Genomic DNA, 115343 nt, shown 5'->3' with positions numbered 1-115343 from the left:
GGGACAATGGACCGATATGAGGCTGTCATCCTTGACTTTACATCGAAAAGCAGTATAATTTCACTATACTGACCATGTCTTGACAGAAATAAGCCGGATAACAGGAGTTTTATTCATGGAAGAATCCTTGCTTTATATCCAGCGCATCAAAGCTATGTATCAATCGCGGACCTTCTCCAAATCTGACCGCCTGATTGCCGACTATATCCTAGCGCATCCGACCTGTGTTGCCTCCACCACGGCTGCCGAGCTGGGAGAGGTCACCGGGACGAGCTCTGCAACGGTGGTCCGTTTCTGCCGGAAGCTGGGGTTTTCCGGTCTTGTTGATTTGAAAATGAGCATGGCCTATCGCTATGCCAACGGTGAAAACATCATCATGGACCTGGACCGAGGGGATAATGTCCATCAGATCAAGCAGAAGGTCATCAGCTTTACCAAAATGGTGGCAGACCATTTGATGGAAAGTCTGGATGATCAGGCCCTGGCCTGCGCGGCCCAGGAGATTCTCAGGGCAGAACAACTGGTTATCGTTGGCGAGGGGGGCTCTGGCACCATTTGTAGAGCTGCTTACGACATCTTTCTAAAGCTGGCGATCCAATGCCGCTATGTATCAGATCCCCTCTTTCAAGCCATGGAGATCGGGTCTATGAAGCAGACAGATGTACTGCTCCTAATCGTCAACTCTGGCCGTACAGCCAACATGGTCCAAAATGCCCAACTGGCCCATGCCTGCGGGATCAAGACCATCGGCATCGTCGGTTCCTCCAATTCTCCCATCTCACAGTATTTGGACATTGAGATCCGGACAAGCCTTTTCCGCAGCGACTACTTCAGCGATCTGGCTGCTGCCAGGACCTGCGAGTTGACCGCCATCTCCATTCTCCATTCTATCATCGCTCTGTCCTGTGACGAGGCGCGGCTGGCAAAAGGACAGCGGATCGCCGCTTTCATGGAGAAAAAAAGACTGCCAAATAGCTGACCCACCGCAGGATGCTACAAATATAATAAGGCGGCCGCCCCTGTGGGGCGGCCGCCTTATTATATTTGAATATTGACACGTTATTGCTCAGAAGTCTACAACAACCTTGACCACAGGTTCCGGTCGCTTATCGGCCCACTCCATGGCATCGTGGAACTCCTCGACAGGGAACCGCTTGGTGATAAAGCCATCTAACTTGATATCACCCTCATTGATTCCGTCAATAACTTCCTTAAAGTCATCAGCGGTGTACATATTGGAACCGCACAGCTTCAGCTCCTTGATCTGGATCAAGTCAAAGGGAGCCTGTACATTGGCCATAATGGCAATTTCAGAAATGATGCCACCGCGCTTCGTAATCTCAGCGGCCTGCTGCACACAGGGCGCATTTCCGAAGGCCAAGAAGGTCATGTCCACGCCATAGCCATCCGTTTCTTCCAAAACACGGTCCAAAACCGGGTCCTTCATCGAATTCAGCACCAAATCGGCGCCCATTTCCTTGGCCTTCTCCAGATTGAAGTCCACCACATCAATGGCGATGATCTTCTTCGGATTGAATCTCTTTGCACTGAGCAGAACACCCAGCCCAATGGTGCCACAACCAATGATGGCGATAACGCTATCCTCATTGACCTTATGCTCTCGGACTGCGTGCATACCAACAGCCAAAGGCTCAATCAGCGCGCCCTGGTCAAAGCTGACGTTCTCCCCCAGGGGGATCACGCATCCCTCAGGAGCTACAATATACTCACCGAAGGAGCCGCTCCAGTAATAAGCGCCCAATATTTTCTTATCCTGGCACAGATTATATTTACCGGCCTTACAGAGCTCACAGTGACCGCAACCGTACTGGGGCTCTGCGGTAACACGGTCGCCAACCTTAAACTTCGTGACGGCGCTGCCAACTTCACAGACCTCACCCGCAAACTCATGTCCGGAAACCAGGGGGGGAACACGCCAAGCGTGTTTTCCATGGTAAGCATGGACCTCGGACCCACAGATACCAGTCACCTTGACCTTAATTTTTACATCAGTAGGGTTGTTGATCTGCGGTTCTTCAGTCTCTTTAAAATAGGCGACTTCCGGCTTTTCGATAAAACCAGCTCTCATGACCACGCTACCCCTCTCTTACCAATTCTCAGCCTGGGCGACAATGTTCTCAACAGTGATGCCGTTGATTGCCAGCAGGCGCTCATAGGGGGCAGACTGGCCGAACTGATCCTGGATGCCGACGCGCTTGACCTGGCCCTTGCCCATCTCGGCCACGACCTCGCAGACAGCGCCGCCCAGGCCGTTGATGATGTTGTGGTCCTCCACTGTGATAATCTTACCGATGTCGTTGACACAAGCCTTGACCGCCTCTACGTCCAGAGGCTTGATGGTGTGCATATCCAGCACTCGGGCGGAGATTCCCTTGCCAGCCAGCACCTCGGCGGCTTCCAGAGCCAGACGGACGGTGTCGCCGTTGGCGATGATGGCCACATCCTTGCCGTCCTTCAGCAGGTTGGCCTTGCCAATCTCAAAGGTGGTGTTCTCGTCATAGATGACGGGGATCGCGTCACGGGTAAAGCGCAGGTAGCAGGGGCCATTCATCTCCGCCGCCGCGGCCACCAGCTTGCGGGCGGACCAGTAGTCAGCCGGCATAATAACCGTCATGTTGGGCAGGGTGCGCAGAACACCCATATCCTCGATACACTGATGGGAAGCGCCGTCATTGGCGGGGGTAACGCCGCCGTGAGAGCAGGCGATCTTCACATTCAGGTTGGGATAGCAGATCTCCTGACGGATCTGCTCGCACATACGCAGGGAGCCGAACACAGCATAGGTAACCACGAAGGGGATCTTGCCGCAGGTAGCCAAGCCGGCTGCCAGACCGGCTCCGTTCTGCTCCGCGATGCCCACGTTCACATGCTGCTCCGGATAGGCCTTAGCAAAAGCGGTGGTTTTGCAAGACTTTCCGATGTCTACGTCTACTACATAGATGTCCTTATTGTTCTTTCCGAGCTCAACCAGCTCGTCCCCCAGGCCATCGCGGGTAGCGATCAACTTTTTATCCATCTCAGATACCCTCCTCAAGCTCACGCATAGCCTGCTGATACTGCTCATCGTTGGGAGCCATACCGTGCCAAGCCAGTTGATTCTCCATGTAAGACACACCCTTGCCCTTTACGGTGTGGGCATTGATGAACTTAGGTCTTCCATCCTTGGCAGCATGGATCTTATCAAAGGTCTCCATGATCTGCTCCATATTGTGGCCATCGATCTCATAGGTGTCATAGCCGAAGGCGTCAAACTTCTTAGTCAGATCCAGCTGAGGCATAATTTCATCTGTGGTGCCATCGATCTGCAGGCCATTGTTGTCGATGATGACCACCAGATTGTCCAGATGATACCGGTAGGCAGCCATCACTGCCTCCCAAATCTGGCCCTCATCAGCCTCGCCGTCGCCTACGACAGCGTAGACCATGTAGTCTTTATGATCGCGCTTCCCAGCCAGAGCCATACCCACGGCGCAGGACAACCCCTGTCCAAGAGAGCCGGTAGAGATGTCGATGCCAGGACACTTGTTCATAGAGGGATGGCCCTGGAGCTTGGAACCCTCCTTCCGCAAGGTGTGCAGGTCTTTCTCTGGGAAGAAACCCAGCAGACCCAGCGCGGAATACTGGATGGGGCATACATGGCCCTTTGACAGCACAAAGCGGTCACGGTCTGCCCACCTTGGATTCTTGGGGTCCACATTCATTTCACGGAAGTAGAGACAGGCCACGATATCAGCAATGGACAGAGACCCTCCTGGATGACCAGACTGTGCCTCGTAGATCATGGTCACAGCAGTTTTCCGGAGCTGCTTGGCGTACTCTTTTAGCTCCTTTGCACTAATGTTTTTCATGACTTCACCTCATAAAATTATTTCATTTGAGCAGAACACCCAATGTCCTAACATGGGATGTTTTTGGGGAAAAAAATTTGTTTCTTCCCTGCCTCTCTCCCCTGCCGGCACACCCAATCGTGTACCGGCAGAGAAGCTTGGCAGATCAGAACAACGGTTTAACCCAACAAGTTGGGAAGCGTCATAGGAATGAAGGGCAGGTAAGTCGTCAGCAACAAGGCTATGATGGATGCCACCACAAAGGGCAACACCGACTTTGACATTCTCTTCAAGCTGATATCAGCGATACCGCAACCCACATACAAATTGACGCCCACAGGAGGAGTAACCAGGCCAATCGCCAGGTTCATGACCATGATACAGCCCAGGTGTACGCCGTCGATACCCAGAGCCTCAGCAACAGGGTACAGGATGGGGACGATAATATACATGGCGGAGTTTGCGTCGATGAAGCAGCCGGCAATCAGCAGGATGATGTTGACGATCAACAGGAAGATGTACTTATTGCCCGCGGAAACCTGGATCAGCAGGTTGCTCGCATCAGCAGCCACACCAGTCACGGTCAGCACCCAAGCGAAGAGGCTGGCTGTACCGACGATAAACATGACCACGGCGGTCTGAGATACAGAATCACGCAAGATGGGCATGATGTCCTTCAAGGAAAGAGTACGGTAGATAAATAGACCGACAATCAGGCCATACAGAGCGGAAACAGCAGCAGCCTCAGTAGGGGTGAAGATACCACCATAGATACCGCCCAAGATGATGACAGGCATCAACAGACCCCAGAAAGCCTCCTTAAAGGCTGCCCAGCGTTCTTTCCCACTGGCCTTCGGCAACAGGACCAACTCACGGCCCCGGCTGACAAACTGCATGGCGAACACAAGGAAAATACCCATCAGGATACCGGGGACGATACCGGAGGCGAACAGAGAGCCCACAGACTTGCCGGTAACGGAGCCGTAGATAACGAAGGTGATAGACGGCGGGATGATGATGCCGATGGCACCGGCGGTAGACATCAAGGCGGCAGAATCGCCCTTATCATAGCCAGCCTTCACCATAGCGGGAATCAGGATCATGCCCAGAGCAGCCACTGTGGCGGGGCCGGAGCCGGAGATGGCAGCAAAGAAGCAAGCCACGATGACGCAGACCAGAGCCATACCGCTCTTTCGATGGCCCACCAGGGTCCGGCAAAAATCGATCAGCCGGGCGGAGATCCCGCTCTTTTCCATGACGTTGCCGCCCAAGATAAAGAAGGGAATGGCCAGCAGTACAAACTTACCCGTAGAAGAGTAGAGGTTGCTGGGGATCATAGAGAAGGGCAGATTCTCAGCAATCAGAGCGGCCACGCTGGAGATTCCCAGTGAAAGTCCAATCGGCACATTGAGGAGCAGAAGGACAAAGAAGGAGCCGAACAGAATCAGTGAAACCATAGCTTACTTCTCCTCCTTCTTCACCAAATGGGTAATGAACAGCTGAATATAACGGATGACCAGCACGCCACCACTGATGGGTACAAACATGCCAAACATCCACTCAGGCCACTGCATACCAGCGGTAAGCTGACCCAAAACGTACTCCTGCTTGGCCATGAAGAAACCAAACCAGAGAATGAGGACACCAAAGATAATCCCCATCAAGTCGCCCAGCAGAGTGCAAAACTTCTGCCCTTTCGCTGGGAAAAAATCGGTCAGAACAGTCAAGCCAAGGTGTGCGCCACGCTTGGCGGCCACAGCGGCGCCGGTCAGGCTTAGGATGATAAGACCCAGACAGGTCAGCTCCTCAACAAAGGGCATAGAAGCCTTCAGCACATACCGGGCAACTACGTTGACACAGGTCAACAGCATCATGACGAGCAGGATGATCGCACAGATGTTGTCTTCCAACAGTGAGAAAAACTTTTTCATTTGTGGTCCCTGCCTCCTTAATTACTTAGAAAACTCTGGAATCACTCGATGCCAAAGGCAGCGCAAGCATCCGCACCGTAGATCTCCTTGTACTCGTCAATGACAGGCTGAACAACAGCGGTAAACTCAGCCACATCTTCGTCGGTGAACTCGTAGATCTCACAGCCGTTCTCCTCGGCAAACTTAGTCTTCAGGTCCGCCTCCTCGGCGATGAGGGTCTGGTTCATTTCCTTGCAGGCCTCCTCCACACACTCGCGGATCAAAGCCTGGGTATCAGCGTTCAGCTTGTTGAAATTGTTGGAATTGGCCATCCAAGTAAACGCCTCGTACACATGGTTGGAAATGGAGATGTACTTCTGGACCTCCTGGACGTTGCCGGAGTTGATGGTACCAAGGCTATTATCATGGCCGTCGATGGTGCCCTGCTGCAGAGCAGTAAAGACCTCACTCCAGCTCATGGCCTGGGGGCTAGCGCCAAAGGCGGTATAAAAAGCGGAGAAGAAGTCACCGCCGGGCACACGGATCTTCAGTCCCTTCAGGTCATCAGGATCCTGGATGGGATGCTTGCTATTGGTCATAGCTTTAAAGCCGTTGTGGACAGCGCCCAGATAAGTGATGCCTTTCTCAGCCAGAACAGAGCTCAGGAACTCACCGCCCTCGCCAAAGAAAGCGTCCTCCGCCTCCTGATAGTCGGCAAAAATCCAGGGCAGAGTGCTTACCATCATTCGGTTATCCAGGTTGGCGATGATGGAGGTGGAATGGATGTCGATATCCACAGTACCGTCGGCCAGCAGTTCCAGGCCCTTGCTCATATTGCCGCTGGCCAGCTGGTCATTGGGGAATACATCAACAGTGACCAGTCCGCCGGACTTCTCCTCAATCTTCTCGGCAAACAGCTTGGCAGTACGGGTGTCGTTGCCCAGGTCCGTACCGTTACAGCTCAAACGCAGGGTCACTTTATCATACTGAGGTCCAGAAGCGGTACCCCCATTGCTGCCAGTGCTATTTGTGTTTGTGTCATTGCCACTGCCGCATCCAGCCAGCAGGGACAGCGCCATGGCAGAAGCCATAGCCAAAGCTAAAATTTTCTTCTTCATGTGTTTCCCTCCAAAAAATGTGTTTCCCTTTCCTCATTCTTCCATCCGCTGAAGCGACCGCTTTTAGTAGATTTGACAGCAAACTTCCGAACATAGGATGTTACGACCATCATAATAGACTATCTTTCAGGGAAAGTCAATGTCCTTTTTTTCAACTCGGGCAACTTCGTTGAACTAACTAATTTTTAAATCTAAAGCTGTATAATTTCACCAAAGCAGGCTTTCTGAGTTAATTTCTGGACATTTTCGCTTTTTATTTCAATCTTTTCGGAATGTCAGACAAAAAAAGAGGTCCAGGCCAAAAGCCGGACCTCTTTCCTTTGGTACGAATCGAAACACTGTACCCTATTGATCCTTATAAACTCCACGCCAATAGAAGTAGCTGTCATTGATTGCCTGATACAATTCTTCCATATTTGTACCAGCCAACTTATCCAGCAGATTTTTGTGCGTATCGATCAGGTACTGCCTGTCCCCTTTCTGAATGACTGTTTCAATAGTCTTTAGTCGAGATGCCTTGGTCAGCTCCACGATATTACTATGTACAATCATGATGGCAGCGTTCTCGGTGGACCGGGCCAGCTCATCATGAAACTCGATATCGGCGTCGGCAATCTTCTGAAAATCCGGGGGATCCTCCATCAAATAGCCTCTTAGTTTCTCATACTTCTGGTAAAGCACCTTCCATTGTTCCTCTGAAATGCGCTTTTCCAGCAGCATCTGCATAATACCGTTCTCCACCACTTCACGCAGACCAATCAACTCATTAAAAGAGCTCCCACTGCGCAGAATGATGCTGTATACCATTGGATTGAGTACCTTGGGAGAAAACCCGTCACATACATAGGTCCCTTCGGCCCGTCGAATCGTCAATACGCCATAGGCGACTAAAATACGAACCGCTTCACGCACTGTATTTCGCCCGACGCCAAATTTCCGGACCAGTTCCGACTCCACTGGGATCTGGTCGCCAGGTTTTAACTCTCCACTGATAATCGCTTCGGTCAGTCTGGACACCACAATATCCACCATCGATTTACTTGCAATCGGCGCAAGATAGTTTTTGTCCAGCTCCTTCATATAATCACCCGCGTCTGCTTTAATAATTATATCCTTACGATACCCCATTCTATGATATAATTTCTTTTACATTATACCTTCAAATTTTTTATAATACAAGAGCTAATTCCGAAAGGATTTCGCTCAATCTATTTTGTGCTAAAAATTTTCTTTTCTGTTGTTTTAACTTGAAACACCCAGAAGCGGGTCTTTTGTCTCTTTTAGAAAAATCGCGCCTCTCCGGCAGATCTGCCGGGGAGGCGCGGGCTATATCCTTCATTCTCACTACAGGATGATGCAAATCAACCCTCCAGATCCCTCGTTGATGATACGCTGGAGGGTCTCCCTTAACTTGGTCCGGGCATCCTCAGGCATCCGTTTGATCTTGGAATTTAGATCCTCATTGACCAGCTCATGGAGAGACTTTCCAAAAATATTGGCCTCCCAGATCTTGCTGGAATCACCCTCATATTCCTGAAGGAGATAGTTAATCATATCCTCGCTCTGCTTCTCTCCCCCTACGATGGGCGAGACCTCTGTTTCAATATCTGCTCGGATCATATGAATGGAGGGGGCGCTGGCTTTCAGACGTACCCCGTATCGTCCTCCCTGCTTGACGATTTCAGGCTCCTCCAGCACGAGGGAGTCAATAGAGGGCACCACAATTCCGTATCCCGTCTGCTCCACCTGCTCTAAGGCGTCCGATACTTTGTCGTAGGCGCATTTCACCTTGGCCAGTTCTGTCAGCAGGGCCATCAGATCTCCGTCATCCCCTACCTGGAAGCCAGACTGCTGGGACAGTGTAGCGTAGAATAGGCTACGGGGCAAGTCCAGTGTGGCCGCGGACAGCCCTGTGCCCAAATCGATTGAGGTGATCCGCGCTCCACTTACCACTTCGCAGTTCTGGAATGAGGAGACGGCCTGCTCCACGTCCCGTATCCGGCGCAGTTCACTGGTCCCCTCCCGGATGGCGCTGTATAGCTCCGCTTTGATGGGATGCTCCTGGGGCAGGGCATCCACCCAAGGCGGAAGAAACAGGTCCAGCTCCTTAATGGGGAACTCATAGAGGACGCCCTTGAGTAGATCGTTGATCTCCTCTTGGCTCAGTTCCAGGCAGTTGACCGCTACACAGGTAACGTCGTACCGTTGCGCGATATCCGCCCGGATGGCCTGGGCACGGTCAGATTCCGGATAGGCGGAGTTGAGCAGTACAACAAAGGGCTTGCCCAGCTCCTTCAGTTCGGAGATGACCCGTTCCTCAGGCTCTAAATAATCCTCCCGCTGGATGTCGGTGATCGTCCCATCTGTTGTGATTACGATGCCAATCGTGGAGTGCTCTGAAATCACTTTTCGGGTACCGATCTCCGCGGCCTCAGCCATAGGGATCTCATGGTCAAACCAAGGAGTGGTGACCATGCGCTCATTCTCCCCCTCTAGCTGGCCCACGGCCCCACTGACCATATAGCCTACGCAGTCGATCAGCCGGACCTGAAAGGCAGCTCCCCCCTCTACCTGGACAGAGACGGCCTCCTCGGGGACGAACTTTGGCTCGGCGGTCATGATGGTGCGGCCGGAGCCGCTCTGAGGCAACTCATCCCGTGCCCGTTCCCTCCGGTATACATTCTCGATATTGGGAATCACCAGAGTCTCCATGAACCGCTTGATAAAGGTGGATTTTCCTGTACGAACCGGCCCCACGACGCCGATGTAGATATCCCCTTCGGTCCGCAGGGCAATATCCTCGTAGATTTTGCGATCTTCCACTGCAATTCCTCCTTCGGCTCTTTGGTCAGCCGGTAGTTTCCATACAATCTATGAGGATAAGCTGTATAATATAACAGCAGGAAACCTCTTTTCCATAAAAACATAGGGAGGATGGCCGCAGAGCGAATCCATCCTCCCTATTCTCTATGTCCGGAGCACAAGCACTCCTTTCACCGGGTACTGGGAATCAACAGCATGATACCAGTGGGCAGTGTGCCCTCTTCCAACTCATTGGCCTGCAGTATCTCTTGGGTAGTTGTGCCGTAGGCCTTGGCAATATCCCAGATATCCTCTCCGGGGGCAGCCAGCCTCAGCACCACAGAGGGTCTAACGCCGCTGCTGCACCGTGCCTCCCCAAGTCTGGCGCCACGAACCACAGGCACAGAGATGCACTCCGTAGTCAGGCAGTGGAATTCGACGGTAAACCGTACCTCCACGCCGCCGGCGGAGGGGGTGGCAAATACTTCGCCTGAGGTGGAACAGCGGCAGCTGCACCGACTGCCCTCGGAACAGTTCAGGCGGCACTGGACTGGAATAGTCCGGCGGACACACTGGACCATCTCATTTTCATCCAGGTACATGACAGTGATCCAAGCCTCGGCGGTCAGGACTAACTCTTTCCCCTCCCTGCTCTGGCTCACCTGGCCCAGAGCCAGGCGGCTGTCTACCACGCTTCGTACCATCTCACCTGTCTCCAGCAGCTCCCGGACGGCCTGGGGACGGATCGACTGCTCCCCCAGCTGGAACAGCTGCTGATTGTCCCGGTCCGCCTCCAACTGCCAGCTGGTGCTGTATAGGTCTTGGAGCAAGGTTACCGGACGGTGGCAGCGCACCTCAGCTTGGGCCAGCAACTCCAGCGTCACCTCCAAGCTGCGGCTGTCCTCACTGCTGGGACCGCACCGGAAGTCTGTAATCTCCACCAGGACCTGGCAATCTCCCTCTTCTCCAGCACCTGTTACCTCCAAAATCTGAGAGAAAGGCATGGACTCGTGGTTAGTGGTCAATCCGCCGCCCGCCTCCAGAAGGAGCAGCTCCAGCTCAACCACCCCTTTCAGAATCAGTTTGGTTCCTATGAGCTTGTTTTCTGAGCATACAGCACTGGCCCGGCTGGCCAGAAGTTGAGGGATCTCTCCTTGGTTTCCCTGAAGTCTGATCTGTTCAGTAAATGTAAAGGGTTTTTCCTGGACAGATGAAATCTGATAATTTTCTCCCTGATACTGGCGCTGGCACAGTGTATGGTCTTCAGTATCAGACGCGCCGCTACAGATAGGGATTTCTGTTGGCTGGAGTGCTGTCACATCTACCGCTAGATCCACCCGGAGCAGCACCTTCCTGGGGTTTAGTGCTCTCGCTTCAGCGCAGCGCAGGCGAGGACTGGCCTCTACATATCCCTGGTCCGTGAGCCCTGGGGCCTCGGCCTGACAGGTAAATGGAAGTCCCACCTCCATACGGCGCAGCCCGGCAGAACCCTCAGGCTGGTACAGAATGACAGCCCGGACCATGCCGGTTACTACCGCCATACCCTCTTTGGCTGCCTTAGAGCTGAGTGTAGCCTGACCGCACACATCCACGATCCGCAGAATATCCGGACAGGCGTCCGGAACAATGGACTCCAGCGTTTCCTCCTGGCAGAGCGTCACCTCAGTCAGTGTTTCATAACATACGATCGTATCCCGTTCAAATTCCAGTTCCATGGTCATTGTCCTCTCCTTATCATGGTGTCAGGCCGGCGGAACGCGGCCCCGGCTTTGTGACACCATATGAGAGAACGGCAGAATGTATGACTGCTTTTTCCCCTCTCAGGACTTATCGCACCCCGAAGATCCTGCGCAGCAGTCCCCGCAGGCATTTGGGGGAACGCACCACTACGATACCCATGAACACGCCTCCCCTCCCCTAAATTGACCGTCTCCGGCTGTTACCATTATATGGCGGAAGGGCTGGTCCGTGTCACTGATCCTCCTCTTTTCTCTCCATCTCCTCCACTTTGGGATTTAGAAATAGGAAAGGAGCGGATGACGAAATCGTCATCCGCTCCTTTCCTATCCGCGCTCCCAATCTGGAATCGCTTTGGCCTGTTCATACAGGCGTACATAGCTCTGATGCCGAGTTGGTTCAATCTCTCCCTCTTTCAGAGCCGCCAAAACGGCGCAGCCCTTCTCCTTCACATGAGCGCAGTCTTGAAACCGGCATCGTCCCAGGTAGGGCGCAAAGTCTGGAAAGGCATACTGCAACTCCTCTTTGCGGGCCAGCTCCATGCGGTCCACATCGAAGGAAGAGAACCCCGGCGTATCCGCTGCCAAGGCGCTACACGACAGGCGGTACAGCTCTACATGGCGGGTGGTATGCCGGCCCCGGCCCAGCTTTTGGCTCACATCCCCGGTGGAAAGGGCAATTCCAGAGTCCAGCGCGTTCAATACGCTTGATTTCCCTACCCCCGAATTTCCTGTAAAGGCAGATACCTTTCCGGTGATTAGACTGCGAAGCTCCTCCAGTCCCTCCCCGGTTTCCGCGCTGATGCGAAGGGTTGGAAAGCCAGCCCTTTGATAGATTCCAGCCAGTTTCTGGCCATCTGCAAGGTCGCATTTATTGATACAGATGATACACTGGCAGTTCCTGCTCTGGGCGATGGCGGCCACCCGGTCGATAAGAAAAGGGTCCGTAACCGGTACAGCTTCCGAAGCGATGATAACCAGTTGGTCGATGTTGGCTACCGCAGGACGGAAAAACTCATTTCTCCTAGGCAGGATCTCATCCAGCGTGCCCGGGCTGCCATCTAAGGATGGGGTAAACCGTACCCGGTCCCCCACCAGAGGCGTCATCTTAATATGGCGAAGCCTGCCCCGTCCCCGACAGGTATAGACGCTCGCTCCGTCATCCACATAATAGAAGCCGCTGAGGGCCTTCATGATCGTACCTTCCGCCATCATCCTTCAAAACTTTCTGTCCAGCTGTTCTGTAGGACGCCATCTACATAGAGGGACATATTCTTGCTTTCTCCCGCTTTGGCCGTCACCGATACTTCAACCAGCATTTCCATTGTGGTGTCTATATCGTCGGAAAAAACGACCTCTCCGTCCGCCAGGATCTGAATAAACGCTACTCCACCAGTTTCCGGCAGAGGGACGCTCAACGTCTTGGTGACATCCTTAGCCTGGGTGCTGGGGTCCGGTCCCTGGCTGACCTGAAGACTGACAACGCTTCCAGCCTCGACCTCTTTATACGCCTCAGGATACTGCCACACTACCTGCCCCGCCTGAGCGGTATCGCTGTACACAGGGGTGACAGTCCCCACCTTCAGCCCAAGGGCGGTAATATCTTCTTCCGCCTTTTCCTGGGTTAAGCCTACCAGGCTGGGCATGGAAAAGGTCTCCGTAGCTGGCCCCAGGCTGACTACCATATGGACCTCCGTTCCCAGGGGAACCGGATTATTTTCCAGCGGCGTGAATGATATGACATGGTTGTAGGCAATCGTATCGTCATGCTCATAGGTGGGGGTGGCCACCTTCAGCCCCATCTCTGTGACCGCCAGATAGGCTTTGGAATACTCCATATTTTTTAGGTCAAGCATATTCACTGTTTCCGGTCCGCCACTGACAGTCACGGTGATAGGTGTCACCTCATCCTGGACCTTGGAGTCCGCTGCCGGGTCCTGGTGGAGGATTACACCTGCGTCGGTGTCCTCGTCGGTCTTTGTTTCTCCCAGGACCACCGTAAAATGCTCACCCAGTATGGACGGGTCCGTCATCACTTCCTCATAACTCTTACCAATCAAATTTGGTACATCATAGCTGATCTGCGGTGTAAACAGGCCGGACAGGAAGGTGTTGTAGAGGAAATAGACAACCACGCCGATAAAAGCCAGTATAGCTACCACAGCCCCCACCACCGGCCAAGGGAAGCCTCCCTGCGGCCCATCCTCGTCCTCCTCCTGGCGGCGAGGGTGGTGGTCCTCTCTGTGGCCGCCGGAATGGCGCCGCTCTGGTCTTGCCTCCCGGCTCCGATGTGAGGCCGATACCGCATGGATCTGAGTCTTGTCTCTGTCTTCCTCTTCAGGGGATGCGACGGAAAATTCGTTGAGATTATACTCAAAATTAATGGTAGGATTCTTCCGAAACTCCTCCAGATCCGCCAGCATTTCATCCGCGTTGAGGTATCGGTTGTCCGGATTGGGGGCCATCGCTTTCATAGTGATGGCCTCCAGTGCCTCAGGGATTGATGGATCGATCTCTCTGGGAGACAGAGGGATCGAGTTGATATGCTGAATGGCCACCGAAACCGGGGTATCCCCTTCAAATGGAAGCCGTCCGGTGATCATTTCATAGAGCACCACACCGGCGGAGTACAGATCGGAGCGTGCGTCAATAAAGCTACCCCTGGCCTGCTCCGGAGAGATATAGTGGACAGAGCCCAGCGCCTCCTGGGTCAAAGTGCTGTGGCCCCCGGAGGCCACCCGCGCGATGCCGAAGTCGGCCACCTTTACGCTCCCGTCCCGGAGCACCATCACATTGTGGGGCTTGATGTCCCGATGGATAATGCCCCGGCTGTGGGCGTGGCCCAGCGCCTTGGTAATTTGTGTGATGAAGTGGAGGGCCTCACGCCAGTTCAGCTTGTTCCCCTTCTTCTGCATATATTGCTTCAGGGTAATCCCGTCGATCAGTTCCATGACGATATACTCCAGCTGGGAGGAGCGGCTCACGTCATAGACAGCCACGATATTTGGGTGGGACAGCATGGCTACAGCCTGGGACTCGTCGTGGAAGCGGCGGCGGAACTCGGCGTCCTGGGCCAGATCCTCCCGCAAAATCTTGATAGCCACCAGCCGGTTCAGGCGGTGGCACCGTGCCTTATACACCCTGGCCATGCCGCCGGAGCCGATAAGCTCCAGTATCTCATATCGGTTGTCGAGTAATTTACCTATGTATTGATCCATGGTAACATCCTCCCTATCTTCTTGTTCATAACCGGGGCCGTCAGCAGCGGATCAGGACCGCTGTCACGTTGTCCGGCGCGCCCCGGTGAAGGGCGATGTCCAGCAGACGCTGGGGACAGCTTTCGCTGTCACCACCGTGGATCACCTCGTAGAGCATCTCCTGCTCTGTGACCAGATTGCTCAACCCATCGCTGCACAGCAGGAGAAAATCACCCTGGGCCAGCGGCTGGCGAAAGCAGTCCGCCAACAGCACAGGCTCGGCGCCCAGGGCCCGGGTAATCAAATTTTTATGCGGATGAGTCCTGGCCTGTTCTCTCGTCAGCTCTCCCCGCTCCACCAGGTCCTCGACCAGAGAGTGGTCCCTGGTGATCAGCACGATGCCGTCCCCATTGATATGATAGGCCCGGCTGTCCCCCTCGTTAAGGATGACCGCCTCCCCCGCTCCGGCCAGAGCAGCCACCAGTGTGGTGCCCATCCCAGTGCAATCCTCATCTGTGGCTGCCTTTTGGAATATCTCTTGGTTGGCCTGGGAGGCCGCCCGCTGCATCCGCTCCTGGTCATCGCCACTCTCCCGGAGAAAGCGGTCCATAAACAGGTCCACAGCCATAGCGCTGGCCACATTGCCTGCTCTGGCGCCTCCCATTCCATCACAGACCAGAGCGATCACCCGTCCGTCATCCATTGTCCGGGCAGAAAACGCATCTTGATTTTGTTGCCGAACCACACCCCGATGGGTGATCCCCCATACTTCCATGGAATGTAACCTCACTTCTTAGCGGTACACCACCGGCACCGCTTCGTCAATTTTCCTCTCTCATGGCCTTTCTCCGCAGTTGGCCGCAGGAGGCGTCGATATCTCCCCCCAGCTTGCGCCGGACGGTGACGGTAACCCCCTGGCTCTCCAGCCGCTTCTGGAAAGCCGCCACTCGCCTGCTTGGTTTCAGAGGACTCTCCTCCACGTCGTTGAGAGGAATTAGATTCACATGACCGGGTGTTCCCTTCAGCAGGCTGGCCAGCCGGTCGGCCTGTTGGTCAGAGTCGTTAACTCCGTCGATCATGGCGTACTCATAGGAGATCCGCCGTCCGGTGGTCTGGAAATACCGGCGACAGCAATCCATCAGCCTTTCCACCCCTATGCCCCGATTTACTGGCATGATTTTCGACCGCGTCTCGTCATCGGGCGCGTGGAGGGAAACGGATAGTGTTAATTGTAACCCACGCTGGGCCAATTTGTCAATTTTGTCTACCAAGCCGCAGGTGGACAGAGAGATATGCCGCATCCCAATGTTCAATCCGTCGGGATGGTTGACCAGGGTGAGGAACTTCATCACCGTGTCATAGTTATCCAATGGCTCCCCGATGCCCATCAGAACGATGTTGGAGATTGGCTCACCGCTGTCTATCTGGGTAAACAGGACCTGGTCCACCATCTCCGCCGGAGTCAGATCCCGGACCTTTCCAGCCAGGGTAGAGGCACAAAAGGCACACCCCATGCGGCAGCCCACCTGACAGGAGATACATACCGTATTTCCATGCTTGTACCGCATCAAAACTGTTTCAATACAGTTGCCATCGGCCAGCTCCCAGAGGTATTTGATCGTCCCATCCAGGGCGGAAACCTGCTTCCGGGCCACCTTGGGCTTGGACAGAAAGCACTGCTCCTCCAGCTTTTGACGAAGGGGCTTGGACAGGTCGCTCATCTCCCCAAAGGAGGTGGCCCCCCGGTAGAACCAACGAAAGACCTGCTTTCCCCGAAAGGCGGGCTCTCCCTGCTCTTGGAGCCAAGCGGTCAGCTCCTCCAGTGTCATGGATTTTAGGTCGATCAAAGGGAATCCTCCCCCTTCCGAAGCTTGCAAATAAAGAATCCGTCGGTGTCGTGGCGATGTGGCCACAGGGTTATCATCCCCTCCGGGGCCGCTCCTACTGGGTCAGGCAGTACAAAGGGCTCCTTTTGGAAGGAGCTGTCCCTTGTTAAAAAGGTCCCAATGACCTCCTCGTTCTCCCGACGGAGAAGCGTGCAGGTAGAGTAGAGCAGCGTCCCGCCGGGCCGTACATACCGGGCCGCATTGGACAGGATGGCCAGCTGGATCTCTGGAAGTCCCTCCAAAGGTGCCGGGTCCTTGTAGCGGATATCCGGCTTTTTACGGATGACACCCAGCCCGGAGCAGGGGGCGTCTACCAGTACCAGGTCAAAGGCACGCTCCCACTCCGGGTGAAATACTTTGCCGTCGGCGGTCTGTGGAGTAATGATGTCCAGACCCAACCGGTCCGCGCCGGCCTGGATGAGTTTCTTTTTATGGGGATGAAGGTCGCAGGAAATGACCTGGCCACAATTTTCCATCGCAATCGCCGCAGCGAAGGACTTTCCTCCGGGGGCGGCACAGCAGTCCAGCACCCTCATGCCGGAGATGGGGCCTGCGGCGAGGACGGCCAGCCGGGACGCTGGGTCCTGCACATAGAACAGACCCTTTTGAAAGGCATCAAGCTCCTCCAGATTACCCGTCCGGGCCAAAAGCAGACAGTCGTTCAGCCATAGGTGGAGTCGTGCCTCCACCCCCGCCTCCTCCAGCTTATCCTGCAGCTCCTGGGCCGTAATCTTTGTTGTGTTCACCATAACGGACATAGGTGGCTGGCTATTATTTGCTGCAAGCAGCTTGGATGTTTCCCCTGTCCCGATGGCCAAGAGAAATTCCTTTACCATCCACTCCGGATGGGAATACAAAATAGACAGATAAGAGGTGGGGTCCCGCTGAGGTACCGTGGGAAGATCGTCCAGACTTCGGACCAACGCCCTCAAAATACCATTTACCATCCCCGCCGCCCTTGGGTTTTTACAGTGCCGTTTGGCCAGCTCCACCGAGCTGTTTACCGCCGCGCTCTGGGGAATCTTATCCAGAAAGAGAAGCTGGTATGCCCCCAAGCGCAGGGCCTGTACCACCTTTTCCTCCATCCTCTTCAGGGGAATATTGGAAAACCGGGACAGATAAAAGTCCAGCAGCATCTGATTTTGAAGCACGCCAAAGCACAGTTGGGTGGCAAGGGCCGCATCCCGTCTGTCCGCTCCGTGTTGAGCTAGTTGTTTCTTCAACACACCATCCGACCAGCCCCCTTGCTTGTAGCAGGCATACAGCGCCTGCAACGATACCTCGCGTGCGTCCATGCTTCTCACCGGCCTTTCTTCTTTTTTTCTTGAAAGAAAAAGGAGGGGAAAACTTGAGAAAAACTTCGTTTTCTCTCACTTTCTTACCATTTCTCTCAGCGTTAACAACAGAATGCCAATCAGGTCCTCCTATCATAGCAGCCGGGATGACTATAAAATACAGGCAAGTCTCCCTATAAATTGGCAAATGCCATGATAAATGACCGCTCCCATGGCGTTTCTCCTTTTTCGATCACAGGTGAATGGGATGGCCAGCCAAATAGGAGGCGGCGGACATACGCTTGCCGCCAGGAGCCTGCAGCTCCAGGATACGGAGGAGCCTTCCGTCCCCACAGGCCACATCGATGCCTTCCTTCCCCGCGGCGACCACTGTACCAGGCTGTTTGTCCGTCCCCTGGTCCAGAAGGGTGGACTTGAACACTTTGACTGGCTCCGCAGAAAAGATGTCCGTGGAGGTGGCGGGCCATGGCACCAGCCCTCTGATCTGGTTATGGATGTCCCACCCGCTCCTGCTCCAGTCGATGGGAGAGAGCTCTCGGGACAGCATAGGAGCCAGCGTAGCCTGGCTGTGGTCCTGAGGGATCCGCCGGGCGGTCCCGGCAGCCAGCTCCGCCACAGTTTGGACCAGCAGCCGCCCACCCAGGTCAGCCAGCCGGTCGTGGACGTTCTCTACCGTTTCCTCCGGGTCGATATGGGTTGTCTCCTGGGCGATGATATCCCCGGCGTCCAGTTCCCCGGCCATATACATAATGGTCACACCCGTTTCCTTTTCCCCACGAATCACCGCCCAGTTGATGGGGGCAGCCCCCCGGTATTTGGGCAGCAGAGAGGAATGGACATTGATGCAGCCCATTGGAGGCAGAGCCAGGATATCGTCAGGTAGGATACGGCCATAGGCGGCCACCACCACCAGCTCCGGTGCCAGCTCCCTGAGCTGGGCTAATGCTGTGCCATCCCGAAGCTTGGTAGGCTGGTAGACCGGGATCCCATGAGCTGCGGCGCAGGACTTGACCGGTGTAGGCTGAAGCTTGTTCTGGTGCCGCCCAACCGGCTTGTCCGGCTGGCTGAACACCCCGCACACCTCATGTCCCGCGGAAATCAGCCCCTCTAGGGAGGGAACAGCAAAGTCTGGAGTGCCCATAAAGACGATCCTCATCCCCGCTCCTCCTGCTCCTCTTCCGACATCATCTGGTCCAAATCCTCGTTAGTATAGAGCTTGTCCGTCAGTTCCGTGTACAGATGGCCGTCCAGATGGCTCAACTCGTGACAGAAACAGCGGGCGGTGAGTTCCTGTCCCTCCACCTCAAACCAGTTTCCATCCCGGTCCTGGGCCTTTACTTTAACCCAAGCCGGCCGCTTCACATAGCCCCACAGTCCAGGGACAGACAGGCAGCCCTCCAGTCCGTCCTGTTCGCCCTTCTGGTCAACGATTTCAGGGTTGACCAGCTCCAGCATCTCTCCATCATCATTCACCACGATGACCGCACGGCGCAGGATGCCCACCTGAGGAGCGGCCAGCCCAAGGCCGTTGGCCTTTGCCAGCGTCTCCTTCAAGTCGTCCAGCAGCTCCCACAGCTTCTGGTCAAATTTGGTGACGGGATGGCACATCTTATTCAGGGCCGGATCGCCCTTGGTTAGGATCGTACGAATCGCCATGTTATTTTCTCCTTTTATTCTTCTGTCGGGGCCTCAAAGCCCAAGTCTAACTCTGATAGGGATCCCAATCTCCATACACGGACACCCCCCGGTTGTCCTTATCCTGATGGACGGACCGGATGAGATGAGCAATCAATCTACGGACTTCTCTGGTACAGGGGCCAGTCAAAGTCAGGCGATAACGGTAGCGGTTATTCACCTTCGCAACCGCAGCCGGAGCCGGACCCAGCACCTGCCAACCGCCCGGAGCGTATCGCTTCAGCTCCTGATCAAGCGCCTGCCGCAGTCGGTCGCAGCACCGCAGGACAGCCACCTCATCCACACTGGAGGCGGTGAGTACGATAATATCCTGAAAAGGCGGGTAGCCCCGCAGCCGACGCAGCAGGATCTCGGACTGGTAGAAACTGTCATAATCCTGGCTTGCGGCACATCGGATCACATCGTTTTCCGGGGTAAAGGTCTGGATGACCGCTCGCCCCTGTTTGTCCCCCCGCCCTGCGCGGCCTACGACCTGGGTCAGCAGAGAGAAGGTGCGTTCCCCAGCCCGGAAGTCGTCCACATACAGGGACAAATCGGGAGCGATGACCCCAACCAAAGTCACATTTTCAAAGTCCAGACCTTTGGCTACCATCTGAGTCCCCACTAAAATGGGAATCCGTTCCTTCTGAAAGCGGTCCAGCAGCTCCTCATGGGGGTGGGCCGCTGAAACTGTATCCGTATCCATCCGCAGGACCTGCGTGCCTGGAAACAGCGTCTCCAGCTCCTCCTGGACTCGCTGGGTCCCCACCCCGATAAAGTTCAGCAGTCCTCCGCAGGAGGGACACACCGGGGGCAGGGGCTGGGACCAGCCGCAGTGATGGCACATGAGCCGGCCGTTGGCCGAGTGATAGGTCAGCTTCACTGAGCACCGGGGGCACTCAGGCACCTGCCCGCACTCTCCGCAGGAGACCATTCGGCTGGCTCCCCGGCGGTTGAGGAACAAAATCGACTGCTCGCCCCGCGCTAGATTTTCTTCCAGCTCCCGCCGGAGCACGGAGCTGATGGCGGAGGCGTTGCCTTGACGCAGCTCCTGCTTCATATCGGCCAGGATAACCTGTGGAAGCGGGTGCTGGTTATAGCGGTTCTTCAGCTGGAACAGGTGGTATGTCCCCTCCTGCCCATGGTACATGCTCTCCACAGAAGGAGTAGCGGAGCCCAGCACCAGCAGAGCCCCGTGCTGGACACAGCGGTATTTCGCAATATCTCGGGCGTGGTACCGTGGAACATTTTCTGATTTATAGCTGGTCTCCTGCTCCTCATCCAGGATGATGACGCCGATGTTGTCCAGAGGGGCAAAGACAGCGGACCGGGTGCCAATGACCACGGTAGCTGTTCCTTCACGTACCCGCTTCCACTCGTCATACCGCTCCCCCGCCCGAAGTGAGCTGTGAAGGACGGCTATCTGATCCCCAAAGTGAGAAGTGAATATTCTTAGCAGCTGCGGTGTCAGAACGATCTCCGGCACCAGGACTAGCGCTGTTTTCCCCTGCTTTCTGGTTTCCTGGATCAGTCGGATATAGATCTGTGTCTTGCCGCTGCCTGTCACACCATAGAGCAGCGCGGCAGCCGGCTGACCGCTCCGGCGCAGCTGGTCAAGCCCCTCAAACGCCTCCTGCTGTTCCCGGTTGAGCACCAGGGGCTGGGCCGGCTCCACCTGGATGGCAGGCAGGCGGCGGAACACCTCCCGCTCCTCCAAGGTCAATATTCCACTTTTTTCTAGGGATTTTATGGTAGGCATAGAAGCCCCGGTGAAATAACACAACTCTTTGACCGAAGCCGCACCCAGTGTACACAGCAGTTCGGTTACGGAGTATCGAAGGGGAGCCGTCTTTCGCTTGGGCGTGACCATCGCCATAGCGTCCTCCGTGGGGACCGCCAACACCGCCAGCTTCTCCCGCTTATCCCCTACGCCCCGGCGTGTACTTGTTTCCAGCCGCGCCGCGCCTCTCTCCACCAAAAGATGGATCGCCGGATTGGGATCCTTGGGGCCGAAGGCCATACGGATCTGTTCCATATCTCCCCTTCCGCCCCAGTCATACAGCAGGTCCAAGAGCTGTACCGCCAGGGCCGCCCCCTCCGCCGTCTGATAGGCCGCTTCCTTGTCTCCCTGGACCACTACCTGATCCCGGAGTGAGAAATAGAGCCCTGCCGGCAGCATGGCTTTGACGCAGTCATACATCGTACAGAAACAGCGTTCCCGCATCCAAAGGGCCAGTTGGATCCCTTTATAGTCCAGCACCGGCGCATCATCTAACTTAGATTGGATGGCTTTTAGAGAGGGGCCACCCTCCCCCTCCTCACGGATGGAGAGGACAATGCCGTCCGTCCCCCGGTTTCCGCTTCCAAAAGGGACGAGCACCCGCATACCAGGCACCAGTTCCTTCTCCAACTCCTTGGGGATCCAGTAGTCATAGGGCTTATCAATAGCGTAGACGGCCCTGGAAACAGCGACTTTTGCGATTTTCCGTCCCACGGTCCGACCACCCCCTATCACAAGGAAAGCAAGCGCAAGGTTCCCCTTCGCCTGCTTTCTCTCCCTTTACTCCTGGTCCAATTTTCCTTCCGCCACCTCCCGGATGGCAATGCTGACCGGCTTGTCGTCCAGCGGCACACCAGCCGTCTCCGCCTCGCTGGCGATCTTGCGGGCCCGGCAGGCCACAACGTTTACCAGCTCATAGCGGCTGGGCACCTTCTTCAGTAAATCCTTCATAGCGGGATAGAGCATCATGATAAAAACCCCTTTTCAACCATAATCGTTAAAACTTTTTCGCTCAGATAAACTGGGAGAGCATACCGCTCCGGTTCTCCACCCGGCATTGGGCGGCGGTCAGGATGGACTCGATTTCATAAACCGCATTTGACACCTTGTCGTTGATCACCAGGTAGTCATAATTCGGTATCTCCCGAAATTCGATCCGAGCCTTTTCCAGACGCCCGGAGATAACCTCCTCACTGTCGGTATTCCGGCCGTGAAGACGTCGGGAAAGCTCCTCAAAGGAGGGCGGAATGATAAAGATGGACAGTGCGTCTGGGCACTGGTCCTTTACCTTGGCCGCTCCCTGAACCTCGATATCTAGCAGCACATCAATGCCGGCCGCCAGCTTCTCCCGTATTACCTTGAGTGAGGTCCCATAGTAGTTATTGACATACTCGGCATATTCCAGCAGCTCCTGGGCGGCGATCATCCGCTCAAACTCAGCCCGGTCTACAAAGTTATAATTGACCCCATCTTGCTCCCCCACACGGGGTTGACGGGTGGTGTAGGACACAGAGAAATAGATGTCAGGGCGCTGTCCCAATAGTTCAGCGATCACCGTGCTCTTGCCCACACCAGAGGGCCCGGAGAGGACGATCAGTTGCCCCTTTTCTTTCTTTATGGCCATGTGGCCCCCTCCTCTTCCTGTCTGTCCGCCTTTTCTCCTTCCAGCCGGCTGGCCACATCATCGGGCGAAAGAGCGGACAAAATCAGATGGTCATTGTCCATTACCAGCACGGAGCAGGTCTTACGCCCATAGGTGGCGTCAATGAGTACGCCCCGCTCTCGGGCCTCCTGGATCATGCGTTTGATCGGGGCTGATTCCGGCGCGATGACCGCCAGCAGCCGCTGGGCGGAAATCAGGCTGCCAAATCCGATATTGATCAGCTTCACAGCGCCGTTCCTCCTTATTCGATATTCTGGACCTGCTCCCGAATCTTTTCAATCTCCGCCTTGATATCGACCACCTGACGGGCGATGTCAATATCGCTGCATTTAGATCCGATGGTATTGGCCTCCCGGTTGAACTCCTGAATCAAGAAATCCAGCTTCCGTCCAATCGCTCCACCCTTGTCCAGCATCTCCCGGAGCTGTTCGATGTGGCTGCGCAGCCGCACAGTTTCTTCGTCCACGGCCACCTTGTCCGCAAAGATCGCGGCTTCTGTCAGGATGCGCGCCGGATCGAGCTGGGTGTTGGACAGCACCTCGTTCATCCTACTCTCCAGCCTGGTCCGATACTCGGAAACAGTCTGAGGGGAACGCGCCTCCACCACCCCCACCTTCTCCTCAATCAAGGCGGCACGGGCCAGAATGTCCTCCCTAAGCCGTCCCCCCTCTCGGGTGCGCATCTGGTCAAAATCAGCCAAGGCCCGGTCCAGGACCGCGCATATGTCTTTTGCCATCTGCTCTACATCCTCTTCCGCCTTTTGGGCCAACAGCACCTCAGGAAAACGCGAGAGTGTCTCAGGGGTAATATGATAGGAGCCCGCGCCGCAAAACTCTGCCAGCTCTCTCAGAGCAGCGGCGTATTGGGCGGCCAGGGGCCTGTTTACCGACACCTGTATATCGTCGGCGCCCGTGCTGTCCATCGTGACAAATACGTCTACCTTTCCCCGCGAAATGGCGCTCTGCACCCGTGTCTTGATGGCATCCTCAGAAAACAGATACAGCCTTGGAATGCGGACATTACAGTCCAGATAGCGGTTATTGACGGAGCGCAGCTCCACTGTGATTGTGCAGCCGTTGACCGTCTCCTCCGCCCGGCCGTAACCGGTCATGCTCTTGACCAAATCAGGTCACTCTCCTTGATATGGATTATAGCTCAACGCCTGCCTCCCCGACTCAGACGATGTCCCAGCAAACCGATGAGCCTGGATAGGCCGATGTCGTAACAGATAAATACCAGGTTTCCCCCAGCAAAAAAGATAGCGATTCCCTCCTCCAGCCACTGGGGCGGGTCAGGGAGAAGCAATCCCTGAAATAAAAACCAGCACAGGATCAAAGCAGCATTAAAGAAAATCAGCTTCAGGAGCCACTCTACCGCTCCACGGCGCAATCCCTCGATGCGGCTCTTTACCACCGGATAGAGGCCCAGAAACACCAGATAGAGCAGAGGTATCCCCTTATTTGGCAGCAGGACCAGTCCCAGCAAGGAACCTGCTGCCCAGCACATATAGCCAGCCGCGCGGCCAGCATACAATGTCGCAGTCACTGGAAACAGGCCAGCCACAGCTGTAAGACCCAGCCAGCCCGAAGGTACGATACAGGCCAGCCATAAAATGACCAGGCTCCCCGCCCCCAGCATACCGCCCAGAGCAATTCTAACGCTCTGTTCACGATCCCGACGTGACATTTAGCAGTGTCCTCCCCCACACAGACAGTTCAGACACAGCATTGAGGTACAACAGTCCATCCCGTCTACTGTATTGGTATAGCCATAGGGGCGATAACCCACATTGCCACGTTGCATGATAGACAGAGCCTGGCGGTATTCCATATTGTTGGGCTCCATCTGGACCGCCATGGAATAGTTCTGCATGGCCTCATCTAGCCATCCCTTGCGGTAGGCGATGCTGCCGGAGAGGAAATACCACTCCCCGTTTTTCTGGGGCACCTCCAATAAAAGGCGTTCCGCGGTCTGGAGATCACCGGCGTTAATCAGATTGCGGATCTGGGCAAAGGTGGGGTTTGCGGAGCCGCCATAAGACCTCTGCTGGCTATAACTCCCGGAGGACTGCTGATAGCCGCCACCACCGGCACGGCTCTTGGTGATGGCGTCATAGGCCTCGTTGATCTCCTTCATCTTCTCTTCCGCCAGATCTGCCAGAGGGTTGTTTTGATAGTTGTCGGGGTGGTATTTTCGTGCCAGCTCACGGTAAGCTTTCTTAATCTCCTCATCGCTGGCATTCTGGTCCACACCTAAGACGCTATACGGATCTCTCATCAGTTGTTACTCCAAATCTTTTGTTTTTTTATCTCTCGCCAGCTGCCATCAAAGACAGCCCGCTGCACCATAGGCAGCCCCAGGTACAGGATATTCTCTAAAATCGGGGTTCGGCAGCCAAACTCCCCTAATTGGAGAGCAGCGCCCATCAGCCCCAGGGAATGGTCTAAGGTACGCCTTAAGTTTTCATCATCCCCCTGGGGGCCAAATCGGGCTATCACCGGGTTATACCGCCCGGCTGCCCGGTCCTCCTCCATGTCGTCCCTCGCGTCCACCAAATAGATCCATCGCCCAAGCTGATAGAGCAGTTGGGATAACACCCGGTCCTGTTTTCCCTCTTTCGATGCCGCTCCCTGGAGCAGCCGGGCAAAGGTATCGGCCGACTGGTCCATCGAAGGACAACTCGCCTGCTCCAGCTGTTCCAATTCCACCAGGCTGTCCTGGACTTGCTGGTCAAAGGCAGGACAGCGAACCGCAGCCTTCTGGTAAGATGGACGCAGCAGAAGGGAAAGTCCTCTCGCGGGCATGGCTTTCCAAAAGCCCTCGTCCTTGATCGAATCCCGCAGCTTCCACCATGCCAGGATGACACTCTCATCCGCCGCCAACTCCAGCGCCTCGCTGTCAGGACACATGGGCTTTTTGACCAGAGGATTGGCGTGGCACCGCCCCTGACAGGGAGTAAAACGCTCCTCCGGCTCCCACAGCAGAAGAGCCAGAAAGGTGAAATCAAAGTTCAGGAACATAGGGGCCAGCAACCCATAGCGCCGGCGCAAGCAGCGGCACAAGCCGCAGTAGGTTGCCCGGTACAGGTCAAACTCCCTGCATTTCATCTCCGGGCGGCAGGGCCTTACATATCCAAACACTGCACGTTTCCGTCTTTAATGGAGCAGCTTCAAAACAGCAAATTCAGGGGCCTTGCTGCGGAGGATTGCCCGGTTAATCAGCCACGCGGGAACAAAGCCGAGTACCAGTCCCAGCAACGCGGTCCCCAGAGCGGCAATATCGCCCAGATGCAGAAGGGATTGGCCCAGCATATAACCCGCACCTAACCCAACGCAGGGCAGCAGGAACACCACCACGGAGGTGCTGATGTTGTGCCCAGACGTGGGTTCAACCTCCACCACATCGCCGGGCTTGGTCCCAATGGGATCGCTGGCCAACGCCAGGATCTCCTGCGTGGGTTTTTGGGTACAGCCAGCACAGGCTCCATCGCAGTGAAGTCCGCACTCCATCTGCCGCAGGAGGGAGACCTGGACCACTCCCTCACCTATCCGCTGTTTTACGATTGCGTTCTGAACCATGGTATTTTGCCTCCAAATTAGCTCCGACTCACATTGACTACAATGGAATAATCCCCGATGACCCCTACGCTCCCGCCGGCGTCCAGATAGACTCGGGCGGTGACCGGGATCAGCCCAGTGGTGGTCACCTCCGACACGTCCGCTACGATCCGGATCTGGCTGGCATCGATCTTTTCCAGATCCTCCGTTCTACCCCGGATAGTCACTGTACGGTTTTGCGTGACCGCCTCGGCCGTATATCCATCCGGCGGCTGGCTTACCGTAATGTTGCCCACCTCGAAGGTAGCAGTTGACAAGCCATCTACCTTAACAGTCACTTTAGCAGAGGTAATCCCACTGACATTCTCTAATCCAGGGTCCAGTGTGATGGGGAAGGTATACTCTTTCGTCCCCACGACCTTGGATAGATCGACACTGCCCAGAGATATCTCCTCCAGACCCTCTATATCTGTTTCAGGTCCGGTCACGGTAATGATATCCGGCTCGATCTCGATAACCGCGTCATCCGCTGTGGCTCCGCCGCCAGGAATCACATTGACCGTCAGACCCACATCCTTCTGCACCACCACAGGAACCACCACATAGGCGGAGTCCGCGCTGAGGGTGACATCCAGATCAGTCAGCGGATTCCCTTCCCGGTCCAGCAGGGTGAGAGGAAGATCTCCGGCAAAGCGCTCGTCCAAATTTTCATCCTCAAGGATGGCAACCACCTTGGCGACCTGGCTGACCTGCTCTACCGAGCCGCTGACGGTCACACTTTCCGGACTCACAGCCGCGGTGCCCATCTGATAGTTCTCCGCCACCTGCCCTTTCAGTTGAAACTCTACGTCAAAAGAGCTTGTATAGAGTTTATCCACTGTTACGATAATGGTCGCCGGGTCCTGCTCCTGCAAGGTCACATCAGACACATTGACATTGGCGGGATAGCTGGGCTTGTAGCTTAACTCATTCTCCCCCTCCACACAGCGGGAAACATCCAGAGGGATATAGAGATTTGAACGGTTCTTCAGCAGGTTGGCCGCCACGCTGGTGGGCGCCTCAATCCGTAAGTTCACAGTTTCAGTGGACAGACCAGCCACGGTCAGCCCCTGGCTGGTCAATACATTGGTCCCAGTCAGCTCTACCCGCACATTATGGATGGTATAAGGCTGAGTGGGGTCCACCTCCGCCCGCACATAAAACCAAAAAAGCACTGCCAGCAGGACGGACAGCAGGACATATACCCATTTGCTCTCTCTCAGTCGTCCCATCATGAGCGGTCACCCTCTTTCCTGTTTCCGCCAAAGAGCTGGCTCAACAGAGGGAACTGGCTGCTCTTCTCCTCCTCCTTGCTCTCGCTCAACAGCTCGTTCCGCAGCAGCCGCTCTAAGGTCTCCGGTGCCAGATGCCGCTTGAGCATGCCTCCCACGGCCGCGGAGATGGAGCCCGTTTCCTCCGACACGATAACTACCACCGCATCCGAATGCTCGCTCATCCCGATCCCTGCCCGGTGGCGCATCCCCAGGTCGCGGCTCAGGTTCACATTGCCGGACAGGGGCAGCATACAGCCAGCGCCCACGATACGGCCCTCCCGAACAATGACAGCACCGTCATGCAGAGGCGCTTTATTCCAAAAGATGTTCTTCAGCAGTTCGCTGGATACACCGCAGTCCAGAGCCGTCCCTGTCTTAATGACATCGTCCAGAAGATTCTTGCGCTCAAAGACCATCAGAGCCCCAACCTTATCTCTGGAAAGGTCGGCATATGCCTCGGTCGTCTGGGTAATAGCGGTTTCGATCTCCATAGGCGTGGCCCTGCTGCTGGAAAAATTCAGTCCCAGGCGGCTGCTCCCCATCCGCTCCAAAAAGCGGCGTATCTCGGGCTGGAAAAGGACAACTAGGACCAGAACGCCCCACTCTACTACCTTGTTCAGCATGAAACTGGTGGCCGTCAGTGGGAGCTCCGAGGAGATCCACATGGCTACCAGCAGGATCAGGATTCCTCGTAAGACCCGTCCGGAGCTGCTTTTCCGGAGCATCCAGAGCAGTTTGTATATGATCAGAGAGAGGATGGCAATATCCAGCAGATCAAAAAGACGTATGGTGCTGATAATCGGAAGCTCATTTTGGAGCAGACTCGTGATATCCTGAAACACATGGATCACCTCTCTCAACGGCTGTCTTCGCATACCCGGCCGCAATTTTCCTATTTTGTTATTATACGATATTCCCGCCCGGTTGGCAACACGAAAGGGGGCGTTCCCGGAGAAAAATTCATGAATTTTCTTTTAATTTTCTTTGTTACTTTTTTACCCGTTTTTCCGGCGAAAAAAACGCTTCAAAACGGAGCTCATTCGCCTGAGTCCCACTTCAAAGCGTTTTTTTCATGATTCAACGTCTGACCATATCTCCAATTGCCCGCAGAAAGCGGTCAATTTCCATCTCGGTGTTAAAGGCAGATACACTGGCACGGACGGTTCCTGTTTCCAGAGTGCCAGCGGTGCGGTGTGCCTCCGGGGCACAGTGCAGGCCGGCTCTGAGCGCAAATCCTCGGTCCCCCAGTGCCTCACCTACGTCCTCACAGTCCCTTCCCTTAATTCGAAAGGAGAGCACACCGGACTGCGCCTTGGGCATAGACGCCTGGAACACCTCCACACCCGGCAATCTGGACAGCCCGTTACCCATCCGCTGGATCAGCCGGCTCTCATGTCCCGCAATCCACCGTATGTCCCGGCGGCGCAAAAAACGCAGGCCCTCCAGCAGGCCGGCCACACCGGCAATGTTGTGGGTCCCCGCCTCCAGGCGGTCAGGCAGGAACTGGGGCATGGACTGCTTCAAGGATTCACTTCCTGTCCCGCCCTCTAGAATCGGAGTCGGGTCACGGTTGCAGAGCAGCAGGCCGGTGCCCTGTGGGCCGTAGAGCCCCTTATGGCCCGGCATCGCTACAAAGGCGGCGCCCAGTTCCTGGATATCCAGCGGCAGGACGCCTGCGGACTGTGAGGCGTCAACAATCAGAGGCACTTCCCGCTGCCGGCACAGCTCCGCGATCTCCTGGATTGGGAGGATAAAACCGAATACATTGGATACATGGGTACATATAGCCGCGTCCGCCCCCTGGTCCAGACACTGGCGGAAGGAGTCTATCATTCCCTGCCTGTCAAAGAGAGGCGATCGGGCCACCAAAATTTCCACCTCCGGAATCGCGTGGAGCGGCCGGGTGACCGCGTTGTGCTCATAGCCGGAAATCACCACTCTGTCCCCAGGATGGACCAGGGTTTTTATGGCGATATTGAGTCCATGGGTAGCGTTAAACGTAAAAACCACCTGATCGACGCTGGTCACATGAAAGAGGGCAGCCGCCTCCTCCCGACAGGCGAAGGCAGTATCGGCGGCAGCCATAGCCGGCCGATGTCCTCCCCGTCCAGGGCTGGCCAAGTGGTCAATGGCGTGTGCGGTGGCGCGAGCCACAGAGGGCGGCTTCTGTAGGGTGGTGGCCGCGCTGTCCAGATAGATCACAGCTCCACCTCCTGATAGCTGCCATCCCCGGCGGTGATATAGATACGCTTTGGCTCAAGATTCGTCCGCTGGAGGACCCGGAGGGCGTCAGGCAGACTGCGTTGGGATATCTTGACCGAGTGGCTGCACCCCTCCCCCGCCACGCTCTTTGGCGAGCGGAGAATCCGCGCCGTGATGCCCGCCCGCTCCAGGGCGGCGGCTGTCCGCTGTGCGTAGGTCAGAGAGCGGCATACAATGAGATAATAGAGCATGACTTGGTTCCTTTCTCGGGACAGTCTGTCGGCCGCCCCTCGGAAATAGCTGGGAGGGGAGCCTGCGTTCCCCTCTCATCTCCATTGTATGCTCTTTTTCAGGCGGTGACACCGCAGACTTGCTTTCTCTTTACAATGGTCAAACAGCCCATATCTCCATTTTCGCCATACGCCAGGCGAAAATGGCCCCCCTGATACTTGCCGGAGTCGAACTATTTGCAGCGTTCGTGCTTGCCGTTCAATCTTTCCAAATCAGCACTACTGCGTGCGCCGCCATCCCCTCACCGGAGCCAGTAAAGCCGAGGCCTTCTTCCGTGGTAGCCTTTAGATTGACCTGCTCCGGGGACACTCCCATAGCTCTGGCCAGCCGCTCCCGCATCTGCGGAATATGGGGCGCCAGCTTAGGCCGTTGAGCCAGGATGGTGGCGTCGATATTCCCCACCTTCCAACCCCGGTGGTCCAGCAGGGCGATCACTCTCTCCAGCAGTTTTATGCTGTCCGCCCCGGCGTAGGCGGAGTCTGTATCGGGAAAATGTGTGCCGATGTCCCCAAGGCCTGCCGCTCCCAGAAGCGCGTCCATCACCGCATGGGTCAGTACGTCCGCGTCTGAGTGGCCCAGCAATCCCTTTTCCCAGGATATCTCTACCCCGCCCAGGATGAGCCTGCGCCCCTCTACCAGCCGGTGGACATCGTATCCGTGCCCGACCCGCATCTTCATAGCTCTCCCCTCACTCTCGCTTCCAGGATAGCCTCCCCCAATATTAGGTCAAAGGGGGTGGTGATCTTAATATTTTCCTTGCTTCCAGCGGTCAGGGACACCTTCATCCCCAGCCGCTCTACCGCCCCACATTCGTCTGTCAGGCTTTCCCCGTCAACCGCCGCCTTCTCCACCGCGGCCCGGATCAGCCCGGCTTCAAAGACTTGGGGCGTCTGAACCGTCCAAAGCTCTGAGCGGTCTACGGTTTCCTCTATCAGTCCCTCTCTAGCTCTCTTTACTGTATCTGTGACCGGTATAGCGGGGGCGGCTGCTCCCGTTTCCGCCGCCCGCTCCACCACCTCCTCCAGCACCTGCTGGGGGGCCAGTGGGCGGGCGCCGTCGTGGATTGCGATAAGGTCCGCATCCGGACGCACCTCCCTGAGCCCAGCCAGCACGGAGTCGGTCCTCTCTCTGCCCCCTACCACCACTTTGGACACTTTATCCAGTTGGAAGTCTTTGCAGATCCGGCTGACTTCAACCAGCAGGTCCTCTCTCGTGACCACCACGATCTCATCAAACCGGGGGCAGTCCTGAAAGGAATAGATCGTGTGCACCAGGACGGGCAGTTCCCCCAAAGGAGCCAATACCTTGTCTATCCCCTCCATCCTACGGGCGGAGCCCGCCGCCACAATCACAGCGGAACAAATCGGGGGAGGGGCCTTTTTCTTCGCTAATTTTCGCAATACTTCCAGCATCTTAGGGACCTCCTACACAAAAAAGGAGCCGGTGGGCTCCTTTTCAGGTCAGCTTTTATCAATCACTATGTCTGGGCAGGACAAACTATGCCAGCGCCGTATCCAACTGCTCCTCCACTGTCTCGTAGCTTAGACTCTTGGAGAGCACGATCTCGGAGATCAGCATCTGCCGAGCCGAGTGAAGCATTTTCCGCTCCCCAGTGGACAGCCCCCTCGAGTGGTCCCTGGCCGTGAGCCCCTTGATGACCCAAGCGACCTGAAAGAGATCACCGCTTTTCAGGCGCTCCATATTCTCTCGGTAACGGCGGTTCCAATTTGAGGTCATCTCCGCCTGGATGGAAGGAATCGCCGCCATAACCTGATCGGCCTGATTCGCGTCCACTACTGGTCGGACGCCGATATCCTCGCTATGTTCTGTGGGGATCATAACCACCATGGACCGATTGGGGAGCTTCATCATGTAATAATCTCGCTCTACACCGTCAATTTTTCTCTGGACGATACTCTCTAAAACGCCTGCTCCGTACATTGGGTGGACGACTTTATCCCCAATCTGGTACAACTTTTACACCTCCATACCGATCATGACCCCGTCCTTGCCTCTATTTTCACACTAATTATAGCAATTTAAACGGCTTTACGCAAGCAAAACCCCTAATGATTTTAAAATTTTGTCATTTTTTACATCATATAGGAAACGGCCCTTGGTCAAAAAGACCAGGGCCGTTTTTAAATCAAAATTACTCCTCGGTTTCGGCAGGAGCTTCCTCGGCGCTATCTTCCTCCACAGCGGGCTCCAGCAGGGCACGGATGGAGAGGGAGATCTTCTTGTTCTCCATGTCCACATCGGTGATCTTCACGTCCACCTTATCGCCCTCAGCCAGTACGTCGCCGGGCTTCTCGATGCGGTGGTCTGCGATCTGGGAGATGTGGATCAGTCCGTCCACACCGGGAACTACCTCGGCAAAGGCACCGAAGGTCATCAGCTTGACGATGCGCACATTAGCGGTGTCCCCCACCTGGTAGGTAGAAGTAAATACGGTCCAGGGATCCTGGCTGTGGTCCTTCATGCCCAAGGAAATCTTCTTCTTCTCCTTGTCGGCGGAGATGACGTACACCTCTACGGTATCGCCCACCTTTACTACCTCAGAGGGGTGCTTAATGCGGCTCCAAGACAGCTCGGAGATGTGGACCATGCCGTCCACGCCGCCAATATCTACAAAGGCGCCGTAGGAAGTCAGGGACTTCACCGTGCCGGTATAGCGCTTGCCGTCCTCGATCTCGGCCCACACCTTCTCCGCGGCGGCAGCCCGCTCGGCGCGCTGCACCTTGCTGATGGAGCCCACTACACGGCGGCGGGCCCGGTTGACCTCTGTAATGACCAGACGGACCTTGTGCTTCAGCAGTTCAGCCATGGGAGTCTCCCGCGGCAGGCCCGTCTGGGAGGCGGGCACAAAGACGCGGATGCCCTTGACGGAAACAACCACACCGCCCTTGTTGTCCTCAGTCACAAAGCCCTCAACCACTGTCTCGTTCTCGCTGGCGGCCTCGATCTCCTCCCAGCCCTTGACCATATCCAGGCGCTTCTTGGACAGCTTGACCTGGCAGTCCCGGTCGCTGACCTGCATCACATAGGCTTCGATTTCGTCGCCTACCTTCACCAGGTCCTCAGGCTTGACGGTGGGGTCGTCGCTCAACTCAGCCAAGGGGATATAGCCGGGATACTTAAAGCCCAAGTCGACTTGGATCTCAGTGGGGGTAATAGAATCCACTATGCCCGTGACCTTATCTCCATTATTTATAGGCTTGATCGACTCCTCCAGCATCTCCGCAAAGGATTGCTCGATCTCCATGATTTCTTCGCTCATTTTGTCATAGACCTCCTTTATTATCCACGCGGGCGTGGACGCGCCCGCCGTGATGCCGACCATATCCGCCTGGGGCAGCCCGGTAAAATCCAGCTCCTCCGCGCTCTCAATCAGCTGAACGCGGGGACAAACCTCCCGGCAAAGCTCCGCAAGCCGCTTCGTATTGGAGCTTTGACTGTCGCCTATGACCACCATCATGCTGCATTTTTCAGCCAGCTGACGGGCCTCTTCCTGGCGTTTGGACGTCGCTCCACATATTGTATCAAAAAATTCTGCGTTTGTACACTCTTTTTTTGCTTTTTTCACGCAGTCGTCCCAAATTTTCCTGGTAGATGTGGTTTGCGATACCAAAGTGATAGGCAGGTTTCGCCGGTCCGGAGCCTCTAACAGCCATTTTTCCAATGCCTCTGCCCCCGATACCACAACTGGTTCCCGACACCAGCCAGCGATAGCCGTCACTTCCGGATGGTCAGGAGTCCCTACGATTACGGGCCTTCTCCCTTGCTCCTCCGCCTGGCGCACGATCTCATGGATTCGGGTCACATTGGGGCAGGTGGCATCCAAGATCTGGGCGCCCCGACTCTCCAGCGTTTTGTAAACCGCGCGGCTCTCGCCGTGGGAGCGGATAATGACCGATGCGCCATCCGGCACCTCCTCCGGTGTTTTCACCGAACGAAGGCCCTGCTCCGCCAACCGGCCGATCACCGCCTGGTTATGGATAATGGAGCCCAGCATAACGCAGGGCGTGCCCTGTGCGGCAGCCTGCTCCGCAAGCTCCACGGCCCGCCGTACACCATAGCAGAAGCCAGCACTCCTGGCCAATTCCAGCTTCATCCGATCCCCTCCCCCAGGGCCTGCACCCGGTTCATCACTTCCTGGGCAATTGACTGGAGCTCCTCCGCCGTAGGTTTACGGCCCTCATACTTGGGATAATAGGGCTGTCCGATGACCACAGTATTCGGTCGGAACAGCCGCTTCTTCCGCTGTATGTACACCGGCAGCAGGGGGACACCGGCTCGGGTTGCGAAGAGGGCGGCACCCGTCTTGACCGACACGTTTTCCCCTTCGTGAACTCTGGTCCCTTCCGGGAACATCAGCAGCTTATCCCCGTCCTTTAAGAATTTCAAGGCTGTCTTCACTGCCTTCATATCATTGTTTCCCCGGTCCACCCCAAAGACGCCGGCCTTGGACAATATCCAGCCGACAAATGGGACACGCATGATCTGTATCTTGGCCATGGCCCGCATGGGACATTTATGTCCAAAAGCAAAGACGACATAAAAAGGGTCCCCCGCGGTGGTATGATTGGGACAGATGACTGCCGGGCCCTCCGGAATATTCTCCCGTCCAACCGCCCGGATTGGGCGGAAGAGGTTAAAGAAGGGCCAGATGACAGCGTATAAAAAGGAAAAGTATCTGTCTAGGCTTTTGCGCTGGAGCTCATTCTTTTCCTGGGGTTCTTTCACCGATTCTTCGCTCACAGATGAATCTTCTCCTTTATCAAGGAAAGCATGGCCGCCAAACTCTCCTCTAAATTCAGCCGGGTGGTGTCCAGAAGGACTGCGTCCTCCGCCTGGCGCAGCGGTGCAATCGGGCGATTCCGGTCCTGTTCATCCCGCTGGACAATATCTCGCAGGACAGTTTCAAAATCAGTCTTTTGCCCCCGCCCTTCCAGCTCCAAGAGACGGCGGCGGGCACGGGACTCCGGTGCCGCAGTGAGAAATATTTTCACATCTGCCTGAGGCAGCACGACGGTTCCGATATCCCGGCCGTCCATGACCACATTGTGCTCACGAGCCTGAGTGCGCTGAAATTCCAACAGGAAGTCCCGCACTGCCGGGATAGCGGATACCTTAGAAGCCAGTCCGGAGATCTGATGTTCCCGGATCGCTTTGGACACATCCTCGCCCTCCAGAAACATCTGCTGCTCCCCGTCTGGGCCATAGTCCATAGAAATATCCAGCCCCTTCAGCAGAGGGATCACCTGGCTCTCTTCAGACGGATCCGCACCCGCCCGGAGGACCTTCAGGGCCACCGTGCGGTAGATGGCCCCGGTATCTACATATAAAAAGCCCAGCTCCCTGGCCGTCTTTCGGGCCAGGGTGCTCTTACCGGCCCCGGCGGGGCCGTCGATAGCAATGCTGACACACTTCATACAACCGCTCCAAACACTTTTTGGTTTCCATAGAACAAATTAAAAAAGTTCTTGAACTTCCTTTTAATTCGGGATACTATACCTAAATCACCGTAATCTTATTGCAATATGGAGGTCCTATGATACAGGAGAGATTTGAGAACATTACCCTGGCATATCAAAGGAGCATCGGCCCATACGGCCAGCACAACAGGCATTTTATGGAGAACTTTAAGCAAACCTTAGACCGGGAGCAGCTATTGGACGACCAGTCTGTCATTTTTGGCATCGCCCTGGACGATCCCGCCCGTGTGGCGGCAGAAAAGCTCCGATATGATCTGGGTCTGGTCCTCCGCCGGGGACAGTCCACCAGTCTGGAAACAAGGACCTTGGAGGACGGCCTCTATGCCGTCTTTGAAGTGCCCCACACAGAGGCCGACATTCTCTCCTTCTGGAAAGACCTGCCTGTCCTGACCCAGGGCCTGCCGGCCGACTGGAGGCGCCCCATCATCGAGCGGTACGCCGCCCCCATGATCGCCCGGCACCTGTGCGAGATGTGCGTCCCCCTTATCCGGCCCCTATAAACTCCACTGCCCCTTCCCCCGCCGCCCGGCCGGTAGCCCATGCGATCTGGAGGTTGAAGCCGCCGGTATAGGCGTCCACATCCAGCAGTTCCCCAGCAAAAAACAGGCCAGGCACCTTTTTGGACTGCATGGTCTTTGGGTCTACTTCGCCCACCTTGATACCGCCGGAGGTGATGATGGCCTCCTCAATAGGCCGTGGTCCGGACACGGGTACTGTAAAATGTTTCAGCGCTTCCAACAGGCGGCGGCGCTCCTCACGGGTCACATTGTGGGCCTTTTTGTCCCCTGGGATGCCGGCACGCGCCAGCAGGACAGGGATCATCGCCTTTGGGACCAGGCTGCCTAATAAATTGCCCATATCTCTGTTGGCGTTTTCCCCCAGCTCCCGCAGCAGGCGGGCATCCAAAACGGACTCGTCCAGTGCTGGCTTTAAGTCGATGGAGCAGACATACTTAACTCTCTCAAAATCCCGCATATGAGCACTGGCTGACAGCACCAGCGGACCGGACAGGCCAAAGTGGGTGAACAAAAGCTCACCCTGCTCACGGTATACTATCTTACCCTTTTGTCCCCGGACCGTCAACTGAACATTTTTTAGAGTCAGTCCCTGCATCTGCCCACAGCAGGAGTCTGGGGACACCAGCGGAACCAGCGAGGGACACGGCTCCACAATGGTGTGGCCCAATGCCTCCGCCATCCGATACCCGTCCCCAGTGGAGCCAGTGGCGGGATAGGAAACGCCTCCCGTAGCAAGGATGACCGCTTTACAGCCAAATCCAGTCCTGCCCTTATCTTTTCTCACTTCCACGGCGCGCACCGCGCCATCCTGAATACAGATTTCAGAAGCCCGCTCATGAATCACCGGAACCTTCAGCCGTTTTAACTCCTGGAATAAGGCGTCGATGATATCCGAAGCCCTATCCGACCGCGGGAATACCCGATTCCCACGCTCCACCTTCAGCTCCACGCCCAGTCCGGTAAAAAATTCCTCTACATTGGCGGGTGTGGTGCGGCTTATAGAGCTGTATAGAAAACGTCCATTCCTGGTCGTGGCGGCTAGTGCCTCCTCCGGCGTACAGTGATTGGTCACATTACACCGGCCCTTGCCAGTGATATACAGTTTCCGGCCCACTTTGGGGTTGCGCTCCAACAGGCAGACCTCTGCCCCCAGACGGGCGGCGGTGATGGCCGCCATCATACCCGCGGCCCCACCGCCCACCACAATCAGATCATAATGGGTACCGCTCACTCCTGCACCTTCTCATAGACGCCGTACTCCTCCCAGATTTTCTCCAGGTCCTCAAAGGTATTGGCCAGGTCGTCATTTTTCTTCCGGCTCACCGCCACCAGCAGGGCGTTAATCAGTGAGAGGGGCGCCACCAGAGAATCGACAAAGGAGGCCATATCACTACGCGCCTTCAGTGTGTAGGTGGAGATGGGCGACAGGGGGGATACCTCGCTGTCTGTAATGGCGATGGTAGTTGCCCCCCGGCTCCGTGCAAAGTTCATCGCCTGAACCGTGCGGCTGGAATACCGGGGAAAGCTGACGCCGATAACCACATCCCCCTCCCCCACTCGTAGGAGGCTCTCAAAGACCTCGCTGGCTGTAGTGGCGGATACCTTGACTACATTATCGAAAATCAAATTGAAATAGAAGGACATGAAGGTTGCCATGGCCGCGCAGGACCGGACACCGATGATGTAGAGCTTCCGGGCAGACACGATGGCGTCAACAGCCTTCTCAAAGCTGTCCCTGTCCAGCTCCTCCAGGGTAAGACGTATCTTCTCGATGTCAGATTGCAGAACCATAGACAGCAGATCCTGGTCGCCCAGCCGATCATTGGTCACCTCAATCCGCTGAACGGATGTCAGCCGGTTACGGATCATCTTTTGCAGCGACCGCTGCATATCCGGGTATCCATCATAGCCCAACTCAGCAGCAAACCGGACCACGGTAGACTCACTCACATTCACCTTCTTGCCCAGCTTGCTGGCTGTCATAAAGGCAGCCTTATCATAGGACTCCAGGATAAAGCTAGCGATCCGCTTCTGTCCCTTGGAAAAGGTATGCATATTCTCCTGTATCAGGGCCAAAATGTCACGATTCATATGGTTCTCATCTCCCGTTTATATAGAAACCCCTCTGATACTATACGTCAGTCAAAGCGTACACGCCTTTCATGGATTATCATACCCGTTTTCCTGCAAAAATGCAAGCGCTTTTTGCAAGAAATTCATTTTTTCTTGCAAAAAGCGCCGAGCAGCTTGTTCAATTATCTGTAGTTTCTTCTCCCGTCAGCAGGAGCACCTCCTGCTCCGTCAGCCTACGCCATGTTCCGGGGGCCAGTGTCCTGTCCAGGTGCAGCGCCCCCTCCCGAATCCGCTTCAGCCGCAGCACATTGAGTCCTGCCTGGGCACACATCCGGCGCACCTGCCGGTTTTTCCCCTGGTGGATGACGACAGACATCTGGGACACCCCTCCGCTGGTCCGCCCCCGCCGAACTTGGGCGGGAGCCAGCTTCTCCCCGTCCAACACCATTGGGCCGGACAGAATGGGCAGGGCTTTCTCTACATTTCCAGTCACCCAGACCAGATATTCTTTTTCCACCTCGTGGCTGGGATGGAGGAGCCTGTGGGTGATCTCCCCGTTATCGGTCAGAAGGAGCAGCCCTTCCGAATCCAGGTCTAGCCGGCCGATGGGCCACACTCGTGCGCCGCAACCGGACACCAGATCCGCCACGGTCTTTCTCCCCTGCTCGTCAGAGAGGGTAGACACATAGCCGCGGGGCTTATTGAGCATCAGGTAGGTCCGTGCTCCCCCGGGGCGCAGCCTTTTGCCATCCACCAGCACCTGATCCCGGTCCAGGTCCGCTCGATCCCCCAGATGGGCTTTCTCTCCATTCACTGTGACCCGTCCAGAGGAAATCCACTCCTCCGCCGTTCTCCGGGAAGCCAGTCCGCAGGAGGATATCAGCTTTTGCAGTCGTTCTTCCATGGTCCGCCTTTCTCTTTCTCTATCTCTCCGAAAGCTGGGCCAACCGGTCCGACAGCCTGTCCCACAGCCCGCGGACCGATACGCTGTCCCGCGGGATATCGGCGCCGGCTACCAGGGGGATATCCGCCACTTCTTCCCCCTTCAAGCGGAACACCACCCTGCCCAAAGGGGCCCCCCTCTCCACCGGAGCGGTCAGAAGTTCCTGGTCCAGCAGAATATCATACTGGAGCTTCTCCCCCTCTGCCAAGGCCACAGAACAATCCTCGGCCGCTGATATGGGACACACTGGGATCAGACTGTCCGCCACCGGGAGCTGACAGACCTGTTCCCCCGCACGTGTCAGTTCCTTCGCACGATAGTGGGAGAAACCCCAGTCAAAGAGACGGGTGTGGTCCGCCCAGTCGTTGGGGTCACTGAGAGTGACGCAGATCAGCGCAGTCCCTTCCCTTCTGGCCGCTGACACCAATGTGCGCCCTGCCTTCTCGGTATATCCTGTCTTCAGTCCAATACAGCCCTCATACTGCCACAACAGCTTATTGTGGTTAGTAAATGTTCTGGTCCCTATGGTGATGGATTTGGTGGACACTATCTGCGCCAAGGTATCATTCTTCAGGCAGGCTTGGGCCAGCAGCGCCATATCATAGGCAGAGGAGTAATGCCCCTCCGCGTTGAGCCCATTGGGATTGGCGAAATGGGTATCTGCCATCCCCAGCTCCTGAGCCTTCTGATTCATCCGGTCCACAAACCGCTCCACCGTACCGCCGCAGTATCCGGCTACCGCCAGAGCGGCATCGTTTCCAGAGCGTAGGAGCATCCCGTAGAGCAGCGCCTCCAGACTTACCCGCTCCCCCGCCCGCAGGTAGATGGAGGAGCCCTCAGCCCCGGCCCACTCCCCGGAGATGGTCACTTCTTCTTCCAGCACATGGCCTGATTCCAGGGCCACCAGGGCGGTCATCAGCTTGGTGATGCTGGCGATAAGACGCGGCTCATGGGCGTTCTGCTCATATAGCACCCGCCCGCTCTCTCCATCCATCAGGACTACCGAGGCGGCGGAGGTACCAGGCGCTCCGGAGGCCGCCGCGGCCGCGGCAGGTGCAACAGCCGCTGTCAGCACCGCCAGACACAAACTCATGATCCGTTTCATATCAGTCACCTTCTTCAAAAACATAGGTGACCATAGTATGGCAGTCTAACTTTTTTCGTTGCCCGGAAATTTTTGCGAATTTGGCTTTATTCGGCAAAATCCGCCCGCTCCGCCTCCTGTGCCTTTTTTTCCTGCTGCTTTTCAATAAAGTCCGTTACCTTGTCCACTACCTCGGGCACCGCTTCAATGACCCGGTCCACCGTAGTGGCGGGAGGAGGAGCCACAGGCAGCAGCTTCACGGAGCCTCCCCGGAGGATCAGAAAGGCCACCGGCTCCAGTTTAGCACTGGCTCCGCTGCCCCCACCGAAGGCCGGATCGCTGGCTGGCTGCTTTTTGGTAGAAAACTCGGTCCCGCCGCCCGCTATCCCAAAGGACAGCCTAGACACGGGGATCAGGGTAACTCCATCTGCTTGAATAGGGGTGCCAATGATTGTGTTGGCGTCCGCCATGGCCCTCACGTGCTCCATGGTGACGCTCATCAGTTCACTTAGATGGTCCTTTTTTTCCATACCCTCAGGCCGCCTTTCTCACATTCTGCTCTTTTTGTTCCCCACGCGCCGCCATGACAGCCCGCAGAGCTTTTATCCCAAAATACACCGCCAGCCGGCATATCTGCCCCAGCTTCAGGGACAAGGAGGCCCTCCCCCGCAGACTGACGGCAGGAGCCTCCAGATCCAGCCTGACCCTAGCCCGGCCATCTACTACATGGAACCCCTCTACCAGGGGATACCACAGGGCGCCCAGGGCCCCGTTTGCCCATCCATAGGCCATTGCCGCGTCCGCAGGGTCCTGACCGCCTATGGTCAATTCCAGATCCAGGATATCTATTTTCAGCTTCTTCTGAAACTGTCCCGCCGCCTCCAGTGCGATGGGGAGCAGCCTTTTGGCATACTCCAGCCCCCCGCCCTTCACGCGGACAGGTTTTTCTTCTGTCAGGTCCGTTCCCATCTTTTTTCCCCGGACAGGCTTTTCCTTCTTTTTCCGCTTCCAAGGGAGCACTCTGATTCGGACAACCCCTGTTCGCAGCCAGAGGAACAGCCCCTCCTGCTGATAGGACACGACACAGCCCACCCGGACCTGTCCCAGCAGGAGCAGGGCCAGCAGGACGGCGGCCACCGTGAACAGGAGCTTCATGGCCCGTCCTCCGCCGGCAGCCCGGCCCCCTGCTCCTCCTCCGCCCTAAGCCTGGCTACCGCCGCCTCCAGCTCCAGGGTCATCTGACTCCCCTCCTGGGAGGAGTCGGGGAGCTCAGGCAGCTCCTCCAGGCTGGACAACCCAAAGGAACGCAGGAAGTTCTTGGTGGTCCGAAACAGGAGCGGCCGTCCGGGGACAGCCAGGCGGCCCGCCTCCTCAATCAGCTCCCGCTCCAGCAGCAGCCCCACCGTATAGGAGCTGTCTACCCCCCTCACCTGATCTACATAAGCACGGGTCACCGGCTGATAATAGGCGATAATCGCCAGTACCTCCAGGGCGGGCTGAGACAGGCGGGCCGGCTTGCGGCTCTCCAGCGTCTTTCTGATATAGAGGGCGAACTCCGGCGCGGAGCAAAGCTGATAGCTGGTATCCAGCTTGATCAGCCGTATTCCCCGCCGCTCATAGCTGTACTGGTCCATCAGCCGCTGGGCCACAGCGTCCAGGGTGGGCCTGTCCACCTCAAGCCCCAGGCACAGCCGCTCCACAGCCACCGGCTCTCCTGAGGCAAAGAGGACACCCTCCAGAGCGGATTCCAATTCCTTCAGTTCCACAGAGCTATCCTCCTCTTAGTAGCTGTCGGCGGTAAACTCCGCCGGCGTCTCCCCCTCCGCCTGGGTGCAGGTGACAGTACAGTCCGACTCGGTACCCGCCAACCTGACTCGGCGCGCTTTGCACAGTTCCAGCACTGCCAGGAAAGTAGCCACCACTTCGGAGCGGCTCCGGTTCCCCTTGAACAGGGCCCGAAAGCGGGTAACGCCGAACTGGAGCAACCGCCGGACGATCTCTCCCGCTTTGTCTGTCACGGGGTAGGGCTCCCGGCCCACGATGCCTTGGAAGGCGGAAACAGGAGGCGGGAGTTTGTTGTCTGTCCGGGACAATACAGCGGTCATAGCCTTCCAAATATCCTCCCTGTCATGGACATAGCGATAGGTCCTGTCCGGCTGGACCGGCTCCGGCACTTTGGTCAGATAGTCCCGCCCATAGTGGAACCTGGTATCCAGCACAGGGATGACTTCCTTGATTTTCAAAAAATTTTCATTTCTCTGATGGGCCTCTAGTGTAGCGATGAGCTGCTCCACCTCGCTGAGTGCCTCTTCATCGTGGATGGACAGGAGCATCCGAGTCTTGATATAGATCAGATGAGAGGCCATTGTGATAAACTCACTGGCCACCTCCAGGTCCAATTCCTTCCGCTTGTTCATCCATTCCAGATACTGGTCCAGGATCAGCGATATCTGAATGTCCTTGATCTCCATCTTATTCTTGCTCAAAAGATGGAGAATCAGGTCCAGCGGGCCCACGAAGTCCTCCATATTTTCTTCCTTGGCCTTCACCACCCCTTCCAGGTGGTAGATGGGTGCTTCCATGGGCTCACCTCTTTTGGGAAAATTGTGTCAGAATATTATACCAGCTATGGAGCCAAAACACAAGGCGTGAACAGCGGTTTCCCAATATAGAGAATAAAGTCTCTCCTGTACAAAGATCCCCGGTATGCCGCAGGGCATACCGGGGATCCTTCAGCTCACTCCGGCGCCGGACAGGATAGCCGACAGCAGTTCCTCCCTGCCGGTCCCCTTCTCAGCCGAAAAGGGGATAACGATGGTCTCCTCGTCCAGCTCCAGGGTTTCCCGGATCCTCTGGAGGTTGGGACCGATCTCGCTCTTTTTCAGCTTATCCAGTTTGTTGGCCACCACTACCATAGGCCGCCCCGTGTCACGGAACCATTGGGCCATGGTACAGTCATCGGCGGTGGGGTTATGCCGGGAGTCTACAATCATCACCCCCAGGGTCATCAGCTCCGGATGGGCGAAGTAGGACTCCATCAGCCGCGCCCACCGGTCTCGTTCACTCTTGGACACCCTGGCGTAGCCATATCCTGGCAGGTCCACCAGGTAGAAGCCCCCATCAATCAAAAAGTAATTAATGTGGATGGTCTTGCCCGGGGCGGCACCCACCCGTGCAAAATTCTTTCGGCCCAACAGCCGGTTGATGACCGAGGACTTACCCACATTAGAACGGCCGGCGAAGGCCACCTGAGGCAGCCCGTCGGTCCGGAAGTCCCTTGCGGAAGCGGCGGACAGGATAAATTCCGCCTTTTGCAGGTTGACAGGCATCCTATCCCCTCCTCACTGGCGCAGCCGGGGACCAGGGGCTCTCTTTGCAGTCCCCAGGACTGGAGCGGACGGCTCCCTCTGCTCCTCCGCGGAGGGCAGCGGGTGTGAGAGGGCTGCCGACAACACCTGGTCTGCCCGCTCTACCAGGATAAACTGGAGAGCCTTCCGTACCGTCTGGTCGATCTCCTCTAAGTCCTTGCCGTTGTCCGCTGGCAGGATGACCGTTTTGATGCCGTTTCGGAAAGCGGCCATCGTTTTCTCCTTCAAACCTCCGATGGGCAGGACACGGCCGCGGAGGGTGACCTCTCCGGTCATGGCGATGCCACGGCGCACCGGGCAGCCAGTCAGGGCGGACACCATGGCGGTAGTGATGGCGATGCCGGCAGAGGGCCCGTCCTTGGGGACGGCTCCCTCCGGGAAGTGGACGTGGATATCCTTCTCCTTATAAAAATCGGCGGGGATCCCCAGCCGGTCTGACTGGCTGCGGATAAAGCTGAGTGCGGCGTAAGCGCTCTCCTTCATCACATCTCCCAGATTTCCGGTGAGCTCTACCTTTCCGGCCCCTGGGACCACATTCACCTCCACCTCCAGCAGCTCGCCGCCCACAGAGGTCCAGGCCAGGCCATTGACCACGCCTATCCGCTCTTCCAGGGCCTGCCGCTCGGGGTAATAGCGTGGGACCCCCAGATACTCCTTGAGATCTTTTTCTGTAATGCGAATCGACTTTACGCCATCTGAAACCACTCTCATCGCGGTTTTGCGGCAGATGGCAGCCAGCATTCGCTCCAGCACCCGAACTCCCGATTCCCGGGTATAGGCTGAGATGATCTCCCGCAGGGCGCTGTCGGATACCTTCAGCTGGCTCTTTTCCAGGCCGTGGCGCTTCATCTCCTTCGGAAGCAGATGCTTTTTCCCGATCTGAACCTTCTCCTCATCGGTGTAGCTTGACAGCTCGATGACCTCCATCCGATCCAGCAGAGGCCGGGGAATGGTATCCAGAGTATTCGCGGTGGTAATAAACAGGACTTGAGACAGGTCAAAGGGGACCTCCAGGAAGTTATCCCGGAAGGTGGCATTCTGTTCTCCGTCCAACACCTCCAGAAGTGCGGAGGAGGGGTCGCCCCGGTGGTCCCGGCCCAGCTTGTCGATCTCGTCCAACAGGATCAGCGGATTGCAGCTGCCCGCCTGCTGGATTGCGGTAATGATGCGGCCCGGCATGGCTCCCACATAGGTCTTGCGGTGCCCCCGAATCTCCGCCTCATCGCTGACGCCGCCCAGGGAGAGACGGGCCAGCTTCCGGTTCATAGCCTTTGCCATAGACATGGCGATGGAGGTCTTGCCCACTCCGGGCGGGCCCACCAGGCAGAGTACCTGTCCTTTCAACGCCGGGGCCAGCTGCTTGACTGCCACAAATTCCAGGATGCGCTCCTTCACCTTATCCAGGCCGTAGTGCTCCTGGTCCAGCACCCGGCGGACAGCCGGGACGCTGATCTTCTCCTTGGTGTATTTTCCCCAAGGCAGCTCCAAACATACGTCCAGATAGCTGCGCAGAACGGTGGCCTCCGAGGATCCGAAGGGCTGCTTGGTCAGCCGGTTCAACTCCTTGGTCAACTTCTCCCGCACCTCATCAGGCAGGGCGGCCTTGGCAATCCTCTGACGGTACTCCTCGAACTCGTCGGCCCCATCCCCCTCTCCAAGCTCGTTCTGGATGGCCTTCATCTGCTCCCTGAGGTAGTAATCCCGCTGCTGGTCGGACATCTGCTCTCTGGCTTTGCTCTGTATCTCGTTGTCCAGAGCCAGTATCTCCACCTCCCGGTCCAGCAGCCGATGCAGCTTCTCCAGGCGGCGCAGGGGCCGCCGCTCCTCCAGGATGGTTTGCTTGTCGCTGTTTCGCATGGGGATGTTTTGGGCGATATAGTCAGAGATATAGCCTGGGTCCTGGCTGGCCAATACATGGATCAGCAGGTCTGGAGATACCTTAGGGGCCAGCTCCGTATACCGCTGAAAGAGCTCGTAGGTGGAGCGCATTAGGGCTTCGGTCCGGGCGCTTGTTCCAGTCCGCTCCTCCTCTGGCAGTTCCAGTATCTCCCCCTCCAGATAGGGCTCGGTCCGCAGGAGGCGGAGCAGCTTGCCTCTGGCCTGCCCCTCTACCATAACCCGGACATTGTCTCCTGGCATACGGAGGATCTGGCGTACATTGGAGATGGTTCCTACCACGTACAGGTCGCGCTGGTCCGGCACCTCCACGGAGATATCCTTTTGGGCCACCAGAAACACAGGGCTGCCGGTCGTCATAGCAGTTTCCAAGGATTTGATGGAGATATCCCTGGCCACATCAAAATGGATCAGCACATTGGGGAAGATGGTCAGCCCCCGCAGAGCGATGACCGGCATAGTGCTGGTGTGGAGGATATCCTTCTGTGTGGTCGTCATGTGGTCACTTCCTCTCTGGTCGATATAGCGAAATGCCCCGGGGCCCGCCGATCCGGGGGCTCCGCGGGGCATTCAAGATTTCTCTTTTATCCGGCGTTGGTGCCGGGGACACCGCCGCGCTCGGCCTTAAGCGCCGCTTTCCCCAGACGGGGACGGCGGCAGCGTTCCGGGTCATAGGTCAATTCAGCCGGAGCACCATCCTGCACGGTAGCGGCGGTAATGGTTACCTTCACGATGGTTGGGTCAGAGGGCACGTCGTACATAACCTTGGTCATGATCTCCTCCAGCACCGCGCGGAGGCCGCGAGCACCGATGCCCCGCTTTACTGCCACGTCGGCCACCGCCTCCAGGGCCTCCCGGCTGAAGTCCAGCTCCACCTGGTCGTATTCCAATAGCTTCTGGTACTGCTTGACCAGGGCATTTTTGGGCTCCGTCAAGATCTGGACCATCTGGTCCCGGTCCAGAGACTGAAGGGTAGTGATGACAGGCAGGCGCCCTACCAGCTCCGGGATGATGCCGAATTTCAGCAGGTCGTGGGGCTGGACCTCGGCCATCAACTGGCCCACGTTGCGCTCCTTCCTGCTCTGGATCTCCGCCCCAAAGCCAAGGGTTCGCTTATCCAGGCGGTTCTCAATGATCTTGTCGATGCCGTCAAAGGCGCCGCCGCAGATAAAGAGAATGTTCTTGGTATCAATCTGGATAAACTCCTGGTGGGGATGTTTCCGTCCGCCCTGTGGGGGGACATTAGCCACGGTACCCTCCAGAATCTTCAGCAGGGCCTGCTGCACCCCTTCGCCGGACACGTCCCTAGTAATAGACGTATTCTCGCTTTTGCGGGCGATCTTATCCATCTCGTCGATGTAGATGATGCCCCGCTCCGCCAGCTCGATGTCGTAGTCGGCCGCCTGGACCAGACGCAGCAGGATGTTCTCCACATCATCACCCACATAGCCCGCCTCAGTCAGTGTGGTGGCGTCAGCGATGGCAAATGGGACCTTCAGCACTCGAGCCAGTGTCTGGGCAAACAGAGTCTTCCCGCAGCCGGTGGGACCCATGAGCAGAATATTGCTCTTTTGAAGCTCCACATCCTCCGCCCCGCCGAAGTAGATGCGTTTATAATGGTTATACACGGCCACAGAGAGGGCCACTTTGGCCTTCTCCTGTCCAATAATATACTGGTCCAGAACAGCGTGTATTTCCTTTGGGGTGGGGATTACATCGGGGATATCGCTGTCTAAGGCATCCTGGATGGGGTCGTTGTCCTCGTCCAGAATCCCCATACACAGTTGGACACACTCGTTGCAGATATAGGCCCCAGGCCCGGCAATGATCCGGCGGACCTGGTCCTGATGCTTTCCGCAGAAGGAACAGCGGATGCTTTTTTCATCATTTCGCGCCATTGGTACACCTCATAAACTCTATGGTGGGAAATCGGGGCTGACCCTGAGCGTTCTCCAGGTCAGCGCTTATCGATGACCTTATCGATCAGGCCATACTCCATGGCCTCCTGAGCGGTCATAAAGTTGTCCCGCTCACAGTCCGCGGTGACCACTTCAATGGGTTTGCCGGTATTCTCCGCCAGAATGCGGTTCATCCGGCTCTTGACTACCTCCAGCCGCTTCAGGTGGATGGCCATATCGGTGATCTGCCCTTGGGTCCCGGCGGAGGGCTGGTGGATCATGATCTCAGCGTTAGGCAGAGCCAGCCGCTTACCCTTGGCTCCAGCAGCCAGCAGGAAGGCGCCCATAGAGGCTGCCAGCCCCACGCAGATGGTGGACACATCGCACTTGATATACTGCATGGTGTCATAGATGGCCATTCCGGCGGTAACAGAGCCACCGGGGCTGTTGATATAGAACTGGATATCCTTATCCGGGTCCTGGGCCTCCAGATACAGCAGTTGAGCCACCACCAGGGAGGCTGTGGTGTCATTGACCTCCTCTGACAGCATGATGATACGGTCGTTGAGCAGGCGGGAGAAGATGTCATAGGACCGCTCGCCGCGGTTGGTCTGCTCTACTACATAAGGAACTAAACTCATAATCACATACTCCTTCTTTTGGGACGGTGATACCAGAGTATACCCGTCCAGCCGGAAAATGATTCCTCCGGCCCACCAGAGAAAAAGGGACGATCTCAGGAGCGGGCGGTGTGCCGCCCTGCTCCATGGCCTCACCGGCGCCTTGTTACTCCACGTCTGCAAAAATATGGACACGCCCGGAGCGGTTCCCCACCCCGGACGTGACAGCATCACTCAGCCTTGGGCTCCTCGGTCTTCTTTTTGCGGGCGCGCTTAGGCTTCTCCTCGGCAGGGGCTTCCTCAGCAGCTGCCTCGGCGGCCTCCGTCTTCTTGGCAGCAGCCTTCTTCTTGGCCTTTCCAGACTTGGCCTCAGCAATGACCAGACTGCTGGCCTTCTTCAGCCGCAGGTCCTTTTTCAGGTCCTCGGCGGGAACCGCTGCCTTCACCTGCTCAACCTTCAGGCCGTACTGTTCAGCCAGACGGCTGAACTCAGCCTCTAGCTCCTCCTCAGTGACCTCCAGCTTCTCGGCGTCGGCCACGGCGGTAAGGGCCAGCTCAGTCTGCACCTGCTTCAGGGCGGCGGGACGTGCGGAGGTGCGCAGCATCTCCGGGCTCATCCCCATCATCTTCATATAATCGTCCATGGAGATGCCCTGACCCTGGAGGCGCATGGCGTAGTCGTCCATCAGGCGGTCCACCTGGACCTCCACCATGCCGTCCGGGATCTCGCACTCCATATCCTCCACCAGCTGATCCATCACGGCGTTCTCAAAGTCAGCCTGAGCCTGCTGCTGGCGGCGCTGGGTGACCTTCTCCTTCAGGTCGGTCCGGAAGGCCTCCAGCGTTTCAAACTCGGACACATCCTTGGCAAACTCATCATCAACGGCAGGGGCCTGGGACTCCTTGACCTCGTTGACCTTCACATGGAATACCACAGCCTTACCGGCCAGATCCGCGTGGTAGTCCTCCGGGAAGGTGATATCCAGGTCCTTCTCCTCGCCGGCCTTCATGCCGATAATCTGCTCCTCAAAGCCGGGAACAAAGGCGCCGGAGCCCAGCTTCAGGTCGTAGTTCTCGCCCTTGCCTCCCTCAAAGGGGGTGCCGTTGTCAAAGCCCTCAAAGTCGATGACGGCAGTGTCGCCCTTCTTGGCCTTGCGCTTGACGCTGACCAGGCGGGTCGCCCGCTCGACAAAGGGCTTCATCTCCTCGTCGACGTCCTTCTCGGTAATCTTGGGCTCCTCCTTAGGGGCAGTGATGCCCTTGTAAGTACCCAGCTTGACCTCGGGTCGGACAGAAACCAGAGCCTTGAAGGTAAAGCCCTCCTTACCCACCTCAACGATCTCCATCTTTGGATAGCCTACATCGTCCAGCCCCTGTTCCTTGACAGCCTCCTCATAAGCGGAGGGGTAGACGTCGTTGATAGCATCCTCATAGAATACGCCAGCGCCGTACATCCCCTCGATGATCTTGCGGGGGGCCTTGCCCTTGCGGAAGCCGGGGACGGAGATAGAGCCGCGGCTCTTTAGATAGGCCTTCTGAACGGCGGCCTCGAACTGGGCGGCGTCGATCTGGATGGTCAGCTCGACGGTGCTTTTCTCTTTCTTCTCAACACTGGTGACCTTCATTTGTTTACTTCCTCCTGTGGGCGCATCTCCATCCCAAAGGGGGAAAGAACAGCGCCTTTTTACTTTCGCCACGATATTTTACCAGATATCTCTCTGTTTGACCAGAGGATTTTTAAGAATTTTCCATGAATTTTTCAATCTTCCACCAACTTTTCCGGTCGAAACCCCAAATAATCCGCCGAAACCAGGTGGTACTCAATGCCGCCATGCTTTCCAGAGGCCGCCAGACGGTGGCTTCCGCCGTGGAGGTGGCCATAGTAGCAGCGGGTAACGCCATACCGCTCCATCAGGTCGATGATCTCCTGGCAGCGATAACCCTGATAGAGAGGGGGGTAGTGGAGAAAGCAGAATTTTTCCTTCTCCCCCCCGGCCTTCAGGGACGCCTCCAGCCGAATCAGCTCCCGGTTGAAAATCTTGGTGCCGTGCCCCTCCCTGTCCTCCTCATAAAACCATCCCCTGGTCCCGCACAGGGCGATGTCCCCATAGAAATGGCAGTTATTGTGGAGCAGATGGAAGGTGGTAAATCCATTTTCCTGGAAGAACCGCTCCATTTTGGCGGCGGTATTCCACCAGTAGTCGTGATTGCCCTTCATCAGCAGTTTCTTCCCAGGCAGGGCGTTTAGAAAAGCGAAGTCCTCCCTCGCCTCCTCCAATCCCATGGCCCAGGATAGGTCGCCGCACAAGACCACCGTGTCCTCCGGGCGGATCTGTGAGAAGCCCTCTTTCAACTTATCCACATACCCCGTCCAGCCCCCGCCAAAAACATCCATAGGCTTTCCGCTGGAGAGGGATAAATGGGTATCTCCAATGGCATACAGGGCCATGGGCTCACACCAGCATGGACAGCACCGCGTCCACCATATTCTCTTTCTCCACCGTCCTCGTAAAGCGAATTTCCTTGTTACGCAGAGAGGACAACGGAGCGGGAGCGGGCAGTCCGGTCTTGGCGGACAACTGGTCCAGAGCGTCCAGCCCCTGTGCCACTTCCGTCACTCCCAGGGCTCCCAGCACATTGTCGCAGAACTTGAAGGGACTGGCGGTGGACACCACCACACAGGGGGTATCATCTCCGCTCTCCTTCCGATACTGGTCCAGGGCAGAGAAGGCCACGGCGGTGTGTGGATCGATGAGATAATCGTGCTGACGGTACACCTCACCAATGACACGCTGCGTTTCCCGGTCATCACAGCAGTAACCTTGAAAGAGCTTCTGCAGCCGCTCCAGAATGGGCTTGCGAACCTCATACCGGCCGCTGGTGTTCAACTGCTCCATATATTGCTTGACCTCCTGGGTGTCCTGGGTCAGAGCAAACAGGAGACGCTCCAGGTTACTGGAGATCAGGATGTCCATGGAGGGGGACATAGTATTGTGAAATGGACGCTTGCGGTCGTACACGCCGGTACGGATGAAGTCAGTCAGGACGTTGTTGCTGTTGGAGGCGCAAATCAGTTTGCCGATGGGCACTCCCATCTCTCTGGCATAGTAGGCGGCCAAGATATTGCCAAAATTGCCGGTAGGCACGCAGACATTGATGGTCTGGCCCGGAGCAATCTTCTCATCCCGCAGCAGGTCGCAGTAGGCGGAGATGTAGTAGACGATCTGGGGCAGAACACGGCCCCAGTTGATGGAGTTGGCGGAGGAGAAGAAAAATCCCCGGTCCGCTAGAGTTCTGCGCAGCTCCCCATCGGAAAACAGCCGCTTGACGCCGCTCTGAGCGTCATCAAAGTTGCCTCGCACCGCGGTCACCCCCACGTTATTTCCCTCCTGGGTGACCATCTGGAGCTCCTGTACCTGGGACACGCCGTCCCTTGGATAGAACACCATGATGCGGGTATGGGGTACATCCTTAAAGCCCTCCAGGGCTCCCTTGCCTGTATCGCCGGAGGTGGCCACCAGGATGCAGACAGTCTTTTCCTCCTCCCTCTTGGTCAAAGAGGCAGTAAGCAGGTGGGGCAGCATCTGGAGCGCCATATCTTTGAAGGCACAGGTAGGGCCATGCCACAGCTCCAGGCAGTGGGTATTCCCATCCAGAGAGCGCACAGGGGCGACTGCCGGGGTGTCAAACTTCTCCGGGCCATAGGCGGCCGCCGCGAAGTCGGTCAGCTCCTTAACGGAGAACTCCTCCAGAAATTGCTTCATGATGTAAACCGCCCGGTGCTGGTAGGACATGGACTTTAAGTCCTCCAGGGCTTTACCGGGCAGCTTGGGGATGTAGAAGGGGGTCATCAGGCCCCCGTCTGGAGCCAACCCCTGGATAATGGCCTGGGAGGCCATATAAGAGGTACTTACATCTCTTGTGCTGACATATTGCATCTTGATCATTCCCATCTTGATTCACAAAGTCAAAAACGGTATTACCTGCCATCCGACAGGACCACTGTGCTCTATTATGACAGTTTCCCGGTCCCAGGTCAAGTTCTGAGGAAAGAAAAACCGAGAGAAATGTGGATGGCCTAAAAGGCGTTTTCCACTCTAGAAATCTGGGGGCGGCACGTTTCCGTCCCCTGAGGGGCATAGATCTCCACCACATCAAAACGGGGCTGGAGCTGTGTGGGGTTTTCGGCTAGGTAGAGCTGGGCGGCCAGACGCAGCTTCTCCTGCTTCCGGCTATCCACAAAGGCACCGGCACGAGCAAAGCTGCCACTCTTGCGCAGCTTTACCTCCACAAAACACAGGAAGTTCCCCTCCCGCGCGATCAGGTCTATCTCCCCTTGGCGGCATCTCCAGCCAGCGGCCAGGATCCGGCAGCCACGTTCCCGCAGCCATTGAGCCGCCAAGGCCTCCCCCCATCGGCCCAGCAATCTGCTCTCCTGTCCGCTCATAGGCTTTTCAAAAATGTGCGGCGGTGGATCGGACTGGGGCCATACCGCCGCAGCAGCTCATAGTGCAGCTTGGTACCATAGCCCTTGTGCTGGTCAAATCTGTATTGGGGATACCGCTCCGCCATCTCCAGCATGAAGCGGTCCCGGCTCACCTTGGCCAGCACAGAGGCGGCGGCGACAGAGGCCGACAGGCTGTCCCCCTTCACGATACAGCGGTGGGGCACGGTGATGGAGGAGGTCCGCCCCCTGTCCCGGTTGCCGTCGATCAACGCAAAGTCAGGGTGGACAGGCAGTCCATCGATGGCAAGCTGCATAGCCCTCATTCGGGCGCTTAGGATATCCGTAGCGTCGATCTCGGCGGCATCCACCCAGGCGACCGCGCAGGCCAGAGCCTGCTCCTGAATAAAGGGAAACAGGGACTCCCGCTTCTTTGCCGTCAATTTTTTTGAGTCGTCTAGCCCAGGGACATCCAGACCCAAAGGCAGGATAACGGCGGCGGCGTACACCGGCCCGGCCAGCGGTCCGGCCCCCGCCTCATCGCAGCCACAAACCAGCCCGTATCCAGCCGCCAGCGCCTCTCTCTCATAGGTATAGCGGTCCATTCACATTTCCCTTTCCGGCGCTTCCAGTGTGAAGCGTCCCAGCTTGCCAGCCCTGTATTCATCCAGAAGGACACGAGCCATCCGCTCGGTATCCAGCCCCCCCCCGGAAATCCGCATCCCCCGCTTCTGTGCGCAGGTCTCCAGCAGTCGGTAGCCATAGGCCACGTCATTTTCCTCCCCATCCCGCGGGGGCAGAGCGGCCAGCTTATAGCCGGCCATCAGGGCGTCGGGATAGCGGTGAGCCAGCAGGGTCATCAGATGACAGCCCAGGGTCTCTACATCCATGATATCGTCCTTCACCGCTCCAGTAAAGGCCAGATGGAGCCCGGTCTGTTCGTCGTCAAATTTGGGCCATAGGATCCCCGGAGTATCCAGAAGGTCCAGGGACTGATCCACATTAACCCACTGCTTGCCTCGGGTGACTCCAGGCCGATCACCCGCCTTGGCTGACTTTTTTTTCGCTACCTTGTTGATAAAGGTAGACTTGCCCACGTTGGGTACTCCGACCACCATAGCCCGGACTGGGCGACCCACTTGGCCCTTCTCCCGCCACTTGGCGATCTGCTCCTTCAGCGCCCCTTGCACGACCGCAGAAAACTGGTTGACGCCCCGGCCGGACTTGGCGTCTGTTTCCAGTACGCTGTGCCCCTCTCCTTTGAAGCAAGCGGTCCACAGCCCAGTCATGGACGGGTCAGCCTGGTCCGCCCGGTTCAGGACAATCAGCCTGGGCTTCCCGGCGCAGATGGCGTCAATGTCCGGGTTTCGGCTGGACACCGGGATGCGGGCGTCGGTTATCTCTACCACAATATCAACATACTTCAGGTCAGCCTCAATCTGCCGACGGGTCTTGGTCATGTGACCAGGATACCATTGAATATTCATATGGGACACCTCCCAAAATTTCAGAAATTTGAAAGAAAGACAACCAAAAATTTGTAAGATTTCCATGTTATTCTCTTCCTCGAAACATATTCTGGAGGAAGATAATATGAGCTTTTTTACTCTTAAACTCGTGGCCCTGCTGTCCATGCTGTTCGACCATGTAACCAGTGTCTGGCCAGTATCCTGGTTTGTCTGGGACCTCTTTTTTCCCCACGCCACAGAAACGCCCCATATCGCGCTGGCTATACAGTCCCTTACGGATTATATCGGCCGCATCGCAGCCCCAGTGTTTCTGTTTTTCATTGCCAATGGCTACCGATACACCCATAGCGTCAAGCAGTATGCTCTGCGGCTGTTGGTCTTTGCCTGTTTGTCCGAGTGGCCTTATTACCTCTTATTTGGGATGCATGGGAACATCATATTCACACTTTTTTGGGGCCTAATCACCCTGTGGCTCTTTGAGCATGGTAATCGACTGCATCCTTGGCTGGGATGGACCTTGGCGGCGGCCGTCATTCTGGTAGCGGAGGTCCTGGCGCTGGCGGAGGGAACGGGCCGGTACCTCATCTTGATCCTTGCCTTTTATCTGACTGACCACTGGAGCGTAAGTCGAAAATTCCTGCTGTTCCTCTTTCTTCTGCCCGTGACCCGTTACGCTCTGACTTGGGATCTCCTCTCCCAAGCCGCCGCCGGTACATTGACCTGGCGCTGGATACACCTATGGGCGGTCAACACCATCGGTCCTCTCCTTGGAGTAGCTCTCACCTTCCGCTACAATGGCAAAAAAGGCCTCACCTTTCCGGTGGGTAAATATCTGTGGTATTTCTTCTACCCCGCCCACCTGCTAATTTTAGCGCTGATAGCCGGATAGAAAAAAGGAGCGGCACAAACCGCTCCTTTTTTGTGGATCACAGGGCCTCTTTGATCTTCGCAGCCTTGCCCACGCGGTTGCGCAGGTAGTACAGCTTGGCGCGGCGGACCTTACCGTGGCGGACCACCTCAATCTTCTCGACAGAGGGGGCGTGGACAGGAAATACCTTCTCCACACCGACGCCATAAGAGATACGGCGGACGGTAAAGCTCTCCTCGATGCCGCCGTGCTTCTTGGCGATGACGGTACCCTCGAACACCTGGATACGCTCACGGTTGCCCTCCTTGACCTTCAGGTGGACACGGACAGTGTCGCCGATGGCCACGACGGGGGGTTCAGCCTTCTTGTACTTCTCGGTAAAAGCCTGCATTAGATCCATATTACATTTCCTCCTGTTATATAGGCGTTCATGCCGGCTTTTCTGGCGCACACACGATTAGAGCGCCGCCGCAGAGGACCACCCGTTTTCAGACTAAGGAATCATATCACAATTTTCAGTGGATTGCAAGGACTTTTTCCCCTTTTTTACAAATCGACAGCTGTTCCGGCCGGAAAAAGTATCCGACACCGTCCTCCTCCCGCACCACACCCAGAAGCCGCCCCTCCTGGTCATAGATGGAGCACTCCGTCTCTCCCTCTTTCTCCAGCACCGCCGGTATCAGCTCCGCCCCGTCAAAGTAATAGAGGTGTTCAAAGGTATCCGGCCGGTTGGATGCCGCGTTCCACTGGCGGTACATGGGATCGGTGGGCAGAGGTGTGACATTCCAGGAGCGCGAACCGTCCAGACTGGTCATCAGGCCCTGAAAGGCCCAGGCGCTCTCGGTGCAGCCATGGATGTGCTCATGATAATAATAGGTCTGGTTTGACAGATATGTAGGCTCTACCGCCAAGATGCCGACCCGGCCGTTGTCCTCCGGCTCCAGATCCTGTTGCAGGGCCTGGACGGTCATCTGGCCAATATACTGGTCTGTTTCCCAGGTCTGGCGATAATCGTGGATATCAGCGGCCCCAGCCCAGCAGAATATCAGCGCGGCCAGGGTAGCCAGCACCGCCGGCCCCTGCTTGCGGCCGGGGAGCCTGGACCAGAGGGCCATTACCGCGGTATCGCACACCAGAGCCAGCCCAGCAAAGGAGGTGACGGCTCCACGGAATGAGAACCAGGGATTTGCCAGCACAAAAAAGATACTGATGGGCGCCAGGAAGAGAAGTACCCCTGCCACAATCGCAAGCCAGGGGGACAGTGTTCCCCGCCCCGCCTCCTTCTTTGGAAAGAGGCGCCAGCACAGCACAGCTAACGCCGCCGTGAGGAACGCCCAGAACAGCATCTGTCCGGAGAGGATCCACTGGAAAACGCGGGCCAGTCCCTGAAACAGCGTGGCCCCCATCCCTTCCACAAAGACAGACCGCATCTGGTCCAACACCTCTGGCAAAAAGGTATCCCACCAGTAAGGGGTGTTGACCGTGACCGTTTCCGTCCGTCCGCTGTACACCCCATCGGAGGCCAGCAGCGCAGTCATCTCCAGGTAAAGCTTCATGGCGGGCAGGCCCCACAGGGACAGGAGCGCCCGCTTCCACCTCCTCCAGTCCCGGATCACCTCTAAAATAGCCATGCCTACGATAAGAGCTACGGAAAAAACACCGGATTGCTCGTAAAACCCATAGGGCAGTAACTGGAGGAAAAGGAAAGACAACGCCCAATACCAACGTCCCGTGTCCATCCACCGCAAAAAGGCCTCCGCCGCCAGTACCGCCATCAGCAGGCCGCACACCACCCGAGTGGACGCGGACATCCAATAGGTCCCCTCCACACCCAAGGGCAGAAGGGTCATTACCACCAGAAAAAGAGGACCAATATAAAAGTACCGGCTCAACTGCCGTTTGAGCAGTACGGCGCTCACAGCCAGCGCAAGGGAGATCATCGCTACACCCAGGATCATATAGTCGTACATAGAGCCCCAGATAAAGTAGTCCGCCAGCCCCGCCAGCGGTCGTGAGGCCAGGAGCCCCATCGATGTCTGGAGCTCCCAGAAGCTTTCAGACAGAGCGTAGTTGTGGTACTGGATGTAGTCGTCCAGCTGGGGCCAGTACTGGACGCCAAAAGCACAGGCCCTGGCCATCAGGAGAAGGAAGATTGCCAGCACTTCTTTCCCCATCTCATGGCGAGCGGACCGCATGTCAGACATTCCCATAGACCTCCCTGTGTCCGCTGGACAGCCGGACCTCCATGTGTGGGAACCGCTTCTCTAGGAACTGGACCAGTTGGGGACAGACCACCTGCTCCGTGGCGTAGTGGCCCGCGTCCATCAGATTAATCCCCAGAGCCTTCGCCTCTAAAAACACATCATATTTTACATCGGCGGTCACAAAAGTGTCGCACCCCGCAGCTAGGACTTCTGACAGCATGGACCCGCAGGAGCCTCCGCCCACCGCCACCTTATTCACCGGCACTCCACCATCCACATAGCGGACTGACGCGGCACCCAGTCGCTCCTTTACAAAAGCGGCGTACTGGCACGCATCCAGCCCCTCCTGATGGGCCCGGCCCACCCTGCCGATCCCGTAAGGCCGACCCTGACAGTCTGTTCCGTCCTGGTGGAGCATCGCTGTGTCCACCAACGCCAGCCTGTGGGCCAGCACGTCGTTGACTCCCCCCTGGGCCGCGTCCAAATTGGTGTGGGCGCAGATGGCGGCGATACCCAGCTCTGCCAGCCGAAGCAGGGTCCGTCCCAAAGGTGAGGCGTCCGTAATCGTTTTTACCGGATGGAAGATGACTGGATGGTGGGACACGACCAACTGTGCGCCCCATAGCCCGGACTCCTCCACCACTTGTTCCGTGATGTCCAGCGCTACAAGGACACGGCTCACTGGCCGCTCCCCCCTGCCCACCAAAAAGCCGGCGTTGTCAAAGTCCATCTGTGTTTCAAAGGGTGCCCAGCTGTCCAGGGCCCGGTAGACCTCCATCACATCTGCCACTCTTGCCACTCCCTTTTCATCTCCAGCAGTCCCGTCCGGACCCGCTCCAGTTCTACACGCCGGTGGGCCGCCCGGTCCTCCCTGGCCTGTCCCATCCCAGACAGGGCCCTCTCTACCCGCTTCAGCCACTGGTCCAGCCACTTCCCCCGCAAGGGATGGGGGCTGTTCCTCCCCACCCAGCGTTCAGCGTCAGTCATGGGACCCATCTCGCCCGCCCTGACTGCCATAGCTGTATAAAGTGTATCTCCTTCACAGGAAAGCTCCTCCGCCTCAATCCGGTAGCCGTGGGTCCCCAGCCACCCCCTCAGGTCCGCCATAGACGACATGGGCTGAAGGACCAATAGGGTCCCCATGTCCCGTGTCCAGGGAGCAGCGGCCAGGATGGCGGCAATCGTTTCTCCCCCCATCCCCGCGATGGCTACAGCGTCCGCCTCTCTCGGCGAGATTTCCGCCAGACCGTCACACAGGCAGAACTTGACTTTTCCCTCCAAGCCGAATTCCTCTACGGTAGCTCTGGCCCGATTCAAGGGACCGGGTCGCAGGTCAGCGGCGATGGCCCCTCTGATCTTTCCCTCCAGCAGAAGAACGGCGGGCAGGTAGGCGTGGTCTGTGCCCACGTCAACCAGAACGACATCTCTGGGGAGCAAATCAGCCACCATCCGCAGCCGCGGTGTCAATTGAATCGTTCTGCTCATACTTCCTCCATCCGGATGGATAAGTAGATGGCCTGGGCAAAGTCTCGGACTCCAGACTCCTTTTCCTCATCCATGAAAGGCACAGATTTCCCCAGGTCCCGGCGGCAGAACATCCCCAGATACTCCGCCTTCCCGTGCTTGCACCAGCGGCGCAGGCCCTCCTCCCAGAGGTCGGCCCCCCGATCCGGCCGGTATCCGCAGGTAACGATGGAGGCCACCCGTTTGCCGTTCAGCAGGGCTGCCCCTTTCGTCCTACCATAGTTCTTATTGCCCGCGTAGATGGCCCGGTCCAACAGAGCCTTCATAGGCGCGGTGCAGAAAAAGGCATAGACAGGGGTCGCCAGCACGATCACGTCGCAGTCCTCCATCTCCTGAAATATCTGGGCAAAATCGTCCTTCTGAACACAGCCCAGACTGTCAGGTACATCCTGGCAGGCCATACAGCCCAGGCAGGGCCCTACCTTTTTATCATACAGGTGGATACACTGGGTCTGTATGCCCAGGAAACGGCACTCCTCCAGAAAGGGCGCCAGCAAAGCAGCGGTGTTGCCCTGGGACCTGGGGCTACCCATCAATATGGTAAATTTCATCTCTGTTCCCCCTGACCAGAAAAAAACGGGGACGGAATCGCTCCGCCCCCGCTTTTCAAACTTTACTCACCGGCGGCGATCATCTCGTTGACCTTCGCCAGCAGAGCATCACAGTCCACCCCGTGGACCATGCAGGCCTGCTCCACGGTCTCTCCACGGGAGGAGGGGCAGCCCAGACAGTGCATTCCAATGCCCAGGAACAGGGGAGCGGTCTGGGGGGCGATGGTCAAAATATCACCGATGATGGTGTCTTTTGTAATGGTCATAGCAGGATTCCTCCATTTTCTGAGATAGGAGTATTATACCCCATCTTCTCCCCTTTTTCAATGGAAAATCGGAAAAAAGTCCTTTCCTTTGATGGTATGGCAGATACCCCTTCCTTGCCTGTCTATCCTATCTTTCCATACTGTTCGAGAATTCTGTTTAGCGCCGCTGTTTTCTCGCCAATCCTATTTTGTAAAATTACCAGTGTCTTCTCCCTTTCCATGACCCAATGGATATGGTAAAATAAAAATAAAATATCCGCGCCTCTCCATATGGAGGAGCGCGGGGCAAGGAGCGACACCATGTCCGATCCATTTATCCGTACCCGCCTACTCATCGGCGAGGAACCGCTCGACCGGCTGGCCGCCGCCCGGGTCGCCGTCTTTGGCGTGGGCGGCGTGGGCGGTTTCTGTGTAGAGGCGCTTGCACGGGCAGGCGTTGGAGCTTTACACCTATATGATGACGATACCGTGTCGGAGAGCAATCTCAACCGGCAGATCGCCGCCCTTCGGTCCACCATTGGTCAGCCAAAGGTGGAGGTCATGGCCCGGCGGGTACTGGACATCAACCCCGGCTGCCAGGTCAAGGCCGTCCCTATGTTCTATCTGCCTCAGAACGCCCATCAGGTAGACCTGTCCCAGTACGACTATGTGGCCGACTGTATCGATACTGTGGCCGCCAAGCTGGAACTGATTGCACGGTGTACGGCGCTAGGCATCCCCATCATCAGCGCCATGGGTTCGGGAAATAAACTGGACCCCACCGCCTTTGAAGTGACGGATATCTCCAAAACCCAGGGCTGTCCCCTGGCCCGCGTCATGCGTAAAGAGCTCCGTCGGCGGGGTATCCTCCATCTGAAGGTGGTCTACTCCAGAGAGGAGCCCCTCTCCCCCGCCCAGCTTATCGAGGCAGAGGCTCCCGCCGGTGAGGGTACCCGCCCCGGCTCCTCCGCTCGACGGGCCACCCCCGGCTCCATCTCCTTTGTTCCCGCCGCCGCTGGGCTGGTATTGGCCGGGGCGGTTATACGGGATCTTGGCGGCTTCTAAGCATAAAAACGGCGTGGGAAATATCCCCACGCCGCTTTTCGTTTCTGCTGTCAATCAGTCCTCGGCCAGCTCGATACGGATGTTCTGCGCTCCCTCGTACAGGGTCTTCCTCCCCAGTTCATAAAGCTGGTCCAGCCCTTCGGTAATCGTTAGAACATGGTTCCCCGCCAACTGTCCCACCTTGCTGGCAAAGGACACGCCGCCATAGGCCAGGATCATCTCCATCTCGCTGATGCCCCCTGGATAGATGAGCAATTCCCCCTTGCTGGGGTAGCTGGTGTGGTTCTCAAAGTCCAGCCCCTCCCACCGGGTGTCGCCCATGGGAATCCACATCCCCTCTCCACTCCAGCGGACATGGATCAGCCTGTCCTCGATGGGAAGCATCTTCTTAAAAATGGCACAGGTCCTGGGGGCCTTTTCTTCTTCCAACCGCGCGAAAAATTGATAGTCACCGCAGGTCAACATTACCTTGGTCATATCCGCCGCTCCTTTTCTGGCCTTTTCCCAAAAACGTCTGTCGAGCCCCTGTCCGGCCGTGCAACTTTACAGAGACACCTTGTGGAACACTTTTTTCCCCTTGCGGACCATTAGGCCGTCGGAGAGCTGCTGGGCGGTATAAGCCGTATTGACATCCGCCACCTTTTCGTCATTGACAGTGACGCCGCCCTGCTCCACCAGGCGGCGGGCCTCCTTCTTGGAGGGGGCCAGCTTACACCTGACCATCAGGTCTAAGATCCCGATAGAACCGTCGGTCAAGTCAGCCTCGGTTAGTGCGGTGGAGGGCACATTACTCATATCTCCCCCGCCTACGAACAGGGCCTTGGCGGCCTCCTGGGCCTTTTGGGCCTCCTCCTCTCCGTGGACCAGCTTGGTCAGCTCGAAGGCGAGGATCTCCTTGGCGGTATTCAGCTGGCTTCCCTCCCACTTGTCCATCTCATCGATCTGCTCTATGGGCAGGAAGGTGAGCATACGAAGGCACTTGAGCACATCCCCGTCGCCCACGTTGCGCCAGTACTGGTAGAACTCGTACGGGCTGGTCTTGTTGGGGTCCAGCCACACGGCGCCCTTGGCGGTCTTGCCCATCTTCTTGCCCTCAGAATTGAGCAGCAGAGTGATGGTCATGGCGTGGGCGTCCTTCCCCAGCTTGCGGCGGATCAACTCGGTGCCGCCCAGCATGTTGGACCACTGGTCGTCGCCGCCGAACTGCATATTACAGCCATAGTTCTGGAACAGGTAATAGAAGTCATAGGACTGCATAATCATGTAGTTAAATTCCAGGAAGCTCAGTCCCTTCTCCATCCGCTGCTCGTAGCACTTGGCCCGAAGCATATTGTTGACGGAGAAGCAGGCACCCACATCCCGCAGCAGGTCGATATAATTCAGCTTCAGCAGCCAGTCGGCGTTGTTCACCATCTGGGCTTTGCCCTCGCCGAACTCGATGAACCGCTCCATCTGCTTCTTGAAGCAGTCGCAGTTGTGCTGGATGGTCTCAGGGGTCATCATGTTCCGCATATCCGTTCGTCCGGAGGGATCCCCGATATATCCGGTACCGCCGCCGATGAGGGCAATCGGCCGGTTCCCTGCCATTTGGAGGCGCTTCATCAGGCACAGGGCCATGAAGTGGCCCACATGGAGGGAGTCCGCGGTGGGGTCAAAGCCGATATAAAAGACAGCCTTCCCCTCGTCGATCATTTTGGAGATCTCCTCCTCATTGGTCACCTGGGCGATGAGGCCTCTGGCCTTCAGTTCTTCATAACAGGTCATATCTATACTTCCTTTCCTTTCTTTTCTCCATGGCTGTTATCTTCATTTTGTTGGGATATTGGGATATTGGAATGCTGTGCTTTCGCGCCCAGCTTGAGCTTGAGTACATTATAGGCCACCACCCCGCCGATGACGATGGCCGCTCCCACCATGGCATAGGCTCCGATGGCCTCTTTATAAAAAATCGCCACCAAAATAGGGTTGAGCACCGGCTCGATGCCGGAGATCAGGCTGGCCGTCACCGGCGGGGTGGTCTTCAGGCCAATGCACAGGAGCACATAGGCGACCCCTACCTGGAAGGCCCCCAGAATGACCAAGCTGAAAACCGCTGTGGCAGTAAATTCCGTTTCATGCGCCAAAAAGGGAAGCCCTGTCACGGCGGACAGCACATCTCCCCAGAATACGGAGGAGATGGCATCGCTGTCCGGCATATCGTTCATCAGAAACACTCCGGCGTAGCTCACACCGGACAGCAGGGCCAGAAAATTGCCCAGCCCTCCCCCCATCTCCAGGCTGTCCAGAAAGAAAAAGAGGATGCCACCTAGCACCACCGCACAGGCTGCCAGGTCCAGCTTTTGGGGCTTTTTCCGAAAAAAAAGGGCGGAGAACAACATGACGAAAATGGGCACTGTGAATTGAAGCACAATGGCGTTGGCGGCGGTTGTCAGCTTGTTGGCCAGAGAAAACAGGGCGTTGGTCCCAAACACGGACAGGGCCCCCAGTGCCACCCATCGGTTCAGGCGCAGAGGGTGCTTGGTCCACAGCAAATAGGCCCCGATGACTACCAGGGCAATGGCGGTCCGTCCGCCATTGATAGACATTCCGTTCCAGGGGATGACCTTGATGCAAAGCCCGCCAATACTGTAAAGGGCGGCTGAGATGGCTACGAACAGTGTTCCCCTTTGGCTGGCTGTCATGCGTAGTCTCCTCTCTGCTCTGATATGAGGAAAGCCCTCTGTCCAAATTGGACAGAGGGCATGAAAATGCGGTACCACCTCTGGTATGCTTTCACCTCGCGGCGGAAGCCTCTCGGAGTACATGACTCCAGCGCTGTAACGGGCGCTCTCCGGCCTGTCCCCTACTAGGCCGTTCTCGGCGGTTCAGGCGGCTGCTCCGAGGGGTATTCACAAAAGCTTCCTCTCCCCCGTTGCACCGATCCGGGGGCTCTCTGGGCAGGAATTGCCTCTGCTACTCTTCCTCATCTCCGCAGTGTGCCAAATGTATCACAGTTTTGTCCCTTTGTCAACACCGGGTTTTCTCAGCCTTCGGACAGAAGACCAGCTATCCCGCAGGAACTGTCCCCGTACAGCCCGCCCGATCCGGCGGCGGATCAGCCCAGCCTGGGCCACAGTGTCGCTCCGGCCGGCAGGGCTGTAAAGGGCTGTCTCTACCGCAGGAATCAGTCCATCCAGGGCCGCGGCCAACTCCAGGTCCTCCCCTGCGCTTCGGCGCAGACGGAGCAAGAATTCCCGTGGCGTTTCCCCAGTCCGCTTACGCCAGGGGCTGAGTCGGCAGCGGCGGACCAGGCCGTAAAACATCCCCACAGGGGTGTCCCGGTGACGTGTCAGGAACAGATGCAGACGAATCCGGGTTCTCCAGCTCTCTAGCAGCCGCTTCAGTCCACTCCACAGGGAGATACGGCGGCGCTGAGGCGCCTTTTCAGCCTTTGGCACCTTCCTCCCACCAATTTTCAGCCGTCCCATCAGCCTTAACAGCCACGCCAGGAAAAGGAGGAGCGCCACCGCCGCCAGCACCAGAAGGATGATGGTCAACACAGGGTTGGCTTCCGCCTGAACGAGCTCCTCCTCCGGCAACTGGATCTGTGCATAGGGCTCCTCCAAATCCCCGGCGGCCATCTCCGGCAGCAGAGAAGAGAAAAACAGAAGCAGCCGCCACAGCAGGGCCAATACTCCCTTTGCCAGGGTGACCAGCCCATTCCACAGCATCACGATCCCCTCTCCGGCCGGGGCTGCCGCCACTCCTACCAGGAAAACCATCAGTCCAAAAATGCCCACAAAGGCAATCCCCAAGAGAGCCCAGCCCTTGATTGTGATTGGGCCATACATCCGCCTGGCCGCTACGCCCAAGCAGGCGGCGGCAAAGCCGGCCGCTCCAGGCAGTACCCATAGGATACCGCTCCCCATGATCGAGGTGTAACCCATCAGGAGGACCAGCATTACGGCGCTTGTATCCAGGCTCAGTATCATTTCGTGGAGTGTGGGCGCGTGGAGACCCCGGTATCCCCCCTTCATGGTTATCCAGAGACAGAATCCCGCGGCAAATACCAGCAGCAGCATCTCCTTCTGCTCTCCCAGCAGAAGAATAGACAGGAAAAAAAGGGCTCCCACCGCTGTATTCAGCAACACCAGTCTCCTCATAGTCTGTGGCCGGCTCAAAAACAGCTTGTTCAACAGATAAACAACAGGAGAGTAGACCAGCATCGACAGCGGATAGTATCCATTGGGTGTTCTGGTGGACAGGGTCATCAAATAGAAAAAGGTGCACAGGTTGGCCGCCAGAGTGAACTGGAGCACCAGCGATGAGAAGGTCCGCCGCTCATCCATGGACAGGTCCCTCCCTCAGGCTGGACAGACAGACCAGCTCAAATTCTCCAAACGGCTCCGGCTCCCGGTAGGTCAGCACCGAGGTACATTCCTCTCCCAGCCGGCGCAGCAGTCCCCGGTCCCCCAGGCATGCCGTATCATAGGCGATGTAATAGAAGCGGCCCACCTTCTGGGCGCTCTCGTAGATGGGGCCCTGGTCAAAGACCGGCTGCTGGAGGATAAACTCCCCCCCGTCCTCTTTGCGCACCCGCGCACAGGGCTCGTAGGCGGCCAGGGCGCAGAGCAGCTCCTCCACATGGCTGACAGCAAACAGATTGACCGCCCTGCCGCTGAGACCCCGGCAGAGGCTCAGGCCGCATTGAACCTGGTAGTCAGCCAGCAGGACGAATTCAGAGGCCAGGATACTCAAAGTTTCCTCCAACTCTTCCCAATGGGGGACGTTCCCTCCAAAGCTCTCCCCGTCCAGGAGGAAGTGGACATTTTTGGGCAAAATATCCTCATACACATTGACGGACAAAGGCAGCCCCCGTGCGGCCAGACGCCAGTTGATATGCTTCAGGGAGTCGGTGGTCATGTAGTTCCGGGTGGAGCGGATCACCGTCAGGTCCTCCACGACGCCCCTGGTCCCGGTATCCGCGTTCCACAAGTTGCGCAGGAACAGGTCCGGGACCACCCGGACCAGCCTTGGGTAGACAAAAAACTGCCGTGCGTCCTCTTTGGGAATGAGACACTCTACCTGACTTAGTCCAAAACCGTCCCCCGTCCTCAGTCGCCACCCTTGTGTGGAATAGACGCCCCGGCGCTCCGCCGTCCACCTGGAGGAGAAGCGCAGCCGCTCATACCAGAGAAACATGGTCAGCCGCTTCTCTCCCACCAGTTGGGTGGAAGCCCCCTCTTCCTCCAGGGCGGTCATCTCCCAATCGTCGGGCTTGCGGCTGTTCTCCGGCTTTAGGCAGAGGTTTCTGGACAGAGGAAAAAATACCTCCAGCCATACCACAGGCAGAAACTTGTTGTTGCATACCTCGATATCAAAGGTCGTCTCTTCCCCAGGGAACAAGCCGCCGCTCCGATTGGTCACCTGGATGGACACCTTTCGTGCGGAGGCGAAAGCCCATATCCGGGAAACTGCCGCAAGAAGGAACAGGAACATGAGGACACTGGCCAGGGCACTCTGTCCAAAAAAGGCGGCCAGCACACACAGCAGAGCCGATGTCGCTATAACCGGGATAGACACCAGAAGGCTAGAGCGGCTGAATACCAGCTTATTTTTCATGGGCGACTGCTTCCAGCTCTGGCGCTCCCTGGAGCCGTTCCAGCACATCGTCCAAGATGGCGGACACAGATACGCCGGAGAATCGGGCCCCGCTGTCCAGGATCAGGCGGTGCTCCAGCACTGGGGCGGCCAGTGTCTTTACGTCGTCCGGCGTCACGAAATCCCGGCCCTCCATGGCGGCCCAGACCTTTGCCGCCCGGTAGAGCCCCCGGGTGGCCCTGGGGCTTGCCCCCATCTTCAGTTGGGGATGGCTTCGGGTGGCGGCGGCCAGCGCCACGATGTAATCGGCCACCGCGTCGGACAGGTGTACCTGGCTGATCTGCCGCTGGGCCTCCACCAGCTCCTGGGCATTGGTGACCGGCCGCACCTGGTCAAAGGGAATCTCGTCCCCCAAATTACGGAGCATCCGCCGTTCCTCCTTCGGAGTTGGGTAACCCATGCTGATGCGGATAAGGAAGCGGTCCATCTGGGCCGCAGGGAGCCGGAAGGTACTCTCCGACTCCACCGGGTTCTGAGTAGCCAGCACCAGGAAAGGGGCGGGCAGAGGGAACTGCTCGCCGTCGATGGAGATCTGCCGCTCCTCCATGGCTTCCAGCAGGGCGGACTGAGTGCGGGGAATGGCACGGTTGATCTCGTCTGCCAGCAGGAGATTGGTCATTACCGGCCCCTGGCGCAGCTCAAAATCCCCGGTTTTTTGATTGTATATCCGCATACCGATGATATCGCTGGGCAGCAGATCCGGGACAAACTGGATTCGTCCAGACTGACAGCCCAAGGCGATGGAGATGGTCTTAACCAGGGTGGTCTTTCCCACGCCGGGCAGATCATCCAGCAGGATATGTCCATTGGCCAGAATCGACATCACGATCAGTCTGATCCGGTCCGATTTTCCTACGATGATCTTTCCTGTTTCTTCCTGGATGTTCTGTGACAGCTTGCGGATATCCATAGCTCTGCTCCTTTTATATCAATACGCCTCTTCGGGGTGCTCCGGGCACCTGCCTCGCGCAGCAGGTCAATAGTATGTATTATAATGGTATTATTATATCGACTGCCTCCCGCAAAATCAAGGCCCAGCGGCCCCTCCGTCCATTCACCTTTGGATATGGAAAAGGAGAGCGGCCCGCCATTTTCAGCGGACTGCTCTCCCTATTCTGGTTCAGATGCGGGCTACCCCGGTGCGGCGGGCCGCCTCCGCTACCGCCTCTGCCACCGCCGGCACCACTCTGGGGTCAAAGGGTTTCGGGATGATATAGTCCTCCGAGAGTTCTTCCTCGGAAATCAGGCCGGCCAGGGCCTGGGCCGCAGCCATCTTCATCTCCTCATTGATATCTCTGGCCCGCACGTCAAAGGCACCCCGGAACACACCGGGGAAGGCCAGTACATTGTTGATCTGGTTTGGAAAATCGCTTCGTCCGGTAGACACCACACGGGCGCCTCCCGACCGTGCGTCATCCGGGAATATCTCCGGCGTAGGGTTGGCACAGGCAAAGACGATGGCGTCCCGCTCCATCGTCCGAACCATGTCCGGAGTTACAAGGCCGGGGGCAGATACGCCGATAAACACATCAGCGCCCACCAGCAGGTCCGCCAAATTCCCCCGTCGTCCCTCCAGATTGGTCACCTTGGCAATCTCCTGCTGGGCCCAGTTCAGCTGAGGGCAGCCCTGGTAGATGGCCCCGAATTTGTCGCACAGCGTGATATCCCGGTAGCCGGCCAGAAGGAGCAGCCTCGTAATGGAGATGGCCGCCGAGCCGGCGCCGGAAAAGACGACGCGCACCTCCTCCTTGTTCTTCCCCACTACCTTCAGGGCGTTGGTCAGTCCGGCCAAGGCGATGATGGCGGTGCCGTGCTGGTCGTCGTGAAAGACCGGGATATCACACTTCTCCTTCAGCTTCCGTTCGATCTCAAAGCATCGGGGCGCGGCAATGTCTTCCAGATTGATGCCCCCAAAGGAGCCGGAGATGTTATACACCGTCTGGACAAATTCATCTACGTCCTGAGTCTTGATACATAGGGGAAAGGCGTCTATCCCGCCAAAGGTCTTGAACAGGACACATTTGCCCTCCATGACGGGCATTCCGGCCTCCGGACCAATATCTCCCAACCCCAGAACCGCCGAACCATCGGTGATGACGGCGCACAGGTTGTGACGCCTGGTCAATTCATAGCTCCTGTCAATATTGTCACGGATGGCTAGGCACGGTTGAGCCACACCGGGCGTATAGGCCAGGGACAGAGACTCCTGGTCATTAGCGGGTACAGTAGCCACTACCTCTATTTTTCCCCCCCACTGCTGGTGGAGGCGGAGGCTCTCCTTCGCGTAGTCCATAGTGTTCTCTCTCCTTCTCTCATGCGGCTGGAATGTGGACAGCCATCTCTGTTTTTATTATATATCAGCTATCAAAAAAGGCAACAGGGAACAGTCGATTTTTCCGTCTCCTTCTAACGCTTCCCATCCCTATAAAAATGCAATTCTACATTGACACGTCTTTCATATTCTGTTACAATGTTTTTTAACATTCTATTTCAGGATGTGTTGTAAGGGATATTTATAGAGAATGGGAGGATCATTATGGAACATCACAGAGGACAATGGGGCAGTAACATCGGGTTTTTGATGGCTACGGTAGGCGCTGCTGTCGGACTGGGCAACATCTGGGGGTTTCCCTATAAGATGGGTGCCAGCGGCGGCTTTCCCTTCCTGATCATCTACATCGCCCTTGCTGTCCTGGTAGGCTTTCCCATCATGCTAACCGAGCTGGCAATCGGCCGGAAGAGCGGCAAAAGCGTCCTGGTAAGTTATCAAAATGTAGCTGGAGGCATGGGCACCTTCTTGGGGTTCCTAGCCATCATCTCTCCCCTGCTGATCCTAAGCTTCTACACCGTTCTAGGCGCCTATTGTATCCAATATGTGTGCCTCAACTTTGCCGAGTTGATTGGGGTATTTTCCCTGTCCAGCATCTCCGGCGCACAGTCTTTTACCGATATGCTCAGTAACCAGCCCTTGGCCATCGGTTCTACTGTGTTCTTCATCGCTATCTGTTACCTCATCATCCGCGGCGGCATCAAAGATGGTATTGAAAAGTTCAACAAAATCGGTATGCCTGCCTTGGCGATTATGCTGCTCATCGTCATCATTCGGGCTGTAACACTTCCCGGAGCTTTCGAGGGATTGAAGTTCATGTTTTCCCCCAACTGGGAGCCCTTCTCCTCTGTTCAGGGCTTCCTGAAGGTACTTTCCACCGCTGGCGGCCAGATGTTCTTCTCCTTATCCCTAGCTATGGGTATCACCGTCACTTACGGTTCTTACCTGAGCAAAAAGGAGAGCCTTGTAAAAAACTCCCTTATTATTATCATCTCTGATACCTGTGTGGCCATTATGGCTGGTCTTGCGGTTCTCCCCGCCGCTTTCGCTCTGGGCGGTGAGGGTGCTGAACTGAGCGGTCCCAAACTGCTGTTCATCACCATGCAGGACGTCTTTAACTCTATGGGCGCCTTTGGCCCCATCTTTGGTATTCTCTTCTTCCTGTTTGTCACCCTGGCGGCTATCACCTCCGCCATCGCCCTAGTCGAGGTGCTGGTCACCTTCGTCATTGACCATCAGGTAGCCAAGGGTAGGTCGCCCAAGCGCAGCAGAATCGTAGCGATCGCCTGTCTCATCGTGCTAGCGGAGGCTGTTCTGGTAGCCGCCGATGGGCTTGGCTCCAATGGACTCTGGATTCCCTTCCAGGATACTGGTATGACCCTGGGCGGCACCTGGCTCGACTTCATGGACTTTATTTCTGAGGGCGTGGCCATGCCTCTGGGGGCCTTGGTGATGTCTATCTTGGTGGGCTGGGTCATTGGCCCCAAGGTCATCCGCAGCGAGGTCAGTTTAGAAGGAAATACCATGGGGGACGGTCTGTATTCCTTCTTCAGCATCTGTATCCGCTTTGTGGCCCCTGTGGCTATGGCCTTCATCCTGTATGGCCAGGTCACCACCTTTATTTCTCCCGCATGATTTCAGTCAAATAAAGATAGCGTCCTGTATCCAGATTGGGTACAGGACGCTTTTTTATCTGTGCAAGAAAATGAATAGAATCGAGAACACCAGGCCAAGTCCGGTCAGGATCAGGCCAAAGGCCAGCGAACGCATGACTCCATTCCCCCGCTGTGGCTGGTCGTCGTACAGGCCGAAGCTAGAGTCATCCACTACCTGTTCCAGGCTGGGCCGTGGTGTATATTCCTGCCCCGTAAGGGCGCTCACCAGCCGGCTTCGTCGGTCGATCAGCCATCGGCTCCATCTTAGGAACAAGGCAGGCAGTCCCCGGAACAAAAGCCGGAAGCCCACCCGGTCCACAAAGGCAGCCGCCAGCAGCAGTACCTGGGTGGAAAATTTCAGGAGCGGTCGGTACAGCCCGTACTCCAGATTGAGCCATCCTGGAATAGGGTCTCGGTAGTACCTTCTCCCGCTCTCTCCTTTGGGCATCAGCAGGGTACGCACCACCAGGAGGTAGACCACCAGGCCGATGGTCAGTGAGATCGCCGCCCCCTTCAGATTGACCACAGAGAAGTAATCTACCGCGTGAGACGGCACCGCTCCCTGGAAAAAGGAGCGGCCAAAGGCAGCGATCCTATCCATAAAACGGCCGGGAAGGAGGCCCAGGAGGAGCATCACCCCCACATATGTCAGCAGAACAGCCGCGGAGGCCGGAGCGATATAGCCGCCATGGCGGCGCCATTTTTTATCCAGTACCTCCTGGGGCAGCCGGTTTCTCTCCACAAAGATGCAGAGAAACAGCTTCAGCATATAGGCCAAGGTCAGCCCACCCGCAAAAAGAAACAGCCACTCCAGCGCCGTATAGGCCCAGGCCCGCTCTCCTGACAGATGGATATATTCCACGATGCTCTCGTGGAGCAGTGTTTTGCTCACATAGCCGTTGAGCAGGGGCAGCCCCGCCAGACTGAGCATGGGGATTCCCATGATAAGGGCCAACATGGGCTTATTTCGGCCAAAGCCCCGTATATCGTTCAGGTCAAAGGAATGGGTAGACAGATGGATGACGCCTGCAGCCGGGAAGAGCGCCAGCTTGATTAGCGAATGGTTGACGATATGGAGGACCGTCCCGTCCACCGCCAGGGCGTTATGGCTGCCCAGCAGACACTGCATCGCCAGCCCCACCAAAATAAAACCGATCTGGGAAACTGAGGAGCAGGCCAGTGTCCTTTTGAGGTCCACGGAGCAGAGGGCCAGCACAGCCCCCAAAACCATGGTGACGGCCCCGATGACTGCCAGCATGGCGCCCCAGCTTCCGTCATGGAGAAACAGGGTTGTGGACAGCACAGCTACCCCGTAAATCCCTGTCTTTGTGATAACACCGGACAGGACCGCCGAGGCGGGGGCAGGTGCAGCCGGATGGGCGGTGGGCAGCCAGATGTGAAGCGGAAACGCCCCCGCCTTGGCGCCAAAGCCCACTAGGGTCAGCAGGCCGCCCACCCAGAGCAGGGTACGGTCAGAAGCCTGTGCCGCCGTCTGTGCCAGCTGGTCAATTTGAAGGGTACCCAGTTGGAAGTGCAGGAGAAATAACCCTGACAAGGTAACCAGACCGCCGATGACAGCTACCGCTAAATAGGTGCCTCCGGCTCGCAGGGCCTCCTCCTCCTCTGTCTGGACCACCGACACATAAGAGGTAAAGGACATGACCTCAAAAAATAGGAAGGTAGTGTACAAGTCAGCAGATAAAAATACGCCCATGGCAGCCCCTAATGTGACCAGCCAAAACAGATAGTAGCGGTTCCGCCTTTTGATGTGGGCAAAATACTCGTCAGACAGGATGGTCGCCGCCAACCACCCCGTAGCAGTCAGCATGGCCATAAGCGAGTGGAACCCACCGGAAGCAAAGGAGATGCCGAGCCCACAAAAGCCGTCCAACCGGACCGCGGTGTCCTCTCCCATGGCCATTGACAGCACCAGCAGAAGCTCCAGCGCGGCGGCAGACTGGACAAAGATATCCCTCGCCTTTTTCCAGACTAGACCGACCAGATAGCTGACCGGCCCGCACACAATAGGCATTGCGACCAGCAGCAGCAGAATCCGTCCCACAGGTTCCTCTCCCCCTCTCCAAAATAATGCATGCCCCTATCTATGCTCGGTCATAAGAACAGCAGCCGGCTGATGCCCAGATATACCTCCTGGGCCATCAGCCCAAGAATGACCGAGGCAAGAGCCAGTACGACCAAGGGAATGGTCATCCTCACGCCAGGGTCCCGCCTGGCCTGCCTTGGAATACGCACCGAGATAGCTCGGTGCTGTCTGGGGAAAAAGGCCAGCATGACGATCTGCATCAGGTACAGGGCGGTCAGGATCGCCGAGGCGATAAGGGCGGCGCCACCCAAATATCCCAGCGGGGTACCCAGAGCCACACTGGAAGTTGCCAGCAGCCATTTGCTTGTAAAGCCGGCCAGTGGAGGCACTCCCATCAGCCCCATCGCTGTGACGGTAAAAGTGCTGAAAACCACCGGCATCAGCGGGCCACACCCTTCAATATCTGGGACGAAGTCCCGGTGCATCTTATAGTGGACCGCACCCACCCCAAAAAAGAGCGTGATCTTTAGAACCGCATGAAACACCATATGGGTCATGCCGGCTACCAAGCCAGCCGTAGACAGGGTCATCACGCCCAGCAGCACATAGGACAGGTTGCTGATGGTGGACCAGGCCAACCTCCGCTTCAAATGTTTGGTCTGGAGCGCCTTGGACGAGCCGAAGACGATGGTAAAGAGAATCGCCGCCAGCACCAGGTCCTGCGCCCATGTACCCCGCAGGATATCCGGGCCAAAGCCATACCAGGTCAGCCGGACTACCGCGAACACCCCCGCCTTAACCACAGCTACCGCATGGAGGAGGGCGGTCACCGGTGTGGGGGCCACCGAGGCCCGCAGGAGCCATTTGTGCCCTGGAAATACCGCCGCCTTCACCCCAAAGCCAAAAAAGCCCAGCACATAGGCCACCAGCAGGGTGTCTAGGCTGGTCCCCTCTGAGATTAGAGTGCCTCCCAGGCGGAACATCCCGCTGCCGTATTGGAGGAGAAAGACCATGGCGATAAAGCCCAGGGCGGCACCGCTCATGGAATACACCAGATAGACTCGTCCGGCGTACCGCGCCTTGCCGTCCATACCGTGCATGACCAGGGGAAGGGTAACCAGGGTAAGCAGCTCATAAAAGAAATACATGGTCAGGATATTTGCCGAGAAGGCGACGCCCAACGTCACTCCAAAGGCAGCCAGATAGAAGGAAAAAAAACGGTCCTCTCCCCCCTCCCTGCTCATATATTCCAGGGCATACAGGCAAGCCAGCGGCCACAGCAGAGACACCATTGTGCCAAAGACACAGCCCAGTCCGTCCACCTGGAACGCAACAGACAGCCGCTCCCCCAGATGGACCAGGACCACGGCCTCCGCCCCCTTCATCTCCGAGATGGCAGTCAGGGACAGGACGGCGGTCATGCAGGATACGAACAACACATAGTGCTGCCGTCCCCGCCGGCCCCTTGGCTTCCAAATGGGCAGCATCCCGCCGCTCAGGATAGGAAACAACACTGCTAGCATGATCCACACAAGGAAACACCCCCTTTCCTCACAAGGTCTGAAGGCTCAACCAAAAAGCGGAGCCAGGATATCCTCCACCGCGGGAGAGAGAAGGCCGGGATACATCCCTAAAATCACCACAGACGCGGTGAGGAAGCAGAGGGTGATCCACATGAGCCAGGTATCCTGCTGTTTGACGATCTGGCTCCGGTCAAAGCCCTTGCCGGGGAAAAAGGCCGAGGTAATGATGGGAAGCAGATAGCAGGCGGTAAGCAGAGCGGAGAGCATCAGAACCCCGATGCCCACATAGGACACCGGCCCCAGACCGGCCTCCAGCGCCCCACGGGCCAGCATCCACTTGGCCACGAAGCCCCCTGTGGGCGGAATCCCGATCAGGGAGAGAGAGGCCAGCGCAAAGCACCACATAGTGATGCCATACACCGTGCCCACACCGCGCATCTGAGAAACCTGGGTCAGGTGTGTTTTATAGATGATGGCGCCTGTGGCCATGAACAGGGCATTCTTTCCAATGGCGTGGAACACCACCTGGAAGAGCGCGCCTTCCAATGCGGCAGGGGTCAGCAGCATCAGGCCGAAAATCACATAGGACACTTGGCTGACCGTTGAGTAGGCCAGCCTTTTTTTCAGTGTGTCCTCCCGCAGGGCCAGGGTGGAGCCCATGAGCACCGTGACCAGAGACAGGATCAGCACCGTTCTCTGCACCCAAGTTCCGCTGAGAAAATCCCATCCATATAGATAGTAAACCACCCGGATTATGGCAAAGACGCCCATCTTAGTGATAAGGCCAGACAGGACCGCGGAGGCGGGGGCAGGTGCTACCGGGTGGGCGATGGGCAGCCATGCGTGGAGCGGGAACATTCCCGCCTTACAGCCAAACCCCACTGCCATGACGAGGAACACGCACAGGAGCCACTGGCGGTCCCCAGTGGCTAAGGAGCTGTTCAACACGCCGCCTGGTGTAAACAGGTCTGTGGTACAGTAACCCTGGAGCACGAAAAGTCCCAGCAGCCCAAGCCCTGCCCCGGCCACAGAAAAGGCCAGGTAGCGATAGGCGGCCTCAAATGCCTTCTTGGTGCCGATGTGCAGGACCAGAGGGACGGAACACAACGTCATCAGCTCATAAAACAGGTAGAGCGTGACTAAGTTGCCCGCAAAGCAAATGCCCATCAGAGCGCCCAGCGTCATGAGGTAAAATCCAAAAAACCGCTCCCGGTGGCCCTCATGATTCATATACTCATAGGCGAAAAAGGCCACTGCGAACCAGATGATACAGATCAAGGCGGCAAAAAAACGCCCCAGAGCGTCCCCCTGCAGGACGATGCGGAGCCCTGGGGCTAAATGCAGCATGGTATAGGGTGGTGTATCATAAATGGCCGCAGGCAAGACCAGAAGGATCTGAAGGATCAGGATGGTGGAAACGACGGTACGTCGCGCCCCGAGGGTATGGATGCGGGCCGCCATCAGGCCGCCGAATATGGGAAACAGCACAGGCAGCACCAGCCAGTTTCCATACAGCATTTCCATCCTGTCACCTTCTTTCTCTTCAAATGGTCAATCAAAACTGCGCGAGTCCTGTATGGATCAGAGCAAGGATCGGTCCTACCCCCACGCCCAGCACCAGGTTGAACGCCACGAAGCAGAGGGTAGCCCAGCGGTGGGCCGATGCCTCTTTTGCGGACAGGAAAGTACCTCTTTCCCCGTCCCTCCTGCCCCAGATGACCAAAATAGCAGGGATATAATACATGGCGTTGAGGACGGAGCTGACAGCCAGGCTGAACAGAGTCGGCATCGTCTGCCACTCTCCCGCCAGTGCCGCCACAGCCAGACTATATTTGGATGAGAAGCCGGCCAGCAGCGGTAGGCCGCACAGAGACAGGCCGCCCACGGTAAACCCGATGCCGGCCACTGGAGCCCGCCAGGCCATACCCCGCAGGTCACTCCAGTAGTGTCCTCCCTCCCCGGCCCGTATCAGGGCCCCGGCACCCACAAATATCATGGGCTTTGTAAAGGCGTGGGTCAGCAGTTGGAAGCAGGCCGCGGCGGTCCCCGCCCGGCTGCCCAGCCCCAGGGCAAGAAAGATATAGGATATCTGGGCCGAGGAGGAGTAGGCGATCATTCTCTTTACCTCCTCCTGCCGCAAAGCAGCCACAGAAGCGAACAGCATACCAGCTACGCCCAAAAGGAAAAGCAGGTCATGGAGGTACATTTCAATCAGTACACTGCTGCCAAACACTCGCAGGATCAGCTTTATAATCAATACAATGTAACCCTTCAGCACCAGTCCAGACAAAATGGCGCTGGAGGCGGTCGTCGCACTGGCGTGCGCGTCGGGCAGCCAGGCGTGAAAGGGAAACTGAGCACTTTTAATCGCCAGCCCCAGAGTCATCAGCAGTGCCGAAGCTGTCAGTGGAATCGCATATCTGCCGGTTTGGGCCAACGGTGCTACCGCCCGCCCCAAGTCCTCCATCAGCAGATGTCCGGTGACGCTATACAGCATGGAAATGCCCAGCAGGATCAAGCCGGAACCCAGGCAGCTGAACACCAGATACCGGATGGCCGCCACCACAGAGCGGCCGCTCTCCTTCGCTACCACAGCGATACAGGCGGTGACCGCTGCGATCTCCACAAAGACATAGGCGGTGAAGAGGTCATTGGTATAAACCATGGCCAGCAGAGCCGCATAGAGAAGTTGCATCAACAGGCAATACTGCCCCTGGCGCTCCTCCCGAATGTCCCGGCGGATGTCCTCTGCGCCACCAGTAAGAGAGAGAAACATCACCAAGCTGAAGGCCAGGGCCAGCAATGCCTCCAGAGGACCAGCCCGCAGTTCGTTTCCCCAAGGGGCCGGAAAATGTCCCATCATAAAGGTGAAGCTGTCCCCACTCCACAGGTGGGCCAGCAGAGCCGCCGACAGGGCTGCCACCACGGCCTGGACCACCCGGATCATCCGAAGTGCCTGCTCTCCATTTTTCAGGAACGGAACTGACACCGCACTGAGCAGGGCTAGAAAAATGCTGAAGAAAGGAACGTTATATGTAAAGGGCAAAAGCTTCACCTCCATTCTGTCTCTGATTTATATCTCCCTAATTATGATGTTCTTCTTTGGAACGCATCAGAATGACATCCAGATTCAGGCTGTGATACCTCTTGTACAGCCGACAGGTCAGGGCCAGAAACAGTGCCGTCGTACTCACCGCCACCACGATACCAGTCAGCACCAACCCTCCCGGTACCGGATTGATCCGTACAGCCCGCTCCATCCCCTCCTCCAAAATGGGGGCGCTTCCTCCCTCCACATAGCCCATGGCCGCCAAGAAAAGGAATACTGAGGTATCCATAAGATTGAGTCCGATAATCTTTTTGATTAAATTGGGATGGAGAAATAGCGTGGTGATCCCTATGGCAAATAAGAGGATCGCCGCTATGTAAAACCGCTGCTGTAAAATCAATTCCGCCAAGGCTTACCCCTCCTTTTGTGAAAACAGGGTAAAAAAGGTGTACATCGTACAGGCCACGATGATGCCTACACAGATATTCAGGGGCAGGATGAATCCGGCGCTGAAAATGGCGCCCGGCGTCCCCTTGGGCACCTCCCACCCCAAGTGATTGGCCCCGGTAAAGAAGGAATATCCTTTCATCAGGCCATAGGCTAACAGGCAGGTAACCGTCACCGCCGTGATGCGTCTGGGCGGGAGCAGGCGTTCCATCTCTTCACTCCCCAGGATCATGGAGCAGAGGATCAATCCGCACCCAAGCACAGTCCCTCCGGAAAAGCCTCCGCCGGGACTTAGGTGGCCATTGAGGACCACATAGACGCCAAACATCATCACCGCCGGCAGGATGAGCCGCCCCATCTGAGCCAGTACCGAATCACAAGGCGCAGTCTGGCCGTCCTCCTTCCCAGTCTTACGCAGCAGCAGGACCACACTCATAGCAGCCGCAAAGAGGACCGTAGACTCACCAAAAGTGTCAAATGCCCGGTAATCCAGTATCATTCCGGCTACGGCATTGACCGCGCCTGTTTCTTCCACGCCTTTTTCCAGATATCGCTGAGATACCTCGTTGATCGCCGGGGCTTCCGGGTCCCCAAACCGCGGCATGGAAAGAGCTACCAGCAACAGGGTAAGCATCAGCACCATGGTCACACATACGGACAGAATACGGTAGACACGCACCAACTTTTTCAGTGTGCCTGGCCGGTACCCCCTCTTTCGACCACCCGCTCTGACCGCTCTCTGTTCCACGACGGCATGATGGCCTGGTACCGCAGGCTGAGGAATCCCTTTTGCCGCTCGCTCCCGCATCCGCATCAGCCGGTAGGCACCGAAATCCATGGGCTCGTGGGAGTCAATATATTCTAGATACTCCACGAACTCTGCCCGCTCCGGGTCCTCGGCCTCCTCCGACCCCTGATCCGCTTCTTCCCCCTCTGCCCAGTGGAGAAACCGCTCAAAGCGGCTTTCTTCAGTATGGTCACTCCTCATCCTTGTCCACCCCTTTCAGGGCATTCACCCTTCTCAGGGCCAGGAAGAACAGCAGACTTGTGACACCCGCCCCCACAGCGGCCTCTGTAATGGCCAGGTCGGGGGATTCCAGCAGAAACCACAGGATGGCCATGACCGAGGAATAGGACATAAAGATGATGACCGAGGCCATAAGTCTCTTGGTCATCACTGCGGCCACGGCGCAGAACACCAAGAACAGCAGCAGAATGATCTCCAGTACGATCACAATTCCCGCTCCCCCTCTCCGGTCAGCTGATCTGGTTCGATATCCCGGCCGGTAATCAGTTCCATTCTGGCAATCAGGTGGGAAGAAATGGGATTGGTGGCCCAGAGGACCACCAGCGTTGCAGCCAGCTTAATCCCATGCCCGTTCCAGCCACACAGAAGGATCAGTCCCCCCAGGATTAGCAGCACACCCAGGGTGTCGGTCACCGCTCCCGCGTGGATACGCTCCAAGGCATCCCGGAAGCGGAACAGCCCCAGAATGGAGATGGCTATCACCAGGGTTCCCAGAAGAATCAGCCCCAGGGCAGCTATGGTACGGATAGTCATTTCTTTCCCTCCTTCCGGTTTCGGTGGCGTTCCACGGTAACGCGGCTTAAAACAGCCACCGCCAGCAGATTAAGTAGTCCGTAGAGGATAGCCACATCCACCAAGTATGCCTTTCCCAGCAGATAGGACAAAATACAGATCACAAAGATGACCAACGTGCATATCTCATTGAGGGCTATCACCCGGTCCGTATACCTGGGCCCGCGGATAGCCCGGATCAGGCATAGCAGAATACCCAGCGCCAGCAGGCACAGTACAGCAGTCAGAACTGCCCGCAGCATCGGCGTACACTCAGCCATGGCGCTCCTCCTCCAGCTTTTTCAGTTTCTCCGCAAAGGCAGATTCCTTTAGTCCTGCTCCAAACTCAGGGTCCAGGGCGTAGACACACAGCATATCCGGCCCCATGGACACCGTCACTGTCCCGGGCGTTAAGGTGATAGAATTCGCCAGGGCCAACTTGGCCAGGTCACCCTTTGTCCCAGGCTGAAACCAGATCAATTTTGCCGGAGCTTGTTTCTTCCCAGGGGTCAGGATACGGCCGATGACCTGGATGTTGGACAGCAAAATCTGGCCCATCAGCCACATCAGATAACAAAATACCTCAGGGAGTCTGCGCAGAACGCGCAGTTCTCCCTGAGGCGAAATATGGAGCACCCGATGGGCAAAACAAGTCAGCGCCGCAGAAACTGCCGCGCCAACCAATATGATCTCAACGGTCACCTTTCCGTTCAGCAGCAGCCAAAACAGGAACAGCAGCACAAATACCAAACGGTCTTCTCTCCCTCTCATCCCCAGTTCGTTTTCCAAAGAGCCAGCACCCACACTCTCCCTGCGGGCTGTCTTAAATAGTATAACAGATTTGTTTCAAAAACGGAAGAGAAAATATGTCTTGTCCCCATAAATTCCTTTTTTAATTCAAAAAGAAATCGGGCCGCCTATTTCAGCGGCCCGACTGGGCACCTGCATCTTTTAGACCAGTTCGTGGACGATATCCCGCAGTGTTGTCACCTCTCCTACATTTCCTGGGAAAATAATATAGGACATACCGGGGAATCTGCTCTCCTCTCCAGTCTTCCAAACCGGAACTCCAGGGGCGGCCTGCCCCAGCACCAACGCCTTTTTGACGCTCAGTGCCTGGATACCCACATCGCTGGAGGTGATGCCCCCCTTGGCCACGATAAAGGACGGCCTTTCTCTCAAATCGGACACTACCCCAGTAAGGGCCCGCGAGATACGCACACTCAGCTCCAAATTGGCGTCGGCGCTCTCTTGACTGACCCGGAGGACCTGGCGGCTGGTATAGACTACAGCGGTCCGTCCTGCCCGTATCACCTGCTGGGCCCTGGCCGACACTCTCGCCCGCTCCTCCTCCAGACCACCCGGCCGGAGGGCGCTCTCCGCCTGGAAACAGATCTCCTCCAGGCCATCCACACCATCCAGAAGGCATTCCAGCTGCTGGCTCGTCTTTTTCACATGGGAGCCCACCACCACCAGGCCTCCATTCGGGTTATCCCGGTCACGCAGCTCCGCCCGGCCCAGGAGTGGACGATGTTCTACACCGCCCATTACCCGGACCAGTCCGGCGGCACAGCGGTAAAGAAACTGCTTTCCCTGATTCAAGGCCGCCATCAGAGCGGTGACAAAAACCTCTACGTCCAGGTCATCCGCGGCGTTGACCACCACCTTCTGAAACCCGGACACGCCCATCAGCTTCCTGGTGATACCCGGATAATCCAGGGCCCGGAGCTCCTCCAGGGAGATGGATACCATCTCCTCCGCCCGGTATCTGCCCCCGGTTCTCTCCTGGCACCAGTCTTTCAGGTCGGAGGAGGTGTAGGCAAAGGTGGTATCCTTGGCAAATTCCGTCATGCCGGCGGGCACCAGCTGTTCTCCCATCTTCACATAGTGGACATCTCCAATGGTGAGCCGGCCCCCTTCCTGGAAATAGGGCATGATGATCTCGCCGTCATAACAGGTCTCCAGCTCTCTCTCCAGGGTCTGCCGCAATGTCTCCGTTTCCAAGGGATAATGGCCCCGCAGCGTGGAGTCTCCCCGGCTGATTAGGACAAAGGGCTGCCCCGCCTCTCTGGCCGCCCAGGCGAGATTCTTCCCGATCTCCTGGTGGGCGCGCTCTGTTTCTTCCGCGGTAAAGCCCCTGGAGTTGGTCAGAACAAAGAACATGGGCTGTTCCGACCGCAGGCCCTGGAGCAGTGTTTCCCGCTCCCAGTCTGTATAGACATACAGGCCGTGAACCGTCTGGACGCCGGTGGGATCGTCGTCCAGCACCACCATCTTCCGCCGGCACCCTTCTAAGGCCCTCTTTAGCTCCTGGTGGACCTGCTCCTTTGCGGGCAGAGGCCACTGCCGCGCCAGGTCCGCGGGCTCAACTGCGACTTTTCTCTCACTCATATCTATAATATCCTCCTATTTACCTGTTAAAACTTGTGGGAGTCCACTTCAAATCCCGCGCTCCTTTACAGGGCTTCTCGGAGGACATTCCGGTACTTTTCTCCCTCAGCAAGCAGTTGCTCCGCACTCTGGCGCAGCAGTTCTGTCACCGAAGATCCCCCGATCAGACGGGCCAGCTCCTCTCCTCTTCCCGCCCGGTCCAATCGTTCCACATGGGTATACGTCCGGCCATCCCGCTCACCCTTCTGGACAGAGAAATGGGTGTCTGCCATTGCCGCAATCTGGGGCAAGTGGGTGACGCACAGCACCTGCTTTCGTCTGGCTACCTGGGCCATCTTTTCCGCTACCTTTTGGGCCGCCCGCCCGGAAACTCCGGTGTCCACCTCGTCAAAGACCAGACTGCCCACTCCGTCATCCTCCGCCAACACGTTTTTCAGTGCCAGCATGATACGGGCCAGTTCACCACCAGAGGCCACCTTCTGAATCGGCTTCAGCGCCTCTCCCGCGTTAGCGGACATCAGAAACTGAACCTGGTCCAGCCCTGTGGTTCCCATCCCGTCCTCCTCCTGCTGCCCCAGAAATTGGGCCTGGAACTGCACTTTCGGCATATCCAGCTGGCGCAGCTCCTCCTGCACCCGCTGCTGCAGGGACAGGGCCGCCTCTTTTCTGGCATGGGACAGGCGCTCTCCCTTCTCCCTGGCCTGTGCCCGGACCTGGGACAGCTCCTTCTGGAGTCGTGCAATGGTGTCGTCCGCATCTTGGATCTGGTCCAGCTCCTGGCGGCTCCGCTCCAAATAGTCCAACATATCAGCCACTGTGGAGCCATATTTCTTTTTCAGCCGGTAAAGGATGTCCAGCCGACTCTCCAGTCGGTCCAGCTCCTCCGGAGAAAAGTCAAGCTCCCTGCCCTGGTCCCGCAGGCTCTCCAAGGCGTCCTCCGCCGCGGCCCGCAGGGTGGACACCTGGTCCGCCAACGCCCCAATCTGTGGGCTGAGACGGGCCACGCCCCGCAGCTCCCCCTCGGCGTCAGCAATTAGGGCACAGGCCCCTTGGTTATCCTCATCGCCCCCCAGCGCATATTCTGCCGCCTGGAGCGCATCCATCAGCTTGCCGGCACTGCGCATCAAGGTCTTTCGGGCATCCAGCTCCTCATCCTCACCCGGCTTCAGCCCGGCCCGCTCCAGCTCCTGAATCTGATAGGTCAGCGTGTCCACCCTCCGGCTCCGCTCCGCCTCGTCCATCTCCAGCGAAGCGATCTGCCGCCTTTTCTCACTCATGGCCTGATAGCTGCTCTGATAGTCTTTCAAAAGGTCCCCGGTCCTGCCGAAGCAGTCCAAATAGTCCAGGTGGCTCTCCGGGTCCAGAAGCTGCTGCCCGTCGTGCTGCCCATGAATATTCAGCAGCTGCCGCCCCAGCTCCCGGAGCTGGGCTACGGTCAAAGGCCGTCCGTCTACCCGGCATACATTCCGGCCGTCCCCCTGGATCTCCCGTTGGAGTAGCAGTTCCTCCCCCTGTGGTGGAAAGCCGTTATCCTCCAGCCATCTGAGCTTGGGGAGCCCAGTAAAAACGGCTGTGACCAGCGCCGACCTGGCCCCGGTGCGGATGAGTTCGCGGCTGGTCCGCTCTCCCAGAACAGCGCCAATTGCGTCGATGACGATGGATTTTCCCGCGCCGGTCTCGCCGGTAAGCACATTGAAGCCGCCATCAAATCGGATATCCGCCGACTCAATGATAGCGATATTCTCAATATGGAGCAGAGAAAGCATGGTATACCCCCTTTCTGTCCACAGATCAAATTACTTCAGCAGCTTGTGAACCTCGCTGTTAAAGGACTGGGCGGCAGCACTGTCGCGCATGATCAAAATGCCTGTGTCATCCCCTGCCAGACTGCCGACGATTCCAGGAATCTCCATATTGTCCAGAGCGGAACAGGCAGCTGAGGCCAGTCCCGGCATCGTCTTGACCACTACGATATTCTGGGCCACATCCACCGAGATGACCCCTTCTTTGAAAATATTGCGCAGCCTGGTGTCAGAAGTAACAGCGCCCTTCCGCTCGCTAGGGGCGTAGCGGTACGCACCTTTTCCGGTCAAAACCTTGACCAGCCGAAGTTCCTTGATGTCCCTGGAGATCGTGGCCTGGGTGGCCGAGATGCCTCGGGACTTCAGCTCCTCCAGCATCTGCTCCTGTGTCTCTATATCCACCGACTGTACGATATTTAATATTTCAGCCTGACGCAAATTTTTCACTTTGTGAATCCTCCCAGCTTCTGGTTAATGACCTGATAAAAGCTCCGGCCAGCCAGTTGGACCAGCTTGGTGCAGTGGGTAGACCGCCGGACTTCCACTCTGTCGCTGCCTGATAGTCGGATTGCTTTGCCTCCATCTACTGACAGGTACAAATGCTTGCGGGTTCCCCGGGGCAGGGTAACGCTCACCGTCCGTTCCGGAGAGAGTACCATCGCACGGGCAGCCAGTTGGTGGGCACACACCGGAGTGATGATGATGCTTCGAGAGGTAGGTTCTACAATGGGGCCTCCGGCGGACATGGAGTAAGCCGTAGACCCCGTTGGGGTGGCCACGATGACGCCGTCCCCCATGATGCTGCTCACCTGGACCTGGTCGGCCCACACCTCCACCTCCGCCACCCGCGCCATGGAGCCCTTGAACACCACAGCGTCGTTCAGCGCCAAGTCCTGGCTGATAATTTTTCCCCCCCGCACTACCTGGACATCCAGCATCATCCGCTCCTCGATAGAAAAGTTTCCCTGGGCCAGCGGAGCCAGCAGAGGGAGCTCGGACCGCTCCAGTTCCGCCATAAAGCCCACGCTGCCCATATTGACCCCCAGAATCGGCACATCGTGAAGCGTGGCGTCCCTGGCCGCATGGAGGATGGTACCGTCTCCTCCGAAGCAGATCAGAAGATCCGCACTGGGCAGCTCCCGCTCCAGAGAGGACAGTGTCAACTGGCGCGGCACATCGACCCGGTCCCCCTTCTTCGGGACGAAGGGCAGGCAGAGCGCCGTCTGGGCACCAGATCGTTCTAAAATGCGCTGTGCCTCCAGCGCGGCCTTCAGACCCCGGTCCCGGTATGGATTTGAGCTAAGGATAACTTTCATTCCCGCCCCTCCTTCCACACGTTGTGAGATCGCTGGACCAGCTCCCACAGGTCCCCCCCATAGGGCACGCCGGCCCCGGCACGCAGATGACCCAGGTACTCGATGTTTCCCTCCGGACCCTTTATCGGTGAGAAGGTAATATCCTTTACAGTAAAATCCGCATTTTCGGCGTGAATCAAAAACTGGCTCAATACCTCCAGATGGACCTCCGGGTCCCGAACCACGCCTTTCTTCCCCACCTTGTCCTTCCCTGCCTCAAACTGGGGCTTCACCAGGCAGACGCCCTCTCCGCCTGGAGCCATCAGGGGCCGTAGAGCGGGCAGGATCAGATTCAGGGAAATAAAAGACACATCGACTGAGAAAAAATCCAAAGGCTGAGGGATCTGCTCCACTGTCAGGTATCGGGCATTGGTGCGCTCCATGCAGACGACCTTTGGATGAGTCCTGAGCCGCCAGTCCAGCTGGTTATAGCCCACATCCACCGCGAATACCTTAGCCGCCCCGTTTTGGAGCATACAATCGGTAAATCCTCCTGTGGAAGCGCCAATATCGGCACAGACTGCCCCCTCCAGACAAATCGGCCAGCAGGCCATGGCCTTTTCCAGCTTCAGACCGCCCCGGCTCACATAGGGCATCGTCTTGCCCCGGACCTCGATGCGGGCACTCTCACCCACAGGCGCTCCAGCCTTGTCCACCTTCTGTCCATCTACATAGACCTGTCCGGCCATGATGACCGCCTGGGCCTTCTGACGGCTCTCCGCTAACCCCTGCTCTGTCATGGCTACATCCAGTCGCTTTTTATTTGACACAGCCCAGCACCTCCATGGCCCGTCGGGCGATTCCAGGCCCGTCCAAATTCAGATCCCGCTTCAGCAGCCGGACTGCCCCGTGGGGCACAAATTCCTGTCCGCAGTCGATCCGATATATCCTGGCCGGGATCTGCTTCTCCTCCAGCGCCGCGGCCAAACGCTGTCCCACGCTGCCACTGGCCACGCAGTCCTCGGCTACCAGCAGAGCCCCAGTCTGACGGACGCAGTCGGCTACAAGCTCAGTCGGGAGAGGGGTAATCTGGTTCAGCTTGACCACCTGGGCCTCGATCCCCTCTTTGGACAGAAGGTCAGCCGCCTCCAGCAGATCGTTGATCTGGATGCCGTAGCCCGCCAGGGTAAGATCTCTCCCCTCCCTTAGCAGTACAGCAGGCCCGCTGCCTGAACTGCCCGTATACATCCCCTCGCCGCCACGTGGATAACGGACAGCTACCGGCCCCTTGATTTCCAGCACGGCCCGCTCCAGCATCTCCTCCAGCTCCTGGAAGCTGGAGGGCGCAAAGACTGTCATCCCCGGGACGCTATCCAGATAGGCCACATCAAAGACGCCATGGTGGGTCTCCCCGTCCTCTCCCACCAGTCCGGCCCGATCCACGCCCAGCACCACATGGAGGTGGTCAATGGCCACATCGTGGATCAGCATATCGTAGGACCGCTGGAGAAAGGTGGAGTACACTCCAAACACGGGTATCGCCCCCTCCTTGGCCATTCCGGCTGCCATGGAAACGGCGCAGCCTTCGGCGATCCCAACGTCAAAGAACCGGTCCGGGAAGGCCCTGGCAAATTCCTCCAGGCCGGTGCCCCCCATCATAGCGGCTGTCAGGCCGCATATCTCCGGGTGCTCCCGTCCCATTTGAGTGAGTTTTCTGCCGAACACAGCAGAGAAATTGTCGCCGCCCACCTTTTTCATCAGGCCGGTCATGGGATCAAAGGGCCCAACTCCATGGAAGGCATCCGGATTCTCCTCAGCGGGCAGATACCCCTTTCCCTTGACGGTCCTCACATGGAGCAGGACCGGCTCATTCAGTTCCCTGGCATATTGAAGAATCCTGGTCAGCTTTGGCAGGTCATGCCCGTCTACCGGACCAAGATAGGTAAATCCCATATTCTCAAACATACTGCACGGCAGAAGGCTCTGCTTCAGCGCCTTCTTGACCCGGTGGGTAAATTGGTATATCCGCTGCCCCACCCAGGTCTTCCCCATGATGCGGCGGTAGTGTTTCTTAAAGGTCAGGTACTGGGGCTTTAACCGCTGTTGAGCCAGATGCTCCGCCACCCCGCCTACGTTGGCGGTAATGGACATCCCGTTGTCGTTGAGGATGACCAGCAGCTGCTGGCCGCACTCCCCAGCGTTGGACAGCCCCTCGTAGGCCAATCCGCCTGTCAGGGCCCCGTCACCGATCAGAGCCAGTACCTTATAGTCCTCCTTCATCGCTGTTCTGGCCCGAGCCATACCCAGCGCCACCGCCACCGAGTTGGAGGCATGGCCGGCGATAAAGGCGTCGTGGCCGCTCTCCCCCGGCTTTGGAAAGCCAGCAATACCGCCGTACTGGCGCAGAGTGGACATCGCCTCCCTCCGGCCGGTAATCATCTTGTGAGGATAGCACTGGTGCCCCACGTCGAATACCAGCCGGTCCCGGGCGGTATCAAATACCCGATGGATGGCCACTGTCAGCTCCACCGCACCCAGGTTGGAGGCCAGATGCCCTCCTGTCTTGGATACCTCCTCCACCAATTCCTGGCGCAGTTGAGCACAGAGGGCCTCTCCCTCCCTGTCTGTCAAATCCGCCAACAGCGGTCTGTGCGGACCGTTTTGTTCTCTGTTCAATCCTATGCGACTCCTTCGCTCCCGCGTCCCGGATCTTGTAGACCGGGGCGGCGCTTATTTCCAAAGCAGGGTCAGAAGCCCCACCAAGATACCCAGCAGGGCACCCATCAACACCTGGAACGGCGTGTGCCCCAGTGCCTCCTTCAGCCGGCGGCCCTTCAGGTCAGGAGGGAGGTCCTCCAGGCTGCCAAGCAGCTGGTTGAGTGCCTTGGCCTGCTCGCCAGTGGACCAGCGCACATTGAAAGCGTCATACATCACCACTGCCGCCAGGCCAGCGGCCAGAGCGAACAATGGACTATGCCAGCCATAGGCGATGCCCATAGACACCGCCAGCGCGCACACAAAGGCCGAATGGGAGCTTGGCATCCCACCGCTGCTAATAAGCGCGCTCAGGCTGGATTTACGCCGGATAGCCAGATCGGTCAACACCTTGATCATCTGGGCAGCGAACCAAGCTGTAATGGCCAGATCCAACATCAAATTCCCAGTGAGGAAGCCCTGATAATGCTCCATGCCTGTCCCCCCTGCTCTTAAATCGCCCTTAGTTGCTTCTCTGGGCCAGATGATCCGCCAGCCAGCACAGACAGCCGATGCTGCCGCGCCATCCGCCCCGCTCCAAAGCATCTTTCGCCAAGCGGGTATGCTCTATCACCTGTTCCCGGCAGCCCTCCACCCCCAGCAGTGTCACATAGGTGGTCTTGCCGTTGGCGCTGTCCGATCCCACCGGCTTACCCAGCTCCTCTGTGGTGGAGGTGGCATCCAGCACATCGTCCCGGATCTGGAAGGCCAGCCCCAGATGGGTGGCATACTCCCTGGCCGCGTCAATACAGCTGTCATCTACCTCTCTATGGCCGGAGCAGGCCAGAACCCCCATGACACAGGCGGCCCGCAGCAGGGCGCCGGTCTTTTTGTCATGGATGGCCGTCAAGTCCTCCAAACTGTGGGGCTGTCCATCCCCAATGGTATCCCAGTACTGGCCGCCGCACATCCCCTGCACGCCTGCCGCCTCGGCCAGCACACCGGCGGCCAGGGCAGGAGCTGCCGCTCCCTCACCTGACCAGGGCCCCTTCGCAAACAGCACAGTACGGAAGGCAGCCGCCTGAAGGGCATCCCCGGCCAAGGTGGCTACACACTCGCCAAATACCTTATGGCAGGTGGGCTTCCCCCGCCGCAGGTCATCGTTGTCCATACAGGGCAGGTCATCGTGGATGAGGGAATAGGTATGGAGCATCTCTACCCCGCAACCAAACTCCAATCCCTCCTCCAGCTCACCGCCGGCTGCCTGACAGAACAGCATGGTCAGGATAGGGCGGATCCGCTTTCCTCCGGCCATGAGGCTATATCGCATGGCCTTTTCCAACCCCTCCCCCTGGAAGCAGGAGGCAAGGTATTCTTCTGTTAGGGCATAGGCCCGGTCCATCTGCTGCTGGTAGTTCATTTTCCCTTACTCCTCCCGTGCGAAAGGCCGCTCCTGTGGCTGTCCGTCCTCACCCGCAATCAGCAGGCTCACCTTCTGCTCCGCCTTGTCCAACTGGGCAGTACACTCCCGCAGCAGTTTAGCTCCCTCTTCAAAGAGGGCCATCGCCTGCTCCAGCGGAGCCTCTCCCCGCTCAAGGAGGGCTACAATCTCCTCCAGCCGAGCCATAGAAGCCTCAAAATCCAATTTCTTATTTCCTGCCATCGGGCACACCTATCCTTTCTTCTACACGGCATTCCAAGCTGCCGTCCGACAGACGCAGGGAGAGCCTGTCACCCGGAGCGGCTCCTTGCGCCGAGGTCAGCACATGGCCATCCTCTCTTTGCGCGATGGCGTATCCACGCCCCAAAACCTTCAGAGGACTCATTGCGTCCAGAGAGGCCGCCAACCTGGCCGCACGCTCCCTCTGTCCGGAAACATTCCTCTCCAGTCCGTGAATCAGACGGCTGCTCTGGTAGTCCAGCAGCAGCCGCTTGTCCCGGAAATAGGAGGCGGGGTCGGTCATAGTCCTGCTCTGAGCCAGGCGGTCCAGCCGCTGCCGGTATCGGGCTAGGCGGTGGAGCAGTCCTCCCTCCAGCCGCTCTTTCCCTCCCATCAGGGTGGAATAGATCTCATTTTGATCGGGTACCGCCAATTCAGCGGCGTTGGAAGGGGTGGCGGCTCTCAAATCGGCCACGAAGTCGGCAATGGTCACATCCGGCTCATGTCCCACGGCAGAAATCACCGGGATCTCCGACTGATAGATAGTCCGGGCCACAATCTCCTCATTGAAGGCCCACAAGTCCTCCATAGAGCCGCCGCCTCGGCCCGTGATAATCAGGTCCGCCACCCGCTTCCAGTTGGCCCACTGGATGGCGGCGGCGATCTCCTCGGCCGCGCCCTCGCCCTGGACACGGACCGGCAGTACCTTCACCTGGGCCATAGGCCAGCGGGTACCCAGGATTCGGAGCATATCCCGGACCGCCGCCCCGGCTGGCGAAGTCACCAGCGCGATGACCTTTGGAAATTTGGGGATTGGCCTCTTATGCTCCTGGTCAAACAGCCCCTCCCGCAGCAGGCGCTCCTTTAACTGTTCAAAGGCCATGGCCAGGTCCCCCGCCCCATCAGGCGTCAGGCGGACACAATACATCTGGTACTGGCCGTCCCGAGGGAATACGGTGATCCGGCCAGAGGCAACCACCTGCATCCCGTTCTCCGGCCGGAAGCGAAGAGACTGGGCGTCGCCGCGGAACATAACACAGCGCAGGGCGCCCTCACTGTCCTTCAGGGTGAAGTAGTGGTGTCCCGAAGGATACATCTTGTAGTTGGACAGTTCTCCCCGGACCAGAAGCGAGGACAGGAGCCGGTCCCGGTCCATAAGGTTTTTCAGATATCCGCCTACCTGGCTGGGGGTCAGGACGGTACGATCTCCCGTCATACCTGTCCCCCCTCTCTCCAAGCCCGCCAGGTAAGGATCGCTGTCCCCATAGCGTTGTCTGTGGCAAACTGGGGCTGGGCAAAGATGGCCTGGCAGAACTCTGTGAGCACATGGCGCAAATGGCGGTTGGAGGCCACACCGCCGGAGCACAGGACAGGCAGTCCGGGATACTGGTCCTGGGCTGCTACTGTGGCCCGGTGAACCACATCACACACAGTATTCAGCGCGAACCGGGCGATGTCGGCCGGTTTCTCCCCCCGCTCCAGCAGCTTTTTCACCTGATTTTCCATTCCGGACAGGGAGAAGTGGAGACCGTCCAGCTTCACCCGGTAGCCCGGACCGGCATCCGTTTGTCTGCATAATTCGTCCAGTGCCTTCCCTGCCGGGAAGTTCAGGCCCAGCAGCACACCAGTACGGTCGATCAGTTGTCCAGCAGAGATATCGGTGGTACCGCCGATGATCTCCCCTTTGACCGAGCAGCCCTGCGGCTCCACCCGCAGCAGCTCCGTAGTTCCGCCCGACAGGTGCCAAGCCAGAAAAGGGCCATCCAGCAGATCCAGCCGTCCGGCGGACCAGGCGGCGGCAGCCAGATGCCCCTGTTGATGGGAATGGGCAAAAAATGGGACGCCCAGAGTGTGGGCTAAACCCCTCCCCTGAGAACTCCCGGCCAGAAAGCATGGCATATAGGAGCCCTCCACCTCTCTAGGACGGGTGCTGGCTCCTACCGCGGCAATCCCCTCTAACAGGCCCTGCCGCTCCAACTGCTCAAACAGTCCGGGCAGCTCCCGCACATGTTGGAACAGGGCGTCACTCTGCCTCAGGCCAAGCTCCCCTGGTCTGACTTCCAGCAGCTTGCTCCTGTTGCAGCCGGTCTGACCGTCAAACACAGCCACTGAGGTGGTATAATTGCTGGTATCCAGCGCAAGGACCGCCATTTCAGTCCTCCGCCTTGTCGTCCGCTCTGGCCGCTTTTTCCGGCTTTGGCGGGGTGTCGGCAAACTCTGCCCGGACAAACGAGCCTAAGATCCCATTGATAAAGGCTACCACGTCCTGAGACTCATAGCTCTTGGCGATCTCCACCGCCTCATTAATGGCAGCGGCGTTGGGGATCTCCTCCATATACAGGACCTCATACATAGCGGTACGCATAATAGCTGCCGCCATACGGGGGATACGGGAAAAGGACCAGCCCACGGCATAGCGGCTGATGTAGTCGTCCAGCTCCGGACCATGGGCAAAGACCCCCCGGACCAGGTCCCGTATGTACTGGGCCTGCTTCTCATTGGGGAACTGGGAATACAGGGGCATATCCTCCGCCAGCTCCTGAAATCTCTCCTGGGTCAGTTGGGTGTCGAGGACCTCATCCGCACTCAAATTTCCAAATCCCAGAGAAAATATCATCTGTACCGCGATCTCGCGGGCGTTGCTTCTCGTCATCGTTTTGTATCCTCCCACAGGCCGTAATGTGGCCATAATAAGGTAGCTATATTATATACATGAATATACAAAAAAGGAAGCCCCAATTTTGTCTGTTCAGCATCTGCCTATGGTGCCCGCCATTTCCTTGGAACAAATAAAAAAGACGGCCCGCAGGCCGTCTTCTCAGTCATAAAATTTGTGGCCGCCTATCACGGCGATGCAGTTGCGGTTTCGAGAGGCCCAGCTACCCACGCTAGAATCAAAATACAGGGCTCCTCTGGTCTCCTCCACCACCCCGCCATCCAGCACCAGTTTGGCAGCGATGACACTGGATTCATTTGGGGTACGCTTGGCCAGGCTTCCGGATTGATAGGTAGAAAACTGGTTTTTCTGTGCCAGCACCCCTTCGATGGTGTTGGGATAGATAGGACTGGCCACTCGGTTGAGCACCACATTTCCCACAGCCATCTGGCCCTCCAGAGGCTGGTTGCCACTCTCGGCATAGATCAGGCGTGAGAGCCAGAACAGATCGTTCTGATCATAGTAGCTTTCGCCGGACTGGATCGCCCCACTGCCCCGTGTAACAGTCACGGTCCCGGTAGCACTGTCCCAGCCCACCTTGGCGTCAAAGGCCTCGGCCACCGCCCAGAGCGGGACCGTGAGCCGGCCCTCCACCACCTGTGCGGACTCTGGCAGATAGAGATAACGGCCATTGGCCACCATATACAGTTGACCGACCTTGGCGGTCACATTCAAATTGGCGGTAGTCACAGTGGCCACACCGGTCCCGCTATCCCACTGGACCTGAGCCGTGTCATCTAGAGCCTTAGCCATACCAGCCAGAGACACATAGGTGATACCGTCCTTCTGCATCCGGGCCACGTCGCTAGGCGCTGGCACTCCGTCAATCAGGAGCTTACTATCTGTATTCTCGGCCAACTCGATCAGGCTGGCCCCGGCGGCCCCGTGGACCGCCTCATCACTTACCTTATCAGTTTCAAGCGTTACACCACTATTGGTGGGAACGCTCCCCTCCTCTGCCACGATGGTCACAGTCTGCTCTGGAACAGAGCTGGCACCCATCAGGAGGAGCAAGGCAAAGGCGCACAGCGTCACGGAAAACAGCTTGCGTATCATTGTCTTCACTCCTTTCGATACGGTTTTGTCATAATTATGACAACCAAAAGCAACTGCTTGTTACTTTTGTTACCATATTGTAACCAATTCAAAGGAGCGGCGCAAGGGCAAAATTGCCCAGACTTCCAGCTTCAATCTTGTGTATTTTGTCTGTATTGTTTAGTAATATCGCGGTTTTTTATCCTTTTTTACATTTTTATACCAGCTTCTGCTTTTTCGTCCAACTTCTTCATCTGGAAAAAGCTCGGGCCGCCCAGAGGGCGGTCCGAGCCAGTTAGACTAGATATCAGGTTGAAGGCGCTGGCATCCTCTCTTATCACTGGTGTGGCAGACAGTACAAGTCATAAGGGAAGGAAACATCCCGTCCCTCACTTCAGCTCTGTCTTCTCCAGGTCCAGCTTGCTTAAAGCTCCCCTGTCCCCTACCAGCACTACATTAGGATGCAGTTGGAGCACCGAGGCCGGGACCTGAGGCACCACAGGCCCCTGGAAGGCAGCCCGCACAATATCCGCCTTGGCGGCTCCATTGACCACCAGCAGGATGCTCCTGGCGTTCATAATGGTGCCGATACCCATGGTGAGGGCCTGCCGGGGCACATCGGCTTCGCTGGCAAAAAATCGCTTATTCGCCTCGATTGTACTGGCGGCGAGGTCTACCAGGTGGGTCCCCACGGGATAGCAGTCCGCAGGCTCATTAAAGCCAATATGCCCATTATGGCCCAGGCCCAGCAGTTGAAGGTCAATCCCCCCCAGCGCCCGGATCATATGGTCATATCCGGCCCCCTCTTTCTCAGGGTCCCCGGCCAGCCCGTTGGGTACATGGGTATTCTCCGCCTTAATGTCCACATGGTCGAACAGGTTTTTCTGCATAAAATAGCGGTAGCTCTGGTCGTGCTCCGGGGCCAGGCCATAATACTCATCCAGGTTGGCCGTCTTTACCTCGGCAAAGGACAACTCCCCATCCTGATACCACCGTACCAGTTGCTCATAGGCACCCACCGGCGTGGACCCGGTGGCCAGACCCAGGACACAGTCCGGCTTTAGCTGGATCTGGGCGGCTATTATACTGGCCGCCTTGCGGCTCATAGACGAATAGTCGGCGCACTGATAAATCCTCATAAATAACTCCTCCATTTCAAATGGGCTGCTCCAAGCCCCATATATCATCTGTCCTCTTTAGGGCAGATAGGACCTTATCTCACAGCAGTTTTATCATACCATTACCATCGCTGTTTTTCAATCCATATCAATCGAAAAAACAGCGTTCTCACAGGTTAGCAGACCGGCTGATTTTCGGGCAGGAAATAAAAATTGTCCCCATTTAAAGCAAGGAGTAGCAACGTGAGCGGGCGGATGACGTCTTTTTTACCCTAGGCATAATGCACATAACCACCAGCTTCGATGGTGGTTGTCACTATGCAGGCATAGCCCTCTGTTCCTCGCGGACGCGTGCAACGCGTAATACGGTCTGCCATCTGCGTGAGGACTGTTACTTGCCGCCCGTAAACGGGCTGCTACATGGGATTCTCAGTTGCTCTCCCATCCCGTCCTCTTTTAGCTGATTCTTCATGTACTCTGCAATTCGGCTCTCATTTTTCCCTACTGTATCCACATAGTACCATCCTCTGCACCAAAATTCTCGGTTCCGGTACTTGTATTTCAACTCGCCGAATTGCTCATACAGCATTGTGCTGCTCTTCTCTTTCAGATACTCCATAAATACGATACGCCAAACTTTACAAAGGGCGAAAACAGACCGTGAAACGGGCTGCCAACAACAAACGGCGGTATGCTCCCGAGGGCAGCATACCGCCTGTTTTGTTGTCCGGAGTTTCCAAAGGGGCTTGCCCCTTGGCACACGCCTCTTCTTGCAAAGTGTAGTGTGTTATACGCTCTGTCGGCGTTGCCGTGAAAATGCCGTTGCCGCCGGGGAGGGCAAAGGCGTTTGAAGCGGCAGGAAAACAGGGCTGTGATTACATGGCGTGAAGCTGCAAGCGCAGGACTGGTTTTATCAGTAGACAGGGCGTAATATGGAAGCTCTCGTCCCTCGTCTACTATCTGTCAATTATATATCGTACATCCGGAAAAGCGACGTAAGATTTGTATTACACTAAATATCCTCTCTCTAATCCAAATTTAATGCCGCCTTCCCAGTCAGATGTCAAGTGGTTCCTTACAGTTTCAAATAGATGTTGGAGTTTTTAGTAAAGATGTATTCTGACCTTCGCATGTGTGAGTAGGCAAAGGAAATGGTTGGTTCAACTTAGATTTGCTGGCTACTACCACCAATCTTTTTCTTATTTGAGGAACTCCAAATGAAGTTGCTTCCAAAATGTCATAGTCAACATGATATCCAATCATTTCTAGCTCTGATACAATTATATCAATAACCTTGTCACCATTTTCGGTTTTTGCTTTAAGCAGATTTGGCACATTTTCTATTACAATACATTTCGGAGAAAATAATTTACCAAAACGTATCATTTCTGTAAAAAGAGAATCGCCGACCTACCGAATCGGTACTCTGTCAAAGTATTTGTTCCATTTGGACTATATGTTTCCTTTGGCCTTCCATTTTCTGTACCCGATCAAAAGTCTCCTGGTCAATGATAGCCTCATGAGCATCCTCTACCAGGTACATATCCAACTGCCCATCGTTTTTGACTTGCTTTCCGGTCAGGAAATCCGGCGTATAGCTTTTCTGCATCAGCACCTGCCCGATGTACTTCTCGTTACTCAACATCCGATCGATGGTGGAGGTGCTCCACTCCCTCTTCCCTGTCACTGTTTTGATCCCGTGTTCTTCCAGGTAGCGCTTGATCTTCCGTACACCGTTCCCCTGCACATAGAGATCAAATATCTTCCGTACGATTTCCGCCTCCTCCGGGACCACCCGCAATATACCGTCTGGTCCTTTTGTATAGCCAAGAAATTGAGAATGGTTCAGTATAGTTTTCCCGCTTTTCATCCGCTGACGCAAACCGAACTTGATATTGTCGCTTTTGTTCTGGCTCTCTGCTTGATTAAACGTGGTATACAGATCAACGACACTGTCCGGAGATGTCAGTGTATGGATCCCGCCCAGTTCAATATACACTCCAATACCCATTTGCTTCAATCTCCTGATCGTAGTCATGGTTTCTTTTGCATCTCTTCCGAAGCGGCTCAGAGATTTCACAAGGATCAAATTGATTTTTCCTTTTCTACAATCTCTCAGCATCTTTTGGTATCCGGGCCGATTCTTCGCGTGGAGCCCGGAGGCATTGTCCGCATACACAGCGACAAACCTCCAAAAGGGATTTCTCTTGATGTATCGTGTAAAGTACTCAATTTGCTTTTCCAAACTTTTCTGTTGTTCTTCGTAAGGGGTGCTGACCCGACAATAAGCAGCGACTCTTAATTGCTGACTCCAGATAGAACCGTTCTCTTTCTCCTGTGGAATCTCAATCACATATCCAGACATAGCAAAACCTCCATGATACCACTGACCAGCAGTATATCACGGAGGTTTTACAATAGAAAAAGCTACATTTCAGTCTTACTCCCAAGACTAAAATGTAGCTTTTAACTTGGCGGAGTAGGAGGGATTCGAACCCTCGAGCCGTGTTAGCGGCTACACGATTTCCAGTCGTGCTCGTTATGACCACTTCGATACTACTCCATAGCTGAAAGGGAAATCTACTACATTCCCTGCTGTCGACAGTCACAACGACAGCGTATTGTATTATACCAGTTTTTTTCGTTCCGTCAACCCCTTTTCGAAAATTTTTCTCGTTTTTTCTCGGATAGAGCTCCAGATCAAAAAACGTCTCTATTCCAAGCCCCTGTGCCTCTTGACTATGGCTCTCTTTCCTTTTATATTTTTATTGGAATTCAGAATATCGATCCAGGAAGGAGCACATCATGAATCTGTGCGACATCGACCAGATCAAAGCCCTGCTGGCCCGGCACGGCTTCCGTTTTTCCAAATCCATGGGACAAAATTTTTTGATCCAGCCGTGGGTACCGCGGGATATCGCCTGTTCTTCTGGCGCCGGCTCCGGTAAAGGGGTGCTGGAAATCGGTCCAGGCATCGGCCCTCTCACCCGGGAGTTGTCCCTGCTGGCCGACCAGGTGGTTTCCGTGGAGTTGGACCGCTCCCTTCTCCCTATCCTGACAGAAACTCTGGGGGACAGGGACAATGTGGAGATTGTCTCCGGTGATATCCTGAAGCTGGACATTCCGTCCCTGGTCCGGGAGCGATTCCAGGGGCTGGAGCCCATCGCCTGTGCCAACCTGCCCTATAACATTACCACTCCTGCCATCACCGCCCTTCTGGATGCGGGCTGCTTCTCCTCGATCACTATCATGATTCAGCGGGAGGTGGCTCGGCGCATCTGTGCCACTCCGGGCAGTGGAGATTACGGCGCCTTTTCCGTCTATTGTCAGTATCACGCCGAGACGGAACTGCTTTTTGATGTCCCCCCGGACTGTTTCCTCCCCGCACCCAAGGTGACCTCCTCCGTCCTCCGTCTCACTCCCAAGGATCCGCCCGATGAGGTGGATGACCCGGACCACTTCTTCCGCGTGGTAAAGGCCGCCTTCTCCCAGCGGAGAAAAACCCTGCTAAATGGGTTAAGTGGCACCTTCCGTTCTAATTTTTCCAAAGAACAGCTATTAAGCGCCATCTTAAGCTGCGGCCTACCCGCTGATATCCGGGGAGAACGGCTGTCCATTCCCCAGTTCGCAGCCCTGTCAAAGGCCCTAAGGCAGCGGGATATCAGGCCTTAGCTCGGGCAAGGGCTCCTTTATTTTCCAAAAAGCAATAAGACCTATAACTAAATTGTCGTCACCAATAACATTGACTTTATTCCTTTCAGCGTGTATGATTATATCGATTTTAAGCTATTCCCTGCCGCCCTGTGCAGGAAGATCATTTCAGAAAAGAGGTCACAAACATGGCAACTATTGATCTGAGCAAATATGGCATCACCGGCACCACTGAGATCCTCCACAATCCCTCCTATGAAACCTTATTCGAGGAAGAGATGAAGCCCGGGCTGGAGGGCTATGACGTGGGCCAGTTGACTGAGCTGGACGCCGTTAACGTCATGACTGGCATCTACACTGGCCGCTCCCCCAAGGACAAGTTCATCGTCATGGACGATGTTTCCAGGGATACCGTGTGGTGGACCTCTGACGAGTTCAAGAACGACAACAAGCCCGCCTCCAAGGAGGCCTGGGACGAGTGCAAGCGTCTGGCCATCCAGCAGCTGTCCAACAAGAAGCTGTATGTCATGGACGTGTTCTGCGGTACCAACCACGACTCCCGCATGGCCATCCGCTTCATCATGGAGGTAGCCTGGCAGGCCCATTTTGTTAAAAACATGTTCATCGCCCCCACCGCTGAGGAGCTGGAGAACTTTGAGCCTGATTTTATCTCCTATAACGCCGCTAAGGCCAAGGTGGAGAACTATAAGGAGCTGGGCCTGAACTCTGAGACTGCCGCCATTTTCAACCTCACTGAGCGCGAGCAGGTCATCCTGAACACCTGGTACGGCGGCGAGATGAAGAAGGGCATGTTCTCCATGATGAACTATTACCTGCCCCTCAACGGCATGGCCTCCATGCACTGCTCCGCCAATACCGACATGAACGGCGAAAATACCGCCCTGTTCTTCGGCCTGTCCGGCACTGGCAAGACTACTCTGTCCACCGATCCCAAGCGCCTGCTCATCGGCGATGACGAGCACGGCTGGGACGACGAAGGTGTGTTCAACTTCGAGGGCGGCTGCTACGCCAAGGTCATCAATCTGGACAAGGACGCCGAGCCTGACATCTACAACGCCATCAAGCGCAACGCCCTGTTGGAGAACGTCACCGTTGACAAGGACGGCAAAATCGACTTTGCGGATAAGTCCGTCACCGAAAATACCCGCGTGTCCTACCCCATCGACCACATTGAGAAGATCGTGCGTCCCAAGTCCAAGGGCCCCGACGCCAAGAACGTCATCTTCCTGTCCGCCGACGCCTTCGGTGTGCTGCCCCCCGTGTCCATCCTGACCCCGGAACAGACCCAGTATTACTTCCTGTCCGGCTTCACCTCCAAGCTGGCCGGCACAGAGCGGGGCATCACCGAACCCACTCCCACCTTCTCCGCCTGCTTCGGCCAGGCCTTCCTGGAGCTTCACCCCACCAAGTACGGTGAGGAGCTGGTGAAGAAAATGAAGAAGTCCGGCGCCAAGGCCTACCTGGTCAACACTGGCTGGAATGGCACTGGCAAGCGTATCTCCATCAAGGACACCCGCGGTATCATCGACGCCATTTTGGACGGCTCTATTTTGAAGGCCGAGACCAAGACCATCCCCTATTTCAACTTCGAGGTGCCGACCTCCCTGCCTGGCGTGGACCCCGCTATTCTGGATCCCCGGGACACCTATTCCGATCCCAGCGAGTGGGAGACCAAGGCCAAGGATCTGGCTTCCCGCTTCGTGAAGAACTTCACCAAATACACCACCAACGAGGCCGGCAAGGCCCTGGTAGCCGCCGGCCCCAAGGCCGAGTAAGCACTCCGCGGACTAAAATCGCGCCCCTGTCTGGGGGCGCGATTTTCCTGCTCTAGAGAAGGGAGTCAACGATGAAGCACATTCAACCCTCTGAATCCCTTGCCAATGGTCTACTATTGGCCTTTGCCGGTGGAATGATGGACGCCTACACCTACTTGTGCCGGGGGCAGGTCTTTGCCAACGCAGAAACAGGCAATCTGGTACTGCTGGGCATTCAGCTAGCACAGCGTAATTGGGGACGCGCCCTCTACTATCTCTGGCCTATCATGTCCTTTGCCCTGGGCGTCCTGCTGACCGAGTGGCTCCGCTCTCACTTCACTCCCCTGCCCGGCCTTCCCCACTGGCGGCAGTTGGTGCTGGTTGTGGAGTGCGGCGGGCTGCTTCTGGTCTCCCTTTTGCCTGTGGGACCGCTGGATTGGCTGGCCAACGTGATTGTCTCCTTTGTCAGCGCCATGCAGATCGAGAGCTTCCGCAAATTTGAGGGCAACCCATTTTCCACCACCATGTGCACTGGAAACTTGCGCAGCGGCACAGAGAAGTTGTATCGCTGCCTGTTCCTTCGAGAGGAACGGGCAGGCCGTGGAGCCCAGGATTATTACTCTGTCATCCTCCTCTTTGTGTTGGGCGCTCTTGTGGGTGGCCTGTGCACCGACCTGTTGGCTGGACGCTCGATCCTGTTGGCCTGTCTCCCCCTGTCCCTCGCCTTTCTGCTGATGCTCCGCGAACCATAGTAATAATCAAAAGAGGTGTGGATATCTTTTGGTATCCACACCTCTTTTTGATTCAATACCCATAGCTCTTTCGCTTTGCCAGCAACAGGGTCACGGAGATGACCGCTCCTATGCCTTCCGCCGCCACAACAGCGCTCCAGATACCGTCGATACCGAAGATCAATGGCATCACCAATACCATACCTCCCCGTAGGAGGAAGGACCGCATAAAGGAGATAAACGCGGAGACCGCTCCGTTGCACAGGGCTGTGAAAAAGGCGGAGGCGTAGATATTCAGCCCGCAGAAAATATAACACAGCGCAAACAGACGGAATCCATGCACTGTCATCTTATACAGCTCCGCATCGAAGCCCACAAAGGCGGCGGCAAGGGGCGCGCTGGCCAGCTCAGACACTGCCACCATCGCAGCCGACGTGATTCCAATCATCATTAGATTCCTTCGGCAGATTCCCTTCAGCTCTACGGAATCTCCGGTGCCAAAGTGGTAACTCACGACGGGGGCACAGCCGATGGAGTATCCCAGAAAAACAGCAATAAATATGAAATCCACATACATCATCACGGAGTAAGCGGCCACTCCCATCTCCCCTACCAGGCGCATAAGCTGGATATTATAGAGAATCCCTACTACCGATGCAGATATATTGCTCATCAGCTCAGAGGATCCGTTAATGCAAGCATCCCACAGAGCTTTAGGATAGAGGGCGGTAGGGACCAGGCGGAGCTCCTTCTCTCCACCCCTCAGGAAACAGGCAACGGGGAGAAGCCCACCTACACAGTATCCCAGCACGGTGGCAAGCCCCGCTCCGGCTATCCCCATATCAAACAGCGCAATAAATACATAGTCCAACACGATGTTGGTCAGCCCGGAGGCTATTGAGAACATCAGGCCCACATGGGGTTTCTCCGCTACTACAAGAAAACTCTGAAAGCTAGTCTGGAGCATAAAGGGTACACTGCCCGCCAGCAGGATGCGGCCATAAATGACGCAGTCCCCGATCAAAAGGTCGCTGGCCCCGGCCAGCCGTGAGATTGGCTCCACTAATATCACGCACACAACTGAGAGGGCCGCCCCCAATATAGCCACACAGAGGATAAACATAGAAAAGTAGCGGTCGGCCAGCTCCTTTTTCTTCTCCCCAAGCGTCCTGGCCACAATGGCGCTGCCACCCGTTCCCAGCATGAAGCCAAAGGCCCCAATAATCATCGCCACTGGAAAGATGATATTAACCGCCGACAGGGCCAAATCCCCCACCAAATTGGCAACGAATAGACCGTCCACCACACTGTAAAGAGATGTGAATACCATCATCACTACGGAAGGGAATGTAAAGCGCAGCAACTTTCCATATGTGAAATGATCCGATAATTTGATCTTCATCTTTCCCATATCCCCTCTGGGCCTTCCCGTTTAAAAAGGGGGCGTGCGGCTTCCCACAGGGCGTCCAGGTAATGCCGCTCGGCTTGGATTCTGGACAGGCGCTCTCCAGCTCCCAAGTCCAGGAATGCCTTTTCCTCAAAGGCAACTACCTGGTCCACACTTTCCTGTGAAAACGCCTCTCCCTTTTCTGTTAAGCAGATCTCCTTGTTGCGCTTATCCTCTGACGAGCTTCTCAGCTTAAGCAAGCCCCGCTCCTCCAGACTTCTCACCCCGGAATGTATGGTCTGCTTGCTTAAAAACAGCGCACCCCCCAGATCAGTGGCAGACAGGGGCCGTCCCTCCTCACGCAATGTATAGAGGATCCAGAACGCGCTGTCCGACAGCCCGAAGTGTTTAGCCAAGGCGTGATAAAACTCGTTACATTCCTTATACATACGATTGAGCTCTCGATTGAATTGGCTAAACGTCAACTCTTTCATAGTTCCCTCCAAAGGTCCGAATTCAGACTTTTTTAGTATAGTCTGAATTCAGACTATTGTCAATCTCTTTTTTAGGATATTTTAAAAAAACGCTTGACTTGGAGTATACTCCAGTGTATACAGTAGGAGCGATCAAACTACACTGTGAGGTCTGCCAAATGAAACATGGTTTGTCTAATTCTGTAATCTTCGCACGCGGAGAGGAAAACACCGACTTTGCCCAGTATTTTGTTGGACGAAGCTATCTGAACATACTGTCTCTCCAAGGCGTAGTCATCGGCAACCTCACCTTTGAACCAGGCTGCCGCAATAACTGGCACATCCACCAAGCTTCCCAGAGTGGTGGTCAGATCCTGCTATGTACCGGAGGCCGGGGCTGGTATCAGGAGTGGGGCCAGGAACCCAGAGAACTCCATGCTGGTGATGTGGTCCATATCCCCGCAGGCGTCAAGCACTGGCATGGCGCAGCCAAAAACAGTTGGTTCGTCCACCTGGCGGTAGAAGTTCCTGGACAGGATACCTACAATCAGTGGTTGGAGCCGGTGGATCAGAGCCAGTATGACCTGCTGCCCTGACAATCAGTTCTTCATGGCAATACAAGGAGGAGATCACCTATGCCGCTGTCTGAAACCGCCCAAAAAAATTATACTCGGATGTTTGGAGATTTTCCGCCTCCCCTGGCTGACTCCGACCCAGAATTTACCCGTCTGTTTCTGGATTTTGCGCTGGATGAGGTACCAAGCCAGACAAAGCTAGACGACCGGACCCACTTTTTGACTGTTCTGGCTGCCCTCATGGGGTGCCAGGGACTAGACTGTTTTCAGGCCATGGCCCCTGCCGCTCTTCGTTCCGGCCTCTCTCCAGTGGAACTGAAAGAACTAGTCTACCAGGGAACCGCCTATCTGGGTCTGGGGCGGGTGCTCCCTTTTTTGAAGGCCGTCAATGAGGCTCTCACCGCTGCCGGTGTCCCTCTGCCCCTGGAGGAGCAGGGCACCACTGATCCCGACAGCCGTCTGGAAGCAGGCAATCAGGCCCAAGTGGATATTTTTGGGACACATATGCGTGGCTTTCAAAATAGCGGGCCCCAGGAAAGCCGCCACATCAACCGCTGGCTGGCCGGCAACTGCTTTGGCGATTATTATACCCGCGGCGGGCTGGATTACCGGGACCGAGAGCTTATCACCTTCTGCTTTCTGGCCGCCCAAGGTGGCTGTGAACCTCAGCTCACTAGCCACGCCGCCGCTAATCTGCGGCTGGGAAATGATAAGCCCCTTCTAATCCGGGTGATCTCCCAATGTCTGCCCTATATTGGCTATCCTAGGAGTCTCAACGCCCTTACCTGCATTAATCAGGCAGCTACAAAATAAAAGAACAGGAGAACTACAACATGAAATACCGCATACTGGGCCGCACTGGCCTTCGGGTCAGTGAGATTGGCATGGGCTGCGAGGGGCTGGTAGACAAGCCCTATACAACCGTGAAGGAATTTATTGACCAGATGGAGGAGAGCGGCATCAACTGCATCGACCTCTACTCCCCTGACCCGGATATGAGGTCTAACCTGGGTCGCGCCCTCCGGGGGCGCCGCAACAAGTTTGTCCTTCAGGCCCACCTGTGCACCATCTGGAAGAACGGTCAATACAAGCGGACCAGGAACATCGACGAGGTGCGCGAGAGCTTTGAGGATCAGCTCCACCGCCTGGAAACGGACCATGTGGAGATCGGCATGGTCCACTATGTGGATTCTCTCTCTGACTGGGAGGCGGTCCAGTCTGGGCCGGTCATGGCCTATGCCCAGCAGCTGAAGGCGGCGGGCCGCATCGGCTGCATCGGTCTGTCCAGCCACAACCCCCAAGTAGCCCAGGCGGCAGTGGGCAGCGGTCTTATCGACGTGCTCATGTTCAGTGTCAATCCCTGCTACGATCTGCAGCCCGCCAGCGAGGATGTAGAGGAGTTGTGGGCGGAGAAAAACTATGAAAAAGACCTAGTCAACATGGACCCACAGCGCCAGGCCCTCTATGAGAGCTGCCAGAGGCAGGGAGTGGGCATCACCGTGATGAAGGCTTTTGGGGGCGGCGACCTGCTCAGTCAGTATTCCCCTGCCGGAAAGGCTCTTACCCCCTTTCAGTGCCTCCACTATGCCCTGACCCGCCCCGGTGTGGCCTCAGTCATGTCAGGGGCCCGAACTCTGGAGGAACTGCGTGTTTGTTTGGACTATGAGCAGGCCAGCGAAGAGGAAAAGGACTATGCCGCCGCCTTTGCCTCCCTGCCTAAGATCAGTTGGAAGGGACACTGTATGTACTGCGGTCACTGCGCTCCCTGCCCTAAGGGGATTGACGTGGCCTCCGTCACCAAGTTTTTCAATCTTGCCAAGGCGCAGGGCCAGATTCCGGAAACGGTGCGGGAGCATTATATGGGTCTCCCCAGCCACGCTGGGGCGTGCATCGCCTGCGGCGCCTGTGAGAATCGCTGTCCCTTTGGCGTCCCTATCATCCGAAATATGGCGGACGCTGCCGCTCTGTTTGGACTGTAAGGAGGACTGTTCCATGACCATTGCCGAAGTGAGCAGACAATATGATATCTCTGCCGATACCCTGCGGTACTACGAGCGTATCGGACTCATTCCTCCGGTCCCCCGGAACAAGGGCGGCATCCGTGACTATGACCAGGAGTCCTGCGGCTGGATCGAGCTGATGAAGTGTATGCGTTCGGCCGGGGTACAGATCGAGGCTCTTATCAAGTATGTGGACCTATTTCAGCAGGGAGACGCCACTCTGGATGCCCGAAAGGCTCTGCTGATGGACCAGCGGGATCGGCTGATGGCCCGCATGGCGGATATGCAGGCCTCGCTGGACCGGCTGAATGACAAAATCCAGCGTTATGAGCAGGGGCTGATGTCCCAGGAGCGCCTGCTCCAGCGACTCCATACGGAGCGCCAGATGTAAAACTGTCCATAAAAGGCGCCCGGCCTATTGACCGGGCGCCTTCCCCTGTATTTTATTAATCGCCCTCCGGCCTCCCACGGAATTCTTTTGTCCATTTCCTCTGGAATATGCTATAATGAGAGCAAAGCACGTTCTCTTCTGGAGATGGAAGCGGACCGGGAGGTAATTTCTATGCAGTACATACTATATTTTTTGATCGCCATCGGCGCTACCACAGTGGGCTCCCTCACGGGGATGGGAGGCGGAGTTATCATCAAGCCGCTGATGGATGTGATGCACCACTTCGATGTGGAGACCATCGGTGTCTTGTCCTCCATCACGGTCTTCTCCATGTCCGCTGTTTCCATTGGAAAGCAGATGCTGGCCAAGGTACAGATTCCCTTTCAAATTGCCATTCCCCTCTCTCTTGGTTCTGTGGTGGGCGGCTACATCGGACAGTGGATGTTGAGCGCCATCGTATCCGGCGTTCAGGCCCAGGGCTTGGTCACCGTAGTCCAGAACGGACTGCTGGCCGTCCTCATCCTGTGTGTCTACCTCTATATGAAGCATAAGGCGAATATCCGGGGGCTCCAGCTCTCCGGGGTCCCGGTATCCCTGGCGGCCGGCTGCTTTCTCGGCATCTGTTCCTCTTTTCTAGGGATCGGCGGCGGCCCGATCAACGTAGCCCTTATCATCTACCTATACTCTGTCAGCACGAAAATGGCCACTGTCTGCTCTCTGATGACCATTCTTTTTGCCCAGATCTCCAAGCTGGTCACGGTGGCCCTTTCTACCGGGTTTCTGGTATATGACCTGTCTGTCGCTCCGGTCATGGTGGTGGGCGCCATCGCCGGCGGCTTTCTCGGCGCCAGCTTGAGCAAGCGGTTCTCCGAGGCGGGAGTCGAGCGGGCCTTCAACTGCGTTCAGCTCCTGGTGCTGGCCATTGCCCTGTTCAATATCGCCCGCAACCTGATTGGGGGGTGAGCATGGGAAATCTCACTTTCTTAGTCAAGCCCGCCTCCAGCCTGTGCGGGATGCGATGCCGCTACTGCTTTTATGAGGACATTTCTGCCCTTCGGTCCGTCAAGAGCATGGGCGTTATGTCACTGGAAACCGCGCACCGGCTCCTGGAGTCTGGCATACAGGCGGCAGGTCCTCATGGCTCCCTCCAAATCACCTTCCAGGGCGGCGAACCCACGCTGGCTGGTCTGGACTTTTTCCAAAGTTTTATCGCTTTGGAGCGGGAGCTCTGCCCTTCTACAATCCAAATCAGCCACTCCATCCAGACCAACGGAATGGCGCTGGATGGAGACTGGGTCCGGTTTTTTCAGGAAAATCGGTTTCTGGTAGGCCTGTCTCTGGATGGAAGCAGGGAGATCCACGACCGCTTCCGGGTGGACGCCCAGAGCCGGGGAAGCTGGGACCGGGCGACCCGTTCCCTGGCCCTTTTGGACAAGGCCGGTGTGGAAACCAACCTTCTGTGCGTCATTACAGGTCCTCTGGCCCGCAGCGCCCAAAAGGTGTATCATTCTCTGAACAAGCTGGGCAGCCATGCCCTTCAGTTCATCCCCTGCCTGGACCCCCTAGAGGGGGAACGTGGGTGTATGCCCTGGTCTCTGACCCCCCAGCGGTACAGTCAGTTTCTTCGAGACCTGTTTGACTGCTGGTATCTGGATTTGCAGCGAGGCCACTATGTGAGCATCCGTCTCTTTGACGACTATCTCCGCATCCTGGCCGGGATGCCCCCCAGCACCTGTGCCTCCTCTGGTGCCTGCGGAAGCTACTTGGTCGTGGAGGGGGACGGCGGCCTCTATCCCTGCGACTTCTTTGTGCTGGACCAGTGGTATCTGGGCAATATCCACCAAATGTCTGTAGAAGAGGCCGTCCAGAGTCCGAGAGCCCTGGCCTTTCTGGATGAGGGCCGCCGCCGACCCCGAGACTGCCTTGGCTGTCCCCACCTCTCCCTCTGCCGGGGCGGGTGTCCCCGGGATTGGACTGGACTTGGACTGGACAGAGCAAACTACTACTGCCCTGCCTTCCACGCCTTCCTGGACTACGCCCTCCCCCGGCTTCGGCAGGCCGCGGGAGCCATTCTATCTAAATAAACAAAAAAGCCCTGAGCGGTCCTGTCTGGACTGCTCAGGGCTTTTTTGTTTCAAAGTTCCCGAATGGAGGTGCCGATGTAGATTTTGGGTTTCATCACATAGGTATAATTTTTGTCGTCACAGTCCCGGCGCTCGATCATGGTCATCAGGCGGGTAGCCACCAGTTGGCCCACCTTCCTACCCTGATGGACAGAGCAGGTGATCCCCTCTGCTTCCCAGTCATTCCCAGAGTAGTCAAAGCAGACCAAGGAACAGTCCTCAGGAACCCGCCTTCCCTGCTCCTCCAACACCTGGCGCACCAGGCGGTAGATCATATAGTTGCAGCATACCACCGCAGTATACTTGGGCAGGCTCCGCAGAAAGCGGTCAATGGAGCGGGCAAAACGGGGATCGTGGGCCTCGTTAGACACGCACCACTTGATATAGTCGTCCTGGTAATCCACCCCCCGCTTGATCAGGGCGGCGGTGGTTCCCTGGAATTTCTCAATGCTCTGATAGTTGTCATAGACGAAAATACCCGCAATCTGCCGGTGTCCCGCCTGTACCAAAAGCCCAATCAGCCGGTCAGCGCACTCCATGTCGTTGACGATGACCCGGGGATAGTGCAGATTTTTATAATAGTTGTTATAGAAGATGACCGGGATGCGCCGGCGATAAATTTCCTGATAGCAGTCCAGATTTGGGTTGAGCAGACTGGCCTTTACACCGTCGATAATAAAGCCATCAAAATGCTGGTGCACCACTGTCTGTAAGCAGCGCCGTTCCGTGGAAAACTTGTTGTCTGTAAAGAACACCCGCAGATCCACCCGGTCAGCGGGGAGCACGCTCTTTACCCCTTCCAGCAGACCGGAATTGGCGTTGGAATCCTGCCCCTGAAGGATCAGTCCAATCTTTTGGGCGGTGGATCCCACATCCAGTTCTCTTGACAGGGCGGCCTCCTTATTGATGTAAGTACCACTGCCCTTTACCCGGCGGATCAGTCCCTCCTGGTCCATACGGGCCAGGGCGGACCTGGCCGTCTCCCGGCTGATGTCCAGCCGGCGGCACAGGGCGTTCTCCGAGGGAAGCTTCAAATTGCCGGAAAACTTGTTTTCATCAATATAGGCCAGCAACCAGCGGTAGACCTGCTCCGACTTTTTATCGGCGCCTGCCAAGGAAATTCCCTCCTCAGTCAACAATGGCCGGCCGGGTCCCCTCCGCCCGCTCGATCCAGTCCGCCAGGCGGGCACGCATATCCTCCTTCACCTGGGCATAGGAGGGATCGGCTACCACGTTGTTCAACTGCCAGGGATCGACCTTCAGATCATAGAGGAAGTCGTCCGCGTAGAGGTCAGAGGCTGCCGCCTCGCCGCCGTTGACACCGGGGGCATAGACAGAGTAGAGATAATTGGCCGTACGGACGCAGCGGCCCACCCGGCTCTCCGAAATCTGGGCGAACACCTGGTTAGGTCTATTATCGTCCTTTTTCTCCACTACGTCAAGGAGGTTCTCTCCGATCATCTCATCGCCCACGTCTACACCAGCTAGGGCCAGAATGGTCTTGGGCAGGCTTTCGGTGGACACCAGCTCCTCCACCGCTACACCGCCCTTGAAGGGGCCGCCGGCGATGACCAGGGGCACATGGAGGGCGCCGTCATGGCAGGATCGCTTGTAGTCATCGTAGCCGTTGAGATGGCCGTCGGTGTTTCGGGTTTTGAAGTGGGAGCCGTGGTCGGAGGCAAAGATGATGACGGTATTATCGTACAGCCCCTCCTTTTTCAGCCGCTCCACCAGCCGTCCCAGGTTCTCGTCCAGGCTGGCGCACTGGCCCAGGTAGTCAGGGTACTCCTCCGCGGCGTTGCCTTTGAGCACCTCCAGATCGTGGGGCAGGACGAAGTTCCTGTACTTCTCCTTGGAGCCCTCGGGTCCCTCGTAGTGCTTGCGGTCATTCTGGTGGTGGGGCTCGATCTGGGAGATGGTCATAAAGAAGGGCTTTTTCCGGTCATAGGTGTCAAAGAACTCCAGCGCCATGTTGTTGATGCAGTCGGCCCGGTAGCCCTTGAAGTCGACACGGTTGTTGTTCTCGTCGAACACATAGCCGTCATAGCCGTGGGAGGTAAACTCCAACACGTCGGCGGCCCTCCAGTATCCGGTATATCCACCCCGAAGCTCCTTGGGAATGGCAGTGATGGTGTGGTCAATCGTGGGGGGCTTCTCCAGCTCGCCGTCACTGGCCAGGTGCCACTTGCCGATGTAGGCGGTCTCATATCCCGCCTCCTCGATGTAGTTTGCCAGAGTCTTGACGCCAGCGGGCAGCATGATGTTGTTGCGGAAGCAGCCCGTCTCGGTGGGATATTTTCCGGTCTGGAACAGGGCGCGGCAGGGGCCGCACACCGGCTGGGGGGAAAAGGCGTTATCAAACTTCACGCCTTCCTGGGCCAGTTTGTCCAGATTGGGGGTGATGTCCAGAGGCTGGCCGAAACAGCCGCAGGTATCCCAGCGCTGCTGGTCGGTGAAGTAAAAGATAATATTATTGGGCATATCAATTGTCCTCCTTCTGGACGGCGGCCTTGGCAGCCTTGGCCTCTTTCAGCTTGCCGCGAATGATGGCGGCCAGCGCCACGACGATCAGCGCCAGGAATATCTTGCAGTAGATACTCTGGAAGAAAATGCTGGGGCTGCCGTCGGAGATGAGCAGGGCACGGCGGAAGTTGGTCTCGGTCATGCTGCCCAGCACCAGGCCCAGCAGGATGGGCACGGGAGGCAGGTCCAGCTTGCGCAGGACCCAGGCCAGCACGCCGAAGATGAGGGCCACGCCCACGTCAAAGTAGTTTTCGTTAACGGAGTAGGCGCCGGCAAAGCAGAAGATCACAATGATGGGGGTAAGAATCTCCTGGGGGATGGAGACCACTTTTGCAAACAGGGTGGTAAGGAACTTGCCCTGGAGCAGCATAAAGAGGTTGACCAGGATGAGTCCCAGCATGATGGCATACATGATATCGCCATCTGTAGTGAACAGAGAAAGGCCGGGGTTCAGGCCGTTGATCATCAAGGCGGAAAGCATGATGGCCACCGTGCCATCGCCTGGGATGCCCAGGGTGAGCAGGGGGATCAGAGTTGCGCCGGTAACGGCGTTGTTGGCCGATTCGGCGGCGGCGATGCCCTCCACGGAGCCGTGGCCGAACTCCTCTGGATGCCTGGACAGGTTCTTGGCAGTGTTGTAGCTGAACCAGGATGCCTCGGAGGCGCCGGTGCCGGGGATGATGCCTACCATCACCCCGATGATAGAGGACATGATCACCGGGCGGGCCATGCGTTTATACTCCTCCCTGGTGATCTTGCCGTCGTCCTTGATCTTGGTGGTGTCCAGATTTAGGCTGCCCAGCCGCTTTTCCGCCTTGGCCAGGATCTCCACCAGGGCGAACAGGCCGATCAGGCAGATGGCCAGATCCAGCCCGAGATACAGCCGGGAGATGCCGAAGGTGAAGCGGTCATAGCTGGTCATGGGGTCCGTGCCCACGCAGGAGATGAGCAGGCCCAAGCAGGCGGAAATCAGGCCCCGGATGATACTCTTGCCGGAGACACCCGCGATGATGGTCAGGCCAAAGACACAGACCATAAAATACTCCGCAGTGCCCAGCTGGGCAGCCACCTTGGCCACCTGGGGGCCCAGGAACAGCAGCATCAGGGCGGAAAACACGCCGCCAAAGGTAGAGGCGTACAGGGCAATCTTCAGGGCCGCCTTGGTCCGCCCCTGCTCAGACAGAGGATGGCCGTCCAGCATGGTGGCCGCGGCGTGTGGCGTACCCGGCGTATTGATCAGGATGGCGGATACGCTGCCACCATAACCGCCGGCGCAGTAGATGCCCAGCAGGAACATCATGCCCGGGATGGCGGTCATGGTATAGGTGACGGGCAGGAACAGGATGACGCACAGGATCACGCTCAGTCCGGGAATAGCGGCAAAGACCGATCCGACGAACACGCCGATATTGATCCACAGGATATTTTCCAGCGTGAAAAGAAGGCCGGTAGCGGGAACGATATATTGCATCATAAAACGTTCAGCCTCCTTCTAAAATTCCACATTCAGGACGAAACGGAAGCACGCCCAAATGACCACAGCCAAGGTGATGGTGATCACATAATAAGAGGGCTTTTTGCAGCGGAAATAGACCAAAAAGCCCAGACAGCAGAACACAGCGCCCACCACAAACAAGTCGGTGAAGCGGCACAGCAGATAGGTGATAACCAGAATGGTCAGGATAGCCAATGCTTTCAGCTCGGTCTGGAGGTTGATCACCTTCCAGTTGAGGGGCTGCTTGGTAAAGAGCTTATACAGCTCCTTGACGATCAGCATCCCGCAGCAAATCATCATCACGACCATCAGCAGGGTGGGGAAGGCGCGGCCATTCACTACGTCCTTGTCCGACACGATCACCTGCTGGGGCATAACGAACAGGATTGCCAGCGCAAAGAGAAAAAAGAGAATTCCCACCGTCAAGTCCACAGGGATGCGGATCTCTTTTTCACAGAGCTTTTCTCCCCATGCGTCCAGACGGGCATGGAATCGATTGATCCAGTTTTTCATCCGAATAAAAACCTCCTCAGTCTGCACACACATAAAACCGGGGAATGGGTGGGATATTTCCCCATCCCATTCCCCAGTTATTGTGGTTGGTCAGGATCAGCCGGCAACGATATCCTTGTACTCGTTGACGATGTTCTTTACATTCTCCACATGGGCGTCCACATCCTCCTGGGACATGGGGTCAACCTCCAGCAGCATGGTATCCTGCAGCCAGGCGGCAACTTCCTCATCGGCCAGGATCTTGCCATACAGCTCCTTCAGAGCAGCTACAGTGGCCTCGTCCGTACCAGCACGGGCCATGATGAAGCAGCGGTTGCGAAAGTAGGGATAGCCCTTCTCACCGACGCCCTCCACGCCCGCGAAGGGTCCATGCTCCAGAGCCTTCTCATCAAAGGCGCAGGGGATGGTCACGCCGCCCTGCTGATAGGTCTCCAGAATTTGGGACTGGTGGGAGACGGCAAACTGGGTCTCGCCCTTGGCCACAGCCTGAGCGGCCTCGGCGGCGGACTGATAGGGAGTCAGCTTCAGCTTGTCACCGGCGCCCATCTTTCCGAACAGGGCTGCGGCCAGGAATGCCTCAGAGCTGGTGGCGCCGTTGACAGCCACACTGATCTCATTGCCGGCGGCTACATAGGCCTCCAGGTCGGCGATGGTCTTGATATTCAAATCAGCGGAGGCGGAGAGCACAAAGATGGAGGAGTAGAGGTTTTCCACATAGGCAAAGTCCTCAGCGGTAAACTTCATTTTGGCAGGATCGATGATGGAGGTAATAGACAGCAGGCCCTCGCCCACAAATACCAGCTCGGGATCATTGGCCTTGGTGTCCATGACCCAGGTATTGACAGTGGCGGCATCGCCCTTAATTGCCTCGGCGACCAGAGTGATCGCGTCGGAATACTCAGTGGACTTAGAGGCGGCCTTCTGGCTCACCATAGCCGCTACACCGGAGGGGGCCCAGGGGCAGGTCACCTTCCAGCTGGACTTCTTGACAGTAGTGGAGGGGGTGCTGGTGCTTGTACTAGAATTGCTAGAGCTTCCGTCATTGGTTCCGGTGTTTTTTCCACTGTCGCCGCAGCCAGCCAGCAGACCAACGGCCATTGCAAGAGCAAGAGATAAGCTAAGTAAACGCTTTTTCATGATTCATTCTCCTTTTTCACAAATTTTCCAGAATTGGGGTGTGTGACCACCACACCTGTTGTCCTCAATATATCATGGTGGATTTTTTGAATCAACAGATTTAAAACAAATTTTTATAAAGTTGTATGGCAATAACCTCTTTTTAGAAATGCTGTATTCTTTTCATTAAAATTTTGTTTATTTTATACAATTTTTATGGTCCTTTTTTGACAGACTCACTCAGTGGCTGATAAGAAGTTTTATATTCAACAGATCTATTTCATATAAACTCTTTTGAATGAAAACCAAACAATTAATTGAAAGAAACCGCACTCTTTATAGTTTAAGAAAGCAAAATCTTAATCTAGTGTGTGGTTCGAATGCTAAATGCAAAAAAGATAACTTACTCAGATTGGCTCAACCTATTTCTGAGTATTTAATGCTCCAAAAGTACAAACCGCCCTTCCGGCGGAAACACAGAAAAACCTAAGAAGTAGTCCATACAATAGTTGAATAAAATTTTTAGATGCAATAAAAAAGACGCCGAAGCAAGACTTACTTACTTCGACGTAAAAAATAGTTAAAATTGATATTGCTGCTCAATAAAATAAGAGCGCCACAAATCGGCGGCCCTAAAGCACCTCAACAACCAAGAGTTCTATCTGAAGATGAGAAGCAACTATTTAGGTGCGCTTTGACTTTAAAAAAGTCGGAGCAAGCCATTATAGCTTGCTCCGACGTGGTACGGCTGAAGGGATTCGAACCCCCGACCTACTGGTTCGTAGCCAGTCACTCTATCCAACTGAGCTACAGCCGCATACCGCAAAGAGGATTTCCTCTTGACAGCTTGGTTATTATAGCACAGTCAGATTTAAAATGCAACCATTTTATTCAAATTTTTTGACTAATTTCTTTTTTTCTTTACACTCATAATTTTTTCTTCCAAATTACCTTGGCCTTCGGAATTATTTTTAAAATAAAGCGGCCCCACGGCGTTTGCCGTGGGGCCGCCCTGCTTATCAAACAGAGGATCAGCCACCGAATACCTTGATCATAAAGCCAGCAGCGCAAGCGGAGCCGATAACACCGGCCACGTTGGGGCCCATAGCGTGCATGAGCAGGAAGTTCGTGGGATTCTCCTTCTGGCCGACGACCTGGGAAACACGGGCGGCCATAGGCACCGCAGATACACCAGCGGAGCCAATCAAGGGGTTGACTTTACCGCCAGTCAGGACATACATCAAGTCTCCCAGCAACAGACCGCCAGCGGTAGACAGCAGGAAGGCAGTCAAGCCCAGAGCAACGATACCCAGAGTCTGGGGAGTCAGGAACTGATCAGCAGTGGCTTTAAAGCCCACAGACAGTCCCAGAGGAATGGTCACGATGTTGATCAGAGCATTCTGAGCAGTATCGGACAGGCGCTCGGTGACGCCGCACTCACGGAACAAGTTACCCAGCATCAGCATACCGATCAGAGGAGCTGTATCGGGGATCAACAGCACCACGAAGATGGTTACAGCGATGGGGAAGATAATCTTCTCCGTCTTGGAAACCACACGAAGCTGGCTCATCTTGACCTGACGCATCTTCTTGGTGGTCATCAGCTTCATCAGCGGAGGCTGGATCAGAGGTATCAGAGCCATGTAGGAATAAGCCGCAATGGCAATCGCCGGCAGTAGATTCACAGACAGCTTCGACGCCGTCAGAATGGCCGTCGGGCCATCAGCACCGCCGATCACGCCGATAGCGGCCGCGTCAGCGGGAGTAAAGCTGATCAGGCCGTTGGTAATGGGACCCAGAGCCAAAGCCATCAGGAAGGCCGCAAAGATACCCAACTGGGCGGCGGCGCCCAGCATCAGAGATACGGGGTTGGCCAGCAGAGGGCCAAAATCCGTCATAGCGCCAATACCCATAAAGATAATGGATGGGTATATGGCGTATTGGACGCCCTGATAGAGCACCCACATAAAGCCCACCGTTCCGCTGTGGGTGGCGGCATCATAGACGGGCTCGTTGAACAGCCCGGTGACCGGCAGGTTAGCCAGCAGCATACCAAAGGCGATGGGAACCAGCAACAAAGGCTCGAAGCCCTTGCCAATGCCCATATATAGCAGGACACAGGCAATAAACAGCATGAGCGCGGTTTTCCAATCCAGAGCGGCAAAGCCAGAACCCTGCATGATCTTAGTCAAAACTTCCGTTACAAAATTCATACTTTACCCCTCCTTTCAACCGATGGTGACCAACAGGTCATCGGTATTGACAGCGGTACCCACCACAGCGGAAACGGACTTGACGGTGCCGTCCGCAGGGGCGGAAACTTCGATTTCCATCTTCATGGCCTCCAGAACCACCAGGACATCGCCTGCCTTTACGGACTGGCCTACGGAGCACTCTACCTTAAAGATGTTGCCGGGCATAGGGCTCTTGACCGCTGTCTCACCAGCCGCCACCGCAACGGGGGCGGCTGCGGTCGGAACCGCGGCCGGAGCAGGCGTAGCGGCGGGAGCAGGGGCGGCAGCCACAGGGGCAGCCGCGGCAGGAGCCGCAGGGGCGGCGGCAATATTGGTGATGCGGAAGGAGTTGGGCGCCATCCCGGACTCCTCAGCAACCGCAGCCATCATAACCGCAACCAGCTCACCCTCATCCACAGCCGGTGCGGCAGGCGCAGCCGCAGGGGCGGGCGCAGGGGCGGGCGCGGGGGCGGCTTTCTTTTGCGGAGCGGGAGCGGCAGACTTTCCCTCGATGGCGTTCACGATCTTGGAAATAACCATGATAACCAGCATCAGGATGGCCAGCATCAGGAATACCACAAGCAGACCACAAACGGCGACCATTAGCGCCTCCGGGACTGAAAGCGGTTCAAATGGATTCAGGATTGCGATATCTGCATTAGGCATAGATCATAGTCCTCCCTTAACCCAGAGTGACCAGCAGATCGTCCGTATTGACAGCGGTGCCTACCACAGCAGAAACAGCCTTGACCGTACCATCCACAGGTGCGGAAACCTCAATTTCCATCTTCATGGCCTCCAGAACCACCAGGACATCGCCTGCCTTCACGGACTGGCCC

At 56.6% G+C, this 115343-nt stretch carries 115 protein-coding genes, 2 tRNA genes and 2 pseudogenes (1 of these 119 cut by a window edge); 14 read left to right on the top strand and 105 right to left on the bottom strand.

The features are described 5' to 3' along the window. The first annotated feature begins 115 nt into the window (after positions 1-115). Positions 116-979: a MurR/RpiR family transcriptional regulator gene (locus ACEVJK_RS05040; protein WP_147571714.1), complete on the top strand. Its 864-nt coding sequence runs from the start codon at positions 116-118 to the stop codon at positions 977-979. An 87-nt stretch (positions 980-1066) separates the two neighbouring features. Here the strand turns inward: ACEVJK_RS05040 and ACEVJK_RS05035 are convergent, their stop codons facing one another. The 35 genes from ACEVJK_RS05035 to cmk form a co-directional block, all read right to left on the bottom strand. Then, positions 1067-2089 (bottom strand): zinc-binding dehydrogenase, encoded by a 1023-nt coding sequence (locus ACEVJK_RS05035; protein ID WP_147572283.1) that lies wholly within the window; start codon positions 2087-2089, stop codon positions 1067-1069. A gap of 18 nt (positions 2090-2107) precedes the next feature. After that, positions 2108-3037 carry a transketolase family protein gene (locus ACEVJK_RS05030; protein WP_186852524.1) on the bottom strand — a complete coding sequence of 310 codons (930 nt, stop codon included), beginning with the start codon at positions 3035-3037 and terminating at the stop codon, positions 2108-2110. 1 nt (position 3038) lies between these two features. After that, positions 3039-3869 carry a transketolase gene (locus ACEVJK_RS05025; RefSeq protein ID WP_374740117.1) on the bottom strand — a complete coding sequence of 277 codons (831 nt, stop codon included), beginning with the start codon at positions 3867-3869 and terminating at the stop codon, positions 3039-3041. Positions 3870-4027: 158 nt separating this feature from the next. Next, positions 4028-5305 (bottom strand): TRAP transporter large permease, encoded by a 1278-nt coding sequence (locus ACEVJK_RS05020; RefSeq protein ID WP_374740116.1) that lies wholly within the window; start codon positions 5303-5305, stop codon positions 4028-4030. Positions 5306-5308: 3 nt separating this feature from the next. Then, entirely contained in the window at positions 5309-5779 is a 471-nt protein-coding gene (locus ACEVJK_RS05015; RefSeq protein WP_147572280.1) for a TRAP transporter small permease, read from the bottom strand. Positions 5780-5820: 41 nt separating this feature from the next. Further along, the gene (locus ACEVJK_RS05010; protein WP_147572279.1) at positions 5821-6876 is read right to left on the bottom strand and encodes a DctP family TRAP transporter solute-binding subunit; all 1056 of its coding nucleotides are present in this window, start codon (positions 6874-6876) and stop codon (positions 5821-5823) included. 345 nt (positions 6877-7221) lie between these two features. After that, positions 7222-7956 (bottom strand): FadR/GntR family transcriptional regulator, encoded by a 735-nt coding sequence (locus ACEVJK_RS05005; RefSeq protein WP_243200953.1) that lies wholly within the window; start codon positions 7954-7956, stop codon positions 7222-7224. Between the two features lie 264 nt (positions 7957-8220). Then, positions 8221-9699: a stage IV sporulation protein A gene (gene spoIVA, locus ACEVJK_RS05000; protein ID WP_186852521.1), complete on the bottom strand. Its 1479-nt coding sequence runs from the start codon at positions 9697-9699 to the stop codon at positions 8221-8223. A gap of 170 nt (positions 9700-9869) precedes the next feature. After that, a complete protein-coding gene (locus ACEVJK_RS04995) occupies positions 9870-11399 on the bottom strand; it encodes an SPOCS domain-containing protein (protein WP_240287741.1) in 1530 nt (509 codons plus the stop codon). 342 nt (positions 11400-11741) lie between these two features. After that, on the bottom strand, positions 11742-12626 hold the full coding sequence (gene rsgA / locus ACEVJK_RS04990; protein WP_147572277.1) for a ribosome small subunit-dependent GTPase A: 885 nt from the start codon (positions 12624-12626) through the stop codon (positions 11742-11744). Beyond that, positions 12626-14632 (bottom strand): Stk1 family PASTA domain-containing Ser/Thr kinase, encoded by a 2007-nt coding sequence (pknB, locus tag ACEVJK_RS04985; protein WP_147572276.1) that lies wholly within the window; start codon positions 14630-14632, stop codon positions 12626-12628. Before pknB ends, rsgA begins: the two co-directional genes overlap by 1 nt. Positions 14633-14672: 40 nt before the next feature. After that, positions 14673-15386 (bottom strand): Stp1/IreP family PP2C-type Ser/Thr phosphatase, encoded by a 714-nt coding sequence (locus ACEVJK_RS04980; protein ID WP_147572275.1) that lies wholly within the window; start codon positions 15384-15386, stop codon positions 14673-14675. Positions 15387-15432: 46 nt separating this feature from the next. Further along, positions 15433-16458 (bottom strand): 23S rRNA (adenine(2503)-C(2))-methyltransferase RlmN, encoded by a 1026-nt coding sequence (rlmN, locus tag ACEVJK_RS04975; RefSeq protein ID WP_147572274.1) that lies wholly within the window; start codon positions 16456-16458, stop codon positions 15433-15435. Next, a complete protein-coding gene (rsmB, locus tag ACEVJK_RS04970; RefSeq protein WP_186852520.1) occupies positions 16455-17792 on the bottom strand; it encodes a 16S rRNA (cytosine(967)-C(5))-methyltransferase RsmB in 1338 nt (445 codons plus the stop codon). Before rsmB ends, rlmN begins: the two co-directional genes overlap by 4 nt. Before the next feature lie 232 nt (positions 17793-18024). Further along, the gene (gene fmt / locus ACEVJK_RS04965; protein WP_147572272.1) at positions 18025-18948 is read right to left on the bottom strand and encodes a methionyl-tRNA formyltransferase; all 924 of its coding nucleotides are present in this window, start codon (positions 18946-18948) and stop codon (positions 18025-18027) included. Continuing rightward, a complete protein-coding gene (gene def, locus ACEVJK_RS04960) occupies positions 18945-19448 on the bottom strand; it encodes a peptide deformylase (protein WP_147572271.1) in 504 nt (167 codons plus the stop codon). The genes fmt and def overlap by 4 nt, the downstream gene beginning before the upstream one ends. Positions 19449-19494: 46 nt before the next feature. Beyond that, positions 19495-21960, bottom strand: a complete 2466-nt coding sequence (gene priA, locus ACEVJK_RS04955; protein ID WP_374740114.1) for a primosomal protein N' — start codon at positions 21958-21960, stop codon at positions 19495-19497. Between the two features lie 66 nt (positions 21961-22026). Next, the gene (gene rpoZ, locus ACEVJK_RS04950) at positions 22027-22215 is read right to left on the bottom strand and encodes a DNA-directed RNA polymerase subunit omega (protein ID WP_147572269.1); all 189 of its coding nucleotides are present in this window, start codon (positions 22213-22215) and stop codon (positions 22027-22029) included. Between the two features lie 43 nt (positions 22216-22258). Beyond that, a complete protein-coding gene (gmk, locus tag ACEVJK_RS04945; RefSeq protein WP_186852651.1) occupies positions 22259-22864 on the bottom strand; it encodes a guanylate kinase in 606 nt (201 codons plus the stop codon). Beyond that, on the bottom strand, positions 22861-23136 hold the full coding sequence (locus ACEVJK_RS04940) for a DUF370 domain-containing protein (protein ID WP_340405687.1): 276 nt from the start codon (positions 23134-23136) through the stop codon (positions 22861-22863). Before ACEVJK_RS04940 ends, gmk begins: the two co-directional genes overlap by 4 nt. A gap of 14 nt (positions 23137-23150) precedes the next feature. Further along, complete coding sequence (locus ACEVJK_RS04935) at positions 23151-24032, bottom strand: YicC/YloC family endoribonuclease (RefSeq protein WP_147572266.1); 882 nt, start codon at positions 24030-24032, stop codon at positions 23151-23153. Positions 24033-24064: 32 nt separating this feature from the next. Then, a complete protein-coding gene (locus ACEVJK_RS04930) occupies positions 24065-24595 on the bottom strand; it encodes a hypothetical protein (RefSeq protein ID WP_147572265.1) in 531 nt (176 codons plus the stop codon). Next, complete coding sequence (locus tag ACEVJK_RS04925) at positions 24596-25186, bottom strand: J domain-containing protein (protein WP_186852517.1); 591 nt, start codon at positions 25184-25186, stop codon at positions 24596-24598. It lies immediately after the preceding gene. Beyond that, complete coding sequence (locus ACEVJK_RS04920; RefSeq protein ID WP_374740113.1) at positions 25186-26049, bottom strand: DUF5685 family protein; 864 nt, start codon at positions 26047-26049, stop codon at positions 25186-25188. Before ACEVJK_RS04920 ends, ACEVJK_RS04925 begins: the two co-directional genes overlap by 1 nt. A gap of 15 nt (positions 26050-26064) precedes the next feature. Further along, positions 26065-26487: a SoxR reducing system RseC family protein gene (locus ACEVJK_RS04915; RefSeq protein ID WP_147572262.1), complete on the bottom strand. Its 423-nt coding sequence runs from the start codon at positions 26485-26487 to the stop codon at positions 26065-26067. Positions 26488-26504: 17 nt separating this feature from the next. Further along, complete coding sequence (locus ACEVJK_RS04910; protein ID WP_147572261.1) at positions 26505-27740, bottom strand: YbbR-like domain-containing protein; 1236 nt, start codon at positions 27738-27740, stop codon at positions 26505-26507. Beyond that, the gene (cdaA, locus tag ACEVJK_RS04905; protein WP_147572260.1) at positions 27737-28654 is read right to left on the bottom strand and encodes a diadenylate cyclase CdaA; all 918 of its coding nucleotides are present in this window, start codon (positions 28652-28654) and stop codon (positions 27737-27739) included. The genes ACEVJK_RS04910 and cdaA overlap by 4 nt, the downstream gene beginning before the upstream one ends. Positions 28655-28856: 202 nt before the next feature. Continuing rightward, complete coding sequence (locus ACEVJK_RS04900) at positions 28857-29981, bottom strand: aminotransferase class V-fold PLP-dependent enzyme (protein ID WP_240287762.1); 1125 nt, start codon at positions 29979-29981, stop codon at positions 28857-28859. After that, positions 29978-30232: a DUF3343 domain-containing protein gene (locus tag ACEVJK_RS04895; protein ID WP_147572258.1), complete on the bottom strand. Its 255-nt coding sequence runs from the start codon at positions 30230-30232 to the stop codon at positions 29978-29980. Before ACEVJK_RS04895 ends, ACEVJK_RS04900 begins: the two co-directional genes overlap by 4 nt. A 238-nt stretch (positions 30233-30470) precedes the next feature. After that, the gene (gene ispF / locus ACEVJK_RS04890) at positions 30471-30944 is read right to left on the bottom strand and encodes a 2-C-methyl-D-erythritol 2,4-cyclodiphosphate synthase (RefSeq protein WP_374740262.1); all 474 of its coding nucleotides are present in this window, start codon (positions 30942-30944) and stop codon (positions 30471-30473) included. Between the two features lie 2 nt (positions 30945-30946). Next, positions 30947-31684, bottom strand: coding sequence for a 2-C-methyl-D-erythritol 4-phosphate cytidylyltransferase (gene ispD / locus ACEVJK_RS04885; RefSeq protein ID WP_374740112.1), 738 nt, complete (start codon positions 31682-31684; stop codon positions 30947-30949). Between the two features lie 85 nt (positions 31685-31769). Continuing rightward, complete coding sequence (locus ACEVJK_RS04880; RefSeq protein WP_147572256.1) at positions 31770-32246, bottom strand: CarD family transcriptional regulator; 477 nt, start codon at positions 32244-32246, stop codon at positions 31770-31772. Positions 32247-32424: 178 nt separating this feature from the next. Next, positions 32425-34386 carry a bifunctional 4-hydroxy-3-methylbut-2-enyl diphosphate reductase/30S ribosomal protein S1 gene (locus ACEVJK_RS04875; protein WP_374740111.1) on the bottom strand — a complete coding sequence of 654 codons (1962 nt, stop codon included), beginning with the start codon at positions 34384-34386 and terminating at the stop codon, positions 32425-32427. Further along, positions 34383-35033, bottom strand: coding sequence for a lysophospholipid acyltransferase family protein (locus ACEVJK_RS04870; protein ID WP_374740110.1), 651 nt, complete (start codon positions 35031-35033; stop codon positions 34383-34385). The genes ACEVJK_RS04875 and ACEVJK_RS04870 overlap by 4 nt, the downstream gene beginning before the upstream one ends. Next, the gene (gene cmk, locus ACEVJK_RS04865) at positions 35030-35707 is read right to left on the bottom strand and encodes a (d)CMP kinase (RefSeq protein ID WP_374740109.1); all 678 of its coding nucleotides are present in this window, start codon (positions 35705-35707) and stop codon (positions 35030-35032) included. The genes ACEVJK_RS04870 and cmk overlap by 4 nt, the downstream gene beginning before the upstream one ends. A 119-nt stretch (positions 35708-35826) precedes the next feature. Between cmk and ACEVJK_RS04860 the strand changes: the two genes are divergently transcribed. Beyond that, positions 35827-36270 (top strand): GyrI-like domain-containing protein, encoded by a 444-nt coding sequence (locus tag ACEVJK_RS04860; protein WP_340405684.1) that lies wholly within the window; start codon positions 35827-35829, stop codon positions 36268-36270. Here the strand turns inward: ACEVJK_RS04860 and ACEVJK_RS04855 are convergent. The 18 genes from ACEVJK_RS04855 to ylqF form a co-directional block, all read right to left on the bottom strand. Next, a complete protein-coding gene (locus tag ACEVJK_RS04855) occupies positions 36254-37519 on the bottom strand; it encodes an NAD(P)/FAD-dependent oxidoreductase (protein ID WP_374740108.1) in 1266 nt (421 codons plus the stop codon). The genes ACEVJK_RS04860 and ACEVJK_RS04855 overlap by 17 nt on opposite strands. After that, complete coding sequence (locus tag ACEVJK_RS04850; protein ID WP_147572251.1) at positions 37516-38379, bottom strand: MurR/RpiR family transcriptional regulator; 864 nt, start codon at positions 38377-38379, stop codon at positions 37516-37518. Before ACEVJK_RS04850 ends, ACEVJK_RS04855 begins: the two co-directional genes overlap by 4 nt. Before the next feature lie 160 nt (positions 38380-38539). Further along, positions 38540-39265 (bottom strand): pseudouridine synthase, encoded by a 726-nt coding sequence (locus ACEVJK_RS04845; RefSeq protein ID WP_147572250.1) that lies wholly within the window; start codon positions 39263-39265, stop codon positions 38540-38542. 19 nt (positions 39266-39284) lie between these two features. Next, complete coding sequence (locus ACEVJK_RS04840; protein WP_147572249.1) at positions 39285-40409, bottom strand: D-alanyl-D-alanine carboxypeptidase family protein; 1125 nt, start codon at positions 40407-40409, stop codon at positions 39285-39287. 86 nt (positions 40410-40495) lie between these two features. Continuing rightward, the gene (locus tag ACEVJK_RS04835; protein ID WP_240287768.1) at positions 40496-40918 is read right to left on the bottom strand and encodes a GerW family sporulation protein; all 423 of its coding nucleotides are present in this window, start codon (positions 40916-40918) and stop codon (positions 40496-40498) included. A gap of 4 nt (positions 40919-40922) precedes the next feature. Next, the gene (locus ACEVJK_RS04830; RefSeq protein ID WP_374740107.1) at positions 40923-41543 is read right to left on the bottom strand and encodes a hypothetical protein; all 621 of its coding nucleotides are present in this window, start codon (positions 41541-41543) and stop codon (positions 40923-40925) included. Next, entirely contained in the window at positions 41540-42154 is a 615-nt protein-coding gene (gene scpB, locus ACEVJK_RS04825) for an SMC-Scp complex subunit ScpB (RefSeq protein WP_374740105.1), read from the bottom strand. The genes ACEVJK_RS04830 and scpB overlap by 4 nt, the downstream gene beginning before the upstream one ends. 15 nt (positions 42155-42169) lie before the next feature. Further along, positions 42170-42970, bottom strand: coding sequence for a ScpA family protein (locus ACEVJK_RS04820; RefSeq protein WP_147572245.1), 801 nt, complete (start codon positions 42968-42970; stop codon positions 42170-42172). A 150-nt stretch (positions 42971-43120) separates the two neighbouring features. After that, positions 43121-43717 (bottom strand): ribosome biogenesis GTP-binding protein YihA/YsxC, encoded by a 597-nt coding sequence (yihA, locus tag ACEVJK_RS04815; RefSeq protein ID WP_262669764.1) that lies wholly within the window; start codon positions 43715-43717, stop codon positions 43121-43123. 12 nt (positions 43718-43729) lie between these two features. Further along, positions 43730-46150: an endopeptidase La gene (gene lon, locus ACEVJK_RS04810; RefSeq protein ID WP_374740104.1), complete on the bottom strand. Its 2421-nt coding sequence runs from the start codon at positions 46148-46150 to the stop codon at positions 43730-43732. Between the two features lie 86 nt (positions 46151-46236). Next, complete coding sequence (gene clpX / locus ACEVJK_RS04805; protein WP_147572242.1) at positions 46237-47550, bottom strand: ATP-dependent Clp protease ATP-binding subunit ClpX; 1314 nt, start codon at positions 47548-47550, stop codon at positions 46237-46239. A gap of 59 nt (positions 47551-47609) precedes the next feature. After that, the gene (gene clpP / locus ACEVJK_RS04800; protein WP_147572241.1) at positions 47610-48191 is read right to left on the bottom strand and encodes an ATP-dependent Clp endopeptidase proteolytic subunit ClpP; all 582 of its coding nucleotides are present in this window, start codon (positions 48189-48191) and stop codon (positions 47610-47612) included. 209 nt (positions 48192-48400) lie between these two features. Continuing rightward, entirely contained in the window at positions 48401-49795 is a 1395-nt protein-coding gene (tig, locus tag ACEVJK_RS04795; protein ID WP_374740102.1) for a trigger factor, read from the bottom strand. Between the two features lie 134 nt (positions 49796-49929). Next, positions 49930-50619 carry a metallophosphoesterase gene (locus ACEVJK_RS04790; RefSeq protein ID WP_186852511.1) on the bottom strand — a complete coding sequence of 230 codons (690 nt, stop codon included), beginning with the start codon at positions 50617-50619 and terminating at the stop codon, positions 49930-49932. Between the two features lie 4 nt (positions 50620-50623). Further along, a complete protein-coding gene (gene thrC / locus ACEVJK_RS04785) occupies positions 50624-52108 on the bottom strand; it encodes a threonine synthase (protein ID WP_374740261.1) in 1485 nt (494 codons plus the stop codon). Between the two features lie 140 nt (positions 52109-52248). Then, positions 52249-52596 (bottom strand): YraN family protein, encoded by a 348-nt coding sequence (locus tag ACEVJK_RS04780; RefSeq protein WP_240287772.1) that lies wholly within the window; start codon positions 52594-52596, stop codon positions 52249-52251. Positions 52597-52613: 17 nt separating this feature from the next. Further along, entirely contained in the window at positions 52614-53219 is a 606-nt protein-coding gene (locus ACEVJK_RS04775; protein WP_186852509.1) for a ribonuclease HII, read from the bottom strand. Further along, entirely contained in the window at positions 53220-54101 is an 882-nt protein-coding gene (gene ylqF / locus ACEVJK_RS04770; protein WP_262669768.1) for a ribosome biogenesis GTPase YlqF, read from the bottom strand. Positions 54102-54207: 106 nt separating this feature from the next. Between ylqF and ACEVJK_RS04765 the strand changes: the two genes are divergently transcribed. Then, positions 54208-54972: a TraX family protein gene (locus ACEVJK_RS04765; RefSeq protein ID WP_240287777.1), complete on the top strand. Its 765-nt coding sequence runs from the start codon at positions 54208-54210 to the stop codon at positions 54970-54972. Between the two features lie 37 nt (positions 54973-55009). On the opposite strand, the gene rplS is transcribed toward ACEVJK_RS04765, so the two are convergent. From rplS to ACEVJK_RS04735, 6 genes are all read right to left on the bottom strand, one after another. Next, positions 55010-55351: a 50S ribosomal protein L19 gene (rplS, locus tag ACEVJK_RS04760; protein WP_147572234.1), complete on the bottom strand. Its 342-nt coding sequence runs from the start codon at positions 55349-55351 to the stop codon at positions 55010-55012. A 115-nt stretch (positions 55352-55466) separates the two neighbouring features. After that, complete coding sequence (locus ACEVJK_RS04755) at positions 55467-57155, bottom strand: hypothetical protein (RefSeq protein WP_374740100.1); 1689 nt, start codon at positions 57153-57155, stop codon at positions 55467-55469. Further along, positions 57148-57954, bottom strand: coding sequence for a Nif3-like dinuclear metal center hexameric protein (locus ACEVJK_RS04750; protein WP_340405676.1), 807 nt, complete (start codon positions 57952-57954; stop codon positions 57148-57150). Before ACEVJK_RS04750 ends, ACEVJK_RS04755 begins: the two co-directional genes overlap by 8 nt. Then, on the bottom strand, positions 57933-58640 hold the full coding sequence (locus tag ACEVJK_RS04745) for a class I SAM-dependent methyltransferase (RefSeq protein WP_147572232.1): 708 nt from the start codon (positions 58638-58640) through the stop codon (positions 57933-57935). The genes ACEVJK_RS04750 and ACEVJK_RS04745 overlap by 22 nt, the downstream gene beginning before the upstream one ends. After that, positions 58637-59230, bottom strand: a complete 594-nt coding sequence (locus tag ACEVJK_RS04740; protein ID WP_186852505.1) for a flavodoxin family protein — start codon at positions 59228-59230, stop codon at positions 58637-58639. Before ACEVJK_RS04740 ends, ACEVJK_RS04745 begins: the two co-directional genes overlap by 4 nt. 62 nt (positions 59231-59292) lie before the next feature. Beyond that, entirely contained in the window at positions 59293-59496 is a 204-nt protein-coding gene (locus ACEVJK_RS04735; protein WP_147572230.1) for a DUF1858 domain-containing protein, read from the bottom strand. A 300-nt stretch (positions 59497-59796) separates the two neighbouring features. Between ACEVJK_RS04735 and ACEVJK_RS04730 the strand changes: the two genes are divergently transcribed. After that, positions 59797-60540: a ThiF family adenylyltransferase gene (locus ACEVJK_RS04730; RefSeq protein WP_147572229.1), complete on the top strand. Its 744-nt coding sequence runs from the start codon at positions 59797-59799 to the stop codon at positions 60538-60540. A gap of 54 nt (positions 60541-60594) precedes the next feature. Here the strand turns inward: ACEVJK_RS04730 and ACEVJK_RS04725 are convergent, their stop codons facing one another. The 7 genes from ACEVJK_RS04725 to ACEVJK_RS04695 form a co-directional block, all read right to left on the bottom strand. Next, positions 60595-61017 (bottom strand): DUF3830 family protein, encoded by a 423-nt coding sequence (locus ACEVJK_RS04725; RefSeq protein WP_147572228.1) that lies wholly within the window; start codon positions 61015-61017, stop codon positions 60595-60597. A gap of 66 nt (positions 61018-61083) precedes the next feature. Next, a complete protein-coding gene (gene tyrS / locus ACEVJK_RS04720; protein WP_147572227.1) occupies positions 61084-62304 on the bottom strand; it encodes a tyrosine--tRNA ligase in 1221 nt (406 codons plus the stop codon). Positions 62305-62306: 2 nt separating this feature from the next. Next, on the bottom strand, positions 62307-63221 hold the full coding sequence (locus tag ACEVJK_RS04715) for a DMT family transporter (RefSeq protein ID WP_374740098.1): 915 nt from the start codon (positions 63219-63221) through the stop codon (positions 62307-62309). A 306-nt stretch (positions 63222-63527) separates the two neighbouring features. Next, on the bottom strand, positions 63528-64868 hold the full coding sequence (locus ACEVJK_RS04710) for a hypothetical protein (protein ID WP_374740097.1): 1341 nt from the start codon (positions 64866-64868) through the stop codon (positions 63528-63530). Then, entirely contained in the window at positions 64861-66141 is a 1281-nt protein-coding gene (locus ACEVJK_RS04705) for a DUF58 domain-containing protein (protein WP_186852502.1), read from the bottom strand. The genes ACEVJK_RS04710 and ACEVJK_RS04705 overlap by 8 nt, the downstream gene beginning before the upstream one ends. Further along, a complete protein-coding gene (locus ACEVJK_RS04700; protein ID WP_240287787.1) occupies positions 66131-67090 on the bottom strand; it encodes a MoxR family ATPase in 960 nt (319 codons plus the stop codon). Before ACEVJK_RS04700 ends, ACEVJK_RS04705 begins: the two co-directional genes overlap by 11 nt. Positions 67091-67300: 210 nt before the next feature. Continuing rightward, the gene (locus tag ACEVJK_RS04695; protein ID WP_262669775.1) at positions 67301-68473 is read right to left on the bottom strand and encodes an NADP-dependent malic enzyme; all 1173 of its coding nucleotides are present in this window, start codon (positions 68471-68473) and stop codon (positions 67301-67303) included. A gap of 243 nt (positions 68474-68716) precedes the next feature. On the opposite strand from ACEVJK_RS04695, the gene ACEVJK_RS04690 reads away from it, so the two are divergent. After that, positions 68717-70144, top strand: coding sequence for a sodium-dependent transporter (locus tag ACEVJK_RS04690; protein WP_374740095.1), 1428 nt, complete (start codon positions 68717-68719; stop codon positions 70142-70144). 54 nt (positions 70145-70198) lie between these two features. Here ACEVJK_RS04690 and ACEVJK_RS04685 read toward each other — a convergent pair whose 3' ends face one another. The 28 genes and pseudogenes from ACEVJK_RS04685 to ACEVJK_RS04550 form a co-directional block, all read right to left on the bottom strand. After that, positions 70199-72226, bottom strand: coding sequence for a complex I subunit 5 family protein (locus tag ACEVJK_RS04685; RefSeq protein WP_374740094.1), 2028 nt, complete (start codon positions 72224-72226; stop codon positions 70199-70201). Between the two features lie 50 nt (positions 72227-72276). After that, complete coding sequence (locus ACEVJK_RS04680; RefSeq protein ID WP_374740260.1) at positions 72277-73731, bottom strand: complex I subunit 5 family protein; 1455 nt, start codon at positions 73729-73731, stop codon at positions 72277-72279. A gap of 45 nt (positions 73732-73776) precedes the next feature. Beyond that, positions 73777-75255: a complex I subunit 5 family protein gene (locus ACEVJK_RS04675; protein WP_243200951.1), complete on the bottom strand. Its 1479-nt coding sequence runs from the start codon at positions 75253-75255 to the stop codon at positions 73777-73779. Positions 75256-75286: 31 nt separating this feature from the next. Beyond that, on the bottom strand, positions 75287-76777 hold the full coding sequence (locus tag ACEVJK_RS04670) for a complex I subunit 5 family protein (RefSeq protein WP_374740093.1): 1491 nt from the start codon (positions 76775-76777) through the stop codon (positions 75287-75289). Between the two features lie 37 nt (positions 76778-76814). After that, positions 76815-77189, bottom strand: coding sequence for a sodium:proton antiporter (locus ACEVJK_RS04665; protein ID WP_147572217.1), 375 nt, complete (start codon positions 77187-77189; stop codon positions 76815-76817). 3 nt (positions 77190-77192) lie between these two features. After that, a complete protein-coding gene (gene mbhE / locus ACEVJK_RS04660) occupies positions 77193-78215 on the bottom strand; it encodes a hydrogen gas-evolving membrane-bound hydrogenase subunit E (protein WP_186852497.1) in 1023 nt (340 codons plus the stop codon). After that, the gene (locus tag ACEVJK_RS04655; protein ID WP_147572215.1) at positions 78205-78462 is read right to left on the bottom strand and encodes a hydrogenase subunit MbhD domain-containing protein; all 258 of its coding nucleotides are present in this window, start codon (positions 78460-78462) and stop codon (positions 78205-78207) included. Before ACEVJK_RS04655 ends, mbhE begins: the two co-directional genes overlap by 11 nt. Next, a complete protein-coding gene (locus ACEVJK_RS04650; protein WP_186852496.1) occupies positions 78459-78788 on the bottom strand; it encodes a monovalent cation/H(+) antiporter subunit G in 330 nt (109 codons plus the stop codon). Before ACEVJK_RS04650 ends, ACEVJK_RS04655 begins: the two co-directional genes overlap by 4 nt. Further along, positions 78785-79087: a monovalent cation/H+ antiporter complex subunit F gene (locus ACEVJK_RS04645; protein WP_147572213.1), complete on the bottom strand. Its 303-nt coding sequence runs from the start codon at positions 79085-79087 to the stop codon at positions 78785-78787. Before ACEVJK_RS04645 ends, ACEVJK_RS04650 begins: the two co-directional genes overlap by 4 nt. After that, a complete protein-coding gene (locus tag ACEVJK_RS04640; RefSeq protein ID WP_374740091.1) occupies positions 79080-79595 on the bottom strand; it encodes a Na+/H+ antiporter subunit E in 516 nt (171 codons plus the stop codon). The genes ACEVJK_RS04645 and ACEVJK_RS04640 overlap by 8 nt, the downstream gene beginning before the upstream one ends. A gap of 162 nt (positions 79596-79757) precedes the next feature. Beyond that, positions 79758-81197 (bottom strand): four-carbon acid sugar kinase family protein, encoded by a 1440-nt coding sequence (locus ACEVJK_RS04635; protein WP_374740089.1) that lies wholly within the window; start codon positions 81195-81197, stop codon positions 79758-79760. 65 nt (positions 81198-81262) lie between these two features. After that, positions 81263-82963, bottom strand: a complete 1701-nt coding sequence (gene recN, locus ACEVJK_RS04630) for a DNA repair protein RecN (protein ID WP_374740087.1) — start codon at positions 82961-82963, stop codon at positions 81263-81265. A 30-nt stretch (positions 82964-82993) separates the two neighbouring features. Beyond that, positions 82994-83446: an arginine repressor gene (locus ACEVJK_RS04625; RefSeq protein WP_147572209.1), complete on the bottom strand. Its 453-nt coding sequence runs from the start codon at positions 83444-83446 to the stop codon at positions 82994-82996. Further along, positions 83443-84315: an NAD(+)/NADH kinase gene (locus ACEVJK_RS04620; RefSeq protein WP_147572208.1), complete on the bottom strand. Its 873-nt coding sequence runs from the start codon at positions 84313-84315 to the stop codon at positions 83443-83445. The genes ACEVJK_RS04625 and ACEVJK_RS04620 overlap by 4 nt, the downstream gene beginning before the upstream one ends. Further along, entirely contained in the window at positions 84312-85124 is an 813-nt protein-coding gene (locus ACEVJK_RS04615) for a TlyA family RNA methyltransferase (RefSeq protein WP_340405665.1), read from the bottom strand. The genes ACEVJK_RS04620 and ACEVJK_RS04615 overlap by 4 nt, the downstream gene beginning before the upstream one ends. After that, the gene (gene dxs / locus ACEVJK_RS04610; RefSeq protein WP_147572207.1) at positions 85114-86970 is read right to left on the bottom strand and encodes a 1-deoxy-D-xylulose-5-phosphate synthase; all 1857 of its coding nucleotides are present in this window, start codon (positions 86968-86970) and stop codon (positions 85114-85116) included. The genes ACEVJK_RS04615 and dxs overlap by 11 nt, the downstream gene beginning before the upstream one ends. 54 nt (positions 86971-87024) lie before the next feature. Beyond that, on the bottom strand, positions 87025-87483 hold the full coding sequence (locus ACEVJK_RS04605) for a divergent PAP2 family protein (RefSeq protein ID WP_147572206.1): 459 nt from the start codon (positions 87481-87483) through the stop codon (positions 87025-87027). 28 nt (positions 87484-87511) lie between these two features. Continuing rightward, positions 87512-88408, bottom strand: coding sequence for a polyprenyl synthetase family protein (locus tag ACEVJK_RS04600; protein ID WP_374740086.1), 897 nt, complete (start codon positions 88406-88408; stop codon positions 87512-87514). A 6-nt stretch (positions 88409-88414) separates the two neighbouring features. Next, positions 88415-88633: an exodeoxyribonuclease VII small subunit gene (gene xseB / locus ACEVJK_RS04595; protein WP_340405663.1), complete on the bottom strand. Its 219-nt coding sequence runs from the start codon at positions 88631-88633 to the stop codon at positions 88415-88417. Between the two features lie 4 nt (positions 88634-88637). Beyond that, positions 88638-89864, bottom strand: a complete 1227-nt coding sequence (xseA, locus tag ACEVJK_RS04590; protein ID WP_374740085.1) for an exodeoxyribonuclease VII large subunit — start codon at positions 89862-89864, stop codon at positions 88638-88640. Beyond that, positions 89861-90799: a DNA-binding protein gene (locus tag ACEVJK_RS04585; RefSeq protein ID WP_374740084.1), complete on the bottom strand. Its 939-nt coding sequence runs from the start codon at positions 90797-90799 to the stop codon at positions 89861-89863. The genes xseA and ACEVJK_RS04585 overlap by 4 nt, the downstream gene beginning before the upstream one ends. 1 nt (position 90800) lies before the next feature. Further along, the gene (nusB, locus tag ACEVJK_RS04580) at positions 90801-91301 is read right to left on the bottom strand and encodes a transcription antitermination factor NusB (RefSeq protein ID WP_147572201.1); all 501 of its coding nucleotides are present in this window, start codon (positions 91299-91301) and stop codon (positions 90801-90803) included. A gap of 165 nt (positions 91302-91466) precedes the next feature. After that, complete coding sequence (locus ACEVJK_RS04575) at positions 91467-92420, bottom strand: cell wall hydrolase (protein ID WP_186852487.1); 954 nt, start codon at positions 92418-92420, stop codon at positions 91467-91469. Between the two features lie 368 nt (positions 92421-92788). Beyond that, the gene (gene nagB / locus ACEVJK_RS04570) at positions 92789-93538 is read right to left on the bottom strand and encodes a glucosamine-6-phosphate deaminase (protein WP_186852486.1); all 750 of its coding nucleotides are present in this window, start codon (positions 93536-93538) and stop codon (positions 92789-92791) included. Between the two features lie 370 nt (positions 93539-93908). Then, positions 93909-94139, bottom strand: a pseudogene (locus tag ACEVJK_RS04565) (transposase); the annotation flags it as partial. A gap of 461 nt (positions 94140-94600) precedes the next feature. Further along, a pseudogene (locus ACEVJK_RS04560) lies at positions 94601-94906 on the bottom strand (DNA cytosine methyltransferase); the annotation flags it as partial. Between the two features lie 40 nt (positions 94907-94946). Beyond that, complete coding sequence (locus tag ACEVJK_RS04555) at positions 94947-95882, bottom strand: recombinase family protein (protein WP_374740082.1); 936 nt, start codon at positions 95880-95882, stop codon at positions 94947-94949. Positions 95883-95989: 107 nt separating this feature from the next. After that, a tRNA-Ser gene (locus tag ACEVJK_RS04550) sits at positions 95990-96080 on the bottom strand. A gap of 242 nt (positions 96081-96322) precedes the next feature. On the opposite strand from ACEVJK_RS04550, the gene rsmA reads away from it, so the two are divergent. The 3 genes from rsmA (at position 96323) to ACEVJK_RS04535 (ending at position 99695) form a co-directional block, all read left to right on the top strand. Further along, on the top strand, positions 96323-97189 hold the full coding sequence (gene rsmA, locus ACEVJK_RS04545; protein WP_340405661.1) for a 16S rRNA (adenine(1518)-N(6)/adenine(1519)-N(6))-dimethyltransferase RsmA: 867 nt from the start codon (positions 96323-96325) through the stop codon (positions 97187-97189). Positions 97190-97356: 167 nt separating this feature from the next. Then, entirely contained in the window at positions 97357-98964 is a 1608-nt protein-coding gene (gene pckA, locus ACEVJK_RS04540) for a phosphoenolpyruvate carboxykinase (ATP) (protein ID WP_374740080.1), read from the top strand. A gap of 71 nt (positions 98965-99035) precedes the next feature. Then, positions 99036-99695 (top strand): YoaK family protein, encoded by a 660-nt coding sequence (locus tag ACEVJK_RS04535; RefSeq protein ID WP_147571184.1) that lies wholly within the window; start codon positions 99036-99038, stop codon positions 99693-99695. Between the two features lie 52 nt (positions 99696-99747). Here ACEVJK_RS04535 and ACEVJK_RS04530 read toward each other — a convergent pair whose 3' ends face one another. After that, entirely contained in the window at positions 99748-101076 is a 1329-nt protein-coding gene (locus ACEVJK_RS04530; RefSeq protein WP_374740079.1) for an MATE family efflux transporter, read from the bottom strand. Then, a complete protein-coding gene (locus ACEVJK_RS04525) occupies positions 101073-101555 on the bottom strand; it encodes a MarR family transcriptional regulator (RefSeq protein ID WP_340405660.1) in 483 nt (160 codons plus the stop codon). Before ACEVJK_RS04525 ends, ACEVJK_RS04530 begins: the two co-directional genes overlap by 4 nt. 158 nt (positions 101556-101713) lie before the next feature. On the opposite strand from ACEVJK_RS04525, the gene ACEVJK_RS04520 reads away from it, so the two are divergent. The 6 genes from ACEVJK_RS04520 to ACEVJK_RS04495 all read left to right on the top strand — a co-directional run bounded on the left by ACEVJK_RS04520 (position 101714) and on the right by ACEVJK_RS04495 (position 106584). Further along, complete coding sequence (locus tag ACEVJK_RS04520) at positions 101714-102130, top strand: cupin domain-containing protein (protein ID WP_374740078.1); 417 nt, start codon at positions 101714-101716, stop codon at positions 102128-102130. Between the two features lie 39 nt (positions 102131-102169). Beyond that, entirely contained in the window at positions 102170-102922 is a 753-nt protein-coding gene (locus ACEVJK_RS04515) for a carboxymuconolactone decarboxylase family protein (RefSeq protein ID WP_374740077.1), read from the top strand. A gap of 20 nt (positions 102923-102942) precedes the next feature. Then, positions 102943-104088 carry an aldo/keto reductase gene (locus ACEVJK_RS04510; protein WP_147571189.1) on the top strand — a complete coding sequence of 382 codons (1146 nt, stop codon included), beginning with the start codon at positions 102943-102945 and terminating at the stop codon, positions 104086-104088. 13 nt (positions 104089-104101) lie between these two features. After that, positions 104102-104500, top strand: a complete 399-nt coding sequence (locus ACEVJK_RS04505) for a MerR family transcriptional regulator (protein WP_240287845.1) — start codon at positions 104102-104104, stop codon at positions 104498-104500. A 171-nt stretch (positions 104501-104671) separates the two neighbouring features. Further along, complete coding sequence (locus ACEVJK_RS04500) at positions 104672-105463, top strand: sulfite exporter TauE/SafE family protein (protein WP_147571191.1); 792 nt, start codon at positions 104672-104674, stop codon at positions 105461-105463. Between the two features lie 2 nt (positions 105464-105465). Next, entirely contained in the window at positions 105466-106584 is a 1119-nt protein-coding gene (locus ACEVJK_RS04495; protein ID WP_374740075.1) for an SPASM domain-containing protein, read from the top strand. A gap of 50 nt (positions 106585-106634) precedes the next feature. Here ACEVJK_RS04495 and ACEVJK_RS04490 read toward each other — a convergent pair whose 3' ends face one another. The 9 genes from ACEVJK_RS04490 to ACEVJK_RS04450 form a co-directional block, all read right to left on the bottom strand. Next, complete coding sequence (locus ACEVJK_RS04490; protein WP_147571193.1) at positions 106635-107738, bottom strand: GntR family transcriptional regulator; 1104 nt, start codon at positions 107736-107738, stop codon at positions 106635-106637. Between the two features lie 13 nt (positions 107739-107751). After that, on the bottom strand, positions 107752-109104 hold the full coding sequence (locus ACEVJK_RS04485) for a sulfatase-like hydrolase/transferase (protein ID WP_147571194.1): 1353 nt from the start codon (positions 109102-109104) through the stop codon (positions 107752-107754). 1 nt (position 109105) lies between these two features. After that, complete coding sequence (locus ACEVJK_RS04480; RefSeq protein ID WP_147571195.1) at positions 109106-110620, bottom strand: tripartite tricarboxylate transporter permease; 1515 nt, start codon at positions 110618-110620, stop codon at positions 109106-109108. A gap of 18 nt (positions 110621-110638) precedes the next feature. Then, positions 110639-111154 (bottom strand): tripartite tricarboxylate transporter TctB family protein, encoded by a 516-nt coding sequence (locus ACEVJK_RS04475; protein WP_186852477.1) that lies wholly within the window; start codon positions 111152-111154, stop codon positions 110639-110641. A 96-nt stretch (positions 111155-111250) separates the two neighbouring features. Further along, a complete protein-coding gene (locus tag ACEVJK_RS04470; RefSeq protein ID WP_147571197.1) occupies positions 111251-112291 on the bottom strand; it encodes a tripartite tricarboxylate transporter substrate-binding protein in 1041 nt (346 codons plus the stop codon). Between the two features lie 719 nt (positions 112292-113010). Further along, positions 113011-113087: transfer RNA gene (locus ACEVJK_RS04465), tRNA-Arg, on the bottom strand. 214 nt (positions 113088-113301) lie between these two features. Continuing rightward, the gene (locus tag ACEVJK_RS04460) at positions 113302-114483 is read right to left on the bottom strand and encodes a sodium ion-translocating decarboxylase subunit beta (protein ID WP_147571198.1); all 1182 of its coding nucleotides are present in this window, start codon (positions 114481-114483) and stop codon (positions 113302-113304) included. 15 nt (positions 114484-114498) lie between these two features. Further along, on the bottom strand, positions 114499-115170 hold the full coding sequence (locus ACEVJK_RS04455) for an OadG family transporter subunit (protein WP_374740073.1): 672 nt from the start codon (positions 115168-115170) through the stop codon (positions 114499-114501). Positions 115171-115186: 16 nt separating this feature from the next. Then, positions 115187-115343, bottom strand: the 3' portion of a protein-coding gene (locus ACEVJK_RS04450; RefSeq protein ID WP_147571200.1) for a biotin/lipoyl-containing protein. Its footprint extends 263 nt past the window's final position; only the last 157 of its 420 coding nucleotides appear in the window; its start codon lies off the right edge, out of view; its stop codon occupies positions 115187-115189.

Source organism: Flintibacter sp. P01028, from assembly GCF_041925235.1.
Lineage (GTDB): Bacteria > Bacillota > Clostridia > Oscillospirales > Oscillospiraceae > Lawsonibacter > Lawsonibacter aceti.
This window is presented reverse-complemented; position numbering and strand designations above follow the sequence as displayed.

Excerpts from the sequence above, each read along its gene's own strand:
- ACEVJK_RS05040 (WP_147571714.1), top strand. The coding sequence starts at position 116 with ATGGAAGAATCCTTGCTTTATATCCAGCGCATCAAAGCTATGTATCAA.
- ACEVJK_RS05035 (WP_147572283.1), bottom strand. The coding sequence starts at position 2,089 with ATGAGAGCTGGTTTTATCGAAAAGCCGGAAGTCGCCTATTTTAAAGAG.
- ACEVJK_RS05030 (WP_186852524.1), bottom strand. The coding sequence starts at position 3,037 with ATGGATAAAAAGTTGATCGCTACCCGCGATGGCCTGGGGGACGAGCTG.
- ACEVJK_RS05025 (WP_374740117.1), bottom strand. The coding sequence starts at position 3,869 with ATGAAAAACATTAGTGCAAAGGAGCTAAAAGAGTACGCCAAGCAGCTC.
- ACEVJK_RS05020 (WP_374740116.1), bottom strand. The coding sequence starts at position 5,305 with ATGGTTTCACTGATTCTGTTCGGCTCCTTCTTTGTCCTTCTGCTCCTC.
- ACEVJK_RS05015 (WP_147572280.1), bottom strand. The coding sequence starts at position 5,779 with ATGAAAAAGTTTTTCTCACTGTTGGAAGACAACATCTGTGCGATCATC.
- ACEVJK_RS05010 (WP_147572279.1), bottom strand. The coding sequence starts at position 6,876 with ATGAAGAAGAAAATTTTAGCTTTGGCTATGGCTTCTGCCATGGCGCTG.
- ACEVJK_RS05005 (WP_243200953.1), bottom strand. The coding sequence starts at position 7,956 with ATGAAGGAGCTGGACAAAAACTATCTTGCGCCGATTGCAAGTAAATCG.
- ACEVJK_RS04995 (WP_240287741.1), bottom strand. The coding sequence starts at position 11,399 with ATGACCATGGAACTGGAATTTGAACGGGATACGATCGTATGTTATGAA.
- rsgA (WP_147572277.1), bottom strand. The coding sequence starts at position 12,626 with ATGGCGGAAGGTACGATCATGAAGGCCCTCAGCGGCTTCTATTATGTG.
- pknB (WP_147572276.1), bottom strand. The coding sequence starts at position 14,632 with ATGGATCAATACATAGGTAAATTACTCGACAACCGATATGAGATACTG.
- ACEVJK_RS04980 (WP_147572275.1), bottom strand. The coding sequence starts at position 15,386 with ATGGAAGTATGGGGGATCACCCATCGGGGTGTGGTTCGGCAACAAAAT.
- rsmB (WP_186852520.1), bottom strand. The coding sequence starts at position 17,792 with ATGGACGCACGCGAGGTATCGTTGCAGGCGCTGTATGCCTGCTACAAG.
- fmt (WP_147572272.1), bottom strand. The coding sequence starts at position 18,948 with ATGAGGATCGTCTTTATGGGCACTCCAGACTTTGCTGTTCCCTCCCTA.
- def (WP_147572271.1), bottom strand. The coding sequence starts at position 19,448 with ATGGCGATTCGTACGATCCTAACCAAGGGCGATCCGGCCCTGAATAAG.
- rpoZ (WP_147572269.1), bottom strand. The coding sequence starts at position 22,215 with ATGATGCTCTATCCCGCTATGAAGGATTTACTGAAGAAGGTGCCCAGC.
- ACEVJK_RS04930 (WP_147572265.1), bottom strand. The coding sequence starts at position 24,595 with ATGTCACGTCGGGATCGTGAACAGAGCGTTAGAATTGCTCTGGGCGGT.
- ACEVJK_RS04925 (WP_186852517.1), bottom strand. The coding sequence starts at position 25,186 with ATGAGAGATCCGTATAGCGTCTTAGGTGTGGACCAGAATGCCAGCGAT.
- ACEVJK_RS04915 (WP_147572262.1), bottom strand. The coding sequence starts at position 26,487 with ATGGTTCAGAACGCAATCGTAAAACAGCGGATAGGTGAGGGAGTGGTC.
- ACEVJK_RS04910 (WP_147572261.1), bottom strand. The coding sequence starts at position 27,740 with ATGATGGGACGACTGAGAGAGAGCAAATGGGTATATGTCCTGCTGTCC.
- cdaA (WP_147572260.1), bottom strand. The coding sequence starts at position 28,654 with ATGCGAAGACAGCCGTTGAGAGAGGTGATCCATGTGTTTCAGGATATC.
- ACEVJK_RS04895 (WP_147572258.1), bottom strand. The coding sequence starts at position 30,232 with ATGCTCTATTATCTCATTGTATGCCGCTCTCTGACCTACGCACAGCGG.
- ispF (WP_374740262.1), bottom strand. The coding sequence starts at position 30,944 with ATGCGGGTCGGGCACGGATACGATGTCCACCGGCTGGTAGAGGGGCGC.
- ispD (WP_374740112.1), bottom strand. The coding sequence starts at position 31,684 with ATGCTGGAAGTATTGCGAAAATTAGCGAAGAAAAAGGCCCCTCCCCCG.
- ACEVJK_RS04875 (WP_374740111.1), bottom strand. The coding sequence starts at position 34,386 with ATGAAGCTGGAATTGGCCAGGAGTGCTGGCTTCTGCTATGGTGTACGG.
- cmk (WP_374740109.1), bottom strand. The coding sequence starts at position 35,707 with ATGAAGTGTGTCAGCATTGCTATCGACGGCCCCGCCGGGGCCGGTAAG.
- ACEVJK_RS04860 (WP_340405684.1), top strand. The coding sequence starts at position 35,827 with ATGATACAGGAGAGATTTGAGAACATTACCCTGGCATATCAAAGGAGC.
- ACEVJK_RS04850 (WP_147572251.1), bottom strand. The coding sequence starts at position 38,379 with ATGAATCGTGACATTTTGGCCCTGATACAGGAGAATATGCATACCTTT.
- ACEVJK_RS04845 (WP_147572250.1), bottom strand. The coding sequence starts at position 39,265 with ATGGAAGAACGACTGCAAAAGCTGATATCCTCCTGCGGACTGGCTTCC.
- ACEVJK_RS04840 (WP_147572249.1), bottom strand. The coding sequence starts at position 40,409 with ATGAAACGGATCATGAGTTTGTGTCTGGCGGTGCTGACAGCGGCTGTT.
- ACEVJK_RS04835 (WP_240287768.1), bottom strand. The coding sequence starts at position 40,918 with ATGGAAAAAAAGGACCATCTAAGTGAACTGATGAGCGTCACCATGGAG.
- ACEVJK_RS04830 (WP_374740107.1), bottom strand. The coding sequence starts at position 41,543 with ATGAAGCTCCTGTTCACGGTGGCCGCCGTCCTGCTGGCCCTGCTCCTG.
- ACEVJK_RS04820 (WP_147572245.1), bottom strand. The coding sequence starts at position 42,970 with ATGGAAGCACCCATCTACCACCTGGAAGGGGTGGTGAAGGCCAAGGAA.
- yihA (WP_262669764.1), bottom strand. The coding sequence starts at position 43,717 with ATGCCTGTCAACCTGCAAAAGGCGGAATTTATCCTGTCCGCCGCTTCC.
- lon (WP_374740104.1), bottom strand. The coding sequence starts at position 46,150 with ATGACGACCACACAGAAGGATATCCTCCACACCAGCACTATGCCGGTC.
- clpX (WP_147572242.1), bottom strand. The coding sequence starts at position 47,550 with ATGGCGCGAAATGATGAAAAAAGCATCCGCTGTTCCTTCTGCGGAAAG.
- clpP (WP_147572241.1), bottom strand. The coding sequence starts at position 48,191 with ATGAGTTTAGTTCCTTATGTAGTAGAGCAGACCAACCGCGGCGAGCGG.
- tig (WP_374740102.1), bottom strand. The coding sequence starts at position 49,795 with ATGAAGGTCACCAGTGTTGAGAAGAAAGAGAAAAGCACCGTCGAGCTG.
- ACEVJK_RS04790 (WP_186852511.1), bottom strand. The coding sequence starts at position 50,619 with ATGGCCCTGTATGCCATTGGAGATACCCATTTATCCCTCTCCAGCGGA.
- thrC (WP_374740261.1), bottom strand. The coding sequence starts at position 52,108 with ATGCAATATGTCAGCACAAGAGATGTAAGTACCTCTTATATGGCCTCC.
- ACEVJK_RS04775 (WP_186852509.1), bottom strand. The coding sequence starts at position 53,219 with ATGGACCGCTATACCTATGAGAGAGAGGCGCTGGCGGCTGGATACGGG.
- ylqF (WP_262669768.1), bottom strand. The coding sequence starts at position 54,101 with ATGAATATTCAATGGTATCCTGGTCACATGACCAAGACCCGTCGGCAG.
- ACEVJK_RS04765 (WP_240287777.1), top strand. The coding sequence starts at position 54,208 with ATGAGCTTTTTTACTCTTAAACTCGTGGCCCTGCTGTCCATGCTGTTC.
- rplS (WP_147572234.1), bottom strand. The coding sequence starts at position 55,351 with ATGGATCTAATGCAGGCTTTTACCGAGAAGTACAAGAAGGCTGAACCC.
- ACEVJK_RS04755 (WP_374740100.1), bottom strand. The coding sequence starts at position 57,155 with ATGTCTGACATGCGGTCCGCTCGCCATGAGATGGGGAAAGAAGTGCTG.
- ACEVJK_RS04745 (WP_147572232.1), bottom strand. The coding sequence starts at position 58,640 with ATGAGCAGAACGATTCAATTGACACCGCGGCTGCGGATGGTGGCTGAT.
- ACEVJK_RS04740 (WP_186852505.1), bottom strand. The coding sequence starts at position 59,230 with ATGAAATTTACCATATTGATGGGTAGCCCCAGGTCCCAGGGCAACACC.
- ACEVJK_RS04735 (WP_147572230.1), bottom strand. The coding sequence starts at position 59,496 with ATGACCATTACAAAAGACACCATCATCGGTGATATTTTGACCATCGCC.
- ACEVJK_RS04730 (WP_147572229.1), top strand. The coding sequence starts at position 59,797 with ATGTCCGATCCATTTATCCGTACCCGCCTACTCATCGGCGAGGAACCG.
- ACEVJK_RS04725 (WP_147572228.1), bottom strand. The coding sequence starts at position 61,017 with ATGACCAAGGTAATGTTGACCTGCGGTGACTATCAATTTTTCGCGCGG.
- tyrS (WP_147572227.1), bottom strand. The coding sequence starts at position 62,304 with ATGACCTGTTATGAAGAACTGAAGGCCAGAGGCCTCATCGCCCAGGTG.
- ACEVJK_RS04715 (WP_374740098.1), bottom strand. The coding sequence starts at position 63,221 with ATGACAGCCAGCCAAAGGGGAACACTGTTCGTAGCCATCTCAGCCGCC.
- ACEVJK_RS04710 (WP_374740097.1), bottom strand. The coding sequence starts at position 64,868 with ATGGATGAGCGGCGGACCTTCTCATCGCTGGTGCTCCAGTTCACTCTG.
- ACEVJK_RS04705 (WP_186852502.1), bottom strand. The coding sequence starts at position 66,141 with ATGAAAAATAAGCTGGTATTCAGCCGCTCTAGCCTTCTGGTGTCTATC.
- ACEVJK_RS04700 (WP_240287787.1), bottom strand. The coding sequence starts at position 67,090 with ATGGATATCCGCAAGCTGTCACAGAACATCCAGGAAGAAACAGGAAAG.
- ACEVJK_RS04695 (WP_262669775.1), bottom strand. The coding sequence starts at position 68,473 with ATGGACTACGCGAAGGAGAGCCTCCGCCTCCACCAGCAGTGGGGGGGA.
- ACEVJK_RS04690 (WP_374740095.1), top strand. The coding sequence starts at position 68,717 with ATGGAACATCACAGAGGACAATGGGGCAGTAACATCGGGTTTTTGATG.
- ACEVJK_RS04680 (WP_374740260.1), bottom strand. The coding sequence starts at position 73,731 with ATGCTAGCAGTGTTGTTTCCTATCCTGAGCGGCGGGATGCTGCCCATT.
- ACEVJK_RS04675 (WP_243200951.1), bottom strand. The coding sequence starts at position 75,255 with ATGGAAATGCTGTATGGAAACTGGCTGGTGCTGCCTGTGCTGTTTCCC.
- mbhE (WP_186852497.1), bottom strand. The coding sequence starts at position 78,215 with ATGAGGAGTGACCATACTGAAGAAAGCCGCTTTGAGCGGTTTCTCCAC.
- ACEVJK_RS04650 (WP_186852496.1), bottom strand. The coding sequence starts at position 78,788 with ATGACTATCCGTACCATAGCTGCCCTGGGGCTGATTCTTCTGGGAACC.
- ACEVJK_RS04645 (WP_147572213.1), bottom strand. The coding sequence starts at position 79,087 with ATGGCTGAGTGTACGCCGATGCTGCGGGCAGTTCTGACTGCTGTACTG.
- ACEVJK_RS04635 (WP_374740089.1), bottom strand. The coding sequence starts at position 81,197 with ATGAGTGAGAGAAAAGTCGCAGTTGAGCCCGCGGACCTGGCGCGGCAG.
- recN (WP_374740087.1), bottom strand. The coding sequence starts at position 82,963 with ATGCTTTCTCTGCTCCATATTGAGAATATCGCTATCATTGAGTCGGCG.
- ACEVJK_RS04620 (WP_147572208.1), bottom strand. The coding sequence starts at position 84,315 with ATGAAAGTTATCCTTAGCTCAAATCCATACCGGGACCGGGGTCTGAAG.
- ACEVJK_RS04605 (WP_147572206.1), bottom strand. The coding sequence starts at position 87,483 with ATGGAGCATTATCAGGGCTTCCTCACTGGGAATTTGATGTTGGATCTG.
- ACEVJK_RS04600 (WP_374740086.1), bottom strand. The coding sequence starts at position 88,408 with ATGAACTACCAGCAGCAGATGGACCGGGCCTATGCCCTAACAGAAGAA.
- xseA (WP_374740085.1), bottom strand. The coding sequence starts at position 89,864 with ATGACGGGAGATCGTACCGTCCTGACCCCCAGCCAGGTAGGCGGATAT.
- ACEVJK_RS04585 (WP_374740084.1), bottom strand. The coding sequence starts at position 90,799 with ATGGCGGTCCTTGCGCTGGATACCAGCAATTATACCACCTCAGTGGCT.
- nusB (WP_147572201.1), bottom strand. The coding sequence starts at position 91,301 with ATGACGAGAAGCAACGCCCGCGAGATCGCGGTACAGATGATATTTTCT.
- ACEVJK_RS04575 (WP_186852487.1), bottom strand. The coding sequence starts at position 92,420 with ATGATACGCAAGCTGTTTTCCGTGACGCTGTGCGCCTTTGCCTTGCTC.
- nagB (WP_186852486.1), bottom strand. The coding sequence starts at position 93,538 with ATGAGGATTTATCAGTGCGCCGACTATTCGTCTATGAGCCGCAAGGCG.
- ACEVJK_RS04555 (WP_374740082.1), bottom strand. The coding sequence starts at position 95,882 with ATGTCTGGATATGTGATTGAGATTCCACAGGAGAAAGAGAACGGTTCT.
- rsmA (WP_340405661.1), top strand. The coding sequence starts at position 96,323 with ATGAATCTGTGCGACATCGACCAGATCAAAGCCCTGCTGGCCCGGCAC.
- pckA (WP_374740080.1), top strand. The coding sequence starts at position 97,357 with ATGGCAACTATTGATCTGAGCAAATATGGCATCACCGGCACCACTGAG.
- ACEVJK_RS04535 (WP_147571184.1), top strand. The coding sequence starts at position 99,036 with ATGAAGCACATTCAACCCTCTGAATCCCTTGCCAATGGTCTACTATTG.
- ACEVJK_RS04530 (WP_374740079.1), bottom strand. The coding sequence starts at position 101,076 with ATGAAGATCAAATTATCGGATCATTTCACATATGGAAAGTTGCTGCGC.
- ACEVJK_RS04525 (WP_340405660.1), bottom strand. The coding sequence starts at position 101,555 with ATGAAAGAGTTGACGTTTAGCCAATTCAATCGAGAGCTCAATCGTATG.
- ACEVJK_RS04520 (WP_374740078.1), top strand. The coding sequence starts at position 101,714 with ATGAAACATGGTTTGTCTAATTCTGTAATCTTCGCACGCGGAGAGGAA.
- ACEVJK_RS04515 (WP_374740077.1), top strand. The coding sequence starts at position 102,170 with ATGCCGCTGTCTGAAACCGCCCAAAAAAATTATACTCGGATGTTTGGA.
- ACEVJK_RS04510 (WP_147571189.1), top strand. The coding sequence starts at position 102,943 with ATGAAATACCGCATACTGGGCCGCACTGGCCTTCGGGTCAGTGAGATT.
- ACEVJK_RS04505 (WP_240287845.1), top strand. The coding sequence starts at position 104,102 with ATGACCATTGCCGAAGTGAGCAGACAATATGATATCTCTGCCGATACC.
- ACEVJK_RS04500 (WP_147571191.1), top strand. The coding sequence starts at position 104,672 with ATGCAGTACATACTATATTTTTTGATCGCCATCGGCGCTACCACAGTG.
- ACEVJK_RS04495 (WP_374740075.1), top strand. The coding sequence starts at position 105,466 with ATGGGAAATCTCACTTTCTTAGTCAAGCCCGCCTCCAGCCTGTGCGGG.
- ACEVJK_RS04485 (WP_147571194.1), bottom strand. The coding sequence starts at position 109,104 with ATGCCCAATAATATTATCTTTTACTTCACCGACCAGCAGCGCTGGGAT.
- ACEVJK_RS04480 (WP_147571195.1), bottom strand. The coding sequence starts at position 110,620 with ATGATGCAATATATCGTTCCCGCTACCGGCCTTCTTTTCACGCTGGAA.
- ACEVJK_RS04475 (WP_186852477.1), bottom strand. The coding sequence starts at position 111,154 with ATGAAAAACTGGATCAATCGATTCCATGCCCGTCTGGACGCATGGGGA.
- ACEVJK_RS04470 (WP_147571197.1), bottom strand. The coding sequence starts at position 112,291 with ATGAAAAAGCGTTTACTTAGCTTATCTCTTGCTCTTGCAATGGCCGTT.
- ACEVJK_RS04460 (WP_147571198.1), bottom strand. The coding sequence starts at position 114,483 with ATGAATTTTGTAACGGAAGTTTTGACTAAGATCATGCAGGGTTCTGGC.
- ACEVJK_RS04455 (WP_374740073.1), bottom strand. The coding sequence starts at position 115,170 with ATGCCTAATGCAGATATCGCAATCCTGAATCCATTTGAACCGCTTTCA.